Raw genomic sequence first — 115,343 nt, forward strand, 5'->3', positions numbered from 1 at the left:
CTTGAATCGTTTGGTGGCGATGGCGGAGGGGTTCCACGCGTACCCATCCCGAACACGACCGTTAAGCCCTCCAGCGCCGATGGTACTTGGACCGAAGGGTCCTGGGAGAGTAGGACGCCGCCAAGCGGTATATTCCCTGATAGCTCAGTCGGTAGAGCACTCGACTGTTAATCGAGTTGTCACAGGTTCGAGTCCTGTTCGGGGAGCCATTTGCTCTCATAGCTCAGTAGGTAGAGTGCATCCATGGTAAGGATGAGGTCACCGGTTCGATCCCGGTTGAGAGCTCCATATTCTTTTTTAAGTGGCCCGTTGGTCAAGGGGTTAAGACACCTCCCTTTCACGGAGGTAACAGGGGTTCGAATCCCCTACGGGTCACCACTTTATTTTGTGCATTACATAGTCCCATGGAGGCTTAGCTCAGCTGGGAGAGCATCTGCCTTACAAGCAGAGGGTCGGGGGTTCGATCCCCTCAGCCTCCACCATTGATACTCATAAATATTTGTAAGCTGGACAAGCTATACATATTATTCAATGGGGATTAGCCAAGCGGTAAGGCAACGGACTTTGACTCCGTCATGCATAGGTTCGAATCCTATATCCCCAGCCATTTTCCTCGAGAGCCATTAGCTCAGTTGGTAGAGCACCTGACTTTTAATCAGGGTGTCGAAGGTTCGAGTCCTTCATGGCTCACTCTTTATATAGTACTTCTTGAAGCTATCTATACGAATGGATGGTTTTTTTATTTTTTGTCCCCGTTTTGTTCATGTCATGCATGAGCAAAACGGGGCTTTTTGTTTAATAGTTCGTGCAGTTAATAGTTCGTGCAGCTGTTGCTTTGTACTCGAATGAAAGAGGTGGAGACTTATGGGATTCAAACCAAGTTCAGTCTGAGTAAGCTCCTGTTGCTCATAAAAAAAGCCCCTTAGCCATGTTCGCCATCCCGATACAAGCTAACGCCATGAGAATAAACTTCAGCAAGCTAACGTCGAATGTCCCTTGGTCAACGAATTTATAAGCCTACATATTCGTAGACGGGCGATCCACGGCCTTTCTTTTGCGTATAATCGCTTTTTTTGAAACAAGGAGACTTCCAATACTTCTTGAATCAAATCGGCCGTATAAACGGCTGTAGCGGCTTCCGCGGACCTGGTGTCCCAGTAAATGATGCGGAGGAAGCATCACCGTTAAGTTAGCCCCGTAGCGGCTTTAATCGCCCAATGGGAGGGCCAAGCTTACCGAACGACGTTTTACTCCTGTATGGCGTATTTGGGTTAAAATTGGCCATTTTAACGTTTAGGATATAGGTAGCCACTTCGATACTTCTGCCGATCAATTCCAATGGATCCCAATGGACTGACATCCATCCCATCGTATTAAGCGGAGAAAATTAGGTTAAAGTCAAAGTCCTTGATCGGAGTAAGAAATAGCAGGGGGTGGGAAGCCCAATTTTCCGTCCGTGAGTTTTTATAAAATAGAGTTCATTTGGACCATGGACGTCCATGTTCAATGCCAAACTTTTTCGGATACATTGCGGACACTGCCTTTTCCGTCCAGTAAGAAAACAAAAAATGGTCGTTCGTTGGCCGAATGCTGCCGGCGCTTAGGATAACCTCCTAAGATGAACCAATTATAAACGGTCAGTTGTCGGCAGAAATTCAAGAACATGATCCGAAGAGGTATGTTTGGCTGTAAATTAAGCAGGAAGTCGAATCTGAACAGTAGTAGGGGAGAATGAGGGGGGAAACGATTAACGCTTATCATTTGAAAGCATTGCCTTCACGAGGGGCATCTGCAAGTTATTGTGTTGTTAAAATGGGCAATAAATAAGATGAATAATTTTTTTTTACTAAAAAGCTTGACTCTTGGTGTTTATCTATGGTAAGATCATTCTTGTCGCTAACGAGATGAGTTTTCTAAGAAATAAACGAATCATGTTAGAATGGACTGAACTGTCAGGCGATAAACCTGCGGTGACATGCGCGTGTGGCGGAATTGGCAGACGCACTAGACTTAGGATCTAGCGTCTTTGACGTGGGGGTTCAAGTCCCTCCACGCGCACCAAGAATATGCGGACGTGGCTCAGCGGTAGAGCATCGCCTTGCCAAGGCGAGGGTCGCGGGTTCGATTCCCGTCGTCCGCTCCAAAATATGCGCCCTTAGCTCAGCTGGATAGAGCGTTTGACTACGAATCAAAAGGTCAGGAGTTCGAATCTCTTAGGGCGCGCCACTTTATCTGAATATCGGGATGTAGCTCAGCTTGGTAGAGCACCTGGTTTGGGACCAGGGGGTCGCATGTTCGAATCGTGTCATCCCGATATTTTATTTCATTCCGTACATGCGGGTGTAGTTCAATGGTAGAACTCCAGCCTTCCAAGCTGGTAGCGTGGGTTCGATTCCCATCACCCGCTCCATATAAATTTCAAAATAAACAACGCCGAGGGCGTTTTTTTTGTTATATGGAAGCCAACGGGGAAGGTAACTCAGGCGCGTGGGGACGACCGTCCGTGCATGCTCCTTTAGGTGAACCCGAACAGGACGCGCGTCAACATCTACCTCTATAGCGAGCCGAAGGCTCGCATTTTCAATCGGGATGTTGAGTATTCCCATCACCCGCTCCATCCTACCTCTATGGCGCTCGGATGTTTCTTACGTCGCCGTCCATTCCCGCTCTTTTCTTCGAATAAACGCTGCTTTTGGGTTATTGTTTCAAATTCGATGAATTTGGGTACATCATTACATGCTTATAGAGTTAGCAGTTGTTGCTGCCCTATCAGGAATATTTTGGATGTCATAAAAGCTAACTGAATAAAAAATCAAAAAGCGGAATGGTTACTTACAATGCTCCAAACGGGACCTCATATTATTCAATCATAAAAGCTCGGAATCTACAATCAGTCACTGTATATAAATGCAGGAAGGCTTTAAAGAATTTACATAATAAATTTTTGCTTTATCGCAGAAAAGTGCAGATTTTCGATGTATTTTGTTGTATGATGTTTAGAAAGCATAGCAAAGAGATAGCAATACAAACGGGATGGAATGGGAGGAGTAGCATGACTGAACTTACGGTAACCGCAAACAAAAGCAATTCGAACAACCTACTGCGGCGTGATGTACGTTTCTTGGGAAACATACTCGGCGAAGTGCTTGTCCATCAGGGCGGCAACGAGCTTCTGGATATTGTTGAGAAGATTCGCGAGACCAGCAAGTCATTACGCTCTGTGTTTTTGCCTGAATTGTACGAAGATTTCAAACAAATCATCAAAACGCTCGAACCGGACATCCGTCATCAGGTTATTCGAGCCTTTGCGATCTATTTCCAATTGGTTAACATTGCGGAGCAAAATCATCGAATCCGGCGCAAGCGCGATTATGAACGTTCGGCAGGGGAGACAGTGCAGCCCGGTTCCATTGAAAGCGCGGTTCAGGATCTGAAAGACCGGCAGTTCACGTACGAGGAAGTACAGGAGATCATTGAAAGCCTTTCGCTTGAACTGGTGATGACCGCCCATCCTACGGAAGCGATGCGCAGAGCCATTCTCGATATTCATAAACGGATTTCGGAGGATGTCATGCTGCTGGATAATCCGACTCTTACCTTCCGTGAACGGGAACAGCTCCGTGAAAAGCTGCTGAACGAAGTCATCACGCTTTGGCAAACGGATGAGCTTAGAGCCGGCAAACCGACGGTTTTGGACGAAGTCAGAAACGGGATGTATTATTTCCACGAAACGTTGTTCCATGTGCTGCCTGAAGTGTATCAGGAGCTGGAACGCTGCCTGAACAAATACTACCCGGGCCATAACTGGCATGTACCTACGTACCTGCGTTTCGGCTCCTGGATCGGCGGCGACCGCGACGGAAATCCTTCCGTAACGGCCGAGATTACGTGGGAGACCTTGCGCTTGCAGCGTAAGCTGGCCATTCGCGAGTATCAGCGGATTTTGAGCGAGTACATGCAGTATTTGAGCTTCAGCACTTCGATCGTCGATGTGTCGGGCGAGCTCCTGAAGTCGATTGCCGATGACCGCGAGCAAGTCGAAATCACGAGACGAACCGTTTGGCACAACGAAAAAGAGCCTTATCGGATCAAGCTCGTTTATATGATGGAGAAAATCAGCAACGTGCTGGATGACAGCAAAAAGGAAACTCCGCAGGCATACGGTACCCCGCTTGATTTTATCGAGGATTTGAAAATCATCGACCGCAGCTTGCGTTTCCACTACGCAGACTACGTTGCAGATACGTATATTCAAAAACTGATACGTCAGGTTGAGCTGTTTGGTTTCCACACGGCCGCGCTGGACATCCGCCAGCACAGCCAAGAGCATGAAAATGCGATGAAGGAAATTTTGGCTCAAATTAATGTAACGCCCGACTATTCCAAACTTTCCGAAGAGGAAAAAATAAAGCTTTTGGCCCAGCTGCTCAGCGAGCCGAGACCGATTACCTCGAACTATCATCAATACAGCGCAAGCACGAAGGAATGCCTCGACGTATTCCGCACGGTTTACAAAGCCCAGCAAGAATACGGCAAGCAGTGCATTACAAGCTACCTGATCAGCATGGCCGAGGGAGCCAGCGATATTATGGAAGTGATGGTGTTTGCGAAAGAGGTCGGATTGTTCCGCGTAAACGGCGACGGCACCGTGCACTGCACGCTGCAGGCCGTACCGCTGTTTGAAACGATCGAGGATCTGCATGCGGCGCCGGAAATTATGAAGCGGTTGTTTAATTTGCCGATCTACCGTCAAAGCATCGCGGCAAGAAACGATTTGCAGGAGATCATGCTTGGTTATTCCGACAGCAATAAGGACGGAGGAGCCGTCACTGCGAACTATGAGCTGCGCGTAGCTTTGAAGGAACTTACGGCGGTTGCCAATGAGGCGGGAATCAAGCTGAAGTTCTTCCATGGGCGCGGAGGTGCGCTGGGTCGCGGCGGTATGCCGCTGAACCGGTCCATTTTGGCGCAACCGGCATCCACGATCGGCGGCGGCATCAAAATTACGGAGCAGGGCGAGGTCATTTCATCCCGCTACTCCCTGAAAGGCATTGCCTACCGCAGTTTGGAGCAGGCGACTTCGGCTTTGATCACCGCGGCGATCAACAACCGTTCTCCCCAGGAAGACGACGAGCGCGAAGCCTTCTGGGACAACATCGTCAGGGAGATGTCGGAAGTCTCCCGCAAAAAGTACCAGGATCTCATTTTCCGCGATCCGGACTTCCTGAAGTTCTTTAAGGAATCCACGCCGCTTCCGGAAGTGGGCGAGCTCAATATCGGATCACGTCCTTCCAAGCGGAAAAACAGCGACCGATTCGAGGATTTGCGCGCGATCCCTTGGGTATTCTCCTGGACGCAAAGCCGCTTCCTCCTGCCGGCGTGGTATGCCGCGGGTACGGGGCTGCAAAGCTTTTATCAAAACAAGGAAGAGAATCTGAAAATCATGCAGGAAATGTACGGGAAATTCTCGTTCTTTACTTCCCTGATCGATTCTCTTCAAATGGCCATCGCGAAAGCGGACATGATCATCGCCCATGAGTACGCGAACATGTCCAAAAACGAAGAGGCCCGCCAACGGATCTTCAAGTTGATTGAAGAAGAATTCAAGCTGACTTCGGACCTGATTCTGAAAATCACCGGACAAAAGGAAATTTTGGATAACGTTCCAGTCATCCAGGAATCCATCCGCCTGCGCAATCCGTACGTCGACCCGCTCAGTTATCTTCAAGTGCAGCTGCTGAGCGAGCTTCGCGGTCTCCGCGAAAAGGACGAGGATGATGCCGAGCTGCTCCGCGAGGTGCTTCTCACGATCAACGGCATTGCGGCCGGTCTCCGAAATACGGGCTGATTGAACGCCGAATGAGGCCTCCAGGCTCATTTGTCGCCACTGATTCATGGAAAGCCGGGATTCAATTCGTTGAACCTCGGCTTTCCTTTTTTTGTTGGGCAAAAACCTCTTTGTACATCTTTACAAAGTTGTCTTGCATTTTGCATGGAGTTGAATTACGATTTGATTGATGTGAAAAAAAGCTCGTTACCCATCAGCAAGTCTGGGGGAATTCATTGGTGGATAATATAGAAAATAGGTTAACCAAGCTGGCCCTAAAAGGGGATCAGCGCGCTTTTGCCGAAATTGTGGAGCTTTACAAGGATAAAATATACCATTTGGCCTATAGGATGCTGAACAACCGCCATGAGGCGGAGGACATTGTTCAGGAGACCTTCTTGCGCGTATACAGAAACCTGGACCGATATGACCAGAACCAGAAATTTTCGACCTGGATTTACCGGATCGCAACCAATTTGTGCATTGACCGTTTGCGGAAGAAAAAACCGACGTACTCCCTTGATGCAGAAATGAACGATCAGGAGGGCATGGACGGTTATTCGATGATCCCAAGCGATAACCGCACGCCGGAAAGCGAAGCCCTTTTGTCCGAAACGCAGCAGATCATTTATCAGGCGATCGACTCGCTGCCGGCCAAATATAAGTCGGTCATGATCCTTCGATATTTGCAGGATTTGTCCTTGCAGGAGATCAGCGACGTGCTCGGGATGCCCGTAACGACCATTAAAACGAGGGTGCATCGGGGCCGGGAATTCCTCCGCAAAAAACTGGAGCCCAAAATGTGATTTTTATTTTTTTGTTGAAACATTATAAACGGCACTGCGTATTACAAGTTAAACATGTCTTATGCCTTCCAGCAGAGGAAGGGTTTGAATACATCTACTTGAACGAAAGGATTGGCTCATATGGAATGCAACTTGGCCGTCTCTTTAATGCATGACTATCTAGATGACGACTTGCCCAAGGAACAGCAGATGGAGCTGAAGGCCCATTTGCTGTCCTGCCCTGCCTGTCGGATGCAGTTTAAAGAGCTGGAGCAGACGGATATGCTGATGTTTTCCTTGTCCCATCACGCCCCGTCTGCGCCTCTTGAGCTGACCCAGCGGATTATGAGCGCTTTGCCTCAGGAAAAGAAGCAGCAGCCTTGGCTGGGATGGATTCGAAGACATCCTGCCATTACGGCGGCGGCGGTCTTTCTGATCGTGATGTTCATTAGTTCCGTCAGCTTTTGGGACCAGGACACCCAGCTGGTGGTCAAGGGCAATGATCTGGATCAGGTTGTGATTGAAGGGGATACGGTAACCGTCCCTGAAGGAAAAAGCATTGCAGGTAATTTGACGGTGGAAAACGGAAAAACGAAAATCTACGGTGAAGTAAAAGGAAATTTGACGGTCATTGACGGATCTTTATACCAAGCTTCTACGGCGCATATTTCCGGAAAGGTCAAAAATATTGACCAGGCTTTGGATTGGCTGTGGTATAAAATTACAAATGCGTTTTCCGATGTCGCCTACCGTTAAAAACCTTGCTGGAACTGAACATTTGACGGCGCCTCTTTCTAGAAAGAAGGCGCCTTTTTGTTGGAATCCGCGGCAAGTTTATCCAATATGTCGCCTGCGCCGCTTGCAACATGCAGATGATCGTTATAACCTAGAAGATATAGGGGAAATTATATTACATAGAGACCCAATTTTACATTCAAGGGGTAGTACGGGGGCCTAAGTATGAATTATTTTTCGGATCTGACGTGGAAAGAATCCATTAAAGATGTTATAGATATCGCAATCGTAACCTACATCATTTACCAGGTCATTCTACTCGTTAGAGGTACCAGGGCCGTTCAGTTGTTGAAGGGGATCCTGGTACTCGTGATTATATGGGCTTTAAGCACATGGTTCGATCTGTATACGTTGCGATGGCTGATGAATCAAATATTTAATTTCGGCATCTTCGCGATCTTTATCATTTTCCAACCGGAGCTGCGCAGAGCGCTCGAACAGCTCGGCCGGGGCAAGATATTCGGCCGTTCTTCGGCGGAAGACGAGGAGCTTAACAAGCTGATCGGTGAAGTCATTAAAGCCGTAAATTATTTAGCCCGTAGAAAAATAGGCGCGTTAATCGTTTTTGAGCGGCAGACGGGACTTAACGAATATACCGAATCGGGTATTCCGATGCAGTCCATGGTCAGCTCGCAGCTGCTCATCAACATATTTATCCCGAATACGCCCCTTCATGACGGAGCCGTCATTGTGCAAAACAATCAGATTGCAGCAGCCGCGTGTTACCTTCCGCTATCGGAGAATCCTTTTATCAGCAAGGAGCTGGGTACCCGGCACCGGGCGGCGATCGGAATCAGCGAGGTCGGGGACGCAGTTTCGATCGTCGTTTCCGAGGAAACGGGCCAAATTTCGCTTGCGATCAATGGACAAGTCGTACGCGACATTAAAGAGGAGTCCCTGATTTCGAAGCTGTACGAGGAGCTCCGTCCGAATTCAACCCCTAAAGATAAACGTCCGCTGTTCTGGCGCCGGAAGGGGACTGATAAACATGAATAAATGGATCAACAACAACAATTTTGCCAAAGTGTTGGCTCTTGCGGTCAGTGTGCTGCTGTGGAGCATGGTTCATTGGAACAACGACACCCCGACGCCCACTGCGAAAATCGATACAAGAATCATTGAAAACGTCAAAGTTCAGCCTTTTGGACTGGACGAGAAAAAATACATTTTGAGCGCGATGGATACGGATCGGGTTCGAATCGAAATCAAAGGAAAAAAGATGGATTTATTATCCGCCTTTTCGGATGAGTACAAGATCAAACTGGACTTGACGCATGCAAAAGTCGGGACCAGCACGCTGCCTCTAAGCGTAGATCTTCCGAAAGGACTGGAGCTTGTTAACATTCAGCCGGCCTCGGTGACCGTCAATATCGAGGAAAGAAACACGGCGACGTTCCCGGTTACGATCGTGACCAAAGGCACGCCTGCGGAAGGGTATATCCTCGGCAAAATTACGCCGCAGCCGGCAACGGTCAAAGTAACCCTGCCGGAAAGCGAGCTGCGTGAAGTTGCGAAGGTGCAGGGCACCATCTCGATCGATGGCGAGGACAGCACGATGAAAGAGAAGCGGGTGAAGCTCGCCGCATACGACAAGCAGGGAAAGGAAATTGAAGGTGCCGTGCTTGAACCGTCGTCGGTTACTGCGGAGATCGTGATCTCGCCACCGTATAAAGAGGTACCGATCGAATTGCAGTACACCGGCAAGCTCCCGGATGGACTGGTGATCTCCAAAGCCCAGCCTAGCGTAACCAAGGTAAAGCTGTACGGTCCGCAGGATGAACTGTCAGGAGTAAAGTCCTACAGCAATATCAGTGTGGATTTAAGCCAAATTACGGGAGCCGGAACTATAGTACTTCCTGTGGACTTGACGCCGCCTCCCGGTTTTGAGAAAATCGAGCCTAGCTCCCTGCAGGTGGAAATTACGACGGTTTCCCATTCGCAGCGAGTGATAGACGCTATCCCGATCACCATCAAAAAAGATAATCAAAGCGGACTTACAGCGGATATTATAAACCCGTCCAGCAAAACGATGTCGCTGGCGCTGACCGGCGCTCCGGGCCTGCTGAACAGTTTGACCAAAGACGACATCCAGCTCATCGCGAGCATCGACGGTCTAAGCCCCGGCGTTCACGACGTAACGCTGCAGGTCATTCTCCCGCGGTATATTTCCCGTGCGGATCCGGGAACTCCCCTGACCGCAACGGTTGAGATTAAAGACGAATCGACGCCTACCATTACTCATCCGAATTCCGGAGGAGACGACAAAGGCCAGGAGAACAATACCGGAAAGCCGACAAACACCGAAACCGGGGGAACCGGAACGCAAGATTCCTCCACGGAACAGCAGAACGGCAGCACCAATGAAACGGGAGAAACCGATAACAATCCATGATAAGCGAAATGAACTAAAGAATAGATTTGGATCAGAAACCGCGTGATGGATCGGGATGGGAGAGAAACAGGTTTTTGTACAGCCAATGAAATGCGACTTTCTAGAATGATTGAATTGGATTTATAATTTTGCACAAGAAGCGTAAATTCGAAAAGGAGAAGGAATATGGGGAAATATTTTGGAACTGACGGCGTACGCGGTGTCGCAAACAAAGAACTTACAGCTGAAATGGCATACAGTATCGGCCGCTGCGGCGGATATGTGCTGACGGGAGACGTAGAAAAACCGACGGTTGTCATCGGCATGGATACACGCGTATCCGGCGTTATGCTCGAATCTGCCCTTGTGGCGGGATTGCTTTCGATCGGTGCGCATGTCGTGCGCCTGGGCGTCGTGACCACGCCAGCAGTCGCCTATATTACGAGACTGCTCAAAGCCGATGCGGGCGTTATGATTTCCGCTTCGCATAACCCGGTGCAGGACAACGGCATTAAATTTTTTGGCGGCGACGGCTTTAAGCTTTCCGATGAAACGGAGCTGAAAATCGAAGCGTTGATGGATGCCGAAACCGACGAGCTGCCGCGTCCGATCGGAAAAGACCTCGGCAATGTCATTGTCGACAATGAATCGAAATATCAATATTTGGAATATTTGAAATCCACGATCAGCCATAGCTTCAACGGCATGAAAATCGTCCTGGACTGCGCGAACGGAGCGGCTTATGAACTGGCGCCGAAGCTGTTTGAAGATTTGGGGGCCGAAGTCATTAAACTCGGCGCGGAGCCAAACGGATTGAACATTAATGATCATTGCGGCTCGACGCATCCGGAACAGCTTAGGGAGAAGGTCCTTGAGACCAAAGCCGATCTCGGGCTCGCCTTTGACGGGGATGCGGACCGTCTTATCGCCATCGATAACGACGGCGAGGAAGTCGACGGCGACTTTATTTTGTGCATTTGCGGCGATGCTTTGAACAAACAAGGCAAGCTGAACAAGGGCACGATCGTGTCGACGGTTATGAGCAACATCGGATTCTACAAAGCAACCGAGAAGCTGGGGCTGAATACGGCGAAGACAGCCGTCGGCGACCGTTACGTCATGGAAGAGATGCGCAAAGGCGGATATAACCTGGGCGGCGAGCAGTCCGGCCACGTTATTTTCCTCGACTATAATACGACTGGAGATGGCATCCTAACGGCAATACAGCTTGTGGACATCGTTGCTAGTTCGGGCAAAAAGCTGAGCGAGCTTAGAACGATGATGCGCAAATATCCGCAGGTTCTCGTCAACGTTCGCGTGGAGGACAAGAGCAAATATGAAGGCAACGCCGCGATTGAAGCCGCCATTAAGGATGTAGAGGGCATCCTCGGCGATAACGGCCGCGTGCTGGTGCGTCCTTCGGGCACGGAATCCTTGATCCGGGTCATGGCGGAAGGTCCGGATAAGGACCAACTGGATCAATACGTGAACCAAATCGTCGATGTCGTGAAGCGGGAGCTCGTGTAAGACCTCGGGTTTATTTTTGCAGTAAAATGCAGGAACTTTCATCATAGGCCGGTGAAACTAAAGTTCAGGTTTCATCGGCTTTCGTGTAAGGCAGTCAGGGGAGAGGGTTCTCGGTATGGGTTCATTGCGGGTTTGCAAAAATGTACCGGCATGAATATAATAAAACTACGTTTGTCGAATGTTTCAAATGACAGGCGGTTTTTAAAAAATTTGTCATTCCGAAATAGAAAGCGAGGATCGTGAGGTTTTTTCATAAAGCGCCAGAACTTGGGCTTTGTACGGAGAAAGAATTCAGCCATTGCATTGGCGGATTCGCGAAGCGCCAAGTTGACGAGGTGAAGGTGTTCGAATGATTCGGCGGGGACCTTCCGGTGATTCACCAAAGCCGTTAAACCGAAAACGGAAAATGAATGGGCGACCGTTCACACAACGCTTCCGGTGGGTGAAAGAAAACTAATCATATTTTTTCATGAGTGTGCGGGCATTGATCCAATAAGCGGCAGCAGCCAGAGTGTACATTCGTGAAAACTGTACTTTGTAAACTTCATACGAACATTGTTTTCCGTACATTTTGGCATTGCCGCACGGTTTGTTCCCGTATGCTCTCTAAACCCAATTTGGAGAAGTGAACGGAGGAAAATATATTATGTGTGGTATTGTCGGATATATTGGTCAAAAAGATACGCAGGAAGTATTGCTCGAGGGATTGAAAAAGCTGGAGTACCGCGGTTACGATTCCGCAGGCATTGCCGTATTTACGGATAAGGGATTGCAAATTGCCAAAGCGAAGGGCCGGATTGCGAACCTGGAGTCGAAGCTGGAGGAAACGCCGCTGGTGGGAAGCGCAGGGATCGGACATACGCGCTGGGCAACCCATGGCAAACCGTCGGACGTGAACTCCCATCCTCATACGGACAACAGCCATAAGTTTTCGGTCGTTCATAACGGGATTGTCGAAAACTATTTGGAGCTGAAGGATGAGCTGATCGCGGAAGGGCATCATTTCGTGTCCGAAACCGATACGGAAGTCATCTCGCATCTGATTGCCCGTGAGTACGAAGGGGATATCGTCAAAGCGGTGCAAAAAGCAATTTCCCATATGCGCGGAGCGTTTGCGCTGGGCGTGCTGACCGAATACGAGCCGGATAAACTCGTTGCCGTACGTCAGGCAAGCCCGCTTATCATCGGGATCGGGAAAGGCGAAAACTTTATCGGTTCGGATATTCCGGCGATTCTTCAATATACGCGCGACGTGTATATTTTGAACGACGGGGAGATGGCCGTTCTGACGAAAGACTCTGTCGAATTGATGACGATCGAAGGGAATTTTATTTCTCGGGAAATGATTCATGTCGACTGGGATGCGGTCACTGCAGAAAAAGGCGGCTTTGATCACTTTATGCTTAAAGAGATTCATGAGCAGCCGCAAGCCTATCGCGACACGATGCGCGGACGGATCGACGAATCCGGCAAAAAGGTCGTTTTGCCTGAGCTGAAGCTGACGCCGGAGCAAATCAAGGGCATCAGCAAAATCCAAATCGTGGCCTGCGGCACGGCATACCATGCGGGCCTTGTTGGACGCCATGCGATTGAATCGCTGGTACGGATTCCGGTTGAAACCGATGTGGCTTCCGAATACCGTTATCGTTCCCCGATCGTCACCAAGGATACGCTGGTCATTGTGGTCAGCCAATCGGGTGAAACGGCGGATACGCTGGCGGCTCTGCGCGAAGCACAGTCCCACGGAGCACATGTGCTTGCCATTACGAACGTGGTCGGCAGCTCCATCGCCCGCGATGCGGACGACGTTATCGTGACGTTGGCCGGTCCGGAAATTGCGGTTGCTTCGACAAAAGCTTATACTTCCCAATTGATCGCTTTCTACTTGTTCGCATTGTACCTGGCAGAGGTGCGCGGCACGAAAACGCCGGAAGAGGTTGCACACATTATCGCCGCTATGCAGGCGCTGCCTGAGCAGCTGGAAAGCATGCTGGAAAAACCGGATGCGATCAAAGCCTATGCAGAACAGATCTCCAAGCATGAGCACTTATTCTTTATTGGACGGGGTCTGGATTATGCGGTTGTGCAGGAAGGCTCTTTGAAGCTGAAAGAGATCTCCTACATCCATTCCGAAGCGTATGCAGCCGGCGAATTGAAACACGGCACGCTGGCTTTGATCGAAGAAGGCATTCCGGTCATTGCTTTGGCAACCCAGGAAGACGTCCTTGAAAAAACGGTCAGCAACATCAAAGAAGTGAGCGCACGCGGCGCCGACATCATGGCGATTACGCATGAAGAGCATGTCGCAAGCCTGCTTAAGTCCGTAAACCAAGCTTTTGCCATCCCTAAAACATTGCCGCTGCTGACGCCAGCCCTGTCGGTCGTTCCGCTGCAGCTGCTGTCCTACTACGCATCCCTCGCGAGAGGAAACGACGTAGATAAGCCGCGGAATTTGGCGAAAAGCGTGACGGTGGAATAAGGATTCAAGACCAAACGACATTGATGAATGCGTTAAATTTAGTATGTAACTGAAAAATTAACATTGTAACTGATAAAAGAAGTATGCAACTGAATAATATTGATTGTAACTTCTTAGCCAACATACAAATGAGCTCAGATTAGTCTGAGCTCATTTGTTGTTTATTCAAGGAAATCCCGTACATTTTTTTTTGATGGACGTTTTTATACTTTTGTGCAAACAACGGGCCAATTGGACGAAAGTGATTTTTTTCGTACGGCAGGTAACATTCCTCCTAATATGATTTTCGATACGGATCCGATCATGGAGCCTTTTCGTCATAGCGCTCTCTTCTATGAAACGAGAAAAGACGGTTCCGCTACCACTACGGCAGTCTATAAAGGCGACCAATAGGGCGGTGGCTCAATTAACGCTGAAATTAAGGTGTACTCGGACATCATTCAAGCACTTCCCAATGACCAATAGAAGTTTTTAATCGTAAACCAGGCAGAGTCCAAAAGGGCTCTGCCTATTTCATTTTCCACGGATTCATCACCGCAGTTAACATCATAAAAGCGAGTATGAAGTATGGGATAAAATTATTTTGATAAAAAACAAAGCCAAAATTTCATTCCCACACTCTATATAAGTAAGAGGGAAGGGAGATAACGATGCCACATGGATATACATAAGCTCGTCAAAAAAGCGCAAAAGGGCAATGAGAAGGCATTTCTTGAGCTGTTCCAGCAGCATGAGGAAGCGATATACCGGATCGCCTACACATATCTGAAAAACAAAGAAGATGCGCTTGATGTGGTTCAAGAGACGGCATACCGCTCTTTTAAATCCATCGCGGGCTTGCGCGAAGCAAACTACTTCAAGACATGGCTCATCAGAATAGCGATCAACCAATCCATTTCAATCCTGAAGCAAAGGAAAAAGGTCATCCCGCTGCCGCCGGAATATACCGAGCAGCAGGCTGATAGTTCTTGTGAGGAGGATATTCCCCTCTCGGTCACGCTGCAGGAGCTGCTGGACGAATTGGATACTCAGGAGAAAAGCGTCATCTTGCTCAAATATTATCAGGGGTACACATTTCAAGTGATTTCGGACATGCTTGAGATCCCTCTTGGCTCAACGAAATCGATTCTATATCGGGGGTTAAACAAACTGCGGAAAAGTCTGAAAAGGGGTGAAATCTCGTGAGCCAAGACAATCGGATTAAACAAGAGATCGAGAAGATTGAAATTCCAAAGGAACTGCATGAGCGCAGCCTATTGGGGGTTCGGGAGGCCAAACGGGAGCTTTCGGTGAAAAGCAGGGTCGTGAAAGCTATCAAAGTCGCAGGCATCACTGCCGCGGGCCTTGTGCTGGCCATTGCTTTGGGAACGGCTGCATCTCCAACGTTCGCAGATTACGTGAAATCGTGGTTTTCGCTCCATCATACGGACGAAGGGCTTAAACAAGCGGCGGATGAGGGATTTGCGGAGCAAATCAACAAGGAGGTAACGGATCATGGAATCACATTCAAGGTAAAAGAGGCGATTCATGATGCGTTCCGCATTTCGATTTTGTACGGCATTGAGCGGAATGGCAAGCCCATGGACCCGGCCCGGCTGTTCGATTCGTTCATTCCAAACGGACCTGACGATAACCCATACGTCAATCGGTATGAAGTCGTCGACGAGCAGGGGAATGTGCTTCCTCTGAGCCTTCAGCAAATGCGGGTGGAACAGAACCAAATATTGTTCATGTCCCTTGACGATCTTCTGAAAGGCCGGGAGCTGCAGTCGATGTCCGATCTGCCGGACCGGATCACCGTGCGCTTCGACATCAATCAGATCGGCAGTACCTATGGGAAATGGCATCTGGAGGTACCCGTCGATTTGACGAAGGCAAAGGCCTCGACGACTTTGATTCCCATTAACAAGCGGTATATATCGCCGATGGGCTTCAGCGTGGACTTTAAGCAGCTCCGTCATGGGCCAAGCAAGTCGGAAGTCGTGCTGCAAGTCAATGAAACGCAAGACTGGAGGAAAGGGAAGAAAAGCGATCCGATGCTCCGGTATGAGGTGAAGAACCGCCAAGGCAGCATTATCGCTGCATTTGACGGCATGAAACGTCCGGACCTGGGCCTCGGAGACTTTAATTTGATAAAGAAGTACTGGAGCGGCCAAGGGGAGCGGGGGCATATGACATACGCACATCCATTCTTGCCTTTCAAAGACAAGCAGGATTTGACGTTAAATCTGACTTCCGTTTACTGGTTGGAACGGCTGCCTGAGGATGTGTTCGTGAAGCTTCAGCCGGAGGCGCTGGCAGAACATCCGCTGGTGAAGGAGGTGAATGGGAAGAGCATTACGTTCAAAGCGCGGGCGAAGACGGATAAAGCGCCTGAGCCGCTCCAGGATGGCCGCAACGTTTTTGAAGGAGAAGGTTGGATACTGGAAGCGGATCAACAGCTTGGTTCCGATGTCATCGATATTGAGTGGCATATTAAGGATGCGCAGGGTCAAGAGATCCAGGTGCCATCAGAAGTGCTTTTGGAACAAGACGCAGAAGGAAATTACCAAAATCGCAAATTGTTCTTTTTTGCGGAATCTGTGCGGATGCCTGAAAATCTGACGTTTTTCACGGATACTTGGACGAAAAAGGCCCCGATCGATTGGAGCATTCCGCTGGTGCCGTCATCAGAGCCGCTCCTGCCGGTTCATCAAGAACCGGTATATGAGATGACCGTAGAAGATTTGAAACCCGGCATTGTGGCCAAGGCGGAGCAAGCATTGCACGAGCTGGTTCCGGATAAACGATCTCAGCTTTTTGGCGTCACCGATTATTCCGACCGTTGGTTCCTGTACGCCAAGGACAACAGCGGCAGCATCGTTATCGTGGACAAAAAAACGGCTGAACCGATCATTGTCCAGCGCGTGGTTCCATTCAGCGAGTTGGATCAGAATCTCCGTCAGACCGTAGAGGATACGCTGAGTCAGATGAAACCCGAGCAACCGATCGTGTTCAAGGAAGCCATACGGGACCGGTCGCAGAAGCGGAATCGCTGGTTGTTCAGCTCTGAGCAGGCGGGGATTACGATGGATGCCGAGACAGGCAAGGTGGAGGAAGCATTCATACGTTATGCGCCGGGGCATTTTGAGGAGCAAGCTAAGGCAGCCGCGGAGCAGGCTTACCAAGTATTTTCGCAGGGCAAGCCACTACAGTTCACCGGAATGACGCAGAAAATGACACCTAAGGAACATGTCTGGGAGCTGGAACGGGAGATGAATCCTTACGTAAAGATTGGCGTACGAACAAACCGGGTATGGTCGGTGGAACAGAGCTATAAAAATGATGATCCCGGAGATGAGGCTGCTGCCCGGAAGAAGTATGCCGTACCGCTCTACACGAAGGAACAGGCTATAACGAAGGTAGGAGCAATGGTCCAAGCGATATTCGGACTCCGCCTGGAAGGATACGAGATGAGCGTGAAGCTGAACGAGTACACCTTTACGAAAAAGGACTCCATGACGATGAAAGGCACCGTCAACGCCAAGGGCGATTTCTGGAAGCTGGAGCTGATCCCAAGCGAAGGAATTCAAGATTAATCATATGAGCATATCAAACATGCGTAAACCATTTTAATTAGGAGGCAATTATAATATGAACATCAAAAAAATCCTCACGTTTACACTGGCATGCAGCATCCTCGCTGCAACCCCGATCATGGCCGCACCTTTGGACGGAAACCCGGGAGGGGCGGAAACCATTCAATATGCCGATTTGGACCCCAAATTGACGGAAGCGGCAGAAAAGGCAATTAAACAATATGCTAACGGAAAAGCCTTCAAGCTGGAGGAAGCTTTTAAAGACGATTATTATGAGGGCAAAACCCAAAAAGAGAGCTGGATCGTTCAATCTAAAGACCGGAACGTTGTCGTCTCGCTGGATGCTGTTTCAGGCAAGGTGCTGACCGTATCGCTTACGTACACCATTCCGGAAGTCACCGGCGATTACGCCAATTACATGAAGGCGGCGCAGGCGGCTGCCAAGCAGCTGTATCCGAAAACGGAGCTTGCCTTTACCAAGGCTCATTATTTTAAGAGCAATAAAGCAGAGCTGCAGGAAACCATGATGACCTTCGTAGCGGAAGATGGTCAGTTTATCGCTATAGATACCAATACGTTGAAACCGGCGAGGTATACTTTGAAATTTAAAGCGGCCGACGTGGACCGCAAAATCGTTGCAGAGGCTGAAAAAGCCGTGAAGAGCATGGGCGTTCAGGTCCAGCCATTTACGGTAATTGAACGCAAAAAACCGTACGAAACTGGGGCGGATGAGTGGGTGTTGACTCGGAAAGTGGAGGTCAAAGGCGATTTCCCGAAAAAAAGAGCCGTGATACAAGAGGATAATCGGGCTTTTGTTGTTGACGCCATTGCCATAGTCGAAGGGAGAACAGGCAAGCTTATTTCCGTCACGATCGAACGGGCGAGTGATAACCAGAAACTGAAGAAGCTTACGGAGAAGGAAGGCATAATACTTGCCAAACCTGTCGCGAAGCAGCTGTTCGGCGTGGATCTCTCTTCCTATACTTTAAAGGTCGACAAAGATTGGGGAGACTACGTGTTCACCAGCAAAGGCAAAGAATCCATCATTGTCAAATTCGACAGCTACGGCAATCTTGTACGTATGGAACGCAAAAAATAATATAGAGATCATAGGAATATGAATTAGGTTAGAGTCTAGATAAGTTGAACTAAAGAAAGAGATAAGGAACAGGCAAGACGGTCCAAATTCTCTAAAGAAGATCCATTTTAGAAAATTGAACCTGGGAGAAATGAATATCTTATGAAGCTGAAAGTTTATTGAAAAAAAAGCTGCCCCGGAAGCATGTATTACGTTCGCCCAGGTATCTCTAACGAAACTGCAGAGCGCTATTGCCTCAAAAACAAGAGCAAATGAAATCCAACGAAACTATAGATCGTTATTTGGGATAAAATCAGGCTTGCTGGTACTTATTTAGCTTAATAGCGATACCCTGTTTCGTTAACATTTCAAAACGCCCTTTTTGTTGCAAATAGCGATGTCACGTTTCGTTAGATATGAACCAGCAGGCTGCCATCATTTGCATTGGCAGCCTGCTTATGTTTACCTCAATATGGAACCCCCATCCACAACAATCGTTTGGCCGGTGGAGTAATGCTCCCGCATCAAATACAGAAACGCTTTAATATCAAAAGAAATTATCAAAGAGTTAGAATTGATAATGGGGCTCCCTCCATTGGGAACATCAACAGTGAATTTTTTTAGTTTTATTGAAGATTATAGAAATACTCTAGATGAATATAAGGATGTGAGAACAACAGTTTATTGTAATGCGTTAAATTCGTATTTAACTGAAAAATTAAAGCGTAACTGATAAACGCAGTATTAACTGGAAAATATTGATTGTAACTTCTTAATCAACATAAATGAGCTCTGATTAGTCTGAGCTCATTTGTTGTTTAATCATGAAAATCAGGGTTTGGATCGAAAGGTCCTGGGAGAGTAGGACGCTGCCAAGCGAAGACCACTGTTGATGAACATCGACAGTAGTTTTTTTTATTAGCAACATACCGGAACGCCGGATCCGGTTGCTACGATTTTAATGAACCGGTCAGTTAAAGAAACCAAGAGCAGGAATCTGCCCTTGGTTTCTTTTATCCAGCGACGGAGCTTCTTCATATTTAACTGTTCACTACCGGCGAGCGTTTGCGAAGGCCGAGAGCGGTGATGCCAACCCCGAGAAGGGAAGCGGCAATCGGAACGATCATCGCTGTGCGGTAACCGTCGAGCATCGCTAGCGGGGAATTGTCCAAACCTGTAGCGCCAATCTGTACAGCGGTCACGACCGCCAAACCGAGTGCGGCGCCAAACTGGAAGGAGGTATTCAATAAACCGCTGGCAAGTCCCTGTTCTTCTTCCGCTATTCCGTCCGTGGCGGCGATGGTTAAAGGCCCGTAAGTCAGCGAAAAGGCGAGGCCCGTCAGGATCATCGTCGGGAACATCGCTGCATAGGTCCAGTCCAAACCGACGGGAAGAAAAAGGGCGTAGGCTAACGCAGCGAGGCAGAATCCGCCGAAAATCACCGGAATATTGCCGAAACGGTTTACCAGCTTGGGGGTCAGGGTAGGTGCGAGTATGGAATCGACACCGACGGCGAGCAGGGCAAGACCCGTTTCAAGGGATGACCAGCCGCGCAGTTCTTGGAGGTAAAGTACTGTCACGAATTGGAACCCGAAAAAAGAGCCGGCAAACAACATGGCACCCAGGTTTGCCCGTACGAGTGAGCTGGCTGAAAAAATGCCAAGGCGTACCAAGGGGGATGCCGAGCGTCGCTCAATCGTTGCGAAGAGACCAAAAAGCAGTGCACTGCAGGCTAATATTCCGGCGGTCCAGCTCCAGCCCAGGTTGGAAGATTCCACGACACCGTAAACCAGAAGCAGCATGGCTGCCGTGACGCTGATTGCTCCGGCCAGATCGAAGCCTTTGGAGGAGGCCTCCGGCCGACCGGAGGCCGGTATGAGGCGAATCGCGGCTAGAAGAATCACGAATGCCAATAGAACCGGTCCAAAGAAAACCCACCGCCAGCTGATCTCACTTAAGATGCCTCCAACCACAAGACCCAGTGAGAACCCGGCGGCTGCTGTCCCGGCATAAACGAGCAATGCCTTGTTACGTGCAGTTCCCTCCGCAAAGCTTGTCGTGATGATGGATAAGCCGGCTGGAGTCATAAACGCTGCGCTAATGCCTGTAACAAACCGGGCGGTGATCAGCATCCAGCCTTCGGTTGATAGTCCGCCTAGCCCGGAGAAAGCAAAGAAAACCGTGAGCCATACCAGAAACATTTTTTTTCGCCCGAACAGGTCGGCTGCCCGGCCTCCGAGCAGCATGAAGCCGCCATACCCCAATACATAGGCGCTGACTACCCATTGCAGCGAACCGGTCGACATGCCCAGTTCAGCACGGATCGCGGGCAGAGCCACGCCCATCATCGACACGTCGATCCCTTCCAGAAAAATTGCGCCGCACAAAACGAACAATAAGCCCCAGGAAAGCTTGCCGGAACTTTGAAACGTTTGACCGTTTGCCTTCATTCGATATGTCCTCCTCATTATGAATAATCATCCATTCCGGAACCGGCTGGATTGAGTCTGCCGATTTCCTTATTGGCACAAGGAGATTATGTATCATATAATCGAGGAACAGAAGTACGCACTTTTTTGTGTCATTTTCACCAAAAGGTAATATAGGAACCAAAAAGTACCTATTTTGATCGGGGGAAAACATGCCATGAAAACGAGTATGCAGCAAGCTTTTAATATACCTATAGAAGCGACCCTGGAAGTCATCGGGGGAAAATGGAAAACGCTTATTTTATGCCATTTAACTTATGGAGCGAAACGAACGAGCGAGCTAAAAAAGTTGATCACGGGCATCACGCAGAAAATGCTGACTCAGCAGCTTAGAGAGCTAGAGGAGGATGGGGTCATCATCAGGACGGTATACAACCAGGTCCCGCCGAAAGTTGTTTATGAGTTGAGCGAGCTTGGCCAATCACTTCGGCCGGTCATTGATGTGATGTGCGAATGGGGGGAGCGGTACATCCAAGGATCGACCGAGAAACAGGCAAGCTCAAACATGTGACGTAAGCCGCTGATTTACGAATTTTAAGAATCCGTCCAACAGGCACACTTAGACCGGAAGGAATATATAAGGAATGATCATTGACGCCCATCCATGTGCAATGGTCTTTTCATAAAAAGGAGAGTTGAAGAGCGGTCGCAGCTGTCCTTTTTACCTTAAATTGTGCATTATGCTCTTTTTGAGCGCGCCTCGAACAAGGAATCACCGAAAAAAGGTTGTTTTAGTTCGTTCAAATGATTAAACTACCCTGAAAATAACTCGTAATGCGTATTCCTAAAAAAGACAACAAGAAACTAGGCGCAGCTTGAATGGTTTTTAAAAAGCTGCGTCTTGTGTATTTAGGAAGGATCAGGAAGCTTCAGATGTGGCCAGTGTTACGGTAAAGCCAAGGTTTTCGAGCTTTCGGATGGTCTGTCTGACGATGGCGTCTTGGTGCCGTTTCTCAAAGTAATCTGAACCTAAGTCCCTGTAATCTTCCTGCCGGGTTAGCAAGCAGTAAGTAATCGTCATGATCGAATGCGCTACGGCAACAGCTGCTCGGCGCTTTCCTTTGCGGGCGGCGGTACCGTACGAGTTCCCGCAACTCACGTTGGTTTCGATCAGGAATGTAGCTTGCTTTGAGCAATCCATGACGGAGTAGATCGCAGATCCATTTGGAATCCTTCACATCAGTCTTCCGACCAGGGACTGCTTTCATGTGTTGAGCGTTTACGACGAGGAATTGAATATCTTCGGCTTCGAGCAGATTCACGATAGGTTTCCAAAAAACGCCGGTGCTCTCCATCGCCACGTGGGTGCAGTGGTGTTCCTTGATCCAGTCGATCAGCTCGAGAAGATAGACGGTGTGGCTTCGAAACGTCTTGATCTCCTTTCCTTCGGGCGTAACGATGCAGGCTGTGATGCTCTTCTTGTGAACATCCAAACCGCATGCTCGTTCAATAAGAACATCCATGATGGGTGAAGTATTTCAGAGGAGTTATTAAAAGAAGGTGTTATTGAAATATGATCTTCAAAAGTAGTTTACTAAGATTGTTTTTATCACTAATTGTAATAGGATTCGTTGTATTGGTTTTGTTATCAGCATATTTTTTAATTCAAAGGAATAAAACGGTGGTATTGCCTAAACCGACAGGTCCATTTGAAGTAGGTAGAATTGGGTATGATTGGACTGATGATTCTCGAAACGAGGCTTATTCCGAAACAAAAGGCACTACAAGAAAATTGTCAATATGGATTTGGTATCCTGCAGATTTAAATAAAAATGCTAAGAAGTCAGATTATTTTCCAGACAAGTGGGAAACCATCCAAGAAAAAGATTCGGGTTTACCGTATTTACAGCAGAATTTTAGAAAAATCAATACTAATTCTTTTCAGAATGTGCGCTTATCAACCAGAGAAACTGCTTACCCCTTAATCGTTTTTGAACCTGGAATGGGCAACATCGTGTTTAACTATACAACATTAGCCGAAAATCTTGCTAGTAAGGGATATATTGTAGTTGGGATAAATCCAACATACAGTTCTCGATTTGTTGTGTTTTCTGATGGAAGCGTTGCATATAGGACACCTAAAGGAACGATACCAGAAAATAATCTGACAGATGAGCAGATGAATGAGGTTGGTTCCAAACTAATTAAAACCTGGACTGAAGATATGAGATTTGTAGTTAATAAATTTATTGAAATGAATACTGCGCAGGGGAGTATGTGGACGGGACATATTGATACGGAGAATATAGGTGCTTTTGGACATTCATTTGGAGGAGCAGCTGCCACTGAAGTATGTTTGCTTGATAAACGTTTTAAGGCGGGGATTGATATCGATGGTTATTTGTACGGTGTCGAGAAAAATCCTGGAAAACCATTTATGTTTATCCTGAGTCAACATCAGCAAAACGAGAGTTATTTCCAGGAAGTCAACAAAATACAGAGTGTTTATAACGGTTTAAAGCAGGATGGATACCTATTGGAGATATCCAAAGCAGCCCACGCCAGTTTTGAAGATAATGCTGTCTTTTTTTCTCCTATATTAAAAGCCATTGGCGTATTCGGAACTATGAATGGGAAACGTGGTTTGCAAATTACAAACTTTTACGTAACTACATTTTTTGATAAATATCTTAAAAACATAAATAGCGATTTTCTTAAACAAAAGCCATCCGAATATCCCGAAGTAAAAATACAATTAAAATAGAAAAGTGTACTTGGCACAAAACAAGCCGGATTTCCTTAGCGTACGGAATTTCCGGCTTGTTTGAATATATTTTCGCTTAGCGTACGTTCTTCGCGTATTGTTAGCGGGCAAATGCAACTGAAAGCATGGCCATCACGCTGAAGTTAATGGGGTTCTTTGAGCGGGACAACGCGGAATTTTAAGGAAGAACAACAAAAAGCGCCGCTGCCTAAACAAAGCGGCTTTTTTTATTTGGATTTACATAAGGACTGGGATTTTATGGAGATCAGAGTTGTAGCAATCGAACAAATCAACTCAGCAGAATACAACCCGTGGATCGATTTGCAGCCGGGTGGATTATGAATATGAGGAGCTACGTCGGAGCATTGAACCTTCGGTCTATCGTCTGGAATGAACGAACCGGCAACATGGTTAACGGGCATCAGCGATATAAGCTCATGGTTCACGAGCAGGGCTGCACGGAGCTGGCCGTCAGATTTAGCGATATATGTTCTTGTCAAAACCCGTATCGTTTGCCGAAAAAGACAAGAACATGTATAGTTAGCCGTGGTTGATAAGGATTATCAATTACAGATGTGCTTGCCTGGATAATGGAACGTTGTTCGGTAACCAGAAATATATGACAATGGTAGATTTCGCGAAGGTGATGGAGGATTGTTTTAAAAATCTTAAAGGACGTGGTTCAACTTGTGTGGTCTATTATCAAGTAAATTATTCGGGCCAGTATCTATTTTTAACATTTCAAGTTAGCCTTCGTTAATTGAGTAAACAAAAAAAGAACAAGTGCCTGTAATAGAGATGGTGTCTCAACCTCTTAAGATTACAGCTGAACAAGAAATGATTAATGGCTTTGTCCCTCATGGGGGAGAAGCCATTTGTCGTTTCAGAGGGCGGAACATAAGGTCCTTACGTTGTCAGAGCACACAAGGAAGAGCGGCCTCTACGGGTGTAACCTTTGTATTGTATTTAACCAAGGTATGACTGGATATGCTATTGAATGTATTAAATGCGACTTGTAACCTCCAGGGCATTGGAAACGTAAAAAGAAACAAAACATTAGGGAGTGATATAAATGAGTGAAAAGGGATGCATCAAATGCGGAAGCAAAGACGCAAGGACGAAAGAAGTAGCAATGACCGGCACAGGACTTTCCAAAATGTTCGATATTCAGCACAATCAATTCGTAGTCGTTTACTGCGCAAATTGCGGGTATTCCGAATTTTATAATAAAAAATCCTCGGCTGGTTCGAATGTTCTTGATTTCTTTTTCGGTTGATGAGGTAAGGCTCCATAGCGAACTCACATTGAAAACCTTTCTGGAGGTTTCAATGGAAGAAAAGTTATAAATATAGGATTGATTTTTGCCGTCATTTTACCGACGAGTCGGAGAAGTTGAAGAGTAGGGGGCCAGGAGTATATGGGGGGAAAAACGCCGGAAACCTTGAGCAGGAGACCGGCGTTTCCATATTAGCGTTTCGGCATTTTGCTCTCATCCATGTACAGCAGGTTCCAGCGGTGACCGTCCAGGTCGGCAAATCCAGCCCCGTACATCCAGCCGTCAATTTCACTCGGCTTGCCAAAGATGCTCCCTCCGGCCAACTCTACTTTTTGAATAAAGGAATCGACTTCTTCTCTGCTTTCAGCCCCAATGGAGAAGATGACCTCCGCACTATGGGAAGTATCTGTGGTTTTTGCACCTGTAAATTTCTCAAACGCCGCATCCGGGAACAGCAGAATCGTTGTTTGGCCTATGGCAAGCTTGGCTCTTTCGTTACCAACACTCGTCGCATCGAAACCAATCTCATTGAAAAAGGCAGTTGACCTCTCAACATCTTTAACCGGCAGGTTAATCCAAATCTCCTGTGGCATGGCTGTAGCCTCCTGGAATATATTTTCAACTACTCCTAACTATACTCTACTTTTGGCAGCAGAAGCGAATTTTATAATGTACGTTCCTTGGAAGTGTTACAGCAACAAGGAATCACCCAAAAAGGTTGTTTTAGCTCATTCAAATGATTAAACTAACGGATAAGCAGTACGTTCAAGGAATCGATGAGACGAAGAGGGGGAAACCGAAATGAGGACGATCAAGTGCATGATGGACCACCTGTACTGGGCGGACGGACGCATCTTGGACGCGCTTGAGGAAAGTGGGACGAAGAACAAGGAACTTCTGAAGCTGGTTCGTCACGTCGCGGTCGCGGAACGAGTCTGGTTGTCCCGATTGCAGGGCAAGGGCAGCGCGCAATATTCGTTGTGGGAGGAAGCGGAAGACCTGGCGGCGATTCGGACGATGTTCGAAGAAAACGCCGAGCAATATCGCGTCTATATCGAAGAGCTCGAGGAATCCGAGTTGGACGAGATGATCGACTATGCAAACCAGAGCGGGGTTCCGTTCCGAACGTCCGTCCGGGACATCCTGTTGCAGGTTCTCTTGCATGGGCAATATCACCGGGGACAGATTAACCGGGCACTTCGGATGGAATCGGCGGAGCCTGTCCAAGTCGATTACATCACGTTCGCGAGGCTCTAACCGGGCCTAAAAATCACTATTGCTCGGAATGGGATTGGCATTGAACTAATTAAGCAAAAAATACATCGGCATAATAAACCTTTAATCTCTTGCTGAGAGGGAAAGTGCTGCAGGTCTGATGGAAGCTCGTCATAGAGGGGGGGAGGCAGGGGATTCACCAGCCGTTAGCCGGTTCCACAATCATATGCCTTCATAAGTTCTGCAGCCATTTCCTCCCCTTGATGAACGGCCAAGGCGTAACCCAGCTCTTCTAATGAAAATATATAGGTATGCTCGCTAGTAAGCAAAATCCTCCAGTACCGATCTATTTCGTTTCCTTCCCGTTGCGGCTGATCAGCCCCCGCAAGCGCTTCATGACAAACTGGATTTCGGTATCGGTCAACAAATAATACGTATTCACGGTCCAGATCTCTCTGTTTTTCAAATGAAAAATCAGCGCAGGAAATTTCGGAAGCAGCCATTTCCGAATGGAAGGGCCGCTGTAGCTGATGCTAGCTATCTCCACCCAGGCTACGGTACGCGTACCATCTGAAACGGAATTTTGATCGTAGGTCAGCAGCTGCGTATCTGATTTCAGCGCCTTTGGCAAGCCGACAACCAAATATCCTCCAAAAAACGGAATCCCTATAATGGCTGATGTGATACAAAAGAACTTACGAACAAAGGAGGTATCCATAAAAAAAGCCGCATACAGCAGAAACAGACAGGCCAGCACAAACAGTAAACTGCCAAGCGCTTTGCCCCATGCCACGGATTTTCGATAAGATATCGCGTTCATGATCCAGCGCCTTCCTGAAATTATTTGAACATTCCGCTAATCCAGCGGATTCCCTTTTTCGACGACTTTAGCTGAGCCCATCACCGACAAAGGCTCCAACCGTATCGCCTACATAGGAACGCTAGCCGCACCAACCGAACCGCATTCCTTTCATTATGAAGCCCCGGTACGATCTGGCGATTTATACCCTTGCCAAGCTCTTCAAGAACGTATTGTTACCTTTGCCTTTAACCCATGGCCATGGCGCATTATGTTTTTAACCTGGGACGGATTTCTGGGAGCTACTTTGAATTGTACCGTCTTAGATCATATTACGAAAGCCCAAAGCTGTAAAGGAGTGTTCCCCACAAATACCTTTGCGTACGACATTTTTTTTATCTGAAGAATAAAAAAGGAGCGGGTAGGTTTCAGCCAGCCGCTCAAATAAACGATATACAAACGTATTACCGCTTTGTACTCCTTGAATTAATGGTGATGGTGGGCATGTGCATCCGGTGCACCGGCTTTTACATTACATAAAACGGAATCATCGTGTCTATGTTGTTCGGATTCGATTTGTAAAGTGGAGTGAGGAATATTTTTGTGCTCCAGCATATGTTCGATTTTTTGCAAAAGGGCGTCGACTTCATAAACCGTTCTGTTCCCGTCGACCACAATATGGGCCGTAAGTACGTTTAAGTTGCTCGTAATTGCCCATATATGCACATCATGCACAGCCTTCACACCTTCGAACTGAGAAATGGCTCGCACAACTTCCTCTACATCAATATTACGCGGTGTTCCTTCCATAAGTACATGCAGGGAAGACTTGCTAACAAAGTAACCGCTCCGAAGAACGAGTACTGCGACGATGACACTGGCAAGCGGGTCTGCCCATCCCCAGCCGAAGAACATCATCAGCAGAGCGGCAATGATGGCTCCGATAGACCCCAGCATATCACTAATAACGTGCAGGTATGCGCCTCTCATGTTCAGGTTATGCTCCGTATCGCTTCCGCGCATCATAATCCAGGCTACGAGTATATTAATGAGCAGGCCAATACAACTGATGACCAGCATTCCTAACGTAGCCACTTCTGGCGGGTTTACAAATCGATCAATCGCCTCATAAAAAATGTACAAGGCAATCGCAATCAGGGTAACGCCATTTAGCATTGCAGCCAGTATTTCAAATCTTCTGTAACCAAAGGTTTTTCCCTTATTGACAGCTTTCTCTCCAAATTTAAAAGCAAGTAAAGCGATCGCTAACGCAATGGAGTCCGATAACATATGACCGGCATCGGATAGCAAAGCTAAACTATTGGTAATAAATCCGCCAAATGCCTCGACCAACATGTATGCGGTAATGATAATGAAAGAGAACAGCAACACTTTTTTGTTGTTTTGTCCATGTCCGTGACTATGATCATGGGCATGATTGTGATCATGTCCTGCCATACAAATACCTACCTTCTATATTGTTATTACATATGAATAATTGCTCATATGTTTCATTGATTTAATTATATGAGGAGTATATAGCCACGTCAAGTACAGACTGGGTAACAAAAATAGTATTTAGATACCCTAGAGGTTCTATACACCATGATAGCCACTTCCATTTCATGAAAGTGCCTTGTTAGGTTATCGAACGTTATTGCAACGATGAGCGGGGGACGAATTCCAGCAGTTATTGACATCATAAGGAAGACGTCGAAATGGATGGGTCTTGGCTGAATCAAATCAATGCCTAAAGGAATGATGCCGAGATGAACCCGGTGCTGCATCAAAACAACAAAGACAATCAGAATCTCCCTAGGATAATCCGCCCTTTCCAGAGACACACTATGTTGGAAAATGATCAGAGGAAGGGGCGGGCGAATATGCTCGATGCCAAGACGACGGAAATTGTAAAATCTACGGCACCTGTTCTCAAGCAGCACAGCAGCCAAATCGGGAAACGATTTTATGAGCTGCTTTTTCGCAAGGCTCCTGAGTTGTTAAATGTCTTTAATCAGAGCAATCAGAAAAGAGGCATTCAACAGGAAGCGCTAGCTTATGTCGTTTACGCCGCAGGTGAACATATTACGGACCTGGAGTCACTTACTCCAGTTATCAGAAGAATAAACGAAAAGCATCGGGCCCTCGGCATTAAAGCGGAGCAGTATCCCATTGTCGGGGAAACATTGCTTCAAGCCGTGAAGGACGTGCTGGGAGATGCCGCTACCGATGAAATTATTAATGCGTGGGGGCAAGCCTATGGGTACATTTCCGATGTTTTCATCCGGATGGAAGAGGAACTGTACAAGAAGATAGAGGCTGAGCCCGGCGGATGGTCCGGTTATCGTCGGTTTATCGTGGACAAGAAAGAGATGGAGTCATCAGAGGTGACTTCGTTCTATCTAAAGCCGGAAGATGGAGAGGCTATAGCCTCGTATAAGGCTGGTCAATACTTGACGATCAAAGCGGAGATATCTGAGGAACCTTATACGCATATGCGCCATTACAGCCTATCCGAGGCACCGGGCAGAGACTACTATCGTATATCCGTCAAGCGGGAAGACGCCGTACATAACGATCCGGAAGGGATTGTCTCCCATTATTTGCATGATCGGGTACAGAGGGGAGACTCACTCCTATTCTCCGCTCCAGCAGGAGACTTCATCCTAAGTCCGGATGACCTTCCGGTTGTCCTTATTAGCGGCGGGATAGGGATTACGCCGTTGCTGAGTATGTTGAATGAGATCGTGAACAAGTGGCCACAGCGGGAGGTTACTTTTGTCCATGCGACATCAAATAGCCAGACGCACGCCTTTCAATCCCATGTTGCCGAGCTTGCACAATCAAGAGATCAGGTGAAGTCCTACGTTTGTTACAGTTCGCCAACGGAGGAAGATAGGTCGAATCACCGGTTCGATAAGGAAGGACGTATTGACAAGGAGGTTCTAACATCTATAAAGCCTTCCGGGCCTGCGAATTATTACTTATGCGGTTCGGTTCCGTTTATGGAGAGTGTGGTCAAGTTACTTCGTGATTTGAACGTACCTAAAGAGGATATCCATTACGAGTCCTTTAGCCCGCTTGCCATGCTAGATGAAGAATAGTTCTCCGGTATAGCTTTGGCGTTTAAAAAATCTCAATAGGGATGGTGCGGAAGTTTGTCCGCTGCCGGATCGAATGTTTTGAAATGGATCCGCTGCACGGGTATTTTACATTTCGTCATCCTGCGCTTAGGCATATTTGAAATGGATCAATAAAACCGGCCAATTGGCCGGTTTTATTGATTCGAGGTGGCCGTTCGCTAAAGGACGCAACAACCTGTTCGGCAACGAATTACTGACCTCGATCGCGAAAAACACAACAAGTCCGTCGCCCAGGCCGCTCTGCGTTGGCTTGTTCAGCGTGGCAATATCCCCTGTACAAAGGGGGCTGGGATATAATCCGATTTTAATGTAAAACAAATGGCTTCGCCCCATGTTATTAGGGCGAAGCCATTTGTTTTTTAAATCTTGACGGGAGTGCAAAAGTTCGATCATTACATGTCGGTGATCCGAAGTGTTGTAGTTAAAAACTAACGCGAATAAAGCGTTTGGGTTTCAAGCCAATTTCTTAATTAATTTGTAAGCAAAAAACCGAACGAATATAAAAACGATAATGAACCCGACAAAACTCCATGTATAACTCCAAGGACTATGGTTCCGATAAATGCCAATATGTTTAAAAAAGGGTTCAATAATATACGAGAAAAAGGCTGCAGCAACAACAGAGATCATGACAAACGATCTCCAGTTTTTGGAAAACTGATTCATAAATATATATGTCACAGGAAATATGGAACAATCTCCTGGGACGAATTCGACGGTTAAGGGCATCAATTTGATCGAATACCCCCAAAGGCTATAAAAGGTGCCTAGATTATCAAGAACTAACGAAATGATTGTGAATGCCATTCCCAAAATCAGGAGCTCTTTCCCTCTGTTTTTGTCCACGAATTTCCATGCAATGATCCAAGGAACAATCGTTGCTAAAAGCAACATCCACCATTGCCATGTTCCCCAAGAGTGCAGCAGCCAATCGGCGTTGCTAAGTTGTGCAAGCGATTCTCTGACGTTTCTAACGTCTTCATAAGAAATCATGGATATCCCCTCATCAAAATAAAATTTAGCGGTTTTCCGACACCCAGGGTATCGTTGTGCCGGCAGATCGCTTCTATATCCCGCTCCTTTGATTCATCGTAAACGCCCCGTAGCCCAAAATACACCGCTTATAATGACCCGTTCCGCTCCTTTAAACTCCCCGATCATGCTATAAAAATTAGCTCATTAATGTGAACTGTGTGGACACCATAAACTCGAAAATGATCACTATGTATGCAACAACGTTTACGCCAAGGGGCAGATTTTTCTTCCTCAGTTTTCACCCATTGTTTTTGGGTATATTTTGGGTTCAACAGGGCGAAATTATTCAATCCATTGTTGAATCAGATATAATAAAACACTTGCAATTAAGGCAGGAGGAATACGGAGAACTTCGAAAGGACCTTGTTCGGAAGCTAAAAAAATGAGTAACCAAGCAGCGGGCAATTTCGAATGTATATGGAGGGGAGGGAGCGGGATGATATTGGCTTGCAGATAAAAGAAAAAACCAAAGCCCGATTTCCATCAAGGAAAAGAGCCTTGACAAAACCGTGCTTTGGTTATGAACGGTTATTAAGAATAAATATCGGCGTTGTCTGACAACACCAACGGTTCCCGGTTCTTTTATTCTGCCTTAGGGGAAGGGTGTGTTTTCAAAAAATCCAGCGCATTGTAAAGCATGACGGCCGCTTCCGCCCGGGTCACTTGATCCTGGGGACGGAAGTTTCCGCTGCTGTCCAGATCGGCAATCCCCCAAGCCAGCGCCCGCTGAATGGCCCCTTGATATTCAGGGGTCATTTGGCTTTCGTCAGCAATATTTTTCGGCACCAGATTGATCATCGGCAGGTTGCCCTTTTGTTCCACCGTCTTGATCAAATATTGCGTGAATGCTTCCCGAGTCATGGCTTGGCCGGGTTCAATATCGGCAGGCAGAACGATGCCATGGTCGGTAACCGTTTGAAAAGCCGGGGCAAACCAAGCACCGTCTTTAACATGGGTCTGTGCTGGATTTTTGCTGCCATCGGCAGCCTTTGAAACCGGCACATCTACCAGCACGTTCGCCAGCAGCTGAACGCCTTCCGCATTCGTCAGCCGTGCTTGCGGCCGAAAGACCGATTCGCTGTCACCTTTCAGCAGCTTCTGCTGCTGGAGCGAAGTTATTTTATCGGCTCCTGCGATTCCGTCCAAATCCATAAAGCCCACTCCTGCTGCGAACACGGATCCCCCAATTGCCAGGGATAACGCCAAAGCTGCCACAGTCCCGGATACATAACGTTTCTTCTTCATCTAACCACACCTTCTTCGGGAAATTTTGACCTTGTCTTCCCTATAGACGTAATCAAAATATGGAAGGTTGCAACATTGGAGAAACCCGAGGAATGAGTTCAACTTCAAACCGTTTATCTGGCAGTTCCGAGAGAACCAACATAATGATTAAATGGTCTGTAAAATTTGAACGAAACATATGCTGGAAAACAAACCCGTGATCTTTGGCCCATCCATACGGAGGGGATGTTCAAATCGAACAGATTCCAACAGCCGCCAGCATGAATGCGAAAATGTCTCGACCTGTGAATCTGAGCCTCCATCATGGAAGTACAGTGCACAAGCCGAGACTTTTGGTTATTGTTCTTTATAGTTTATTTTGCTTCAGATGAAACGGTCGATGCCATTGCGTTGTTTTTCCTTAAGGAGAAGATTGCCGATAGGATGGCCAAAATAATAATCAGTCCGCCGACCCAAGTATTTGTCGTGACGGAATAATGGTTTACAATCAGTCCCCCAACGATAGAACCAGCTGCAACTCCTATGTGTAAAGACGATGTATTAAAGCTTAACTGGATATCCGAAGTTTCCGGAGCCGCCTGTATCAGGTAGCTTTGAATGGCGGGGCTTGGGGCCATATTAAATGCACACCAGACGACGACCACGATAAGTAATTGAAACATAGAACCCGTAGCATAAGGCAATAAAAACACAGCCGACGCATGCAGCAGAAGAGTGACGATAATCGTCTTGCTGTTTCCAAGCTTATCTGAGGACCATCCTCCGATCCATCCTCCCGCTATACCAGCTAATCCATATACAAACAGAACAATACTGATTATGCTCGTTGACAGACCCATCGTCTCATGCAAAAAAGGTGTAGTGTAGGCATAGATTGTGAATTGGCCCGTCATCTGCAAGATCGAGATGAAATGAGCGGATAAGATTCTAGAATCCTTCAGCGTTCGAAGCTGTTCCGACAACGGGACTCCTTGACGGGGAGCAACCTGTGGAAGATATCGTTTGACGGCCCAAGCTACGATTAAAGTAAGCCCCCCGACCAATGCAAATGTTGAGCGCCATCCCCACATTTCGCCGATGATGGTACCCAGAGGGACACCAAGGACAAGAGACGCACTGATCCCCATAAATATAATACCGATTGCACGGCCTCTTAATTCGGGAGCAACGATACTCGAAGCCATCACAATAGATAGAACAACAATAATCGAGCAGCTTGCCGCTAGGATGATCCGCGAAATAAGAAGAATCGTAAAGTTGGGACTAACGATAGATATCATATTTCCCGCGAAAAAGACAAGCATTGCAGCAGTTAACAATTTTCTGCGCTCTATTTTAGAAGTCAGGGTGATGAGTATTGGAGAACCAAAAGCAAAAACGAGTGAATAGACAGTAATCAGTTGGCCCGCGGTACCTACAGAAACGTTGAGATCTTGAGCAATCATATCAATGATCCCGGCAATGACGAGCTCAACCGTGCCTACGACAAATGAGGCAATAGCTAAAATCCATATTTTTTTATCCACTTCAAACTCCTATCAATCCGAATTTCCGTATTAAGCTAACTGGGCTGTCGGTCTTACAATGAGTTCGTTCACATCGACGTCCGCCGGTTGCTCAATGGCATAAGCTTGTTCTTCTCTCCTTTTTTATAAACTTCTCGATAGAGCACCATCCCTGCATGGTAGAGCACTCCGTCCCGAAAGTCGCCATCGGCTGTAAACCCGGTGTCATCCACGTATTCGATATGATTGCCTTCGATGGTATAGTTGCCTTGATAGGCACTTTGGCGATTGCCGCGGGCTTCATCGTAACGTCCGTTCGGCAATAGTTCATGCCGGATATATCCGTCGCTGGTTACCCACATGCCAACATAGGGGTGAGGATGTTTGTTGTTGGTTTGCATTCTCCATCTCTCCTTTTGAATTGAATGTATTCATAATGCCCTTACTTGCAGATAGGGCGGTAGCCGGATTATGTTCTGCGATTGCCTAATACTCCAAAAAGTCATAAAATAATAAAAAATCGGGGTAAAAGGTTGTGAAGAGATGGAAGGGAAGTTCACGGAGCAAAGGGGAGAATTAGCGCAGGTTATGGAGCGGTTCGTGATGAAAGACGGCATACACGAGACGTTGATTCCCGGTTTATTCTTTATTCGATTGTCCCAGATATCCGAACCGGTGCATTCGGTTTATCAACCATCCTTGTGCGTGATCGCGCAGGGTTCGAAGGTTGTCATGCTGGGGCAGGAGAGCTATCAGTACGATTCTGACCATTATTTGACCGCTTCCGTCAATCTGCCGATATCCGGGCAGGTCGTTGAGGCGTCTTCAGATGCACCGTATTTTTGCCTTCGACTGCAATTTGACATGAATCAAATCCTTGATGTGATTCAAGCCTCCGATCTAGCCGAGAGCCCTAACCGTAAATATGGACGCGGTCTGGCCGTAAACCGGATGAATGATTCGCTGCACGATGCGGTCATGCGTCTGGTGCGTCTGTTGGACTCGCCCCGTGATATTCCGGTACTGGCTCCGTATGCGATTCGCGAGATCATTTACCGAATCATTCAGGACGATCGGAACGATACGCTCAAGCAATTTGCTGTCATCGGCAGCCATGCACAGCGCATCGCGATGGTGATTGAGAGGTTGAACCGTGATTTTGCATTGCCTCTGCGCGTTGATGAATTAGCCGAGGAGGCGGGGATGAGCGAATCGTCCTTGTATTATTATTTTAAAGAAGTAACGGCCATGAGCCCGATCCAATATCAAAAGCGGCTCAGACTTCAAGAAGCGCGTCGCCTTCTCCTATCCGAAACGATGGAAGCGGCTGAAGCCGCTTTTCAGGTTGGCTATGAGAGCCCCTCGTACTTCAACCGGGAATACGCGCGAATGTTCGGTAATCCCCCAATCAGGGATATCCAGCGCTTTCGCGACGCATTACAAACGGGGAAGGTGCTTTATTAGGGGACGGGTTGTTGTTTCAAAATCAGCGCGAAATAAGAATAAATTTAAAGCAATTTAGCGAATGAAGGACAATTTCCGATGGCTGCCTGCTGCCGGAGATGGTCCTTTTTATGTCATTCATCGCGCCACATCCCGCCGCTACCGGAAAGCTCTATTTCCCCCAAACTTTATCACTTGCTTGAAGGTTATATAATAAAAACGAATCATTTTTCGAAACCAATCGAAAGGGCGGCGGTATAATGAAAATCAATCATTTAAACCTTACGGTGACCGATGTCGCGGCTTCGCAGGCATTTCTGGAAACCTACTTCGGGCTCAAATGCCAGGCAAGCCGGGGCGACAACTTTGCGGTCCTCTTTGATGATGACGGATTTGTCTTGACGCTGATGAAAGGCCGCGAGGTAGAGTATCCCAAAACCTTTCACATCGGCTTCCCACAGTCTAATGAAGAGCAGGTAAACCGAATGTATCAGCGTCTATTCGAGGATGGATACGACGTCAAACCTCCGCAGCACTCGCACGCCTATACTTTTTACGTGAAAGCCCCGGGCGGGTTTATGGTTGAGATTCTCTGCTAAAAGTCCCTAAAAAACTCGATTTCCTTTACGCTTAGGAAGTCGAGTTTTTATATTGTGGGGCTTTTTAATGTGCGTGTTTATAAATTTCACCTTTTCCGCTTGAGCCTTACGTGGCGTCATGGTATATAGTTAAATCACCGGTAATCAGGATCGCGCGAAATGAGGGGATGATCATTACAGGCCCAAAATATTGGAAAGTCGGCGAACTGGCCCAATTAACAGGGTTAACCGTTCGAACCTTGCGATATTACGATCAGATCGGCTTGTATTCACCGTCCGGATATTCCGATTCGGGGTACAGGCTGTACAGCGAATCCGATCTGTCACGCTTGCAGCAAATTTTGGCATTAAAAGAGCTGGGTTTAGCGCTCGATGAGATCAAATCGATTTTGTCCGATAACGGTTACAATCCGTTCGAAGTTGTCCAGCTTCAAATCAATCGGCTGAAAGAGAATATACGAATCCAGCAAAAGCTTTTGAAAGAGCTGCAAAATGCATCGAGCCTGATGGCCAGAGATGAGCCGTTGACGGTTGAAGATTTTACAACATTGTTAGGCATGATGAAAAAAAGCCATGAGAAGTTTTTTGCCGAACGCCGCACAATCATGGAAAACCACTTTGACAGGCTTGGCGGCTTCCTTGGAATGGATTCGATTGTACGAGCCAAAAGGGAGGAATAAATGGTGAGCAAACATTTTGCGACGCATGATACTTTTATCATTGAAAGAAACTATGAGGCTGCGCCTGCACGAGCGTTCGCGGCTTGGTCGGACCCTGCAATCAAAAGCCAATGGTTCCAAAAGTCCGAAACATTTGAATTTCGCGTCGGCGGGCGGGAGTTCAACCGCGGGGGCCCGCCAGGAGGACCGGTGTTTACCTTTGACGCCTGCTTTCAGGAGATCGTACCTGATGAGCGTATCATCTATTCCTATACGTTGGACCAAGAGGAAACGCGGATATCGGTATCCGTGGTCACGGTGGAGTTCAAGCAGGCGGAACACGGAACCCAGCTCATCTACACGGAGCAGTGCGTTTTCCTTGACGGCTATGATACGGTGGCGCAGCGCGAGCATGGAACGAAAATTATGCTGGACAAACTGGGAGAAGTGCTGCTCCATACATACGATTTGGGAGCAAGCAATGAAGAGGGCCGATAAGGCCGGCACGCGGGAATGGGTCGGGCTTGGCGTATTGGTTCTAACAAGCCTGCTCATTTCCATCGATATCTTCGTGCTGGCTCTGGCGCTGCCGTATTTAAGCGCGGATCTGGGGGCCAGCAGCACCCAGCAATTGTGGATCATGGATATTTACGGGTTAATGCTTACGGGATTTTTGATTACGATGGGTACCTTGGGCGACCGCGTCGGTCGCCGCAAGGTGCTTCTGGTGGGATCGGCCGTATTTGGCATCGCCTCCATCTGCGCCGCGTTCGCGGCGAGTGCCGAAATGCTGATCGCATCCCGGGCCATACTCGGCATTGCCGGAGCGACGTTAGTGCCTTCAACCTTGGCGCTGATCAGCACGATGTTCCACGATCCCAAGCAAAGAGGCCTTGCCATCAGCATATGGATGGTGGGCTGCATGGGCGGGGCGGCGATCGGCCCCGTGGTTGGGGGCGTGATGCTTGCGCATTTTTGGTGGGGGTCCGTGTTTCTGATCGGGGTTCCTGTTATGGTGCTGCTGCTCGTGCTTGGCCCTTTATTGCTGCCCGAATATCGGGACGCAAATGCAAGCCGTCTTGATCTTATTAGCGTAAGCTTGTCGCTCGCCGCGATGTTGCCGATTGTTTATGGCATGAAGGGATTAGCCCAAAATGGGCCGCAGCCGTTAAATATTGCGGCGATTGCGGGCGGGGGCGTGTTCGGCTTCGTATTTGTACAGCGTCAACGAAGGCTGACGAATCCACTGCTGGATCTGCGCTTGTTTGCGAACCGTGCGCTTAGCACGGCGATGAGCGGGCAGTTTTTCGGTCCCTTCCTCATGGGTGTGATCATGCTGCTCGTTACGCAATATCTTCAGCTCGTTGGCGGGTTAACCCCGTTAAAAGCGGCGATGTGGCTGCTGCCTGCGGTAGCGGCGCAAATGGCGAGCTTTCTGTTATCCCCGCTCATGGCACGGCGAATCCATCCTGCCTATCTGATTGGAATCGGGTTGGTTTTTTCGGTGACCGGCCTCTGGCTCATTACCCGGGTCGAGGCATCTTCCGGCCTTGTCGGTTTGATGCTCGGTTACGCGCTTACGAACTTCGGGTCAGGCCCGCTCATGACGTTAACGCCCGATATGATCATCGGATCCGCTCCGCCCGAGAAAGCCGGCGCTGCAGGGGCTTTATCGCAAACGAGCGCTGAAGTCGGTTTTGCATTAGGGATCGCGGTTCTAGGGAGCGTCGGCACCGTTGTTTACCGCAATCAGATGGTGGACGCGATACCGGCTGCGCTTCCTCCCGAGGCGGCCGCGGCTGCGCGCGACTCGCTGATCGGTGCGACGGAAGCGGCCCAAAAGCTCGCAGATCCGCTTCATGCTACCCTGCTTGCATCGGCTCGAAATGCTTTTAACAACGGACTAAATACCGTTGCGATGATCAGCGCCGTCTTATTGGTCATGGTAGCCATCTTCGTCGTGGCCCGGCTTAAGCATATACGCCCCGGTGGAGAAGAACCCCTGCAAAAACAGGATGATCGAATTCAGATTGCTTTGCCTCGTACTGAGCATGAGCCAAGCTGACTGCACGAGTTCCTAACTTTTCAAACACTGATCCAGCCTATTCGAGATACATTTTTTTTAGCTTGGCCTGCTCGGCTGCGCTCAGACCGATTCCCTTTTCCAAGAAAGCTTGGATGGAGCCGTATTTTTTGACCATTTCTTTGAAAGCGGCGTTCAGGTATTCCGGGCGAACATCCATCAGCGCTTGGATAATCTCGATGGCGTTTTTGTCCGTCAGTTGGAATTGTTTCACCATGGCATCCACGGCTGCTTTGTTGTATCCTTCGCGGTATTGATTGCTGAGCAGAAAATCCTGCACGACCGTTTCCTTCGGAACGCCAAGCGCGAGGAGCATGAGCGCCGAACCGAGTCCGGTACGGTCTTTGCCGGCGGTGCAATGCTGAACGAAAGCGGTTGTGGCAGGGGCCAGCATCATGTCAAAAAGTTTCTTGTAAGCCTCAGGATGATCCACCATGTCCCGGTTTGCCGCGATCAGCACGTCGCCGGGTTTGCCCATTTTGTCAAATTCGCCTGCGGCCATATAAGCGAAAATATCGGTTCCGCTGCCGGATTGCCCAAAAACCGGATTCCGGACATATGTAACGCCTTGGATGGCGGGGTCGGGCTTTTGTTTCACTTCATCGTCGGTACGGTAATCGATGATCGTTTTCAGCCCGCTTTTCTGAAGAAAAGAAATGTCGGCCTTGGTCAAGCCGGCCAACTCGTCCGAACGGAACAGCTTGCCCCATTTGACGGTTTTGCCGTCCGTCGTTCGGTAGCCGCCAAGGTCGCGGAAATTGGTCGCGCCTTGAAGGGGGAGCAGACGTTCAGCGGTTTTGATCTCGGAGCCGTTGCCGCCTTTGATTTTAAAATACACCCGGCTTCCCGGATTCGGGTCGGCCGTATGCAAACCGCCATAAGATGAATAGGTGCGCGCCAATTGCTTCCAGTCCCCGTCGGATTCGGTGCTCCAATATACTTTGACCGGGCCAAGGTCGGCCGACGTCTTCCAATGAATCGTAAGGGCTCCGTTTTTTGCCCTCTCCACGGTCGCGCCCGTAAAAGCACCCTGCTTCGCATGATGTTGGACAGAAACGGTATTTGTATGGGGAACCGCATTGGCTTCGGCCATGGCAGCGCCCAGCGGCGATACGGTCAAAAAGAATGCAGCGCCCAGAAGCGCGGTTTTTTTCATCATTGCAGTCATGTCTCCCTCTATTTAAATGAACTTCAAGATGTCCTTTTTATCATGAGGGATGCATGTTTATTCTTCGTCAAGCCCGCGTAAACCGAACGTAAAAGTTTTTCGTCGTTCACTTATTCCATGCCGCTTTAAGGGCCGGTCCATACACCTTTGTTCTGAATGGGGATGAACCGGGTTTGTGAAATGGTCTGAATCGATGATTGAACGACAGCGACACATGCCGTGCAAGCGAAAAACCCTCCAGACGAAAAGCCTGGAGGGTTTTTCGTGCGTAAAGCATTCAGGATTTGCAGCAAAGTTCGGGATTACATAATGATCAAAGTAACCTTGCCGTTCAGGAAGGAAACGAAATCGTAGCTCGCATAACCCCAGGTTTCAATGGTGCTGCCTTGCACCTTTTGGATATCTTTGGCGATCGGATTTCCCCAGGAAAGCAGAACCTGCTGTTTGGTCATGCCCAGCGTCACGTTTCTCGCTTTGATCTGTTTCCAAACGGAGGAGGACCAATTGTATTTTTTGTAAGGATCATAATTCAAAAAGTTGTTGGAATCGGTCAATACCTGAATGACTTCCGAAGAACTCATGGAATAGCTCTTGAGCGTTTTGCCCGCCGGCGTTTTGAAGACGATGTCGAAACTTCCGGTATCCGTTGGAAGCACGTCGGTCACGGTAACCTTCGAGAATCTCTCCCAGTCCGCAAAATCGTTCACCCAGTAGGATTTTCCGATGAATTTGGCCAAGCTGCCCTGCATCGCTTTTTTGATCAGGCCGGCAGTTTCCGATGAAACGACCGTCATCTTGGCGCTGCCGAAGCCGATGTCCGCCTGTTTCCACTTGGCGTCCCAGCTTACCTTCGCTCCCAGCGTATCGGCCAACAAGGAAGCGGGGATGTACGTTTCTCCTTTTTCGGTAAAAGGAGCGGCTTTGAGCTGCACGTCCTTGCCGGCGAATTGAGCCGATAAACTGCCGGCTTTGAACGATAGGGAAGCATCCCCGAACGCCACGTTCCATCCGTCGCCCGAAGGGGCTCCGGTTCCGCCCAGCGCCTTGGATACGGCCTTCACCGGAAGAAAGACGGTGCCGTTTACCTGTTTGGCAAATTTCAGCGGATCGCGGAGACTTGCGGATACGGTCACGCTTGCGGACACGCCGCCGGATGTAACCGTAAGTTTCGTTTGTCCCACGCCCACGGTTTTGAGCTTGCCGTCTGCTTGGAGCTTAAGCAGGTACGGTTTGTCCATGTCGAGTTTGGCTTCGCGCACCGGAACTTTAATTTTGGCGCCGTTCGAATAGGTTTCCTGGATGTAAACCTCGACTGAATCCCCGACGAAAGGCTCCTTATCAGAAAGCGTAACTGAAATTGCCGTAACAGCAGGAACGCCGATCGGCTTGATTTCTCCGTCTTTGCTGAACACCCATGTTCCGTCGCTGCGCTGCGCGTAAATCCCTTCGGAAAGCTTGTCCGCATAGGCGTCTACCGAGGTTCTAACTACGTCGCTTAATCCTTGTACCTGGTTCGTAAGCTTCCAGCGTTTGGAATATTCCCCCGTTAACCAGACGGTGCCGTCTTTCCGGGTCACGATGAGCACGTCGGTGGGATCGGCCGAAACATACGTGATATGGACCGCGTCCTGCGCTACGGTGACCGGAATGATTTTTCCGTTGTCGTCAAAATTCGAGCCTTCGTAAAGCACGACTTCGCCGCTGTTGAACAGCAGGGCGACGCGGTCGTCATGCACCGCCATGGACTTGACCGAGGAAGGATCGGCGACGGTGCCGAATTTTTTGTAAGTATCCTGCTTGTGCGGGTCTTCGAATAACAGGTCCCCGTTTTGGGACAGCGCCGCAAAATCTTTTTCCCCGTAAGCGATTTGCACGATGCCGCTTAGATTTTTCAACTTCCTTTGGCCGCTCCAGACCGTTCCGTCCGACTTCAGCCAATAGTTGCCGGATACCTGCTTGACTCCTGCCGTGCCTTCCACCGGGTGGGGAGCTAACCCCATGTCCCATTCCACCAGGCGCCTGTCTTTTGTAATCCCCAGACCGTCGTACAGATTCCCGGAAATGGTCTCGATGTTTCCCTTCGTATGAATGGTGCGGGTTCCCTCAAGCAGTGTAACGGTCGTCCACATGGATCCGTCGCTCATCAAATACGTGTTTTTTCCGACGATGTCTTTGATTTGCAGCTGGTCTTCACCTGCGGCGGAGGCCTCATGGGCGCCAAAAGCCGGGCTTAAGCCAAACGTGAATGCACCTAATGCCATGACAAGCAATGATTTTTTTAAGTTCAAGTTGATAACCCCTCTTTTGCGGTCGATTTTATTTTACAAATCCTTGTACCATTCGACATCATGGGAAATTTATCCTCCCATCGGAGAATAAAAAAACACGCCGTTTATGGCGTGCCATTTCATAACCCTGAGTCTGCGTCTGATCAAGACCGGGTGCAGCACCGTAATGCCTCTTTTTGCCCTCGTCCGGAAACGACCGGCTTCGGCAGTACGGCGCGATAGTCGATGATATTGCCGTATCGGTCGGTTTGGATTTCGCAGCAGCTGTTCATCAAATCACGGACCATCTCCCTGCCGCGTTGGACCCTGGATTTAGCGCCTGAATAGGAAAGGCCCAGACGCTCGCTAAGCTCTTTTTGAGACATTCCCTTCAATTCGGATAATTCCAGGGCTTCCCGGTATTTATCGGGCAAATAAGGAAATACGCCCTTCATGCCGGCAATGGCTTCTTCCGAATAACCGTCGGGCGCTGACAACTCCGGATCGGGCATGTGGTCAGGCAGTTCGTCGGTCGGCTTTTCCTTGCGGAAATGGTCCGCGATCGCGTTTCGCGCAATTTGAAACAGCCAGGCCCGGAGCTTGGTTTTGTCCTGAAGCTGCGGCAGATGGCGATAAGCCTTTATAAACACCGTTTGCACAATATCTTCGGCGTCCGGATGGCGATTCGTTTTTTGTTTGACGTAGCCCAAAATCGGGCCGTGATATTGTTCCCACAGCATTTCCGGCGTGATTGATTCTGCCGTGCGGGCTGGGGGTTTGGTTTCGATGCGATCGGACATATTGCTCACCCCTGTATCCATCGGAAATTTTTTTGTTCGAACCGCTTATTTTTTGCGTCTTTTTATTCGTGCCTCCGTCACCATCAATATAAAACAAAACCAGGAGGAAATAAAAGATGAAATATAATTTACTCGGCAATACCGGCGTGCTTGTGTCGGAAATCGGGCTCGGTACCATGACCTTCGGAGGCGGAGAACAGTGGGGCGTTTTCGGCTCGCTCGACGAAAAGGAGGCTTCCGTGCTCGTCGGGCAGGCGCTTGAGGCGGGCGTCAATTTTTTTGATACGTCGAATATTTATGCCGGCGGACGATCCGAAGAAATCCTCGGCAAAGCGCTCGGCAAAAAACGGCAGGACGTGATTATCGCCACAAAGGTGAGGGGACGTACGGGAAGCGGCCCGAACGATATCGGCTTATCCCGGCTCCATATCATCCGTCAGGTGGAGGAAAGTCTGAAACGACTGGGGACCGATTATATCGATCTGTATCAAATCCACAATCCGGATCAGCTGACCGATTGGGAAGATACGCTGCGGGCGTTGGACGATTTGGTCCGGAGCGGCAAAGTGCGGTACATCGGCGCTTCCAATATGACGGGTTGGGAAACGATGAAGACGCGCTGCATCTCCCGGCAGCTTGGCCTTCATGAATTCAAGAGCAGCCAATTGTATTACTCCCTGGCCGGCCGGGAAATCGAAAGGGAAACTATCCCCGTCCTGAAGGATCAGAACATGGGGCTATTGGTCTGGAGTCCGCTCGCGGGCGGATTCCTGTCGGGCAAATACTCCCGCAGCCGCCAGGGCAGCGGGGACGATCGGCATACGAAATTTTCATTTCCGCCGGTTGACCTGGACAAATCCTATGGCATCATCGACGTGCTGGAGGAAATTGCGAGAGAGCGGGAATCCACCGTTGCCCGGATCGCTTTGGCTTGGGTGCTCAATCAGCCTGCGGTGACCAGCGTCATCGTCGGCGCGAAGCGGCCGGATCAGCTTCAAGACAATCTTGCGGCTAGCGACATTGAGTTGACGAAGGACGAATTGGCCCGCCTGGACGAGGTCAGCAAGCTACCGGCGGAATATTTGACTTGGCCGTTTATGGAAGAGGATGAATCGATTATTCGGAAGCATCCTTGATGCGGGGAGTGAAGTGAAGCGTTGAATAGGGATTAACCAAAGCTTCAACGAGCTGCTGAAAGCCGACGAAGAAAACAATGGGTTGATGGAACGCGATAGACTATAAAAACCGAAGTGAAACGTGGAGGTTTTCTTCGCGGTTTCCTCGGTTTTTTCGTTGGCATGAAAATAAACCATTGACAGAAAGATGAAAATGACTCATTCTATTGATGAGTAAGTTACTCACTCATTGAAAAACGAAAGCGGGGCATGTCAAATATGAAACAAAATCATATGCTAAACCAAATGTTTTTTCGTAAAAGAAACCGGAGCAACCATGCAAAAGCGCTGCAAATCAACACGCCGAACAAAATCGTTGAAAGCCGGTACGTCCCCATCGGCGGCATCGATCAATGGATCACGATCCGCGGAGAAGACCGGAGCAACCCGATTTTGCTTTTCATCCACGGTGGCCCGGCTTCCCCGTATTCCATTTTCAGTCCGTTGCTCCGCGCATGGGAGAAGCATTTTACTGTCGTTCAATGGGATCAGCGGGGAGCGGGGAAAACCTTCGGCCTAAACGGCAAGGAAGGCAGCGGAACGATTACGTTCGATCGGCTGGCGGCGGATGGGATTGAAGTGACGGAGTACCTGCTGGGGAAGCTCGGCCATTCCAAACTCATTCTCATCGGAAGCTCTGTCGGCAGCCTGATTGGCGTCAGAATGGCACAACATCGCCCGGACCTTTTTTACGCCTATGTCGGCACGGATCAAAATGTCCCCGGGCATCCCGCCCGGATGTATGAAATATCCCTTCAAGCGGTCCGTGCAGCCGGAAATGCCAAGGGCGTGAAGCTGCTTGAAAAAATGGGTCCGGATCCCTCCAGCTGGAGCCGCCATGATTACGACAAAAGAAATCGCGTACTCGTCAAATCGATTCAAAATGTACCGAACATGATTACCGACCTCATTATGCCTTCCATGCTATCTTCCCCGGAGCATCAAATACGCGACATGATGGATATTTTTAAAGGGATGAGTTTTACGCTGGGCCATCTGTTCCATGAAATGATGCGCATGGACTTTACAAAAGAAGGGATGCGGTTCGAGCTGCCGGTCTTCATTTTTCAAGGAGATTCGGACATCATCACGCCGACGGAACTGGCAAAGACTTTTTACGACGAGCTTCAGGCTCCCCGGAAAGAATTCGCCCTCATCCGAAACGCGGGCCATCTCGCATGTTTTGCCCGGGCCGACCAGTTTCTGGAGGAGCTGATCACGAGAGTGCGGCCGATTGCGGTTCCGACAGCTTGGGCTCAGAAAGACATCTCTATACCCGTTTAATGGTATAATGGACATAATTTTTGTAATATCCGGAGGTTGAAACCATTGTCTCCATTAAACAGACAGCAGCTCGATCAAATCCGCGACGAACGCAGGGAACAAATCAAGCAAGCGGCGCTTAAAGAATTTGCCCGACGTGGATACAAAGGAACAAAAACAAGCAGCATCGCCAAAGAAGCGGGGATCAGCGAAGGGCTTATCTACCGGTATTTTCAGTCCAAAGACGAACTGTTTATCACGCTTATCCAGGAGTTGATGGAAGAAGCGAAGCGGGAGCTTGATGAAGCACAACATGTGCCCGGCACCCCTTATGAGCAAATCCGAAGCTTAACCGAAAACATGCTGAATCCGCAGGATAAATATTCGTTCATGTTCATCGAACGGGCCCGCAAGGCGGACGATATTCCGGAGGAGGCCAGACAGATCTTTGCGCAGCTTCCTCCCGGCATGATGACGGATCTGCTGGTTCCCGTTTTTATGAAGGGGCAGGAATTGGGCGAGTTTTCCCCCGGAGATCCACGGAAAATACTGTCCTGGTATTTAACCATCTTGAACAGCCTCATCGTGCAAGACGAGGTGGATGAAAAATACGGACTTCCGGATGCCGATACGTTAATGCGTTTTTTAACAAAATAACGGCCTGAAGAGGAGCTGCTTTTAACATCGTTCGAACCGGACGGTGTTTTTTGTTTTAGTTACATATCCTTTGATTCGCCGGGTTACTGAATTTCGATTTTCGTTTTTATACTTTTTTTAGATTTGATTTAGAGGCGTTTTAGACCTGGCGGATATGATGAATGACAGAAGGCTTCGGCAAATCGTGGATCATGGAGGTGAGGTAATAACATTCGCAGCCGGCCGGTAGCTTTCGAATACAACGTAAACGGAGAATAGGCGATGAGAAAAAAATGGTTACCTGTTGCAGCCGGTTTCGGTTTGGGCGCCGTCATGCTGCTTTCCAGCGGTTATTCGGCGATGGCGGGCACTTCGGGTTATGACGCATACAAAACGGCGGTAAAAAACACGAAAACGGTGCAAAGCATGACTTCTCATGTGGACATGACCGTGACCGATAACGGAACGAAAGTGCTGTCGGGCACGGCGGTCATCAAAATGAATCATAAGCTGCAAACGATGAGCATGTCCGGTTCAATGAATGACGGCAAACAGACTCACGAGATGCAGGCGTTCAGGCAGGACGGCAAGATGATTTTCAAAAGCGGGGATCAAGAGGAATATCGGGTCGTGACGCAAAATGCTGCCAAATGGCAGCATCAAGCCGGCACGGATGCAGCGCCAGGCATGCCGAAAGCGGCCGAGCAAGTGGTCGACGCCCTCATGGGGAACATCCGGAATCTCGCCACGGTTGAAAACGAATCGGACGGAAGCAAGCAGGCCGAGCTGCATCTTTCCGGAAGCCAAATTCCCGCCGTCGTCAACGCGCTCGGATCTTTGGTCGCATCCAAGGCCGGCAGCGGGGATTGGGAACATAAAAGCTGGAAACAGGATGCTGGGGCTTCACATCCGTCTTCCGAATGGCATCCCAGCCTTCCGAAGCTGACCGACCATATCCAGGTTGAACAAATCAATTTCGACGCGAAAATCAATCCGGATCAAATTCTTGAACGGCAGACGGCGGAAATCAGCATTACCGGCACGGATGACACCGGCAAAAAACATGATCTTTCCGTCCAAATTCATATCGGCCTTTCAGATTACAACCAAACGACTCCGGACCGCGTGGATTTGACGGGAAAACCGATTAAGGAAATGCAAAGCGACGGGCCAAAGCGGGGATGGCATCACTAAGGGGCAAGGCAACCGAGGGCGGCGGCAAACCGCCCGGTTGCCTTTCGCATTGAAGCGTTTCATCTAAAGGAGTGATCGAATATGGATACATTGCTGGAAGTGCAAGATGTGACCAAACGTTATTCGAACGGGCGCGGCGTCCGCAATGTCAGCTTTGACGTGATGAAGGGGGACATTTTCGGTTTTATCGGTCCGAACGGCGCAGGCAAAACGACGGTGCTCAAAATCATCCTGGGTTTGATTCGTCCGGATGAAGGAAACGTCCGCATCTTCGGGCATCCGGTGGCGGAGGCTTTCGAACAGGCGATGAACCGCGTCGGCTGCCTGATTGAAACGGCGGATGCTTATGAATATATGAGCGCGTACGATAACTTGAAGCTTTCCGCCCGGTTTTACAGGGAGCTGCCGAAAACGAGAATGGATCAGGTGCTTGAGCAGGTCGGCCTGGCCCCATACAAACATGAACGGGTAAGCGGATATTCGCTGGGCATGAAACAGCGGTTGGGGCTGGCATCGGCGCTGCTGTCGAACCCCGAGCTGGTCCTGTTGGACGAACCGGCCAATGGCCTCGATATCGAAGGGATGGCCGATGTGCGGAATACGATTTTGCGGCTGTCCGAGGAACAGGGAATTACGTTTTTGATTGCGAGCCATCTGATGCACGACCTCGGCATGATCGCAAATAAGATCGGGATTATGAATAACGGGAACCTGATCCGCACCGGGAACGTGGATGAATTGCTGCAGGGCGGAACTACGCTTGAGAAATTCGTTCTGGCCCAAATCCAAGAGGAAAAGGACGCGAAACAACATGCATAGTTTAAAGGCAAATACGATCAATGAAATCGAGAAAATATGGCACAGGCGCAAGACCAAAATCTTTTTGCTTCTTACCTTCCTTATCCCGGTCATTTCGACCCTGCTGCTTTCCTTGCTCAAAAACAAAACGAGTATCGTCTGGGGACTTGGAGGGGATTTGCCGATGCTGATGCTGAATCTGTTCACGTTTTTCCTGCTCCCGATGATGTTGTCCGTCACGGCCGTCGATTCTTTTTCCGGTGAAGCGGCTGCCCGCACGATGAAGCTTGTTCTCGTTCGGCCTATCACGCGAGCCAAAGCGTTTGCGGCCAAGGTGCTTGCCCTCATGGTTTACGCAGCGATTTATTTGGCGGCGCTTTGGATCGTTTCGAGCGTTTCGGGATGGGCGATCGCGGGAGACGGAATGACCGGCGGTTTTGCGGACAGCGTAAAAGCGTACCCGGCTGCGTTTCTGCCGATGGCGGCGATCGGTTTGCTGTCGGTGTTTATCGCGCAATGTTTCCGGAACGGCAGCGGCGCGTTGACCACGATCGTTTTCGTCTATGCGGCCGCCAAGCTGCTGCCTTTCATTTGGCCGCAGGTTTCGGCCTGGTCCGTCTTTTCCTATTCGGATTGGCATGTGCTGTGGACCGGAAGCGGGGCTTCCGCGGGCAAACTGTTCAGCTCATTTTTCTTTCTTCTGGCTTATATTATAATGGCTTATACGGCGGGATTGCTGCTGTTCGAACGAAAACAATGGTAAGGAGAATGCCCGGTGTCCATCAAGACCAGACTGTTGCTTTCCTATATCGCCATGACGGTTATTCCGGTCATCCTGTTCTTTTTGGTTGCCTTGGGGCTTTATTTTGCAATCATTAAAAATGCGGACGGGATGGGGACGGAAACCTTTTGGAAAACATCCAACGAACGCGCCGAGCTGGTTGCGGGCATTAAATTCATGACTCGAACGGAGCCTGACCGGTTTGCGGACTTGAAGTTTTTGAAGTCGACGGACGAACAATTAAAAAGGCTGCAAGTCGGACTTGTCGTGACGAAAAATCAACAAATGACGTACGCATCCTCTTTTGTGGACGGGAAGGATTTATACCGCAAGCTTCAGGAAACACAGGCGGACCGATCGGGACATCATTGGGGAGGCGGCAAATGGAATAACCGCTTTTCGGTGCAGAAATTCGATATCGGGTTTACCGATCACAGCAGCGGGGAAGCCTATTTGCTTACGGATATGAGCCCGCTTTTGGCCGGGGCTAGAACATTTTTTCCGCTCCTTTTTCTTTCGCTGCTTGTCGTCATCGGGTTAACGAACGGCATTTTAACCTTTCTTATGTCCCGGAACCTGATCAGACCTTTGTATGCCTTAAAACATGCCGCGGTACAAATCAAAGAAGGCGATCTCAGCCATGAGGTGAACCTGCAGCGGAAAGACGAAATCGGGGAGCTGGGGGCGGCTTTTGAAGAAATGCGTTTCCGGTTAAACGAGTCGATCCATCTGCAGCTGCAATACGAAGAAAACCGCAAAGAGCTGATCTCCAGCATTTCCCACGACCTGAAAACGCCGATCACCGGCATCAAAGCATGCGTGGAAGGGATTCAGGACGGCATTGCGGAAGGAGAGAAGCGGGAAAAATATATCGAAATGATCGCGAAAAAAACGGATGATATGGATCGGCTCATCGACGAGCTGCTTTTGTTTTCGAAATTGGATTTGAAACGGCTGCCGTTCCATTTGGAACAAGTCGATCTTGCCGCGTATATGCGCGACTGTGCCGAAGAGCTCCGGCTGGATCCGCGCCTGGAAGGCGTTGCGGTCGGATTTTCTTCGAATGGCGACGGGCCCGTCCAGGTGGTTGCCGACCGCGAGAAGCTGCGCAGGGTTATCATGAACATTATCGACAACAGCTTGAAGTATTTGGACAAAGCGGACAAAAAAATGAGGCTGGAACTGTTCGACGGCGCAAGCGAGGCGACGGTCAAGATCACGGATAACGGCGCGGGCATTGAAAAGGAATCGCTGCCGTATGTTTTCGACCGTTTTTACCGCGCGGAACCTTCAAGGAACACGGACACCGGAGGCAGCGGCATCGGACTTGCGATCGTCAAGCAAATGGTCGAGGGCCAAGGCGGGAAGGTATGGGCGGAAAGCCAAGCCGGAGAAGGAACAAGCATCTATTTTACGTTGCCAAAGACAAGTCATGGTGGTGAGCGCTCATGAAGCGGATTTTGATCATTGAAGACGAAGACATCATTGCCGAAGTGCAGAAGGACTACCTGGAAGCAGGCGGCTTTGGGGTGGAAATTGCGGCAAGCGGGGATACCGGCCTGAAAAAAGCCCTCGAAGAGGAATATGATTTGATCATCCTCGATTTGATGCTGCCGAAAACGGACGGATTCGAAATATGCAAGCGCGTCCGCCAGGCGAAAAACATTCCGATTTTGATGGTGACCGCCAAAAAAGAAGACATCGATAAAATACGCGGTTTGGGGCTGGGGGCGGACGATTATATCACGAAACCTTTTAGCGTAGGGGAGCTGGTCGCCAGAGTGAAAGCGCATTTGTCGCGTTACGAGCGTTTAACGTCGGATTACAGGGCGAGATACCAGGATGAAATCCGCGTCAGGGGCATTCGGATCGATAAAATGTCGCGAAAGGTATTCGTCAACGAATCGGAAGTCCCCTTAACGTCCAAAGAATACGACCTGCTGCTGTTTCTTGCCCTTCACCCGAACCGGGTGTTCAGCAAAGACGAACTGTTCGAGAAAATTTGGGGTCTGGACGCTTTGAGCGATAATGCCACGGTGACTGTTTATATAAGCAAATTAAGGGAAAAAATCGAAACCGACCCGTCCAAGCCGCAGTACATCGAGACGATTTGGGGAGTCGGATACCGGTTTAATTTATGATGGGGAAGCGCGAATATATTAGGGGTTAGGCGACCTGGACACTACCGTTGAAGGGTCGTTTTTTTGTGCTTATCGCTTTTTATACTTTCCGAAATGATATCTTGCCAGCTTTATAAATTCTTTAGAAGTTCCCGTTACGATGATGGTGAAATTCGAATTGATTTCTAAGGAGGAAAAGAATCGATGAGAGCATGGAAACAATTGACGGGCGTGATCGCGGCGGGGCTGGCCATGGCTGTGGCGCTTTCGCCGGTCGGTTCGCCAGCGGCTGCGGCTGCGGGGAACAATGCGGGGCTAAAGGCAAATATCCGGGAGATCAAATCCCTGACTTCGGAGGACTATAAAGATTTGGCTTTTCTAAAGCCCCTGTTAAAAGATAAAACCGTGGTCAGCCTTGGCGAGAACTTTCACCGGGTCGCGGAATACAGCAGCATGAAAACGAGGCTGATCAAATATTTGCACGAGGAGCTCGGATTTGACGTCATCGCCTTTGAGTCGGGGCTTGGCGATTCTTTTATGACCTATGAAAATGCCGGGACTCTGACGTCCAAAGAAATGATGGAACGCTCGATTTTTCCGGTTTGGCATTCCAAAGAAACGCTTGCTTTATTCGATTACATCAAAGAACAGCGCAGCACGGGAAAACCGCTGTACCTTGCCGGTTACGACATGCAGTTTACGTCCGCCTATTTGACCCAATGGATCGCTGAATGGATTGCCAAGGTAGACAAGGAACGGGGGCAGGATTATTTCCAGTTCGAGCTGCAGGCCATGACCGATTTGTATAAGGTCCTCAATGAATACGGCATGGACAACAATCAAAACCCGGCAGCCATACAGGAAATCAAGAAGGTGAAGGATCAATACGAGCCTAAATACAGGGCTTTGATCCAGTTTATAAAAGAGAATCAAAAACAGCTTGCCGCGGCGTATCCGCAAAATCCGCATATCGTCGACGTTGCCGTCAAAACGCTGGAAGACCGGATCAAGTTTATCGAAATGGGCATGTACGATACCAAGGAGAGTTATGAGTTCCGGGACCGGATCATGGCCGACAACGTCGAGTGGTTAACGAAAGTCATGTATCCGGGGAAAAAAGTGATTTTGTGGGCGCATAACGACCACCTTGCCAAAAAAACGTCGAAAATGAGCGTCAAAGAGCAGGGGAAATGGGTCAACAGTTTTACCAGCATGGGGGAGCTGCTTCATAAAAAGCTGAAGGACAAGGAATACGTCATCGGCTTATACATGAACAGCGGCAGGGCAAGCACGATTACGACCCAGAAGATTTTCCCGATCAAACCGATGCCAAAAGGAAGCTTGGAGCAGCTGATGATGGGAAGCGGGTATAAGATTGCCTTTGCCGATTTGTCCAAGCACAAGACGCCGAACCAAAACAATTCCTGGATGTTCAAGCCGATTTACGCCGCGGAGGACGGCATGACGTCCGAGATCATCGAACCGATGGCGATGAAGTTTGTTCCCAAAGAGCAGTACGACGGCATCATCGTTTTCGATAAAGTCAAGGAGCCGACGACGAAATATTAATAGGCCGGGCAAGGACGCTTCACTAGGAAAAAACGCAAACAAACCAGTCCCGACGCCAATGGATGGGGGGACTGGTTTTCGTGTTTCGATGGCTTGGCGCTTTTATTCGGTCGGCGCTGTGCCTTGCCTGCCCGCGTAATACGGCTCGCCCGGATCCAGGTCGATCACGACCCTGCGCGGGGCGGCCAGCGCGTATTGATGCTCGCAGCGCCAGCGCATGTCTTCGGTGAAACCGATCGTTTCCCCGTCGCTGATGATGTCTCCCTGGTCAAACAGGTAGTATCCGATATCGGTTAAAATTCCGGCCACTTCATCGGGGTTTAGATCGTAAAAATGGCACTGTACGTCCGGGATGCCGAGGCCGGCCAGCCCAACCGTATCCATCAGGCTTTCCCTACGCTCGCTGCCCGTGCCTTCCACGTTGTAAAAGCGGACGTTCATGGCGCCATATAACCGGGCACCCTCTTCGATGGCGGCCAGATACGCTTCGGGTTCCACCAGCTTATCGCTTGCCCGGAAGTAGATCGCATCGCACGGAGCCGTTTCGAGCACCGCCCGCAGCGCACCGGTAAACAGCTCCAGCCGGGTTTTCGGCTCCAGCCCGGATGCCATCATATCGACGAGCAGCAGCGAATGCGCGCATTCCGCCAGCATCTGTTCCGCTTCATGCCAATGCCAAGCCTGCTGAATTGCGGTGCCGTAATCGGCAGCCGGGCGGTTTTCGATGTCCACCAAGCTTGTTTGTGCCGGCATTTCTCCTTCCGCATATTGCACCATGTAGTTCAAATGGAAAAAGTGAAGCAGATCCTTGTCCGCTTCTTCATTAGCTTCCCATACGGCCAGGCCCGCCGTCTTCTTTTGCCGTTCCGGCTGGTCCAATTTTCCGGTATACCGCTCCATGTTGGCATAAAGCAGATCCCGATCCAGCTTGGGCTGCTCCCTGTATTTCAGTTCGACCGAATACACCCGCGCAAACCCGAAGTCTTGTTCTTCTTGAAGCAGTTCTTTCGTGTCCAGTGTCTTCCCCTCCATTCATGTGCTAAGCGTCAACTCGAATATAACGAACAATAGGTGCGGTCAAAGCGGCCCGCCAGCAAATCCTCTTTGCGAATGAAAAATTGAAGCGCGCCGGCGTCCCACCAGCAAAAGCCGATGTCGTTGTCCGAGTCGATTTCGAGAAGCAGCAGCGTATCCCGGATTTCCTGCAACGCTTTTTCTTTGTTCCCGCCAAAATGCGCAGCGATCCGCTCAAGGGCATGACCGGTATGGTAATCGTATTTTTCGCCCGTCAGAATCGTTAAAGCCGCTTCGTATTCGGCGTCGTCATGCTGCCCGTCCGGGTAGCCGAATAGCAGAGCCACGTCCCCGTTCCGGCTGTCCGTGATGGACCAGATGAGTTCTTCGTAATCCGTGTAATCCGCCGCGTCGTTTTCGACTTGGTCGGTATCGACATAAGCATAATTGGGAGGTTCAAGCGTGGCTCTCGGCTCAAGCCGGTATGCGCGAAAAGCGCCTTCGAGCGCGGTCGTCTCGGGAGAAGGGCGGCGCGAAGCGGAGGCAAGCTCCTCCTCCGGTACATGGATGACGCGGTGTTCGATGTTGTAAGCCGGCTCGTCCACTCCGACGAAAAAATAAAGCATGCCGCTGGCCGGAAGCAGCGAAGACTCATTCGCGCCCGTAAATTCCTGCAAATTCAGCTGAGTTAAAAAAGTCATCGGCACGCCTTTCGACGTGACGGGCCATTCGATACGGGAAGGCAGGTCGGGGTCGCCGCCGATGCGGGAGGTGCCCAGCTTATCGCCGTCCGCCTCACCGGCTTTGGCGCACCGGATGCCTTGGCGCGTATGCGCCAATAAATAAGGCAAAGCATGTTCGAATTCATTTTCCCGGATCAATCTTTCAAGTTTAAGCCGGTTTCGCTCATTCAAATTCATCATATCCCCCCTTAATAAAGAAACGTTTCAAAAACACGCTTCCCGTATTTTGAATGCGTTGTTAGATGATACGAGGCCATGGGCAATATGATCATCATACTATGTATCTTCAGGGCGCTTCCATAGTCCCATATACCCATTACATGGCATCAAGGTAAGATTGAAGGTTGCTCTACTTTTGCCGCTAATGGCGAGCGAATGGAAGAAGTCGAACGAAAAAAGGGGACCGAGGCCCCCTTTTTCGTTTTTTCATGCTTATTTGCTGCTTCGGTTCATCAGCCATCTGACAATGAAATTGAAATTTTTGATGCGGCAGTTATGGAACGCGGTAATTTTCCACTCCCCGTCCTGTAGAATCACCACGTTTGTGTTGATCGACTCCCTGTTTTTGGAATAGTTTTTTTGCTGGCGTTTTTTGGTGTTGCCGATGCAGTGGACGATGGCTGTCTGGTCGTTCAAAAACCGGATGGCACTGATATTGCCTTGCATTTGCGTCCCCTTCAGCACGCCGTCAAACAATTGCCGGTGGGAGCTTTCGACTTCCTCGCGTCCTTTGAGATGCTGCCCGAAAAAGGTGACGTAGTCGGCGTTTTCGGTGAAACAACCGGCAAATGCCTTCGCGTCCCCGGCGCTCCAGGCGGCGAACAGCCGGTCGAATAAGGCGCTGATTTGCGTTTCCGCTTGTTTTTGGGTCATCACATATCCCTCTCTTTTCTCAAAAGTTAAGATTAATTTGATTTGAAATCGGCACTGATTTTCTCTTTTAACCGGAATACCCACTGCCGTTCAAGCTCCAACTGATCGATCTGCAGATCCATCAGCTCGCGGATGGTCCGGTAGAAATGGGTGTCGTGCATCGGCTCGATTTGGTCGGGGTTTTCGTCAAACTCGGATTGCTGCTGCCGGATATGGTCGATCGCCTTTTCGCAATATTTCATGTAATGGCTGACCAGATACAGTTGATCTTCAAAGCTTAAAAAATCCAAATAAATCGCTTTGATATGGAAAATCTTCGGGTAATTGCCGGCGTTTTTTTCCGTATCCATCATGAGCTCGAAAAACCGTGTTTTTCCGCGTTCCGTAATTTCGTATGTTCGCGAAGAACGCTCCGTGGGAAAAGGGATAGCCTCAGCCGCCGCGTCTTGAATAAGCCCGTCTTTGTACAGTTTGTTCAGCAGCGTGGACAGCGTGCCGCGGCTGATTTTCTCCCATGGGCCCAGCGTGTCGTTTGCGATTTTGGAAATAAGGTATGCATGCAGCGGAAATTTCATTAGCAGGGAGAGCACAAGCAGTTCGTACAAGGTTCCATCACCCTTTGGTATTAGTTTTAATAAAACTATACTCACAAAACTATTTGCTGTCAATGGGCTAAACAAAAATATGATTTCTATGATCATGAAAAAACCGCCTCCCAAGCGAACCGCGCCCCAATCGTTAGACGGAATCTAACATGGGAAGCGCAGTTCACCGTGAAGGCGGTTTTTTAGAATTCGGTTATCCCAGCATGCCTACCAGCAAAATGCCGCAAAAGACGACGATCGACGTGGCGATCCGCTTTAAGCCCTGCTGCTCCTTCAAAATGAGGATGCCGAGGAAGGTCGCGAAGACCGTTCCGATCTCCCGCAGCGGGCTGATATGCGCCATCGGCGCCTGCTGCATCGCAAACAGGAAAAGCAGGTACGAGCCGGGGTTCAGAATAGCGCCGAGCAAAATCGTGGAACGGTTCTTGCGCCATTCCTGCCGGAGCTGGCGGGAGGCCAGAACAAGCGGCGTCAGCCCGAGCACGAAACCGATATTGGTCGCTTCGGATAAAGCCAGGGGCGACAGGTTCTCCAGGTTCAACTTATCCACGAACACGTAGCTGGTCGTGCATAATCCGACGCAAAGCGCCAGCGCAAAAGGTTTTAAGCCATGCGGCTGGGCTTCGGTGCGTTTGCCGCCGAGTCCGCTGAGCAGGAAAAAGCCGCCGAGCATGCAGACGATCCCGATCCAACCGTACAAGGAAAGCGATTCTTTGAGGAAAAGGACGCCGATGATCGGGATCAGCAGCGTACTCGTGCCCCGCATGATCGGATAGATTTGCGACAGATCGCCAAGCTCATAGGTTTTGGACAGGAGCCAGGAATAGAGGGCTTGCAGCGCAACGGACAACAGGAGCAGGCCGTAACCGCCCCAAGTCAGCGGATTGCGCCACAGCTCGGCGACCAAAACCGGGAGCAAAACCACGGAAGGGATCATCATGATCGACCATAAAAACACGCCTTTGTTCAGGCTCCGTTTCGTAAACATGCTCCACACCGCATGGGCCACCCCGGAAGCGAGTACGAGCAAAATCGAGAATAACATGGATGATAAGACCCCTTATGCTTTAATTTTGTCCTGGTCCGGATGATGAACCGGCTGCTCGGAGACGACCGAACCGTCGTCAAGGCGAAGCCAGGTGGCAAAGTCGGACTCTCCCGCCGTCAGGCGGATGACGCGGGCGCCGCGTCGGAAACCTTCCCTGCCGTACGTGTTGTAACCGCTCGCCCGTCCGTAACAAAGGCGGATGCCGTGCAGCGTGCCGTAATAATCATTGACATGGTCATGGCCGCAAAACGTTCCGATGACATCGCCCATTTCAAGCAAGGCCGTGAACAATCCCGAGTTGACGGGAGCGCAGCAGACCGGTTCGTACTTATGTCCGTAACAGGTCTGGGTGTCCCATACTTCCTGATATTCGGGGACCGGGATATGGAAAAAGGCGAGCGCGGGCAGCTTGCCGGCGTTTTCGGCCGGATTCAGCCGCTTGGATTCCTGTACCAGCCAGTTGATCTGGTCGCGCCGCACCCAGTTGTAATAGGGGACGTGGGGCAGGGGAGAGACGGCGCCGGAATCGAGGAAATAGAGGTTAGCCGCCGGGTTTCCGTGCGCATCCAGCAGTTCGATCGTATAGTTGCCCTCGCCGGAAATTTCCTTCGGACCGGCTTCCGCGACGGAATGCTCGTGCTGCATGGCAAGCTGAATCAGCTCCTCCCGCGTAATGCGCTGTTCGGTGTCATGATTGCCGAAAACGACGGCCCAAGGAATGCCCCGCTCTTCCACGGCGCTGACCGCTTCCCGAAAAGCCTGCTCCGGGTTCCCGCATTCGGCGTAGCCCTCGGATACGGGGCCGGTATAAATGACATCGCCGGTGAAAACGACGAGATCCGGTTTCTCGGCATCCAGTGTAAGTTCCATCAAAGCGCGGGTGCGATGATCTTCGGGCTCCCCGTTTTTCCAGTGAAGATCCGTAAATTGTACGATCGTGAAGGTTCCGTCCTGCCGGAAGGATAATTGGCGGCTCATGAATTGTTTCCTCCTTGTAAAAAATAAACATTGAAATGTTGTTGTTTTATGTTTAAATGTGTTGTTTTCGTGTTGATTGTATGCCCTGCGTAAAATGTTGTCAATTCTTTTTTTTATTTTGATCACATACTTGAGACCATGGCCTTTTCATCGTTTGACAACGTTTGTCCGGAACGAATAAACTGAATAAAAACAACAAAAAAACACATAAAAGCAATTGGAATTGCACAGGCAAGGAGGAATGCAGATATGTCCCTAACCTATGAGGAGCGGCGCGAAACCATTCTTGCCGAGCTTGGCACGAAAGGAAAGGTTCAGGTGCATGCGCTGGCCGGCATGTTCAACGTTTCTACGGAAACGATCCGGCGTGATCTTGACCGGCTGGAAAAGGAAGGCAGGCTGCGGAAGGTTTACGGCGGCGCGGTTCAAACCCGTTCCGAGCGGATCGAGCCGACTTTTATGAAGAGATCCCAGATGCACAGCAGCGAAAAACGCGCGATCGGAAAGCTTGCGGCTTCCTTGGTGAGAGAAGGAGAAACCGTTCTGCTCGATAACGGCACGACCACGATCGAAATTATGCGGGAGCTGAAGGACCGGGGCGACGTTACCGTCATTACCAGCTCCGTGCCGATTTTGGCGTGCGCGCTGGACGGATTCCAGGGGAAGGTCATTTTTGCCGGCGGCGAGGTCCATATGGGCATTCAGGCGGCGACCGGGGCGATCGCCCATCAGCTGCTCGATCAATTTAAAGTGAACAAAGCTTTCATTTCGGCCGGCGGCATTTCGCTGGCGGACGGCATCACCGAATACAATCTGGAAGAAGCGCTGCTGTCGCGCAAAATGATGCAGCGCACCGAAGAAGCCATTTTGGTGGCCGATCATTCCAAATTCGGGGTCACGACGTTCGCGCAAATCGCGCCGATCGAGCACATATCGATGATCGTCACGGATCCCGGCTGCTCCCAGGAATGGATCGATGCGCTCAACAAGCTGGACGTCGAAGTGTTGATCAGCGGCCAGAACGGATCGTCCTAAAAGGAAATGATTTGAAATCCATCCGGTCTTGTGTTAGGATAAGGGCAATTGATATGAACGGAGGGATTACGTGTGTTGATTTTTTTTCCGGTTTCTCTTTAAGCGAATCGTTTTATGCTTGAAGTCTGTGCTTTTGGCGCAGTAATCGGAAAAAGGATCAATATGCGGCAGCCGCGGCTTGATGCCATCGGTTGTGTTAGACACGATATCTTGCTGGTTCAAGGCTAGGGAAAAGAAGCTGCGTGCTTCATGCTTTTTTACACACCTTGCCGTTGGATCGTTACGTCAGCGCATGCCGTTGATACGGGCGATCTTGCCCCAGCCGGCGATAGGTCGTCCGTTTCATTCCCTTTCCGATTACTGCGAACCGACACAGGCGAAAGCCTGTGTTTTTTGTTTTCATCAAATGACAAAGTAAGCGGAGGGATATGAAATGACGGAACGATTTATACAAACTCGAGGCGTCGACATTTGCACGGAAAGCTTTGGGGATCCGAAGGACCCGGCGGTGCTGCTGATTATGGGCGCCTCCGTATCGATGATTTGGTGGGAGGATGATTTTTGCCGGAAAATCGCCGACAGAGGAAGGTTCGTCATCCGTTACGACAACCGCGACGTCGGCCGATCGGTCACCTATGCGCCGGGGCAGCCCGAATATTCGTTTGAAGATCTGGCGGACGATGCGATGGGGGTTCTGGACGGATACGGCATCGAAAAGGCGCATATCGTTGGCATGTCCATGGGTGGGCTGTTGACGCAAATTTTGGCGCTGCGGCATCGGGAACGGGTGCTCAGCGTGACGTTGATTGCGACATCCAATTTTGCGCCGGGGCTGCCGCCAATGGAAGAGAGGGTGGAGCGTTTTTTTGCGGGGCAAGGAGAAGTGGATTGGTCCGACATGGAGGCGGTTGTCTCCTTTTCGCTCGAACGGTGGAGAGTTCTCCGGGGTTCCGGACGTACGTTCGATGAACAAAAAATCGCGCGGTTATCCGAAAAAGAAGCGAAACGCGCCGTCAGTCCGGCCAGCATGTCAAACCATGCCTTTGTTACAGGCGGCGAGACGTATCTTATGCGAACCGGCGAAATCGATGTGCCGACGCTCATTATTCATGGCACCGAGGACCCGATCATTCCGTATCCGCATGCGGTTCATTTGGCCGAAGCGATCCCGGGTGCCAAGCTGATTACGCTGAGCGGGGCCGGGCATGAGCTCCATGAGGAAGATTGGGATTTGATCATTGGGGCGATCATTGACCATACAGCCCGATAAAACTTCATCCGCGTTACACAAAAGGTCTGCTCTCGGTACGCCGAGGCAGGCCTTTTGTACGGGGTGAAATCGCGAAAAGCGTTTGCAGGGGAAAACTGGTAAAATGGGGAGAGGAAAATTTATCTCATTTAATACACAAGGAAGGGGGCACGTTTTGAAAAATGCTTTAGAACGCTTGAATCAGGCGATTGCAGAAGTTCCGGCAAAATTTCCGGAATGCCTGAACAGGAAGTATCCTTGCGTCCGCAGCCCGGAGAATGGTCCCGCAAAGAAATACTCGGCCATTTGTGCGACTCTGCGCTGAACAACCTGCAAAGATTTGTCCGGTCCCAGTATGAGCCGCAGCCGAACAAGATCATCCCGTACGTCCAGGACGAATGGGTGCGGCTGATGGGGTATCAGGAGCTTCCGTTCGATCATGTGTTGATGTTGTGGTCAAGCTTGAACAAGAGGTGGCTGCCGTGTGGGAACGAATTCCCGAAGACAGTTTGATCAACGTTTTTCTATTAGGCGACGGACAAACGGTAACCCTCCAATGGGTGATTGACGATTATGTCGATCATATGGAACATCATTTGGAGCAAATCTTCGGGTAGCGAAAGGGGCATCATTATGGCATACGCAATTGAACAGCTAAGCCTTCAAAGATACGCGGAAAAAGACAAGGAAGCGCTCGCGGCATTCCGGCTCCCAGCGGAACAAGCGCAGTATACAGCCTTGCCGCTTGAAGTGCTGGAGCCGGATGAAGGGAAACACCCGATCGTGATCGTCAGCGGAAAGGGTCCCGTTGGATTTTTTGTGCTGCATACCAGCGAAAGGGTTAGGGATTATACCGAGAACCTGAATGCTTTATTGTTAACGGCATTATCCATTAATCATGTTGAACAAGGCAAAGGATATGCGAAAAAGGCGATGCTTTTGTTAAAGGATTTCGTCCGAAGCCAATTCCCGGCATATGATGAGGTCGTATTGGCGGTAAACCACAAAAACATCCCTGCGCAGAGACTGTACGAAAAAGCGGGATTTCGGGATACCGGGAGAAGAAGGGAAGGAAATCTCGGAGAGCAGTACATCTACGCAATGAAAGTAAACGAATGCTCTCCGAACAAGTTTTAGAACCACTCTCCATCAAGCGGGATACGCACCTGACCGACAAGGCCTTCGGCATTCAGCCGATCCTTTAGGTTCGCTCTTGTCGTGAAACAGTGATTTATCGCTTCCATATGGACGGCGGCCACTTGAGTATAAGAGGCGTAGCGGCATAGGCTCACCACGTCGTTCTCGTCCATGATGATCGGCCCGCCTTCCAGGAATTGGGCTCCGCCTGCATTGACGACCGTCACATCCGGACGGTAGCGATCCAAAACCTCTTTCACGTCATCGCACCAAATGGTATCCCCCGCGATGTATAGAGTAGGTTCGCCTTCGGCTTGGAAGACATATCCGGATACTTGGCCCATCCGCTTGCCGATTTCGCCTGTGCCATGCTGCCCGGCTGTCCGAAAAATCGTCGTTCCTTCATAGGAGATGCTTTCGCCAATCTCCGTGACGTTCGTAAAACCGTCTGCCCGGACGGCATCCCCTTCGTTTGGCTGGCACCAGACCGGCATCGTTTTCGCCAAAACCTCGCTGGATGCGGCATCCCAATGGTCGGGGTGCAGATGGGTCAACAAAACGGCATCCGGCTGGAGCCATGTCCCCATAGGCGCGGGCAGCGGAACGAGCGGATTCCTTTTGTCGTTAGCGGTATTAAAAACCGGCGGATTCGCTCCTTGTTCACTGAATATCGGGTCTATAAGAAAGGCATGGCCTGCATATTCGAGCCATAATGAAGCGTTGCGGATCAGCTGTATTTTCATTTCAGACACCTCTTCGCCAGGAATTTGTCGATCTGTTATTATTATAGGTGCGGTCGGCATGCAGGCCCATAACATGGTGAAATGAAAAAGCGGCCGACACTTTCACGGTGAAAGGAATTTGCGAAAAGTGAACCGTTTTACGATGGATGAAGTGGATATGAGGATTTTAGAGCATTTGATTGAAGATTCGACCCGCTCATTTAAGGACATCGGCGAGCTTGTTCACTTGACGGGGCAGGCGGTAGGCGCACGCGTGCGCAAGCTGGAGGATGCGGGCGTAATCGAAGGTTATACGCTGCGCTGGAATCCGGAAAAGGTCGGGTTGCCCGTGCATGCCTTCGTAACGGTTTTTCTCCATTCTTCCATCGCCCATCAGCGGTTCCAATCCTTCGCGCAGCGGCATGGGCAGGTGGCGGAAATGCATCGCGTCAGCGGCGAAGGCTGCTATTGGATGCGGGTGCGGGTCGGTTCGCCGGAAGAGCTGAACCAGCTTCTGGATGAAATTTTGGATTACGGAAATTATAAAGTGAGCCTGTCGATCGGGCAGATCAAATAGCGGTGCTGAAGCACGTCCAAATACGTCTGCACCGGTACAACCACACACCAACAGGAGGAATGAAACCATGAAAGTTGTTGCGCTCGTAGGCAGTATCCGCAAAGATTCTTATAACCGCAAGCTTGCGGAGTATGTCAAAAACAAATACAAGGAACAAATGGACGTTGAGATTTTGAACCTCCGCGACATTCCTTTTTATGACCAGGATATCGAAAACGATCCTCCTGCGCCCGTCAAGGAGCTGAGACAAAAGGTAGCCGCAGCCGATGCGGTTCTGTGGGTGACTCCGGAATACAACTACTCCATTCCCGGCGTCCTCAAAAACGTCATCGATTGGCTCTCCCGCGGCGACCGCGTGATAAACGGCAAACCGTCTTTTATCATGGGCGCTTCGATGGGCCTGCTCGGCACGGTGCGCGCGCAGCAGCATTTGCGGGACATTCTCTTTTCCCCGGGCGTCAACTCGCCGCTGCTTCCGGGCAACGAAGTATACGTAGGCGTCGTGCATGAGAAGATGGATGAAAACGGCAATATCAAGGACGAGTCAACCGTGATTTTCCTTGAATCCGTCATCGCCAATTTCGTGAAATGGTTCAATCAGCAGGCTGCGGCCATGGCGGTAAAATAATCATTAGTTACGATTCGCAGCATATGTGTAAGGAGCCCCCAGCGGCATGGCCGCCGGGGGTTTTCATTTTCCGTCAAACTTGAAGGCATAAAAACGGAGCTTGCAAATATCGTAATAAAGGTTGCATGTAATAAGACATCGGTCCCAGGATGTATTTTTGTGTCGAAATTGAGGATTTTTTTGAAGGATTTTCAAAATCTTTATCGAATTAGGAGAAGTGCATTTTTAACTTTTATATTTATTTAGGGGGTATTTTGTACATGACAGCGGTTTTGATCGTGATTTACCTTGCAGTTTATTTTGCCGTTTGCGGGGCATATTTTCAGCTCGCGAAAAAGGCGGGAAGGGACGATATCGCTTGGTTTGCGTTCATTCCGATTTTGAACAGCATCTTGCAGCTGAAGCTGATTAAGCAAAGCGCTTGGTGGATTTTGATGTCGCTGGTGCCGATTGCGAACATCGTGTTTGCGATCATTTGGCAGGTGAAGCTGCTGAACGCATTCGGCAAAAGCGGGGCATACGTTCTGTTTATTTTGATTTCACCGGTGTACGTCATTTTGTGGATGGTTTGGGGCTATTCCAGCAGCACGGTTTATTATCTGAACAACACGCCTCAGAATCCGACCGGACCTACCGCTTCTTTCTAAGGGGCTATAGCAATACGATTTTTAAGAGCAGGGCTGCGGGAGACCGGATTGGATGCTGCTTCACCGGAATGAAGTAGGGATGCATGCGGCTTTCGCTTCGGCAATGCCTTGTTTCTCAGCGGATTTCTCCCGCATGGATACATAGTTAAGAATGCACTTGTGGGCCTCCAGCGATGGAGGTCTTTTTTTCTTTTAACATGGCGCCATAGCGCTTCCGCTGGATATATGCCCCGGTTCTGTTGTACATTTAAAATCAAGCAAGGAAAGCGGAGGGAAATAGCATGAAATTTGCGAACAGTTTCAGGAAACGCTCCATGCAAAGCCCGTATGGCAGATACGGCGGCGGTTGTTTGTTATGGAGCAGGATCGGCCAAGGACCGCCAATTCTTTGATGTAACCCCGGAAACCGTATGTCATGGGCTTTGCTGCCTTATATCGAAATTTGATATCAAAGGAGCAGAAGCAGCATGAAATATATCAACGCCGAATCCGCCTTTCCCCAAAGGCTGGTAGACGAGATGCAGCAATATGTTGAGGGCGGCTGGGTATACGTACCGGCCCGAAGGCATTCGCGAAAAGCTTGGGGAGAACGCAGCGGAAGCAAGGAAGCCTTGAAACGCAGAAACGCCGAAATACGTCGCCGGTTTTGCGAAGGGCATTCCATAGAACGGCTGTCCTCCGACTATGGGCTGGCCTACGACACGGTGAAAAAAATCGTATATTCCAAAAAATGAACGCGAAACCCGCAGATTCCATCTGCGGGTTTTTTATGATATTAGAATTTATAAGTTTTTTTGGGGTCCCCGCAAAGTATTTGGAATAAACATCAAAAGCATAGACTCCACTTTGTGGGGTTATTTTGTGCAGACAACGTTTTGGCAGCAAACGCGCCATATTTTTTTCCGGCTCCGCCACCTATAATCAACTTCAAAGGAGGGACGAAGATGAACATTACTGTGGAGTTATGCGCTCCGGAGGATAAAAGGATCATTTTTAACATGTATCCGCTTTATCTGCATGATTTGGCCGAAATCCGGAATGTGCTGCCGAATGCGCACGGCGTTTTTGAAGATACCGACGATTATGACACGCTGCAGGCGCAGCAAGCGCTGTTTGAGATCTGGTGGCAAAAGGAAAACGTGTTGTATCCGTTTCTGATCCGCGCGGACGGTCTGCCGGCCGGGTTCGGACTGGTCGCTACTCCGCCTTATTTGGTGGACGACAGCGAATATATGCTGAACGAGTTTTTTATTTTGAGGCCATTTCGCCATAAACAGGCGGGTGAAAGGGCGGCAATGGATATTTTCAATCGATTTCCCGGCAAATGGATGCTGTTTACGACGGAAGGGGAAAGGAATCAGAGCACCCAACAATTTTGGAGAAAAACGCTGAGCAAATATACGGCCGACGGTTATGAAGAAACGGATGAGCTGCTACCGCATTTCGACAGGGGGAAAGTGTTTCGGTTTAACAGTCCGGGACCTCATCCTTCCGCTACTTTATAGCCTCTGGCTGAAGCGTAAAAAATTTTTTTCGAAAAAACAGCGCCGTTCGCCCTTTTTGGGAAAAATTGCCCTTCATATCTCCCCACCAAAATGACGATATAACATTCATCACAGTGCTGGTTGCTCAGACGACGCGATTTTGTAATAGACACAAAAGAACAGAATGCGCGCCCTGATATAACGGCAATGAACTTCAAAGAACTAGGTGGGGTTGTGTATATGAAAAGAAGAAGCAGTCTCGTGTTGAAATCGATCATTGTCTTGTCGGTGCTATTTTTTCTCATGGAAAGCGTTCTGTCCACGTTAAACAATCTTCTGATCAAGAACGAACAGATGGAAGGGCTCAACAATATGGTGTGGACGCTGCAAAACGTCATATCCTCTGAAATTCCGTACATCGAAAAAGCCAAAACGCTTCTTGGTACCGATGAGCTGATGAAGGACGAACAAATCCTGCTCGTTCAGAAGCAGCTGGACAGCATGAAAGGCAACGAAAAAGTGTCGAACAGCTACATTTACATGCCGGATGTGCAAGATAACGGAGACAGCAGCAAACTGACGCTTATTCTGGCAAACACCGAATTGTACCAAAAAGGGCTTCGGCCGGGAACCGTCTATGAAGCCAAAGGGGCGTTCAAGAACGCCATTGAGGAAATGAATAAACAAGGCTACGCGGTTTCGAAGGTTTACAGCGACGATTTCGGAAAATGGATCAGCATCATCGGCGAGGTCAAAGACATCAGCGGGAAAAGAGTGGCCATTTTCGGCGTCGATTTCAACTATACTGTCATTGCCAAAATGGAACGCGACCGGACCATCGAAACGACGTTGATCGGGACGGGGCTCGCGATTTTGTTTATCGTAATCGTCATCTTTATGGTAAGGGCGATCCTTCGTCCGATCAGTCAGCTGTCCAAGCTTAGCATTCAGGTGGCGGAAGGCGATTTGACCGTTTCGGCGAACGTCAAAAGCAAAGACGAGGTGGGGGTGCTGGCGGCCAGCTTCAATACGATGATAGGAAATATCCGTCACCTGATCGAAAACGTGCAGCAAACGTCCGAAAAGGTCTCCCAGTCTTCGAAAGCGCTGTCCGCAAGCGCGGATCAAACCTCGCAAGCGACGGAGGAAATTACCCGCGCGGTTCAAGAGGTCGCCCAGGGCTCGGAAACGCAAATGCAGTCTGCGCTGGAAAGCCAGATCGCGATGGAGGAGATGGCGGTCGGCATTCAGCGCATTGCGGAATATTCCTCGCGCCTGTCCGAGCATGCGCAGGAGGTTGCGAAAAATGCGGAGGCCGGAAACCGCGTCGTGCGCCAGTCGGTCGACGAAATGGCCGGCATCAAAACATCCGTGGCGGATACGATGAACATTTTGAAGGAATTGGAACAGCGCTCGCTCGAAATCGAAGAAATCGTGTCGATCATTTCGAATATCGCGGGCCAAACGAACCTGCTTGCGTTGAACGCTTCGATCGAGGCGGCCAGAGTCGGGGAGCATGGCAAAGGTTTTGCGGTTGTCGCCCAGGAAGTCCGGAAGCTGGCCGAACTGTCGGGTTCGTCTTCCGAGCAGATTTCCGGCATGCTGAATGAAATTACCTCGTATATCAGCCGCGCTTCCGCCGCCATGAATACGAGCATGGATCAAGTGGAGCAGGGATCGGAGTCGGTTCAAAAAGCGGGAGAGGCGTTCGAGGAAATCGTCGGTTCCCTGCAAAACGTCAACGAGCAGGTGCATGAGGTATCCGCCTCCGCCCAGCAAATGTCCGCAGGCAGCGAGCAGGTCGCCGCATCGCTTGAGGAGCTGGCCCGGATCGGCAAAAACGCTTCCGGACATACACAGAGCGTGGCCGCTTCGTCCGAAGAGCAAATGGCCTCGATGCAGGAAATCGCGGGTTCGGCGGCGTTGCTGCGAGGCATGGCGGATGATCTGGAGAAGGAAGTCCGCGTATTTAAGCTGAGATAAGAAGGTGGAATGGACCCTCGCAATCGAGGGTCTTTTTTAAGTTTGCGGGTTATGGGGAGACGATGCGGATGCATAAATTAGATGCTGCCGGAGCCTTTCTCTATGCCGTATTCGGCAAGAGGCGGATTTTCTAAGAAGGAGATCGGGGGTGATTGGCGTAATAGTGAAAGTAAAGATTGAGTTTTCCAAGACGGGAAGCCTGTCTGAATCATGGAACGAAGGTGGGGAACCCCAATGAGTCAACAAGCCTGTAAAATGGAAAAAGAAATCAAAAAGAACGTGTCTTTGAATTATTTGCTGCACTTACCGGAGGAGTACGACCCGAGCGCCGATAAAAAATGGCCGGTCATTCTGTTTCTACATGGGTCCGGAGAGCGCGGCAGCGACATTGAGCTGGTGAAAATCCACGGCATCCCTCTCATTGCGGACCGGGACCCGTCCTTCCCGTTTATCGCCATATCCCCTCAATGTCCGGAGGAGTCCGATTGGGCGAGAGAAAAGGATGCCGTCATCGCCGTATTGGATGAAGTGATGGCTGCCTATAACGCCGATGCTTTCCGCGTATATTTAACGGGATTAAGCATGGGCGGTTACGGCACCTGGCTATTGGCTGCGGATTTTCCGGAACGTTTTGCGGCGGCGGCACCGATCTGCGGCGGCGGAAGCTGGATGGATACGTTTCAGCTCACCGACACGCCGATTTGGGCGTTCCATGGGGCGAAAGACGATGTTGTGCCGTTGTCGGAATCGGAAAAGATGGTCAAGGCGGTTCAGGATGCCGGCGGCAGCGCGAAGCTGACCGTTTATCCGGAAGCGAACCATGATTCCTGGACGGAGGCTTACCAAAATCCGGAGCTTTATGCATGGTTTTTGCAGCATTCGCTGTAGGATGGCAGATGCGCCGCTGACTTGCTATAAAAAGCCGGGCCGACCTTTCCTTAAGAAAGGGTTTAGAGATTCGCGAACAGCCTGTGAGCGAATGCGGCTTTGCGGTGCACCGGACGGATGCTGTATTTTGAATTCTGTTAAAGAACCCCGCCTATCAAGGCACGAAGGGGTTCTTTTTTTTGCGCAAGGAGCATTGGCCGCAGTTTATGTTTCAAGCCAAAATCAGATATGATAGAGTAAATGCACATCTACTAAACTCCGCTAGGAGACGATTGTTCAAATGAAGACGAATCACACGATAACCGATATGGAATGGCAAAAGCTTATCGCAGATGTCGGCGAGCATTTTAGCGACGTCACGATAAAACGGGGCTTTCAATTTTATAAGCAGGGTTTCGTCCGAGAAGTCAAGGCAGACGGAGCAGGGGGATTGCAGGCCTTTGTCGGAGGGGCCGAACCCCAGGAGGTGTTCCTTGAAACGGGTGAAATCTCCGCAAGCCGCTGCGCTTGTCCGGAGGGAAGCGGGTGCAAGCATATCGTCGCGGTTCTGCTGGAATACGCGAGCATGCAGGGGCGTTCCGTTCATGCGATCGTCAATGCCCATGCCATGCTGAAATTCCGGACACCGCATCATGTTGCGCTTGAAGAGAACGAAGTCCCGGCGCAAACGGGAGAGTTTGATGCCGGATCCGCGCTTAGGGAAAAAGCGCTGCAAATTCCGAACGCGAGCATCGCCGAATGGCATGCGTTATTTAAAACCTGCGTCGCTCCGCTCGAATTCGGCAGTCCGAACGCCCAATACGCCCGCAAAGCGATCGCCGCCATCGAGGCGGTCAAACCCCGGCTTTCACCCGGAATGGAGCAGCTGTATGATCTTCACGCGCATTTGTTCATGCTTATCAAGCTGGTGAAGCCGGCGCATCCTCTGCTTCAAACGGGTACCTATTTAGGGTATCACGTCCAGGTCGCCGCGGATGACATGCTGAAAGCGATCAAGGAGATCCTCGACGAGGGCATCGGGCTGGCTGCCGAACCGGAGCTGTGGCCGCGGGTAACGAAAACGCTGACCTATTTGCGGAGACAGATGCTGACGGAATCCAAAAACTTCAATTATTTGTTCGAGGCATACGACCGGCTATGGCGCAGGTGGCTGCGCCCGAATCTCGAAGACGACCGGATGTTTAAGGAAGAGATCGAAAAGCTGAAAACGGCCGAAGAGGATTTGGGCGACGGTTTATCCCGTCTTTCCTGGATGCTGGCCCACAGCCGAATTTATTTTTTTATGGGCGAAGACCGGCAGGCATGGACGTGGCTGCGTGACGCAAGCAAGGGGGTTATTGTCCCGCCCGGCTTTTTGTTTTCGTTTGCGGAGGAGATCGCCGCAGCGGAAGAATGGCCGCGTTTGGTGGAATGGCTTGTTTTTATCGGGCCGCTCCTCAGCGGTCCTAGGAAAGACCAAGCGGACGTTTATATGGATCATTGGAGAATGGCCGTCCGGCATCACCCGGAATCGGAGGAGCGCATGTGGGAGGCGCTTTCCGGGATGCTCCCCTATTCTTTGGAGATGTACGAGGAAGCGTTGCTGGACTACGGAAAATGGCAGCAGTGGATGGATATGCAGCTGAGCGCCGGAACGGAGCCGCTTGCGCTCCGCGTCAGCGTTCTGCAGCCGCTTGAAAAGGAGGCGCCCGAACTGCTGCTTCCTTTTTACCATCAAGCGGTAGAGCGGCATCTTTTGCTTAAAAACAGGTCGGGCTACAAAGCGGCGGTGAAGCTGCTGAAGCGCTTGGCCAAATTGTACAAAAAAATGAAGCGGGAAGAGCGGTGGGAACAGTTTCTGGAAACCTTCGTCAGCCGCAACGGCCGGCTGCGGGCATTGCAGGAGGAGCTTCGGAAAGGAAAGCTGATATCATGAGCTCTTATACGACTTATACGGAAACCATGACCGTCCATCTGCGGTTGACCGCTCACGGGGATGCGCTGGTCTTTGGAACGAATCAAACGCACCGGTACGTGCCCGGGCTTCAATTGAAGCAGCGATTGTTTGCATGGCACGAACCCTCTTTTTACGGCACGGAGCTGGAAATCCGGAAGGTGCAGGAGGCGGAGCTTGTCGTTTTGCCTGCCGAGGAGGTCCTCCCTTTTTTCGGGGATCTAAAGCTGCTGAAGCACGTCGCATGGGAATGGGACGAGCAAGCGGAGGCGCTCATCCGGCTCGCTTCGCCGCTTTACAAAAGCGTGCGGGAACGGCGTTTTAATCCGAGTCTTGCCGCAGTTCAGGCAGGAAGGCTGCAGTGGGCCTGGGATGACGCCTATTTGGGAATGCAAACCCGCCAAGAACTTGCCCATGCCGAGGCGGAGTTTGCCGAGGGACTGAGGGCCGCATTTTCATCGGCCGTGTTCCAGCATCACTTTGGGACGGAAGAAGCTGCCGCCGATTTGCGGCGGGAATATCCGATGCTGTTCGCGAAAAACGGCGCGATGGCCGGGCTTGACGAGGAAACATGGCTTGTTTCGATCGGCTGGAAGGCGGACACGGCCCCGTTCCGTCCGCTGCTCCAGCTGCTGGAGCCGGATGAGGACCATCCGGTGTGGCGGCTTCGGCTCGTGCTGCAGGATAAGCGGGATCCGTCCGTGCTTGTTCCGGTCCGCTTGGGCGTGGATGGCGATATAGCCGGCGAATGGCCGCAAGCATGGTCGGGTCATGTTCGGGAGCGCGCCGCAGGCTGGGCGCAGCATTTGCGCGCCAGCCTCCCCGGCATGGCGCATGGCGGGCAGGGCGATTTGTTTGCGGGACCGTTATCCGATGCGGCGGCGTGGCGGTTTTTGACCGTCGACAGCCGCCGCCTGCTGGAAACCGGCTGGCAGGTGCTGCTGCCTGCCTGGTGGGAAGCCGCTCGACGCAAGAAACCGAAGCTGCGCGCCAAAGTCCGTTCCGGCGAAGGGGAAGAGGCTGCCCAAGGCGGCAGCTCCATGTTTGGCCTGGGTTCGATCATTCAATTCGACTGGCGGGTCGCGATCGGCGAAACCCAACTGACCGAAGGCGAGTTCCAAGAACTGGTCGCCCGTAACGAACGGCTCGTCCGGTTCAAGGGAGAATGGATCATGCTCGACCCCGCCCTGGTCAATCAGATCGGCCAAATGATGCAGGGAATCGACCGCAGGCAGGGCATGTCTTTGCAGGACGTGCTTCAGCTGCATCTTCAGAAGCGGGACGAAAAGCGTGGCGGACCGGAAGGGGAGTCGCCGGATTCGGAGGAGACGGAGGTTTCGTCCCGCGTCGAGCTTGAAGTCGAGCTGAACGACCATCTCGCGCAGCTGTTCGGTCAGCTCGGGCAGCAGTCCGGGTGGCCGAAGTTTCCGGTTCCCGCAGGGCTGAAGGCCGAGCTGCGTTCGTATCAATTCGAAGGGTTTTCGTGGCTTGCCTTTTTGCGGAGGTTCGGTTTGGGCGCTTGTCTTGCGGACGATATGGGACTCGGGAAAACGGTGCAGTTTATTACGTATTTGCTGCATTTGCAGGAAAACGCCGAGGATCCGCAGCACAAAATGCCGTCGCTGCTCATCTGCCCTACATCGGTTCTGGGCAATTGGCAAAAGGAAATCGGACGGTTCGCTCCTTCCTTGCGGGTCATGCTGCATTACGGGAGCCGGCGTTTGGACGAGCGCGGCTTTTTGGAGGCTGTGCGGCAGGCGGATGTCGTGTTGACTTCTTACGCTACGGCGACGCTGGATCAGAAGCTGCTGCAGGGAATGACGTGGGAGTCGCTCTGCCTCGACGAGGCCCAAAACATCAAAAACGCGCAAACCAAGCAGTCCACGGCCGTTCGCAGCTTTCCCGCGCGGCATCGGATCGCGCTCACGGGCACGCCGATCGAAAATCGCCTGTCCGAGTTATGGTCGCTGTACGATTTTATGAATCCGGGATATTTGGGCAGCCTGAAGGCTTTTAACACGCGATTCATCCAGCCGATCGAAAAGGAACGGGACGAGCAGCGGACCGGCCAACTGCAGAAGCTGGTCAAGCCGTTTATGCTGCGGCGCAAAAAGAAGGATCCGGCGATCCAGCTTGCGCTGCCGGACAAAAACGAGATGAAAACTTACATTCACCTGACCGGCGAGCAGGGGGCCCTGTATGACCAAACCGTCAACGACCTGATGAACCGGGTGCAGAAGCTGGAGGGCATGGCACGGAAAGGGGCGATTCTTTCCGCACTAACCCAGTTGAAGCGGGTTTGCGATCATCCGTTGCTGCTGACGGGAGAAGCCTGGGAGCCGGCCGAAGGAACCGGAGACTCCATCGATACGCAAATGCTGGTTCAGCGTTCGGCGAAACTCGAACGGCTGCTGGAAATGGTGAAGGAGCTCCGTGAGGAAGGGGAGCGCTGCCTGATTTTCACCCAATATATCGGGATGGGCGAGATGCTGCAGCGCGTTCTGGGCCAAGAGCTTCAGGAACCGGTGCTTTACCTGCACGGAGGCACGTCCAAGACGGCCCGCGACCGGATGATCGAGCAATTCCAATCCAGCACGCTATCTCCCGAGGAGCAGCCGAATGTGTTCGTTTTGTCCATCAAGGCAGGGGGCGTCGGGCTGAACTTGACCGCGGCGAATCACGTCTTTCACTTCGACCGTTGGTGGAATCCCGCCGTGGAGAATCAAGCCACCGACCGCGCGTACCGCATGGGGCAAACGAAAGACGTGCAGGTGCACAAGTTTATCTCCATCGGGACGCTCGAGGAACGTATCGATGAAATGCTTGAAAGCAAACAGCAGCTTAGCGACAACGTGATTTCCAGCACGGAAGGCTGGATTACTGAGCTGTCGACCGAAGCGCTCAAGGAGCTGTTCACGCTGCGCAGCGATTGGAGCGGCGATTGACAGAAAAAAAACACCCCCATAGTCAGGGCCAGGCAGTTTTGCGACTGCCTAGCCTTCGACATGGGGGTGTTGTTATGATGAGACGTATTATCTTAATCGATCAGGTTTGTCTTAATCAGCAGTTGATGCAGTGCGGCGGCAACGGTTTCGCGCGTCGTGGCAGCCGTCGGGTTGAAGTTGCCGGCTTCGCCGCTTACGATTCCCGCCGCGGTGAGCGACTTCACGGCATCCTTGGCGTAACGGGCGACTTTTGCATCGTCGCCGTACGCGTTAAAGGATGGATTCGATGCTTTCGCTTCCACGCCGGTCAGCTTCAAGGCTCTGTCCAAAATGACGGCCATTTCTTGGCGGGTAACGTTGGCACCTGGAGCGAATTTGTTATTGCCGATACCTTGGATCAATCCTGCTTGATAAGCTGCAGCAACATCGCTTGCATACCAGTCGGATGTTATTACGTCCGAGAAGCCGGAGGCGGCATTGGACCGAAGACCGAGCGAACGTACGAGCAGGGCCGTAAACTCGGCGCGGGTCAGATTGCCCTTCGGCGCGAAAACGCCCTCGGATTTTCCGTCGATGATCCACTTATTGGCGAGTGCCGTAATATCGGATGCTACTGGCGAAGCGGCGATATCGTTGAATTTCACCGTACGGTTTACCGCCGCGTAAGTCGAGAAGCCCGGACGGCTGACGGTGACGATCGTTGAACCGTCTTTTTGGGCTTTGAATACGGATGCCACCGGCGTAATCTTGCCGCCTTCTTCAAACAATACGCCGGCGGTATTCGGTTCGATATTGCCCGGAACGGTAAACGATCTTTTGATAAACGTTTTATCGGATACCTCAACCGCTGCGCGAACGGTTCCTGCTACCCAGAAAGCTTCGAATGAAACAGGAGAGCCGAGAACTTTGGCGCCCGGGAATACGGCTTCAAACTTGGATTTTTGATCATCCGCCGGCTTGATGGCGAGATCGAAACCGGACCCCGCAGGAGCTTTGCCCAATACGGATACAGGGATCGAAACGGCTGATCCGGATGCGCTCACGATAACGGTGCTGCCGGACGGAAGAGCGCCCAATTGCTTCACTTGGTCGGCAGTCAACGTAATCGTCGCGGCGTTGGTTCCGGATACGTTAATGATGATTGCGGAAGCGCCGTTTGCCGCCGAAGCGATGGCCGATTTCAGATCGCTGTCGGTTACCGTGGCCGTCGTTACGCCGTTTTCCGATTTGGTTTTAGGAGTGACGTTGACTTGCTTTTGACCTTGTTCAACGACGGCATTCACCGAACCGCTGACGGTCGGCTGGGATGTCGAAGGTGAAGAAGGTGCAGATGGCGAACTTGACGATCCGCCGCCGGATCCGCCGCCATTATTGTTCTCAACGGAGCTATCCACGCGGAAAGACGTGACGCCGGAATAAATGATGCTCGAACCGTTAGGTCTTTTGGCGACCTCGCCGGTAGCCGTCAATTTTGCTGCGACGACATTGATTTTATAGATTCCGTCTTTCAGGTACGACGTGACGGGTTCATTGTTTTTGTCGAGCACGGGAACGCCGTTAGCGTCGTACGGATGGTAGGCGTTCGTAATATTTTTCAATGCGTAGGTTTGCGGTTTGAAATACGCATTGGCGTCATCGGTGGATTGGATATCCAGGAACCCGATGGTTTCGTCATCCAGGTTGACGATGTCGATTTCATAATAGTTCGTGTCCGCAGCGGTCAAACGGAAAGACAAATCCGTTGAAGCTTGCGACGGACGGTTCGGATAAATGATCGAGTTCGTCACATTCAGCTCTTGAACGCCGAAAGTATTCGCAGGTTGCTCGGAGCCTACATAAACCACAAACGGCAAATGAAGCTCGGGTTGTTCTTGTTTCGAACTGGAAAGTACGATCCGTCCTTCATAAGAATGGTTTGGTGCCGCAGACGAACCGACGTTCAAGGTGAGCTGGAACGGTGTGGTGCTGTTGGCGGCAGCAGTTACCTCGTTGCGGTCAAGGGTAGCCGTGATGCCTGAATTCAGGTCATTCAACTCAACGGTGGCTGCATAAGTCAATGCCTGACCACCCGTATTTTTCAGCTGCAGGCTTTTCACCTGATCAGGCGAACCCGGAGCGACGACGCCAAAGCTTGCCGAAGAGTTGTAGTTGATGACGTTTTTCGGATTATAGTTTTTGTCGAGAATCGTGATCGGCTCTACCGCTTGAAGCAGGGCGTTCGTATGAATCGCGTTGATGACGTTCGCCCGTCCCGCGCCTTGCTGATAAACGTCATAATTAGGCAAAATATCGGCGGTGTTCGCCAATGCGGCGCGAATATCGAATGGATTCCAGGATGGATGAGCTTCCTTGATTAGCAGGGCCAAACCTGCTACATGCGGCGTCGCCATGCTTGTGCCGCTGATACGGTTATAGGCTTTGTCGTAGGAAACATCCGGTTTTCCTTTGCCGTAAGCCGGCCAGGTGGACAGGATATTCACCCCGGGTGCCATAATATCCGGTTTGATGCTCAGCTTGTTGTCCGCGTTCGGACCCCAAGAGGTGAAGTCAGCTAATTTGTCACCCGCTATGGTTTCGACAGGAAAGTTCGGACTGAATTCAAATTGAAGCTTGAAGCCCGGATTTTCCAGCAGAGCTCTCGCCAAGGCACGGCCTTCGGAGCCTTTCATATCAAACGCCGGGATAAAGTCAAAGCTGTCGCCGACGGATACGTCGGCAAAGCCGTCGCGTCCCGGTATGCTTTCACTTAAATCGGCGGCAGTTCCTTTGTTAATGCCGTTAAATATAACGATTGCTTTTGCGCCATGTTTTTTGGCGTTCGTGATTTTATCAACGAAGGCGAGATTCCCTCTTGAAGCGAGGACGACTTTGTTCGTGACATCGAGTCCGACATAATCGTTTTCATCGCCGAGGCCAACGTAGACGACGTCCTGGGCGCCTTGGCCAATAATATCGGCGAAGTTTTCGTGCGCGGTTTCCCAGCCCATCATCTGAAGATCGCCGTAGGTTGAATAGGTGACGCTGGTAACGCTTGTTGCGGAATCGGCAAGGCTTGGCGTCGCTTTTCCTTCATAATGCTTGCTTTCGCTAGTGACCGCACCAACGGCGATACCAAGCTGCGAAGTGGCGGGCGAGCCCATCGTAAAGTAGCCCGGGCCTGCGTTACCGTTGGCGATGACGGCAACGACGCCGGACAGAACGGCATTGTTGATGGCGATGGCATCCGGCGAGTTGACGTCTTTCTCGGAATCGGAGCCGAGCGACAGGTTGATGACGTCCATGCCGTCTTTTACGGCGCGTTCAATGCCGTCGATGACCTGAGCCGAACTGCCTGAAGATTTGCTTGGGTCGTCTATGTTTCGTCCGAGCACCTTATAGGCGTACAGCTCGGCGCCGTATGCGACCCCTTTTTGGGCGACGTCGCTTGTTTGGTTCGCGTATTGCCCGATAATGGTTCCGGCCACGTGCGTCCCGTGATAGGTTCCCGCATAGCCGGTATGGTACTGAACGTCCTCGTCGACGGTAAGCGGAACCTCTTCGTAAGGGTCGTCATCCTGATAGAAGGAGTCGTAGCCGCCTTTGTACACCGGCGCGATATCGGGGTGGGTATAGTCCACGCCGGTATCGATCACGCCGATCTTCAGCCCTTTGCCGGTATAACCTTCCGCCCACGCTTCCGTGGCGCCGATTTGTTTCAGCGGGTTGATGTCGTAGCGGACGTCGCTATTGGCCGACGATTCTTCAATCGGAATCGGATACCAGATGCTGTTTTCCTGAATGGATTTTACGCCGGGGATTTTCGCCAGTTCGGGAATTTCGTTGGCCGGCACGCTGACTTCAAATCCGTTCAGGACCGTGTCGTATTGGTAATTGATTTTCATGTCGATCCCTTGATCGGAGACCTCGTCCAGGAACTGGTCCTGCTGGCTTTGAACGGCCGCTTCCGAAGCCGATTTTGCGAGAGAACTGATGCCTTGTCTGGTCGCGTATTTGCCGACGGCGGCCGGTTGTCCGCTAAGCTGCACGATGACCCGGACTTTTTTGGAAGACTGGGTATTGATTTGCGGCGATATGTAGGCCGGTTGCGACGATTCAAGGACGGATTGCAGGTCTTGATTCGAAATCTTGAAGCTTGAAGAGGATGAGGCAAGAGAGACTCCGGGAACGGCGCCAACGGTCATTCCGAGAGCCAGGGTGATGATGGGAAGCTTTCGGGAAAATAAGCCTTTCTTCAAACAAATCCCTCCATGGATAGATAAAATCAAGCATGCTATTCTCTCGCTACTTAAGGGGGATGGCTGTCCAAATCTCTTAAATGATCCTCCTTTCCATGTTTTTTTAAATACCCCCCCAAAATAGTCGGAAAAATATTAAGAAGATTCTACCACCGGTTTAATAGAATATCTATACAAAATTTAGATATTTTTTCCTATGATTTTACATTGGTATGATCCTGCGTTGACAAAAGATTCATATACTGGCGTTAGCCGAAGGGATGCCGGGGGAATCGGAGGCATAATGGAATTTGTTTTTTGACGCCCTGAAACCCGCATTTCAGGTGCATTTCATTTTTGGAGTTCTGTTTGCCTTCTCCCACCCGTATATTTATCAGGGAATGGCCGGCCGGCTGTCTTCCGCATGATGATGCACAAAAGTTAAAGCGTTTTAATTTTAGTGATGGATATGGAAAGGGGATGTGCATGGGTACGTTATCTCGGAAAAGTTATCAAAAGTTTTGGTGCCTGCTTCTTGCGGCGGTTCTGCTGGTTTTGCCCGTTCAGGGAACATCGCATGCCGACAGCAAAGCGGGGGCGGTTCCGCTTGCGGAGTGGGTGTTTGCAAATTCCGGAACCGGAGGCGTGTTTCCGGCAACGGGCGGCGTGAATCAGTCGTCTTCAAGCTTCCGCAACGTCGGCGGTTATTTCGAGGATTACGACAGCGGTCAGCATTCGATCAGCTATCAGGGATGGGATAACGGCAGCGGAAAAAAATATTGGCTTGCCAGCCTCTCGACCAAAGGCTACGAACAAATCGCGCTGTCTTCGCAGCAAACGTCGACGGGTACGGGACCGCGCGACTTTAAGGTGCAGATCAGCAACGACAACCAGAACTGGACGGACGTTCCGGGCGTTTCGCTGAAGATGTCGCTGTCCAGCTTTAACTGCCCGAACGACGCCTGCAAGCTGTCGGAAGCCGCCTTGCCGGCAAACGCGGATAATCAGGATACGCTGTATATCCGCTGGATCGTCAGCTCGAACACGAACACAAAGGGCGGCCAGGGCATCGGCAGCACGGGCTCCAGCCTGATCAAGGACATCCGGGTAACGGGCCAGCCGATCGGAAACGAACCGGGAGAGACGCCGACGACGGTTCTGACCCAATCGCCGAAACCGGGCGAAAACGGCGTGCTTCCTTCGGCCCCGGTCACGGTAACGTTCAACAAACCCATCTCGCTGAATGCAAGCAGCGGTGCGGGCATCGTGGACAAAAACAATAATCCGCTCGGGTCCGTAACCGTCGAAGTCGTAAACGGCAGCACGCTGAATATCAAACATCCGGCCTTTGCCAACGGGCAAACCTACACGGTCAAAGTGCCGAAGGAACTGGTCAAGGGCAGGGATGACCAGATTCCGCTGTCCCAGGATATATCCTGGAGTTTTACGGTTCAAAGTACGCAAGGCACGCCTTCCGTGCCTAAGCTGATCAATATGACCTTAAACGGGGATACGAAAACAACCCGGTCCTTTGCTTGGTACACCGATTCGGCTTCCCCCTCCGTCGTTCAGGTGGTAGAAGCTTCGAAGGCCGCGGGAGGCGGTTTTCCGGAGCAGGAAGCCTTGACGTTCCAAGGGACAACCGAGGAGATCCAAACGTACGTCACCAAATCGGACCGTACATCGAACAAGAAAAAGAAATTTTACAGCCATAAAGCAACGGCAAGCGGATTATCGCCGGGGACGGCGTACAAATACCGCGTCGGCAGCGGGGCCGCGGACAGCTGGAGCGCGGTGGGCGGCTTCACGACGGACGCGGCGGGCGCTCAGCCGTTCCATTTCATCGCCGGTTCCGACTCGCAGGCTTCCAGTAAAACGGACTTTGAACTTTGGGCGGATACGTTCAAAAAAGCCGTTCAAACGATCGGAGATCCTAAATTCCTCATCAATGCGGGGGACCTGGTCGATAACGGCGACCTCGAAGAGCAGTGGCAGTGGATGCTGGGGGTTGCGCAGGACCAACTGCTGAACGTGCCGATCGTCCCGGTGCTTGGCGGCCATGAAGTGCAGGATTATGACGGCGACGAGACGACGCCGAATTCGAACTTTTACCATCATTTCAACCTGCCGAAGCAGGTCGTCGCCAATACGCATGACGGTTCGGTGTATTCCTTTGAGTACGGCGATGCGCTGTTCCTTGTCTTTAACTCGCAATATGCCGGGGAGCTTGCCAAGGGCGGCAAAGACATAAAGCAGCAGGACCCGCAGTTTGCCGACCAGGTCGAATGGATGAAATACATCGTCGCCAAAAGCAACGCCAAATGGAAGTTCGTCGCCTTCCACAAAGGTCCTTACTCAGCGGGCGACAACGCCGGGGAATGGGAGGACGACCGGGTCCAGTTTTATAAAAAGGTGCTTGTTCCCGCCTTTGACGAAATGGGCATCGACATGGTGTTTGAAGCGCATGACCATATGTACATGAGATCGTACCAAATGCTCGATGACAAGGTGGTCCCGACCAGCCAAATAACGTACGATGCGGAGGGCAATGCCGTCAACCCGAAAGGAACGGTGTACCTGATGTCCAATGCGCTGGGGGATAAGTTCTATACGAAATATCCGGGGTATAACGATTATTTTGCGGCGATCGACGCCCAGCCGAACAAGAAGATGTTCACCGACGTATCGGTTTCCGGCGACGTCTTGAAAATCAAAGCTTACACCGCGGCCAAAAAAGACGAAAAATCGGGCGACAACGGCGTTAAGCTGTACGATCAGTACGGCATCAAACGTACGGATACGAAGCCGGCTAAAGTCGAAAACGCGGCGGTGCAAAATAGCGGCGGCAAAGCCGTCATCTCGTGGAAAGCGCCGTCCTCAAGCGGCGAACCCGTTCGCGGTTTCCGCATTTACGAGAAAAACGGCAAAATCAAACCGTATTGGAATGCGTACGTGAAAGCCGAAGCGGGCAAAAACGAATACAGCTTTACGGCAGGAACCATCAAAGCATCGGAAAAATACCAGTTCGTGATCCGCGCGGTCGGCAGCCGCATCAATTCCGATCCGGTCGAGGTTCAGCTGAACTAGGGGAAGAGCAAGACATCAAGAAAAGCGATACGGATTAATAAAAAGATTAGTAAAAAGTCCAGGGCCTGCGCCCTGGGCTTTTTTGCAAGAGTATAATCCCTCTACTCATAACCATCCAAGCATCATTGCCTCGCATAAATTTTCGGCGAAACGCGCTCCGTCTTCCGTGAAAATACGCCGATGGCACGTCATCCTGCTGCTGTCGAAGGCTGCGCTGGCGGCAGTCTTCCTTTGTTTTTATGGCTGCGCGCCGACTGCCGGGGCTGCCGTGCTCCATGCCAACCCCTCTTTTAACCGGCCGTAAAGCTTGCCTGCAGCAAGACGCGGCGGGTACTCCGCCGCCTTGCATACAAGGCCGCAGGTCAGATCGACCTCATCCCCCTGCAGCGGCCGAACCACCGTTCCGTCAGGCTCCGGGCATAGCACGGATAAAGGAACAAGCGCGGCCCCGATGCCGCTTTGCACAAAATATTTCAAGGCGGACATGCTGCCGATCTCAACGGTATCCGGCGGATGCCCGCCGGACTCCTGCATAAGCATCTCCAGCTTGCGGCGGTACGGGCAATCAGCCGAGGTAATGAGCAGGCGGTGGTCGCGCAAATCCCGGATCGCGATCGCGTCTTTGCTTGTCAGCGGGTGGCTTTCGGGGAGCAGCACGACAAACCGCTCCGTCAGCACCGGTTCAAAGTGCAATTCCGCCCCGAACAGCGGCGGAGAGCATACGGCCAAATCCAGCTCGCCATGCTGCAGCTGACCGCATAACGTCGGGGAATTGGCAATCGTGACGGATACATGGATTTGAGGATAATCGCGGAAAAACCCGGCCAAAATGTCCGGCAGCCGGTAGCTGGCGATCGGCTCCACGGCGCCAAGCCGCACATGCCCGGTTTCTCCAAGGGCGAGCCCCGTCATCGTGTCCTGCAGCTGCTCGATATCCCGCACGATCGGCGCGCTTTGCTCCAGGAAGAGGCGGCCCGCTTCGGTCAGCTCGAAGGTTTTGCCGCGTTCGATCAGGCGCATGCCAAGCTCGGCCTCCAGCTTTTGGATCTGCATCGTCACGGTGGACTGGGCGTAATTCAGTTCCTCCGCCGCACGGTTGAAGCCTCCGAGGGCTACGATCCGGTGAAAGGTTTTGACCGATTTAAGATCCATGGCTCCTCCTTATTTGTTCAAAAAATTCGAACTATGAGTTCATTTAATTCAATTATACAGATGGATACGCATCGGATACAATGATTTTGCCGGCAAAACACATCAAAGGAGGCGGTAGTAGCATGCCGTTTGTACGCATAGATTTGCATCAGGGAAAGTCCAAGGAAGAACTGTCCGTCATCAGCCGCTCGATCCATCAAGCCATGATCGAAACGATCGACGTGCCGGAAGACGATTATTTTCAGGTGATCACGCCGCACCCGCCGGGGGAGCTTTTATACGATACGGGTTACATGAACATAGCCAGATCGGATCAGCAAATGTTCGTGCAAATTACGATGAAGGAAGGGCGTCCGCTGCGCAAAAAACAAGCGTTGTATGCACGGATGGCGGAGCTGCTGGAACAGAACGCCGGGGTTCGTCCGCAGGATGTCATGATTATTTTGACGGAAAACACGCAGGAAAACTGGTCGTTTGGCAACGGAGTGGCCCAGCTTGCTCCGAAAGCATGATGCATGTAGATCACCATTTTGGTGGTTCTCAGCCGTTTGGAATTTTCCAAGCCATGAGTACCGAAAATTTTGAAGTTAAAGGAGAGGATGCAAATGGACTTACAAGGTAAAACGGCATTGGTTACGGGTGGCGGTACGGGGATCGGGAGAGCGGTATCCCTTTTGTTGGCCGAGCGCGGCGCGGCCGTGGCCGTCAATTATTCGCGTTCGGAACAGGAAGCGGAGGAGACGGTGCGGATCATTCAGAGCCGGGGCGGGCAGGCTTTTGCCGTTCGGGCGGATGTCTCCCGGGAGCGGGAGGTGAAGGAAATGGCGGAAGCCGCCGTGCAGCGGTGGGGGACGATAGACCTGCTTGTCAATAATGCCAGCGTAACCCGCCATATCGCGATGGACGACCTCGACGGCGTCAGCGAGGAGGCGTGGGACGAACTGTTCGGAATTAACGTGAAAGGCATGTTTTACTGCGCGCGTGCGGTTGCGCCCCATATGAAAAAGCAAGGGGAAGGAGCCATCGTCAACGTCGGCAGCATCGCCGGCATCACGGGAACGGGCTCGTCGCTTCCTTATGCGGTTTCCAAGGCGGCGGTGCATGGCTTGACCCGATCCCTCGCCAAGGCGCTTGCCCCGCACATCCGAGTAAACGCCGTCGCGCCCGGTGCCGTGCTGACCCGATGGTGGGAAGGGCGCGAGCGTCAAATGGAACAATTGGCGGGCAACCTTTTGCTGGGGGAAACCGCATCTCCCGAAGATATCGCCCATATGATCTGCGCCGTCCTGGGGCAGGAGGCGATGACGGGGCAAATCATCACGGTGGATGCGGGGCAGTCGATGTAACGCCCTACAACATAAAAACTATTGACGGTAGATCTGAAATAGGTATATTATTCCTCTTATTTGGTACAAATTTACTAGATGGGAGAAATATGAATGAAAAAGGCAGCCATTACTGCCGCTATTGCTATATTGTTGTCGACAACGGCTGCAGCAGCTCATGCCGACGCCGTGAAAAAAATAATTGTCGACGGTCGTCCCGTAATTCTGGACCAGTCTCCGGTCGTCAAGCAGGGAACGACGCTTGTTCCCATATCCTCTATTTTAAAGAGTTTGGGCATTCAATATTCCTGGGATCCGGCCGGCAAAAAAATCACCGCTTCGAAAAACGGTAATCAAATCATTCTCACCGTGGGAAACAAAAATGCTTACGTGAACGGAAATCCCGTCAAAATGATCGTCCCTCCTGAAATGATCGGCGGGAGAGTTTTTGTTCCGCTCCGGTTTATTGGCGAATCAACCGGCGCGACGGTCAGCCTGCCGGATTCGAACACGATTGTCATCACCAGCGGAAGCAAGGGTGCATCCACGCCGCCTGTTTCGGCGAACACGGGAAAAACGGCCGCGAACGAGGAGGCCATCGAAGACTACTTGTACGAAAAACATCCTGTTCTCAGCAGCTCCGGCATTACCTTTGACGCGGATTATTGGGTGTCCTATATGGAAGGCCAGGAAATCGAAGTCGCCGTGACCGTAACCGACTATGATCAACTGACAAACCTGGCGGATGCCGTAGACAAGGATCCCAATATTCTTTATAAGTTAACAAAAGATCTTTCCAACGATATTAAAAATCGCTTTGGCTTCAAAGATCAAAGTTTGATCATCTATTTTCAAACGATTTCTTCCGGTTATCCCGAAGACGTGCCTGACAGATACGTCAGTCCGCTCGAAAATGACGAGTACGTCATCGCAATTCCTATGGTATTGGCAGAATACGATTATTCCACAGGCTCGGCGAATTTTTATTGGATTACTAACGACGGCAGCGACGGCGAAGAAGACTATGCCAATTTTTTGTTCAAAACAAAGCTCTAATCCCATTTCGGGCTATCCGGTGAACGGGTAGCCCGTTTTGCTTCAGGGATGGCGGCTCCCCTCACCGAACCTTCGCCACGACGCCGTTATGCACCTTGATATACCCGTGCCGGCAAATGTCAAAGCCGTTTTCATAAATGTACAGCCCCATCTGCCGCACGGTCATCAATTCGCGGTACGTATGGTTCATCACGTCGGCCATGATCCGGTAAAACAGGCGGGAGCGCAGCTGGTTTCTCGGCGTCGTCAATATGGCATAACCTCCGGGCTTCAAAAAACGGCGATGCCAATCGACAACCTCCGGTTTCATCTCATCCGGAAAATGCTCCAGCAGCCCGACCGACAACACGAGATCAAACTCTTTCCCGAAAGGCAGCCGCCGGATGTCGCTCACCACGTATTCTATGTTGAAGTCAGGCTTGTAATATACTTGCGGGCCGCCGGTCCGGGGATTTTCGCCTAGGAAAGGATAACTTTCCGGAAACTCGGCGAAACGTGTGCTGCGGCAGTATTCGTCATAGTCGACCAGCACGACCTCCGCTCCGGGATACATCGCCGCGAGCTGCATCGCTTCGTAACCTTCGGCTGCGCCAAGAAACAAAATTTTCGGTTTTGCCGCGTCCAATCCCTCGAATAACGCCCGTTTGCCCCGCGGATCCCAGATGCCGTCCTGAATGCGGTGCACGTAGTTCCATAAATGGATGCGGACGACCTCCCCAAGACCCTCGCGAATTTCTTCCATGCGGAAAGCCTTTAAGCCCTGGAAAAAATTCTGCTTGCTCCGGTCGATTTCGGCGGGCACATCTTTGACGAACCATTGATGGAAGGAGCGGTTGAAGTAGGTCCAGGCGGTATGGGCATCCATCGCAGATCCGTGTTCCTGTTCCCATGCCTTGCGGTCCTGCGCGACGGTTTTAACCTCGTAAGGTTTGCCGACCTCCTTCCAAGTCAACAAGGACCAGTCATTTACGGGATTCAGGCAAACGAACTTTTGATACTCGCGTGAAGCGTGCGAACGGAGATCCGCCCGGTATTGCGGCATAAGCTCCGTCTGATCCAGACCGACGGCGGAGCCGCCGCCGGCGCCTGCATGGGCGGCCGTCCCGGCATTGACATTCATGCGTCATCCCTCCTTATAAAATTACGATAAAGCTAATTGTATGCGTTTACAATAAGGATATTGCAAAATCCGGTTGATGATATATATGAACGCCTAAATGATTTCATCAAGGGGTGAGTGGCCGGACTCTAGCCCTTGAAATGCAGCCTTCGAATGGGGGGCTTCCGGCAAAAATCATCCTTTTTCCGGTTCAATCGGCGGCAGAGCGGTTACAAGTAAGTATCCCATCAAACTTAGAAAAGAAAGGGTGATTCACATGTTAGGATGGTCCATACTATTTTTGATCATAGCTATTGTCGCGGGGATTTTCGGTTTCTTCGGCATCGTGTCGGCGGCGGTTGGCATCGCGAAGGTATTGTTCTTCATTTTCCTCGTTTTGTTTATCGTGTCTCTGTTTTTCGGGCGCGTCAGAAGTTGACGGAGGGCGAAGAAGAAGCCTTTAAGGCATCATCCAAAAGAAAAAATAATGAAAACGGACAGCCTCTTGATCCAAGAAGCTGTCCGTTTTGCTTGCCTTCATCCCGTGGTAATATGGAGTTAATCTAACCTTTTTTCTATAAAAAGTGGAGGTGCGGGCGATGCAGGAATTCATCGGCTTCTGCCGCAGCTGCGGCAAAGCGATTTATTGCGAGAACGGTTTTTTGAACGGCACCGTGCAGGAGGATCAGACGCTGGAGTGTTTTGAATGCGAAGAGCAGCGCGAGAACCCTGAAAAATAATCCAGCCTCTTCATTCGTGTGCGTCCTTTGACACAATATATCCTGCCATCAAACCTTCCCCAAGCCGCTAGGCTTCGGCGGCCGCCGTTTTCGTTCTGATCTTTTTTCGTTTTGCCTTTCCGTCCCATGAAAAATACGTCCACATTCTCAGCACACGCTCCACCGGACCGGATTTGAACCGATTCATGTACCAGCCGCTGGCGAACAGCTGCACGCCGTAAATGACCAGACTCAGCGCGCAGCCGAATATCACGCCGAGTTTGCCGAACCAGCCGAACCCGTACCCGTAAAATAGCGTCGTGCAGATGACCGTTTGCATCAAATAGTTGGTCATGGAGAGCCTGCCGACGGCTTCGAACCGCTCCATCAAGGAGGACGGCGCAAACTTCGTATACAGCAGCGAAAAGCCCATAATATACCCGATCGACAGGGCAAATCCCCCAAGCATTTCCCCGCTGCCTGAACCGATCATTTCCGGGAATAACAGGTGAAAGGTTTTCAGGGCGATCCCGAGCGGAATGAAAATCAGCGCTCCTTTCCGGTACATGCCTTTGTTTTCGTCAGGGTCGGCAAACCACCCCTTCTTCGCCGCATACATGCCGGTCAGGAACATCGGCGCGGTCATGAGCGGGGAAATCAAAGCCAGAACCAGGATGAACGCGTTGTCGCCGAGCGGATTGGCTGTATTCCGGTCATGTTTGATTTCCGCATAGGAACCCTCGGCGTACAGCGTAACCGTCGACTGCACGTAGGTTTCGATCCGGTGATTCATCGCCTGCATTTCTTTGCCGGCTTTATCTTCGGGCGCCAGTCCGATCAGCCCCGCCACCGTCAGGAAAATGATGCTCCACACCATCAGCGTCTTCGGCTTGCGGTTCATGAAAATCAGCAGCAGAAATCCGATCGCGCCGTAAAACAGCAAAATATCCCCGTCCCACAAAAACGTGCTATGCAAGAGGCCCAGCCCAATCAGCATCGCAAAGCGGCGCACCAACGGCCAGCCGGCCTTTCGGTTTTTGGCGTTTAAACTCTCCTTCATCTTGATCATGCCGAACCCGAATACAAAGGCGAAAATCGGCATAAAGCTGCCTTCGACCAGTACCTGGAGAATGTTATGTGCGGCCTTGTCGGCTGCAGGTACGTGGAATAGATGCATGACGTCTTTTCCAAACATTCCGTACTGAAAAATAAGCATGTTGGCCAGCAGGATGCCCAGCAGGCTGAAACCCCGCAAGCCGTCGACCAAACGAATCCTTTTGCGTGTCGTCAATGTTTTATCACCTCACGGACTACTGTACCAGCCCCGATTGAAGCGAACCTAAAGGGAAGCTTAACAACCGCTAAAGTCATCGCCTTTTTTGTTTAGCTCGAATTAAGAAGCGTCTGTTACAATGCATTTGAGGTGGTTTATCCGATGTACAATGCCAAAATTTTGCTCGTTGACGACGAGAAATCAATCGTTCAGCTGATCGAGATGGTGCTGCGGAAGGAAGGCTTTCGCCAAATCTATGCCGCTTATAACGGAAAGGAAGCGCTGGAATTGGCTGCCCGCCATTCCTTCGACATTATTTTGCTTGACGTGATGCTCCCGGATCAGACCGGATTTGACCTTTGCCCGCAAATTCGGCGGCTGTCCGACGCGCATATCATTTATTTGACGGCCCGGACGTCGGATCTCGACGTGCTGACCGGTTTCGCCACGGGCGGAGACGACTACGTGACCAAACCTTTTAATCCGCTGGAGATCGCCGCCCGCGTCAAGGCGAGGTTGCGCAGAGGCGCTGTCGCCCCCGCGAAAGCCGTTCCGGAGGAAACCCGCGGGAGATACGATTTCGGGCGTTTCGTTTTGGATGAGTATGCGGGGACGCTGACTGTCGGCGGCAAGGAAATTCCGTGCCCGGCCCAGGCCTTTCAGCTGCTGCTGTTTTTATGCAAGCATCCGGGCATCGTGTTTTCCAAATCGCAGCTGTACGAAGAAGTATGGGGCATTGACGGGCTTGGGGATGACAACACCGTCATGGTGCATATCCGCAAAATCCGCGAACGGATCGAGGAAGACCCCGGCGATCCCCGATATTTGGTCACGGTGCGCGGCCTTGGCTACAAGCTGATGAAGGTGAACGCATGAGGCGGATCCGCACCCGTTTGACGCTGCATTTTACATATCAGGTTCTTCTGCTTTGGGTCATGATTGTCCTGACGTTAACGGTCATGCTGCTCGTACTGATCAGCTACCTGGTAAACCAGGATTTGAAACGGACGTTTTCCACCAGCGCGCTCGACGGCATGACGACGGAAACGATCATTGACAACGGCCATGTCAAAATGAACAAACGATGGGAAGGTTTGCTGAAGGAACGCGGCTACTGGCTGCAAATCATTAATGAGTCGGGGAAGGCGATTTACGCCGTCAATACGCCGAACGACTTGAAAACCTCCTATGGGGCGGCGGAACTGCTGCGTATCCAGGAAACGCGGCGTCTTGGTCCGTACCGGGTGACCTCATTGTTTGAAAGCGAGACGGACGGTTTGCGCTCGGTTTTGTACCTCATGGGCACGAAGGATGTCGGCGCGCAGCGGCTGGAGCAATGGTTCAGGCAATTCGGCAGCGGCGGCCGCATCCGCGAAGACGCGGTGGACGGGCTGAACCGGGAGCTGACGGGGAAGAATGATTATTTGCAGGTCATCAATGCGGCCGGTCAAGTGCTGCAAACCGTCGGCCATGCCGGAGCCGGAGAGGAGAAGCAGGCTTACAGCCCGCTGGAGCTGGTGTCGATGAAAGCCGAGCCGGGCAAATACCCGGTGGATCTGTCGGTTTATTACGACGACGCCTCCGGTTACACGTGGCTCTTGCATCAAGGGAAACCGGAAGGCAAATTCGTGAAGCAGACGCTGTTCCACGACCTGATCCTCGTGCTTATTGTCATCGGGGCGGTGGTGGTCGTGCTGACGCTTGGCATCTCCTTCTGGCACGGATACCGTTACGGACAGCCGCTGATGCTGTTCGCGAGCTGGTTCGAGCGCATGAGCCAAGGCCGTTACAGCGAGGCGCTGACCGAGAAGGAACGCAAAAAAGTATTCCGCAAAAACGGCAAAATCCGTTTGCGGTACCGGCTGTACAAGGAGGTCATCGCGGGGTTTTACGAGATGGCCACCAAGCTCGACGCCTCCCAGCGCGAACGCAAAATGCTGGAGCAGACGAGGGAGGAATGGATGACCGGCATCTCCCACGACCTGCGGACGCCGCTGTCGACCATCCAAGGGTACGGCCATTTGCTGGAAAGCGGACAGTTCACCTGGAACGAAGCCGAGCTGAAGGAAATGGGCCGGATGATCCGGGAAAAGGGCGATTTCATGCTGGAGCTGCTGCAGGACTTCTCCTTAACGTTTCAGCTGAAAAACAAATCGGTCCAGATTCCGCTGAAGCCGATCGAGCTCAACGAGTTCGTCCGCCGTTCGGTGCTCCGCTACGTCAACGACGCGACGATCGACACCGCTTCGTTTTCGTTCGAGGAGTGGGACGAGGAATTGGCTATCCTGGCCAATCCGAAATGGTTCCGGCGGATGCTGGACAACATCATCACCAACGCGGTCAAGCATAACCCCGATGGAACGGAAATTTCAGTCCGAACCGGAAAAGACGGCGAGCAAGCATGGATTGCGGTGAAGGACAACGGAAAAGGCATGGACGAAGAAACAAAGCGCAACTTGTTCGAACGGTACTACCGGGGGACCAGCACGGATGAAACGACCGACGGCGCAGGACTCGGCATGAGCATTGCCCATGCGATCGTCATCGCGCACAAAGGGCGGATTCATGTGGAATCCCGGCCGGGGCTCGGAACTTTGGTGCGGATGGAATTTCCGTTAATTGATGGCAAATGCTAGAATGTAGTCACTTCAATATGACAAGGAGGAAAAACCATGCATGAGAAACGATTTGACCCGACGCTGATTTCCCGGTTGGACAACCCCGAACGACGCAAAAAGCTGTCCCCTGAACAGCTTCTTGCCCTGCTTGGGCTGAAAGGCAGCGAGGATATTTTGGACGTCGGCGCCGGCGCCGGTTACTTCACGTTTCCTGCGGCGGAAAAAACGAGCGGCACGGTCTATGCGCTGGACGCGCAGTCCGAAATGCTGGACTATTTGCTGAGCCGCCTGGAAGAAAGCGAATTTGACGGCAACATTGAAATCGTTCAGGGCGAAGCCGAGCAAATCCCGCTGGATGACCAGAAGGTCGATGCCGTCATCTGTTCGATGGTGCTGCATGAAGTGGAGCCGCTTGACCAAGGGCTTCGGGAAATCAGACGGGTGCTTAAGCCGGGCGGACGGGCGCTGTGCATCGAATGGGAGGCTGTCGATACCGGAAGCGGGCCGCCGCAAGCCCATCGGGTTTCATCGACCGACATGGCGCGCGTATTGGAGGAAACCGGTTTTAAAGTACTGGACACGCGTCCGTGGACCGAGGCGTTTTACAGCATCGTTTTCCAAAAATGAGCTTGAAGCACCGGTAAAATGAACATGCTGCGAGCCGGGCTCCGATGCCCGGCCGCAGCAATCCATGGGCAAAGAAAGGAGCATGTCGAATGGCTGCATCGGAGGGACAAGCGGAATGGCCGCTGCTGCTGTGCGCAAACCAGCAGGAATGGGAAGCATGGCTTGATGAAAATCATCTCCGGTCCCGGGGAGTCAGGCTGCAGATCGCCAAAAAAAATGCGGGACTTGCTACCGTCAGCTACGCCGAAGCGCTCGACAGCGCGCTCTGCTACGGATGGATCGACAGCCGGAAGGAGGCGCTGGATGCGCAAAGCTGGGTTCAGCGCTTTGGGCCGAGAGGGAAAGACAGCATCTGGTCGCAGGTGAACCGGGAGAAGGCGGAGAGGCTGATGCAGGAAGGCCGGATGAAGCCGGCCGGGCTTCAGGCGATCGAAACGGCCAAGGCGAACGGGCGTTGGGATACGGCTTACAAGCCGCAAAGCCGCAGCGAGGTGCCGGAGGAGCTGGAAGCCGCTTTTGCCGAACACCCGCAGGCCAAGGCGTTTTACGACACGTTAAACAGGCAAAACAAGTACGCGATTGCGTTCCGCATCCAAAACGCGAAGAAACCCGAAACCCGCCAAAGGAAGGTAGAGGAATTTATTCGCATGCTGGAAAACGGGGAGAAGCTTTACCCGTAACCGGCGTGCATCGAGGAGCTGCGGATGTTCCGAGCTTCTCTCTTTTTTGCTTAAAATGGAGAGGTTGTTCCCGACATTCGGCGAAATTGCGGCATTCAAGAAAAATCTCAGCCTTAAATGCCTAAGTTTTTTCGCTTGCGGTGGACAGTGTTTTTTTGAAGGCGATCGATTTCGTTTTTCTGCAGACGGAACGATTGACGTGGATCCCTTTTTTGAATAAAATTTACCTAACGGTAGTTAAAAAAAGGGGCTGCATTATCATGAAAAAAAGGGAACTGACCTCGAAGCAGCTGATTGAGGCGGCCGTCGGGTTGTTCGCGCATCACGGCATCGAAAAAACAAGCCTGGCCATGATTGCGGCTGAAGTCGGCATCACAAAGCCGTCGATCTATTATCATTTTGCATCGAAAGACGAGCTGGTTGAAAAGGTTTTTGACTATTTGTTCAGCGATTATCGGTTTGACTTTTATTTTTCCGTCTCTGATTTTAACGAACAAAACTTCGCGGAAAAGCTTTTCCAAGGCGGGCTTCGCATGTTTCCGGAGGATGAAGGCAGCTTTTACCCGGTCTTGCGGCTGCTCCACGAATTCATGCTTACTGCCGGGCACGGAGCTCATTACGGCGAACGCGTCATCGGGATGCAGCGCGATTTTTTGGAAGGATTCCGGAAGCTGCTGCTGCACGGGGCGAAGCTCGGTTTAATCGAACAGGAACATGTTGAGTCCCGCGCCTATTTGCTCGCACTCGCGATCGATAATATGACGAGCTATATGATGATGGGAATTAAACTGGACTATGAAAACATATGGAAAGAAGCGGTAAACGGTACGTTCCGCAAAGGGGGAAATGTCATTTGAATAACCGTATGGAATGGACGGAGCTTGGGGTAACCAAGACGGATAAATGGATCATCTGGACTCTATTTCCGGTTGCCGGGGCAGCCGTCGGGTGGTTTATTCCGCCGCTTGCCGAATGGGCGTTAAAGTTGCCGTGGATCCCTTTTGAGGGCCCGCTTAAATTGATCTCTTCCCTTCACGGAGGCTGGGTGACGTTTGCGACAGCCTCGCTTGGCGCTCTTGCCGGAGGATGGCTTTCGATGGCGGCCATGAGGGAAACGCTGCAGATTCGCCTCTCCGATCAAGAAGTCAGCCTGCGTATCCGCGATCATGAGCGAACCTTGAAGCGCGACGAAGTGACCGCCGTTTTTTTGGACAACAAACAGTTGGTCCTGTTGGGGGCGGACGGCCAGGCGCTGTACCGGGAAAAGCCGGATACGAAGCGGCAGAAGCTGGCCGAGGCGTTTATCCGGCATGGATACGATTGGCGGGAGCAAGACCCGTTCAATCACGAATACACGAGGTGGGTGCCCGGATGCCCGGACCTCTCGTCAAGCATAAACGAGCTTTTTGAGGCACGGGAAAAAGCGATCGGCAAAGAAGAAAAAGAGGAAGCGGAGGAGTTGCGCCTGGAGCTTTCCAAATTGGGCGTGACGGTTCGCGAGGAAGGAAAACGCCAGTATTGGCGAATGCATGGGCGGCGGCCTTGAGCCGCGGCCTTTTTTTGCCTTCCGCCGTTGCCGGGATCGGGAAATAAGCAAGTACGGTTCATGGTTCGTCGCCCGAATTTCCTTTTTGCGCTTCGACGGGTTATCAGCATAAAGATAACGGCCGCGGAATAAGCTTCTTAAAAGCGGAACGAGCGGGGAGTACAGCTGCGGCTGCCTTGTACAAACGGGCTATTTGGAGGCCTCCGCTGTGCATCAGGGCGAAAGGAGCCATGCGTATGCTTTTAAATATGAGCATGCTGATCGTCTTCATTTATACGGTGTTATGCATCATGTACGTTCAAGCGAACCGCCACCTGTTGGCGAATATGACGGGCACCGTCGTGGCGATGACGACCGGACTGATGTCGAATTTGACGATCGGGGTCATTCTCGGCATGTTGTTTGCGCAAAATTTGGTGATGTCGACGGGGATATCGATCCTCTTTTGTTTTCTGATCGGGTATATGGTCGGCAGGCCGCTCGGGCTGCTTGCGATTATAGAGGGAATCGGCGGAGGCATCATGGGCGGGGTTCACGGGGCGATGCTGGGGGAAATGATCCCCATCAAACAGTGGGATGCCATGCTGTTTATCATGGATGCGATGTACATTGCCGTTACGGCGCTGGTCGTTTATCTCATCCATGACCGAAAGCATCGCGAGGAACAGCCTGCCGCCGCCGTCAAGGCGGTAAAAGCGGCCAAAGATTCATTTTCGGCCGCGCCGGTGCGGACTTCGTTCTGGATGATCTATATCGTTCTCCCGGTCGTCGTATTGTGCGTGGCAGCCTGGCTTGGGCACAGCCCTTCCGGTTGGGAGAGGCCGTCCCCCGGTCACGACATGCATTCGATGTAGCCCTTTTGCAAACCCGGACATAAAAGGCTAAAATAAGAGAACGGTTCGGACTGTGACGAAACTCATTGACAGTCCCGGACGGGAGCTTCTCGGATGAAGCCTTAAAGACGCTGGGTAAAGGGGAATACAGAAGATGGAACGAATTCAAACGCAGCAGCAGTACGAAGAATTGATCAGCCGTGACAAGCTGACGGTCATTAAATATGATGCGAATTGGTGCCCGGATTGCAAGACGCTTGACAAATTTCTGCCTGGCATCATGGCGAAACACACGGACAAAGAGTTTTACGCCATGGACGTGGAGCAGTTCGAAGAGATTACAAGCCAAAACGAAGTGCGAGGCATTCCGAGCCTTCTCGTATACAAAAACGGCGAAAAGCTGGCTCACCTGCACAGCAAATACGCCAAAACGCCGGCCGAGATTTCCGAGTACCTGGAAACGCTCGAATCCAAAAAATAATATTCCGTTGCCTAACGGAATATCCGTCATTTGAAAGCACCGATCCTTTACCTGCGGCAAGCAGGGAAGGGCGGTGTTTTTTTTCTGTCTACAATCGATTATTTTCCGGGATCCCCGCAAAGCACCTGAATCGGCTTCCAAGCCATGGGTCCAACAAGGTCATGTTAGTTTTGCGGATCATGTACGTGCCGAAATTCACGAATCATGAAATGAGCTTTCCGCCAATAAGATAGGAACGTAAGCAAGGCGAAAAGATTATCAGATGATGGGATGTGCAGCTATGGCAACCACGCAGCAGGTACTGCAAATGATGGACAGATACAGCGCAAGCAACTATCTTCCGCTGCCGGTCGTGATCGAAAAGGCGGAGGGGCTCTGGGTCTGGGATGCGGCGGGCCGCCGTTATCTGGATATGCTGAGCGCGTATTCCGCGCTGAACCATGGCCACCGCCACCCCAAAATCATACAGGCGCTCAAAGAACAGGCGGATAAAGTAACGTTGACCTCAAGGGCGTTTCACAGCGATGCGCTGGCGAGGTTTGCGCGAAGGCTGGCGAAATTGACCGGAAAAGGCAAAATCCTCGCGATGAACACCGGGGCGGAGGCGGTGGAAACGGCGTTGAAGCTGGCGCGGCGCTGGGCGTACCGGGTGAAGGGAGTGCAGGAAAACCGCGCCGAAATCATCGTCTGCGACGGCAACTTCCACGGCCGGACGATCACCGTGACGTCCTTTTCGACGGAAGCGGCGTATAAGGAGGATTTCGGCCCGTTTACGCCGGGGTTCAAAAGCATTCCCTACGGCGACCTGGAGGCGCTCCGGACTGCGATAACGCCGGATACCGCCGCGTTTCTTGTCGAACCGGTGCAGGGCGAAGCGGGAATCATCATACCGCCGGAGCGTTTTTTGGCCGAGGCGCATGAGCTTTGCCGCCGGGAAAACGTCCTTTTCATCGCAGACGAGATTCAGACAGGGTTCGGGCGAACGGGCAAAACCTTCGCCTGCGACTGGGAGAACGTGGTGCCCGACGTTTACGTTTTAGGCAAAGCGCTCGGAGGCGGCGTGATGCCGATTTCCGCGGTAGCCGCCGACGAGAACATCATGGATGTGTTCGAGCCGGGCTCGCATGGTTCGACCTTTGGAGGAAATCCGCTGGCCTGTGCGGTGGCGCTTGCGGCGCTGGACGTGCTGGAGGAGGAGAGATTGGCGGAGCGCTCGGAGGCGCTGGGGCGCCTGTTTATGAAAAAGCTTACATCGATCCCGCATCCCGATATCGTTTCGGTCCGCGGCCGCGGCCTGCTGATCGGGATACAGCTGTCGGTGCCGGCAAGGCCGTATTGCGAAGCACTGGCGCGGATCGGGGTGCTGTGCAAGGAAACGCATGAGACGACCATCCGGCTGGCGCCGCCGCTGGTTATTACGGAAGAAGAGCTGGACTTCGCGCTAAGCCGGATCGGGGAGGTATTTGCCAATCAAGGGAGGGCTTGAACCAACATGTCTCAACCATCCATTTCGATCATCCGGGTTCCGTTCGGACTCGGCGCAGGCCGGCCCGGCAGCGAAAACGGCCCGGACAGCATCATGAAATTCGGCCTGGCCAAAAAATTGGCCGGCCTTGGGTACGATGTACAGGCGGATTCATCCATCCGCTTGCCGGACGGCATCCGGTCCCCCGCAGGAGCCAAAATGAAGCATGTCCAGGAGGTTTTGGCCGTTAGCGGCCTGCTTGGCGAAGCCGTCTCCAAAGCGGTGGCCGGCGGCCGCGTCCCGCTCATTTTGGGCGGCGACCACAGCATTGCCATCGGCTCCCTGGCAGGATTAACGCGCCATTACGGCAAGATGGGCGTCATTTGGGTCGATGCGCATTCCGATTTGAACACGGAGTCGACCAGCCCGTCGGGGAACATGCACGGCATTTCGCTAGCGGTAGGGCTGGGTCTGTCCCATATCAAGCTGAAGGACATCGTCGAAGGCGCCGCCTCGATCCAAGCGGAAAACTGCGTCATCATCGGTGCCCGCGATTTGGACCGGGACGAGAAGGAGCTTATCCGTTCCTGCGGCCTGACCTGTTTTACGATGCACGAAATCGATCGGGTCGGCATCGAGAAAGTCGTTCACGAAGCGCTGCAAATCGCCGGAGCGGGGACCGACGGCGTGCATCTCAGCTTCGATGTCGACAGCGTCGACCCGATCGAGGCGCCGGGAACGGGAACGCCGGTCCGCGGCGGGCTCAGCTACCGCGAAGCCCATCTGCTGCTCGAGCTGCTCAGCGAATCGGGGCGGATCACTTCGGCCGACTTCGTGGAGGTCAATCCGCTGCTGGACCGCAACAACCAGACCTCGAAGCTGGCCGTCGAGCTGATCGGTTCCCTGTTCGGCAGCCGGATCCTGTAAAACCCAAAAACACCATTGGCCGGGCATGTCCGCCCGCAACCAATGGTGTTCCTTTTTTGTTTGCATTCTGGTTTGCAGCAGGCGGCTATGCTTCAGGAAGTTCCGGCCCGGTTGTTTCTTGCGAATGAAAGGAATTTGCCGGAGCTACTTGCGGCGTCCCCGCTGGTATTCGATCAGTTCGCCCAATTGGCGGATCGTATCCAGCAGATCGCTTGTTTCTTCGTTCGTGAAGTTTTCCACCGTTTCAACGATCCGCTCGGCGCTCAGGTCCGACAGCAGCCTCAGCACCCGGGTTCCCTTGTCCGTTATCGTAATGTTCACGTATCGCCGATCGGTTTCGGAGCGATTGCGATCGATCAGCTCCTCATGAACCAGCTTGTCGCAAATTTGCGTAATCGCGCTGGTCGTAAGGCCCGTCACTTTTACGATATCCGTGCCGCGCTGACTGCCGTTATTTTGCAGATATTGAAGAATAAATGCTTCGGTGGTGCTTAGCTTCATCTGCCGGACAATTCCCGTATAGTCGATGAGGCGAGGTAGTCTGTCCATAAGTTCACAATAGCGGTCTGCCAATTCTTTGGATGAAGAATGCAAGCTCATCACCCTCCTGCATATAACGGAATTATAGTTTCATACGTTTTCGGCCCGGCTTGATCCAGTTGTCGTCGTAGTCGTCTCAACGCCGGACGTCAATATATCTGTATACGGGAACGGGGCGGATTCGTTGCGTTTGCAGGGAGATATTTCTAGGCGGCGATTCTTTGGCGGAGGGGTGCACTTGACAAGGGCAAGGGAGAAGCGCTATTATTTTTTTGCACTATTGAAAGGTAAGCTTATTTAAAATAAGCCTTTACTAATCAAACGATAGAGTTATGCAAAATATTTCATATTTGCGTAATTCCATATCGGCAACTCTCTCAATATTCTCAGGGTTCTTTTTTTATGGCGGCCGCATTTTGCGGCTGTTTTTTTTTTGAAATTGTTTGGTAATTTCAGGATAAAAAAGTTGTTGACAATTAAATAACCGATGGTTATATTTAGGATACAGAAATAAATAACCGTTGGTTACTTTATTTTTCAAACATTGGACGGAAGGAACGATAACTCTAGATGCCCAGAAAAAAACAGGTTCGTTCAGAGGACACCAAGCGCGACATTCTGGCCGCTGCAGGCCGGTTGTTCGCCGAGAGAGGTTATGACGCCGTAACCATGCGTGAAATTGCCAAGGAGGCAGGCTGTTCCCATACGGCGATTTATATTTATTTTGAAGACAAGGAGGCGCTGCTGCATCAACTGTCCATGCCGCCCTTGCTCGAATTGCGGCAACAAATCGGTAAGGTGCTGGAGAAGGAAAAACCGGAGCAGGCGCTGACGCGGCTGAGCCGGCTGGTCATCCGTTTTTGCCTTGAAAACCGGAACATGTACAGGGTCTTTTTTGAAGTGAAATCGATCCGGGTGGACGAAACCTCGCCGGATATGGAAATCAACCGCATCCGAAACGGGTTGTTCGCCCAGCTCATGCAGGCTGTTCGGAACCATACCGGTTATGGGGAAGGAACCGAACGGCTGCTGGCGTGTTCCCGCATTTATTTTTACATGCTTCGCGGCATCGTCGGAACGTACCAATATTCGGAAGAGACGGCGGATGAGCTGATGGAGCGGCTTGAGGATACTTTTGACGAAGCGTTTGAAGCGCTGCTGAGGGGTCTTTTGCAAAAAAAATGAACCGGATCGCTGATTCGGATGGGAGGATGTTCAGATGAGTTTTCTCGTCATGGTCATTTTGTTTACGGTCGTTTGCGGTTGGCTCGATTCCCGGATTCCCGGAGCTTTGCGGAAGGAGGCTGAATAAGATGTTTGCAGGACATTTCGGACTCGCTGCCGCCGTTAAAGCCAAACACCCCGAGACGCCGCTGTGGGCGTTGATGGCGGGCACGCAGCTGCTGGATATTCTTTTTGTGCCGCTGCTGCTTTCAGGCGTCGAAACCATGGTGCCGGTCGGAGAGGGAGGGTACGGCGGCTCGGTGATCCACGCGGATTACACGCATTCTCTGGTCGGTGCCTTGATCATTGCTTTGCTTGCGGGGTTAGCGGCCTGGAAATGGTGGGGGAAGCGGAGCGCGGTTGTCATGGGCTCTCTCGTATTCAGCCACTGGCTGCTTGATTTGCTGGTACACCGCGCCGATCTCCCCGTTTTGCCGGGGAATCTCGGAAATCTGCCGCTGATGGGATTCGGGGTATGGCGCTCGCCGGGGATCAGCATGGCGCTGGAAATCGCGCTGATCGTCGTCGGATCGGTGATGTATTATTTGTCGCTGCGTTCACGCATCAGGAAAGCCACAAAGAGCGGGAATTCAAGGCCCTCCCTTTTGGGCCGCGCGATGTGGACGGGGGCTGTCATGGCCGGACTGCTGGCGTTGTCGCTGGTTTCCGATCTGCTCGGCATCGGTTAATTGAATAATTCTCATTAATTTAATAGGAATTATCATTTTTTACCTTTTCAAACGTGGGGGAGTATGAGAAAATATAACAAAAAATTGACACTTTGCGATTGAGCCACGCGAGAAAAGGGAGGATTTTACCATGTCCAACGAACGTCCATTATCTTTCGAAACCTTGGCAGTGCATGCGGGTCAGCAAATTGATCCGACGACGCTATCCCGTGCCGTGCCGCTGTATCAAACGACATCCTACGGCTTTCGCGACAGCGAGCATGCGGCCAATTTGTTCGCTTTGAAGGAATTCGGCAATATTTACACCCGTCTGATGAACCCGACGACCGACGTGTTCGAGCAGCGCGTGGCCGCGCTGGAAGGCGGCGTGGGCGCCCTTGCGACCTCTTCGGGACAGGCGGCCATCACCTTTTCCGTATTGAATATCGCCGGGGCGGGAGACGAGATTGTATCTTCCTCCACGCTGTACGGCGGCACGTATAACCTGTTTTCGACCACGCTTGCGAAGCTCGGCATCAAGGTGCATTTCGTCGATGCGAGCAACCCGGAAAACTTCCGCGCGGCGATCACGGACAAAACCAAAGCGCTGTATGCGGAATCGATCGGCAATCCGAAAGGCGACGTGCTGGACATGGAGGCGGTAGCGAACATCGCCCACGAAAACGGCATCCCGCTTATTATCGACAACACCTTCCCAAGCCCGTACTTGCTTCGTCCGATCGAGCACGGCGCGGATGTGGTCGTGCACTCGGCGACGAAATTCATCGGCGGCCACGGCACGTCCATCGGCGGCATCATCGTGGACGGCGGCAAATTCGACTGGGCAGGCAGCGGCAAATTCCCGGGCCTGACCGAGCCGGACCCAAGCTACCATGGCGTCGTATATACGGAAGCCGTCGGACCGCTGGCGTTTATCATCAAAGCGCGCGTACAGCTTCTCCGCGACATGGGTGCGACGATTTCGCCGTTTAACTCGTGGATGCTGCTGCAGGGGCTTGAGACGCTTCATCTGCGCATGGAGCGCCACAGCCAAAATGCTCTTAAAGTGGCGCAGTTCCTGGAAAGCAACGATGCGGTGGAATGGGTGAGCTATGCCGGCCTTCCGAGCCATCCTTCGTACGAACTGGCGAAAAAATACCTGCCGAAAGGGCAGGGCGCGATTTTGACGTTTGGCATCAAAGGCGGCAAAGAAGCCGGACGCAAGGTCATCGAAAACGTCAAGCTGTTCTCCCACCTGGCCAATGTGGGCGATTCCAAGTCGCTGATCATTCATCCGGCAAGCACGACGCACCAGCAGCTGTCCGAAGAGGAGCAAATCGCGGCCGGCGTCAATCCGGAAATGCTCCGCTTGTCCATCGGCACCGAAGCAATCGACGACATTTTATATGATCTGGAGCAGGCCATCGCCGCCAGTCAGCAATCATAAGATATAGAGGTTCATATGGAGAAAACCGCTCGATTTCGAGCGGTTTTCTTGTTGGGCCATTTTGGGCCGGTTGGTCTCGAACCCTGTCATCCGTTGCGGTTGGTATGGTACACGCTGGAAAAAATATAAACGGCATTATGCAGGACAAAGACGCCGGTCATCAAAAAAAAGGGTGTTGAAATGCCGTCAAAAACGATAATCAGCGCCCAGGCGACGATCAATAAGAAGGTGGTGACGTTCCAGCCCGCCGCTTTGGCTTGATTCGTAATCAATTGTTGACGTTCGTCAAACATCCGCTTTTTCATTCCATGCCGCCGATATATCAGCTGCAGAATCAGAGATGCTGCCACTCCCGCCAAAAGTCCGGCGCATCCGATCATCGCGTTTTGAAGCTGATCAGTCAATATTTTCATCTCCTTCGAAAATGAATAGATCCTCCATCCTGCACCCGAAAATTTGAGCCAGCTTATGGGCCAGCACCAGAGAAGGCTTATACTTGTTGTTCTCTAACGAAATGACCGTTTGCCTGGATACGTTCAGGCGGGCGGCGAGTTCCTCCTGTGTCATGTTCCGTGCTGTCCTTTTTTCCCGAATTCGCGTTTTCAATCGATTCCCGCCCATCTGAATGTAAAGTTCACTTTACGTAAAGCATACTTAACATCGGCCCTGATGTCAAGTGAAAAAACGACAGAACGCCTGCCCAAATGCCGTATATTTCGCGCCCCCCGGTAATATGGTGTAAGGTAGGGTCCGCTGCATACGGGCTCTCATTTATCCGGGAAAAGAGGGTGGACAGCCAAAAATGAAGAGTGATCGGTGTCAGAATAACTGCTGCCAAAGCGGCTCCTGCTCGATGTCTTCTTTTGTGGAAGCGATTTATCCCGTCGATCGTAAGCGTTCCGGCATATCCTTGAAGGAAGAAGGGCAGGCGAGAGCGAGCTCTTTGCCGGAAATCGCGTCGCTTGTGGAACTGGTCAAAATCGAGTCCATGACGAAAGAGGAGGCGATCTACGCGGCCGATCCGTATTCGATCGGAAGCATTTTGCGTGAAGCCGAACCTTTTTCGGGTGATCACAATGATCTTGGCGCACCGGAGCTTTTGCTTGGATGGTGCGACGATGCGCGCAGCATGCGCATTTTTGCCGAAGATTTGACGTATCCGCTGGAACGGGCCGAAGCGCTTCCCGGCATTGCGGGGATGACCCTGCTGCGGGAGGACGAATGGCTGGCGAGCGGGCATTTGAAGGAAATTTACGAAGAATGGATCATGCAATACGCGGGCCTGAGCGGCCAGCGGCAGCCGAGCATCGCTTGGAGGGAGCGTTTGCTGTACCGGTGGAAAGGGTACATGGAAACGGTTCTGCATCATTTGGACGGAAAAACGTTAAGCGTCGCGTTGATTTCCGAAATCGACATTATGAAAGGACATCCGAGAGAAGCGGAAGCGCTGTCCGATTTGCGGGACATTCAGCTGGAAGCTTTATTCAGGGCCGCGCTTGCCTGCCACCGGCAGGGAATCGAGCATCGGATAGAAATTCTCGTTCCCCATTCGGCTGACCCCGAAGGATGGAATCAAGGTCATGACTTAATCGAACGCGTGGCCGAAGAGACGTTATGCCACCAGCGCCGGGCGGTAACTTTCAGCATTGGGGCGCTGGTGAAGGCGGATATCGACAACGACGCTGCGGCCGGTCTGGCCAGAAGCGCGGACCTGATTGTGCTCGACTGCGGCGGATTCAGCCGCCTTGAGACGGCTTGGCCGGAAACCGTCGCGGAGCAGCTATGTTCCCTGTCGGAATCGATACGGAAAATAAGACCCCGGTTCCCGCTGCGCGCGGCGGGCTTGCGGAATACGGCCGACTTGCCGGCGTTATGCCGGGCGGGGTTTGCGGAAATCAGCGTTGCGGCGGAATATATTCCCGCTTTCCGCTTGGCAGCGGCGCAGCGCGAACTTTTGGAAAGAGCGGAAAAGGGTCAAAGCTCGATCCGGCTTAAAGGGTAATTGGATAAAAACCTGCATGTAGGCGATGCTTTAACGCATTCTCTACATGCAGGTTTTTTTGCGTTTATTCGAGGAGACCAAATAAGCATAAAATGTTGTTTACTTTTCCGCCGGCCCGGCATATAATGCAAGTATGAAGTTGCATTTAGGAAAAACAATTGCAGTAGTGCAAAAATGATTATCATTCTCAATGGGACGATTCCCGTCCTTCATGAAAACATGCTGCTCCGGCTGGTCTGGAGCAGCATGTGCCGTTTTAAGGGCAGTAATAATGCTTTTCATTCTCAATGGGAAGGTGAGTACGATGGAAAATGTGCAAAAAATCGCCGCAAAAGCCATGAAAGAGCTTCCTGCATCCGGCAGCGCCAAAGCGCCGAATCCGCATCGCAGAGGACGCATCGATATCCGGGGCATGCTGGGAAACAAAGAAATGCAAGCCGCCATACTCAGCGGCGTGCTTATGATCGGCGGGTGGGCGTTAGGCCACGTGTCGGCTGGCATTTCGGTTCTTTTGTATATATTGTCTTACGCGGCCGGGGGCTGGCTGAAAGCGAAAGAAGGCGTGGAGACGCTGATCAAGGAGCGCGAGCTTGACGTCAACCTGCTTATGGTGGCGGCGGCGTTGGGAGCGGCCAGCATCGGTTACTGGAACGAAGGCGCGATGCTGATCTTTATTTTCGCCTTAAGCGGAGCGCTGGAAAGCTACACGATGGAACGCAGCCGGAAGGATATTTCCTCCTTGATGGCGCTCAAACCGGAGATGGCGCTTCGGGTCGAAAACGGAGGCATGGCGCTGGTTTCGATCGACGAGCTGAAGGTGAAGGACCTGATTCTCGTCAAACCCGGAGAGCTCATTCCCTCGGACGGCGTCATTCAAAACGGCCGTTCAGCCGTGAACCAATCCTCTATTACGGGGGAGTCGGTCCCCGTAGACAAGGCGGAAGGGGACGAAGTGTTCGCCGGCACGTTGAACGGGGAAGGCGTGCTGTATATCGAAGTGACGCAAACATCGGATGCGACCGTTTTTGCGAAAATCATCCGCCTGGTGGAAGAAGCGGAAAACGAGATTCCGCAGTCGGAGCGGTTCATGCAGCGTTTTGAGGGCATTTACGCCCGCATCGTCGTGGCCGTCACCCTTGTCATCATTTTTGCGGCGCCATTCGTCTTGGGCTGGAGTTTCGGCATGTCATTCTATAAAGCCATGGTTTTCCTCGTCGTCGCTTCGCCTTGCGCGCTTGTTGCTTCGATCATGCCGGCTTTGCTGTCGGCGATCTCCAACCGGGCACGCCGCGGCATCCTGTTTAAAGGCGGCGCCCACATGGAAAACATGGCGCTTACCTCCGTCGTCGCGTTTGATAAGACCGGCACGCTGACGGCCGGCGAACCGCAGGTGACGGATTTGATCGCGGCGGAAGGTTACGACCGCTTGGATCTGCTTGCCGTCATCGCATCGGTTGAACAGCTGTCGGAGCATCCGCTCGCCAAAGCGATCGTGCGCAAAGCCGAAATCGAAGGCGTAAAGCTGCTCCCGGCGGAGTCGGTCACGTCGGTCACGGGCTGGGGGATGGAAGGCGTCGTTGCGGGCAAAACCTGGCGAATCGGCAAAACCGACGTGCTGGACCGTTTGAACGACCGCGCCGAAGCCGACCGCTGGAAAGGGCAGCGGAGCATGCTGGGCGGCGAAGGCAAAACCGTGTCGGTTATTATGGACGGAGACCGGGTGGCCGGACTTGTCGCTTTGCAGGACGTGGTGCGTCCCCAAGCGGCGGCCGCGGTGCGCAAGCTTCAGTCGATCGGCGTGAAGGTCGCGATGCTGACCGGCGACCGCAGCGAAACGGCACAAGTGATCGGACGTCAGATCGGAGTCGATCTGATTTATTCCGACCTGCTCCCGGAAGAAAAAGTGAAGTATGTGAAGCAGCTGCGCGAGGAATACGGCCATGTCGTCATGGTCGGCGACGGCGTAAACGATGCACCGGCGCTGGCCACCGCTACGGTCGGCATGGGCATGGGCATGAGCGGCAGCGGTACGGCGCTGGAGGTTGCCGACGTCGTGCTGATGAACGACAACATCGAGGAGATTGCCGGAACGATCAAGCTGGCCCGCCGCGCGCGCCGCATCGTCAAGCAAAACATGGTATTCGCGATTTCCGTCATCGTCCTGCTGATGGCCGGCAACTTCGTGACGGGCATTGCGCTCCCGCTCGGCGTAGTAGGGCATGAAGGAAGCACGATCCTGGTCATTTTGAACGCGCTGCGCTTGTTGAGATAAACGCCGAAATAACTCGAAAGATGAGCTCCCGGGCCGCCAGCCCGGGAGTTTTTCCTTTAAATAAAGGTTAACAATCGTTCGGAAGCCATGTATACTAGTTCTATTGACATTCGTGTCCTTTTATATGATAATAATTATCAAATAATAATTATTTTAATTAATTCAATACAAGTGATCCTGGTAACGTTCCGCTTCCAAGCGGACTACTTTCCGGGCACTGCAAGCTTGGAGGGAAACTTTATGTATAAATCCGTAATTATCGGTACAGGACCTGCGGGCTTGACCGCAGCCATCTATTTGGCGCGCGCCAACCTCAACCCGCTTATTATCGAAGGACCGCAACCTGGCGGCCAGCTGACGACGACGACCGAAGTCGAGAACTTCCCGGGTTTTCCCGAAGGCATCATGGGACCCGAACTGATGGATAACATGCGCAAGCAGGCTGAACGTTTCGGCGCGGAATTCCGCACCGGCTGGGTCAACAGCGTGGAGCTGGGCGGCCGTCCGTTCAAGCTTGACGTGGAAGGCATCGGCAAGATCGAGACCGAAACGCTGATCATTTCCACCGGCGCCACGGCCAAGTATTTGGGCATTCCCGGCGAACAGGAAAACGTTGGACGCGGCGTCAGCACATGCGCAACCTGCGACGGATTCTTTTTCCGCGGCAAGGAGATCGTCGTTGTCGGCGGCGGCGACTCGGCGCTGGAGGAAGCAGGTTTCCTGACCCGTTTCGCATCGAAAGTGACGCTGGTGCACCGCCGCAACGAGCTGCGCGGCTCAAAAATCATGCAGGACCGCGTGCGCAGCAACGAGAAAGTGGAATGGGCGCTGAACCGTACGCCGCTTGAAGTCGTAGCCGATGAACGCGGCGTCAAAGGCTTGAAAGTGCGCAACAACGAAACCGGAGAAGAGGAATTGATCGAAGCAAGCGGCGTATTCGTCGCGATCGGCCACCATCCGAACACGGGCTTCCTTGGCGGACAAATCACGACCGATGCCAACGGATATATCGTGGTCCAGCCGGGAACTTCCGAAACGAACATTCCGGGCGTATTCGCCTGCGGCGACGTTCAGGACACCCGCTACAGACAAGCGATCACGGCAGCCGGCAGCGGATGCATGGCGGCGATGGATTGCGAGAAATACATCGAAAGCCTGGAGCATCACACCGCCGTTCTTTAATGGCTTGAAATATTCAGCACGTGATCGATTTTATATCCAGTTTTAACAACGAGGTGACAGTTCCATGGAAAAAGCAATCGTATATACCAGCCCCAATTGCCCGCACTGCCGTCAGGTGAAAAGCTATTTGGCGGAAAAAGGCGTGGAATACGAAGAACGCAACATCGAGCAAAGCGATGAATTCGCCCAGCAGGTATGGGATATGGGCATGCGCGCCGTCCCTGTGACCGTGATCGGCGAGCACCGCATTCTCGGCATGAACAAGCTGCAGTTCGAAAAAGCATTGAACGGGCAGGCATAACATTCAACGAGGCAAAGCATCAGACCCTTCTTCCGCAGAAGTTCCTGTGGGGGGAGGGTCTTTTTGCTGCAGTCGAAGCCGGGGGTGCTGCCTGAATGAAAAAAAGAGGACCCCTGGTCGTTCAACCCGGGAGATCCCCTTTTTTCGGATTACGGAAATTATGCGCTTTCAGGCAGACCCTGTAAATATCCATAATCTTAAGTAAATTATGCGCTAATCGAAAAACAGTTTCATGACGACCTGGAACACCAGGTAAGCCGCCACGCCGGCAACGATCAGCAGCAATCCGGCTTTTTTCTTGCCTTGAAAAAACCGGAGAATCGCCAAGCTGAAGAGAGGCGCGATAACGATCAGAAACAGCAGCACGGTCACGAACACTTCGGCCGATATATTGGAAGTATCCACGTAAGTCACGGACATTCGCTCCATTCATCAATATGGATCAAACTTGATAGACGACATAACCGGAGGCTTCACAAAACCCCAATGTTTCTATTATACCGAAACTTGCCGAATATTTCCGTATAAAAACGGCGAAAAATGTTGCGATTTTACGTCCGGCGGCATCTTTTGAAATTTCGTCTTCCGCGGAAGGGAAACGGCTCCCGGCATGCGAATTATGTTTACTAGAGAAGAGGATAGGGGGCTTTGTAAATATGAAACTGATTAATGAACTTTTAACGTCGCGTCTGGTGGCTATCGTGAGAGGGATTACGCGCGGCGAAGCCCGCATAGCGGGAGCGGGGCTTACAGCCGGAGGCGTGAAGCTGATGGAAGTGACGATGAATACGGAAGAGGCGCTGGACATCATTCAGGATTGGCGCTCGTTATATAACGGCAGGGCTTACGTCGGGGCAGGGACCGTGTTGAACGTAAAGATGGCCAAGGAAGCGGTGGCGGCCGGAGCCGAGTTTCTGATCTCCCCGAACGTGGACCTGAACGTGATTGCGTATGCGCTCGAGCAGGGGGTCGACGTATGGCCGGGGGCAATGACTCCGACCGAAATCGTATCCGCCTTTCAGGCCGGAGCCGAGGCCGTCAAGCTGTTCCCGATGGCCAGCCTGGGGCCGGGGTATTTGCGCGAAATCCGGGCTCCGCTGGACCAAATCCCGTTGATTGCCACGGGCGGGGTGTCGCTTGGGAATATCGCCGAATATTATGAGGCAGGGGCCAACGCGGTAGGGATCGGAAGCTCGCTGCTGCCGAAAGATGCGCTTGCCGCGGGGAATGCGGAACGGATCGCCGAATGCGCAAGGCCTTTTGTGGAAGCGTCGGTTATCCGGAAAGGATAAATATCGAATGTCTTCATAACGCAAGGACCGCCAAATCCTCAGTCATATATGTTTGGATGCAGGAATAGAGTCATTTCGGAGGGCTAAAAACAGCCCTTTGTTGCCCGAACAAACATGCCTATTGTAGAGAAGGGAGGGGACTGTATGAGATGGAAGCGCGGATCGGCGGCTAAAATATTGCTGACCGGCACGCTCGTCGCAGCGGTGATACCCCCTTGTATCGATTGGGAAATGGTGTATGCTTCCTCGACATCCGGCGCAAGCGTGGTCAAAACCGACCAGGAGCTTCAAAATACGCTGCTTCGCGCCATGAATCAACGGCTCGGCCAAGTCCAATTTGTTTATCAAGGGAAGACGAACCAACTGAAGGAGCAGCTGAAAAATGCGCTTGAGCGGGCGCTTGAAAGCGACCCGTACATGAACTACACCATCGAAAGCTACGGCTATTCGTACAGCGGAACTTCGAAGTCGGCGAACGTGAGCGTCCAGCTGAGTTACCGGGAGACCGCAGCGCAGACGGCTTACGTCTCCCGGCAGGTCCGGAGCATCTTGAACCAGATCATCAAGCCGGGCATGAACGACCATGAAAAAGTCAAAGCCATCCACGATTGGATCGTGCTTCACTTGAAATATGACGAAACGCTGCAGAAATACACGGCTTATGACGGCCTAAGCTCAGGCAGCACCGTGTGCCAGGGTTACTCTCTCCTAACCTATAAAATGCTGAAGGAGGCCGGCTTGACGAACCGGATCGTGGAGGGAACGGCTACGCCGCGGAATACGGGGGTAAGTCAGCTGCATGCATGGAATCTCGTCCTGCTGGACGGCAAATGGTACCATCTCGATACGACTTGGGACGATCCGGCGCCGGACAAGGAGGGAGAGATCGGAATCGGCTATTACCTCCGCACCGATGCGCAGATGAAAAAGGACCACAGCTGGACGAAAAGCTACCCGGCCGCGAATACGCCGTACCGGGATACGCTTGCGAAGCTGATCGGCCAAAACGACGGCCGCAGCAGCTTTTATAAGAAGCTGGAACGGGAGTTGGAATATCAGCTTTACGACACTTCGCAAATCGTCAGCGCAAGCGCCCAGTTGAGATCCAAAGTGCAGTCGGCCATCAAGCAGGGCGGACATTCGCTGCTGTTTCGTTACCACGGCAGCCACGAGAATTTGATGGATGATCTTCAGGATTTGTACCGGCTTGGCGTCAATTCCATCTCATACGTGGAAAGCGAGCTGGATGAAACCGAGGATTTGCGGGTGTACGTCACTTGGAAATAACGAACGCAAAAAATCTCCCTTTCGGACTGCCTCGGCAGAACGCGGAAGGGAGATTTTGATGTTAGCGCGTCGGACGCTCATGCGTCGTCAGGTCGCATTCTTTCAGCGGGATCAGCTTGCTGCCTTTGGTCCATTTGTATCCGAGCCAAATGGCGATGAACAGCGGTACGCTGACGTAGGAAACAAGCAGTCCGTACCAGTCGATTTTCGCTCCGGTGAAGGCCCCGGTGTTCTGGCCGACGATCGCGACGATGCACAAAATAAAAGCGAAGATCGGGCCGAACGGGAACCATTTGGCGCGGTAAGGCAGCTCGTCGAGCGAATGGCCCTGCGCGATAAAGGCGCGGCGGAACCGATAATGGCATACGGCGATGCCGAGCCAGTTAATGAAACCGCACATGCCCGAGGCGTTCAGGAGCCAGTTGTAGACGACGCCGTCGCCGAACAGCGATGCCAGGAAAGCCAGCATGCCGACCAGGGCGGTCATGATCAGCGCGTTGACAGGAACGCCGCGGCTGCTCAGCTTGCCGAACATTTTCGGCGCGAGTCCGTCCTTGGCCATGGCGTACAGCACACGGGTCGAAGAATACATGCCGGAGTTGCCTGCCGAAAGCACGGAGCTTAAGATGACCGCGTTCATGACCGAGGCGGCGAACGCAAGCCCGGCCTTTTCGAACACCAGCGTAAACGGACTGACGCCGATGTTGTTCAGCTCGGTCTTGAGCAGGTTCGGGTTCGTATAGGGAATCAAAAATCCGATGACCACGATCGCCAAAATATAAAACAGCAGAATCCGCCAAAACACCTGTCGGATGGCGCGCGGCACGTTTTGGCGCGGATTTTCGCTTTCTCCCGCCGCAACCCCGATGAGCTCGGTACCCTGGAACGAAAAGCCCGCGGCCATAAACACGCCGATGAAGGCGAAAAATCCGCCATGGAACGGGCTGCCGCCCAGATTGAAGTTGGAGAAGCCGACCGGCTTGCCGCCGAAAATGCCGAAAATCATCGTGACGCCGAGAACGAGGAACAGGATGACCGTGGCGACTTTGATGATCGCAAACCAATATTCCGATTCGCCGTAGCCCTTCGCCGAAAGCGCGTTAAGGGCGAACATGAGGGCCAGGAACAAAAAGCTCCATAGCAGCGACGGGGAATTCGGGAACCAATATTTAATGATGACGGTGGCGGCGGAAAGCTCGGCCGCGATCGTCACCGCCCAGTTGTACCAGAAATTCCAGCCGACCGCAAAACCGAAAGCCGGGCTGACGAACCGGCTGCCGTACGTACTGAACGAACCGGAGTCGGGCATGTAGGTCGCCAGTTCTCCGAGGCTGGTCATCAAGAAATAAACCATAAGTCCGATGGCGGCATACGCCAAGATGGCCCCGCCGGGACCGGCTGAAGAAATCGCGCTCCCGCTGGCGAGAAAAAGCCCGGTGCCGATCGAACCCCCGAGGGCGATCATCGTCATATGGCGGGCTTTCAGGCTCTGCCTCAGGGAGTTCGCAGGTTGTTTGCTGCTCATGAATGTAAAACATCCCTTCTGTATGATGGTCTTATAGATCATGGAAGGGGATTGACAAGCTCAAAAAGCCCGCAGGTATGGAACGACCTGCGGGCTTTATTTGTGTCCTCTGGCTTCCGCATCCGTGCATCCATGAAAGATAGCTCAACACGGCCGGCATTTTGTCATGCCGCTGGCCGCGACAGTTCCGCCCCTTTCGGGTACGGCCCCAGCATGCGGATCGATCGGAACGGATCCCCACACTTCGGCGAAAGCGCCCTTCACGGCAGTTCTGCGGCGGTTCCTTGCGCCTCCCTGCAGTTACTCATCGCTTTCGCAACCTCTACCTCACCTTTGCAGAATGAGGTTATCTTCTTGGCTCAATACTAAAATTAGTTTTTAACATTGGCAAGGTGGCCGCTGCGGTAACGGATCGTTCTTCCGATCGCTGTTGCCTCCAAATTTCTTCTGTTTATTTACAAGTGGTGGAAATTCGGAGACAAAGGCGACCGCTACCGCTTCTTCAGAACGATTCCGTCCCTCTGCTGCTTTTGCTTTTGTTTCAGCCTAATTACGCTCTTGAGCCATTATTTATTTGTTTTTCTATAGTAAAGCAATGCGAAGCGTATGACAATAGATATATATGGCAATGCAATAACCTGCTGCTATAAAAAAGCTTAGGAGCGATCGCGTTTAGCCATCTGCTGCCATACGGTGCCGGCCGCCTGTTCGCCGGATTCGATCCGCTCAAGCGCCATCCGCGCCTGCAGGCTGACTTCGAATTCCGGATCGTCGACCGCTTCCTTCAGCGCGTCCCGGGCATCCTCGGTGCCGACCTCATACAGGAAACGCGCCGCGCGCCAGCGGACGATTTTGCTGCTGTCCTTGAGGAGCGCCTGCATGGCCGGAGTCGCCGCCGGATCGCCGATGTCGGAGAGGGTATCCCCCGCGGTGCGGCGTACGGTCGGCGAGCTGTCCTTCAGCGCTTCGTACAGCAGCTCCATCGCTTCGGGCGTGCGGATGTCGCCAAGATATACGACGGCAAGGCGGCGCGTTTGCATTTTTTCGTCATGAAGCGCTTTGCGGATCAGCGGAAGATGCTCTTCCGTTGGCGACATGCCGTCCAGCGCGGCGTACCGGACACGCCAGTCGGCGCTGTTCATCGCTTCCCGGAGCTCTTCTTCGCTGAGCTCGCGGCGCTGTTCCTCGAACTCCTCGCTGCTGGCCCCATGGGCGATCGCTTGGGCGACAACCTGCTTGAGGCGCTCTTCGGGGAACGCCGCTTCAAGCTCCTGCTCGACCTCTTTGGCGATCTCCTGCAGCTCGCCGTATCGGACGCCGTAATCCTTCAGCTTGCGCTCTTTGATCATGGTCGTTGCGGCAACTTCCATCACGGCATCGGTGAATCGTTGGGACAGCGCCAAACGCTCTTCCTGCATGCCGGATTTCACGCGAATCTGCATCGGAATCCCGCGGAAAAATTGAACCAGCACTTCGGCCTCGCCGAAATGTTCTCCGGCTCCCGCTTCGTCTTCGAGCACGGCGTTTTGCACGCCTTCTTGTCCGAAGCGTTCCTGAACCTCCCCGAGAATGGCCGACCAATCGGCGTTGCCCTTGCGCTCCAGCGCCACGAAATCCAGCGTATGGAACACGCTTTTTACCCCTTCGATGTGCAGCATTTCTCGGATCCAGGCAGGGGCGGACCTTTCGTTTTCGAGTGTATATGTTTTGCGGATTCCCGGCTCCAGGCTTTCATCCAGATGAAGCTTCATGGAGTTCGGACTCGGCGTAGGTTCGATGAACTTGATTTTCATGGGAAACAGGCCTCCTTTATTATAACGGCTTATCATCGTTTTGCCTCATGAATAAGTGTACCTCACTTCGGGCGTAAACAAAAACCTTTTGATCGTCGGAATGGCCGCAAAATCCACGCGCGCGAAAACGAAATCCGAAGCGGCGGGGCACAGGTGGCGGATCGCTTGATGTTCAGGGTAAAATGATAGAAACGGCCTGGAAGAGAAGGAGGGGAATCATTTTGCCCAAAATTCGCTACAACAATATGAACGATGCCAGCACGGACCATTCCGTGCAGGAATTCAGGCAGTGGCGCAAGGAACGCAAGGGAAAGAAAAAGGACCTTTCCTTCCGGGTGCCGAACGTGCCTCCCGACATCGAATATCTTCATGCAAACCGCAGGGATGCGACGATCACCTGGATCGGACATTCGACGTTTTTGATACAATACGAAGGCTTAAACCTGGTGACCGACCCGGTCTGGGCCAAACGGATGGGGCTGGACCCCCGGCTCGGAGAGCCGGGAATCGCGATCGGCGACATGCCCCCGGTCGACGTTGTGCTGATCTCGCATTCCCATTATGACCATCTCCACCTAGCCTCCATACGAAAGCTGTACAGGGAGGAAACGACCGTTATCGTGCCCGCCGGACTGCGTGCAAAAATGGTCGGCAAAGGCTTTTCCAACAGCATTGAGCTGAACTGGTGGGAGGAGGCGGTCATCGGCGGCGCGAAAATCACGTTTGTGCCCGCTCAGCACTGGACGCGGCGGACCCCGTTCGATACGAATACCTCCCATTGGGGAGGGTATGTGCTGGAACCGGCCGGGCATGCGCAGTTTCGGGATGGCGAGGAGCCGGTGAAGGGGGAGGAGCCGGCCCTTTATTTTGCCGGGGACAGCGGATATTTTCCCGGTTTTAAGGAGATCGGAAGCCGCTTCGACATCGACGTGGCGATGATCCCGATCGGGGCGTACGAGCCGGAATGGTTCATGGCGACGCAGCATGTCAATCCGGAGCAGGCGCTGCAGGCGTTTTTGGACGTGCGGGCGGACAAGATGATCCCGATGCATTACGGGACGTTCCGGCTTGCCGACGATACGCCCCGGGAGGCGCTGGACCGGATGGAGGCGGAACGGGTACGGCTGGGCATTAAGGCGGAGCGCATTCAGGTACTGAAACATGGGGAGACTTTACGAGTTAATAAGTCTTCATTTACATAAACGAAAGTTATTACTTAAAACAGCTGGTCCCAGTGTACCTGTTTTGGAGTCGGAAAGACGAACTTCTATTTTGCTATCCTCCAATTGCGCGGTTATATCATCAATCCTGCCTGCCCACGTTGGACTATCCGCTTCAGGCGTCGGATAAAGTTTGAATCTCCAGCTAATCTTATTGGCAATAAAGGCAAAACCTTCATAAGTATCGTAGTTTCCATAATGTCCAGGCTTCAGCAAGTGGATGGCGTGAATGCTTATGCTGGTCCGAGGAAAACTTGGCGTCAATTTCACTTTGTATACCAGAGCAGCTCCCTTTTCATTTATGCTACCGCTAACCGGCTCCAAAACGAGACTGCATGGCATAACAGGTGCCGCAGCAGCTTGTGGATTCGTAGAATCAACCAAGATAAAATACAGGCTGATTAGAAACGAAATGATAAGCTTCATATAATCCTCCACAATTGTATTTCGCTTATCTTTCCCTTTTCTTACTAAGGTTATTAATGGAATAGTTAAAGGGGTCTGTATGCGGCATAACTTCTGCGCGGATACGTCGATAAGACCCTTTTTTTATGCTATAATGTGCTGAAGCCAATTATTGAAAGGGATGGTAATGCTTAATGATCAGTACAAGCGGCGTGACACTCCGTTACGGAAAGCGCGCACTTTTTGAAGATGTAAATATAAAGTTTACCGCGGGCAACTGCTATGGTCTGATCGGTGCCAACGGCGCCGGTAAATCGACCTTCCTCAAAATTCTGTCCGGCGAAATCGAACCCAACACAGGCGAAGTTCATATGACGCCGGGCGAACGGATGGCCGTCCTGAAGCAGAACCACTTTGAATATGACGAATATCCGGTTCTCGAAACCGTTATTATGGGACACAGCCGTCTATATGACATTATGAAAGAAAAGGATGCTTTGTACGCCAAAGCGGATTTCTCTGAAGAAGACGGTCTCCGCGCAGGGGAGCTTGAAGGCGAATTTGCCGAACTGAACGGCTGGGACGCCGAACCTGACGCGGCTGCACTCCTGATCGGCCTAGGCATTCCGCGCGAGCTGCATGACAAGAAGATGGAAGAGCTGAGCGGCAACGAGAAGGTCCGCGTGCTCCTCGCCCAGGCGCTGTTCGGCCGTCCGAACAACCTGCTGCTGGACGAACCTACGAACCACTTGGACTTGGAATCGATTCAGTGGCTTGAGAACTTCCTGATGGATTACGAAGGCACCGTTATCGTCGTATCCCACGACCGTCACTTCCTGAACAAGGTATGTACGCACATCGCGGATATCGACTTCGGCAAAATCCAGCTGTATGTCGGCAACTACGACTTCTGGTATGAGTCGAGTCAGCTGGCGCTGCAATTGCAGCGCGAATCGAACAAAAAGAAGGAAGAGAAGATCAAGGAGCTGCAGGCGTTTATTCAGCGGTTCTCCGCGAATGCTTCCAAGTCCAAGCAGGCGACTTCCCGGAAGAAGCAGCTGGATAAAATCACGCTGGACGACATCCGTCCGTCTAACCGCAAATACCCGTTCATCAACTTCAAACCGGAACGCGAAGCCGGCAAGCAGCTGCTGACGATCGACCGCCTGAACAAAACGGTGGAAGGCGAGAAGGTGCTGGACGATCTGAGCTTTGTCGTGAACAAAGGCGACAAGATCGCGTTCGTCGGTCCGAACGGGCTGCCGAAATCGATGCTGTTTGAAGTGTTGATGGGACGCACGGAGCCGGATTCCGGCGAATTTTCTTGGGGCGTGACGACTTCCCAGGCGTATTTCCCGAAAGACAACTCCGAATATTTCGACGGGGTCGATCTGAACCTGGTCGAATGGCTGCGCCAATATTCCAAAGATCAGGACGAGACCTTCCTGCGCGGATTCCTGGGCCGGATGCTGTTCTCCGGGGAAGAAGCGCTGAAGAAGGCGAGCGTGCTTTCCGGGGGCGAAAAAGTGCGCTGTATGCTGGCCAAAATGATGCTCAACGGCGCCAACGTCCTGCTGCTTGACGAGCCGACGAACCACTTGGATCTCGAGTCGATCACGGCGCTCAACAACGGGCTCATCGATTTCGACGGAACGATCCTGTTCACGTCGCATGACCATCAGTTCATTCAGACGATCGCCAACCGGATTATCGAAATTACGCCGACAGGCATCATCGATAAGGTCATGACTTACGACGAGTATCTCGAAAGCGAAGAAATCAAAGCGCTGCGCGAAAAAATGTACCCGGACGGCCTGTAAGCCGCCCGGCCTCGATATAAAACCAAAAAAGCTGCTTTCCCATCGGAAGGTCCCTGTCATTGAAACAAGGGGCGTTTCCCGATGAAGGGAAGCAGCTTTTTTTTGGGTGAATCGGGTCCCCGCAAAACATTCGAAAAAGCAACGGAGATCAGGCTCCGCATGGCGGGGACGATGGCGCCGGTTGCCCGCTCTTGCTGCACTTAGGAGCCTCCGGTGCGGCGGCGCTGGTTGTTCGGCTTTTTGTTGTTTTGGCTTTTCATCGCCTGCGGGGAATTTCCCTGAAATCCGCCGGGCTTAAAGGATTGATTCTGCTGTTTTTTCTGCTCCAGCTTTGCGCGTATCGCGTCAGCCAGATTGACCTTCTTCTG

Annotated in this window: 100 protein-coding genes, 11 tRNA genes, 1 rRNA gene, 2 pseudogenes and 1 riboswitch (1 of these 115 running past the window's edge); of the genes and pseudogenes, 82 read left to right on the plus strand and 32 right to left on the minus strand. The window is 51.6% G+C overall.

The genetic code is table 11. The features are described from left to right. The first annotated feature begins 9 nt into the window (after positions 1–9). The 22 genes from rrf to RJP21_RS25630 all read left to right on the plus strand — a co-directional run bounded on the left by rrf (position 10) and on the right by RJP21_RS25630 (position 18,461). Positions 10–126, plus strand: a 5S ribosomal RNA gene (rrf, locus tag RJP21_RS25525). 7 nt (positions 127–133) lie between these two features. Further along, positions 134–209, plus strand: a tRNA-Asn gene (locus tag RJP21_RS25530). A gap of 3 nt (positions 210–212) precedes the next feature. After that, positions 213–288 (plus strand) — tRNA-Thr (locus RJP21_RS25535). A gap of 15 nt (positions 289–303) precedes the next feature. Then, a tRNA-Glu gene (locus tag RJP21_RS25540) sits at positions 304–378 on the plus strand. A gap of 28 nt (positions 379–406) precedes the next feature. After that, positions 407–482, plus strand: a tRNA-Val gene (locus RJP21_RS25545). Between the two features lie 50 nt (positions 483–532). Beyond that, positions 533–607, plus strand: a tRNA-Gln gene (locus RJP21_RS25550). 10 nt (positions 608–617) lie between these two features. After that, positions 618–690 (plus strand) — tRNA-Lys (locus RJP21_RS25555). 1,287 nt (positions 691–1,977) lie between these two features. Next, a tRNA-Leu gene (locus RJP21_RS25560) sits at positions 1,978–2,061 on the plus strand. Between the two features lie 7 nt (positions 2,062–2,068). After that, positions 2,069–2,143 (plus strand) — tRNA-Gly (locus RJP21_RS25565). 6 nt (positions 2,144–2,149) lie between these two features. Continuing rightward, positions 2,150–2,226 (plus strand) — tRNA-Arg (locus RJP21_RS25570). Between the two features lie 14 nt (positions 2,227–2,240). Next, positions 2,241–2,314: transfer RNA gene (locus tag RJP21_RS25575), tRNA-Pro, on the plus strand. Between the two features lie 22 nt (positions 2,315–2,336). Then, positions 2,337–2,410, plus strand: a tRNA-Gly gene (locus RJP21_RS25580). A gap of 642 nt (positions 2,411–3,052) precedes the next feature. Continuing rightward, entirely contained in the window at positions 3,053–5,848 is a 2,796-nt protein-coding gene (gene ppc, locus RJP21_RS25585) for a phosphoenolpyruvate carboxylase (RefSeq protein WP_310861800.1), read from the plus strand. Between the two features lie 218 nt (positions 5,849–6,066). Beyond that, positions 6,067–6,633: an RNA polymerase sigma factor SigW gene (gene sigW / locus RJP21_RS25590; RefSeq protein ID WP_160044600.1), complete on the plus strand. Its 567-nt coding sequence runs from the start codon at positions 6,067–6,069 to the stop codon at positions 6,631–6,633. A gap of 120 nt (positions 6,634–6,753) precedes the next feature. Then, positions 6,754–7,368 carry a zf-HC2 domain-containing protein gene (locus RJP21_RS25595; RefSeq protein ID WP_310861801.1) on the plus strand — a complete coding sequence of 205 codons (615 nt, stop codon included), beginning with the start codon at positions 6,754–6,756 and terminating at the stop codon, positions 7,366–7,368. Between the two features lie 204 nt (positions 7,369–7,572). After that, complete coding sequence (gene cdaA / locus RJP21_RS25600; RefSeq protein ID WP_310861802.1) at positions 7,573–8,403, plus strand: diadenylate cyclase CdaA; 831 nt, start codon at positions 7,573–7,575, stop codon at positions 8,401–8,403. Further along, positions 8,396–9,799 (plus strand): CdaR family protein, encoded by a 1,404-nt coding sequence (locus tag RJP21_RS25605; protein ID WP_310861803.1) that lies wholly within the window; start codon positions 8,396–8,398, stop codon positions 9,797–9,799. Before cdaA ends, RJP21_RS25605 begins: the two co-directional genes overlap by 8 nt. Positions 9,800–9,964: 165 nt before the next feature. After that, the gene (glmM, locus tag RJP21_RS25610) at positions 9,965–11,305 is read left to right on the plus strand and encodes a phosphoglucosamine mutase (protein WP_310861804.1); all 1,341 of its coding nucleotides are present in this window, start codon (positions 9,965–9,967) and stop codon (positions 11,303–11,305) included. 646 nt (positions 11,306–11,951) lie between these two features. Next, complete coding sequence (gene glmS / locus RJP21_RS25615; RefSeq protein ID WP_310861805.1) at positions 11,952–13,784, plus strand: glutamine--fructose-6-phosphate transaminase (isomerizing); 1,833 nt, start codon at positions 11,952–11,954, stop codon at positions 13,782–13,784. Positions 13,785–14,441: 657 nt separating this feature from the next. After that, positions 14,442–14,969 carry a sigma-70 family RNA polymerase sigma factor gene (locus RJP21_RS25620; protein WP_310861806.1) on the plus strand — a complete coding sequence of 176 codons (528 nt, stop codon included), beginning with the start codon at positions 14,442–14,444 and terminating at the stop codon, positions 14,967–14,969. Next, positions 14,966–17,362, plus strand: coding sequence for a DUF4179 domain-containing protein (locus RJP21_RS25625; RefSeq protein WP_310861807.1), 2,397 nt, complete (start codon positions 14,966–14,968; stop codon positions 17,360–17,362). Before RJP21_RS25620 ends, RJP21_RS25625 begins: the two co-directional genes overlap by 4 nt. Positions 17,363–17,417: 55 nt before the next feature. Then, positions 17,418–18,461: a hypothetical protein gene (locus RJP21_RS25630; protein WP_310861808.1), complete on the plus strand. Its 1,044-nt coding sequence runs from the start codon at positions 17,418–17,420 to the stop codon at positions 18,459–18,461. Positions 18,462–19,480: 1,019 nt separating this feature from the next. On the opposite strand, the gene RJP21_RS25635 is transcribed toward RJP21_RS25630, so the two are convergent. Continuing rightward, positions 19,481–20,890 carry an MFS transporter gene (locus RJP21_RS25635; protein WP_310861809.1) on the minus strand — a complete coding sequence of 470 codons (1,410 nt, stop codon included), beginning with the start codon at positions 20,888–20,890 and terminating at the stop codon, positions 19,481–19,483. Between the two features lie 196 nt (positions 20,891–21,086). Here RJP21_RS25635 and RJP21_RS25640 point away from each other — a divergent pair, with 196 nt between their 5' ends. Beyond that, positions 21,087–21,440 (plus strand): winged helix-turn-helix transcriptional regulator, encoded by a 354-nt coding sequence (locus RJP21_RS25640; RefSeq protein ID WP_310861810.1) that lies wholly within the window; start codon positions 21,087–21,089, stop codon positions 21,438–21,440. 556 nt (positions 21,441–21,996) lie between these two features. On the opposite strand, the pseudogene RJP21_RS25645 reads toward RJP21_RS25640, so the two are convergent. Beyond that, positions 21,997–22,392: pseudogene (locus tag RJP21_RS25645) on the minus strand (IS110 family transposase); the annotation flags it as partial. Positions 22,393–22,442: 50 nt separating this feature from the next. On the opposite strand from RJP21_RS25645, the gene RJP21_RS25650 reads away from it, so the two are divergent. Both RJP21_RS25650 and RJP21_RS25655 read left to right on the plus strand, forming a co-directional pair. After that, positions 22,443–23,633: an alpha/beta hydrolase family protein gene (locus tag RJP21_RS25650; RefSeq protein ID WP_310861811.1), complete on the plus strand. Its 1,191-nt coding sequence runs from the start codon at positions 22,443–22,445 to the stop codon at positions 23,631–23,633. Positions 23,634–24,705: 1,072 nt separating this feature from the next. Then, entirely contained in the window at positions 24,706–24,909 is a 204-nt protein-coding gene (locus RJP21_RS25655; RefSeq protein ID WP_310861812.1) for a zinc ribbon domain-containing protein, read from the plus strand. 191 nt (positions 24,910–25,100) lie between these two features. Here RJP21_RS25655 and RJP21_RS25660 read toward each other — a convergent pair whose 3' ends face one another. Beyond that, on the minus strand, positions 25,101–25,502 hold the full coding sequence (locus RJP21_RS25660; protein WP_310861813.1) for a VOC family protein: 402 nt from the start codon (positions 25,500–25,502) through the stop codon (positions 25,101–25,103). Positions 25,503–25,710: 208 nt separating this feature from the next. Between RJP21_RS25660 and RJP21_RS25665 the strand changes: the two genes are divergently transcribed. Then, a complete protein-coding gene (locus tag RJP21_RS25665) occupies positions 25,711–26,166 on the plus strand; it encodes a DinB family protein (RefSeq protein WP_310861814.1) in 456 nt (151 codons plus the stop codon). 304 nt (positions 26,167–26,470) lie between these two features. On the opposite strand, the gene RJP21_RS25670 is transcribed toward RJP21_RS25665, so the two are convergent. Together RJP21_RS25670 and RJP21_RS25675 are read right to left on the minus strand one after the other, a co-directional pair. Next, positions 26,471–26,944: a DUF5381 family protein gene (locus RJP21_RS25670; protein WP_310861815.1), complete on the minus strand. Its 474-nt coding sequence runs from the start codon at positions 26,942–26,944 to the stop codon at positions 26,471–26,473. 465 nt (positions 26,945–27,409) lie between these two features. After that, positions 27,410–28,381, minus strand: coding sequence for a cation diffusion facilitator family transporter (locus RJP21_RS25675; RefSeq protein ID WP_310861816.1), 972 nt, complete (start codon positions 28,379–28,381; stop codon positions 27,410–27,412). A gap of 425 nt (positions 28,382–28,806) precedes the next feature. Between RJP21_RS25675 and hmpA the strand changes: the two genes are divergently transcribed. Both hmpA and RJP21_RS25685 read left to right on the plus strand, forming a co-directional pair. After that, positions 28,807–30,027: an NO-inducible flavohemoprotein gene (gene hmpA, locus RJP21_RS25680; RefSeq protein WP_310861909.1), complete on the plus strand. Its 1,221-nt coding sequence runs from the start codon at positions 28,807–28,809 to the stop codon at positions 30,025–30,027. Between the two features lie 190 nt (positions 30,028–30,217). Continuing rightward, positions 30,218–30,327, plus strand: a pseudogene (locus tag RJP21_RS25685) (aldo/keto reductase); the annotation flags it as partial. A 192-nt stretch (positions 30,328–30,519) separates the two neighbouring features. Here RJP21_RS25685 and RJP21_RS25690 read toward each other — a convergent pair. The 4 genes from RJP21_RS25690 to RJP21_RS25705 form a co-directional block, all read right to left on the minus strand. After that, complete coding sequence (locus RJP21_RS25690; RefSeq protein ID WP_310861817.1) at positions 30,520–31,059, minus strand: CBO0543 family protein; 540 nt, start codon at positions 31,057–31,059, stop codon at positions 30,520–30,522. A gap of 624 nt (positions 31,060–31,683) precedes the next feature. Then, positions 31,684–32,346, minus strand: coding sequence for an S-layer homology domain-containing protein (locus RJP21_RS25695; protein WP_310861818.1), 663 nt, complete (start codon positions 32,344–32,346; stop codon positions 31,684–31,686). Positions 32,347–32,699: 353 nt separating this feature from the next. Beyond that, complete coding sequence (locus RJP21_RS25700) at positions 32,700–33,872, minus strand: MFS transporter (RefSeq protein ID WP_310861819.1); 1,173 nt, start codon at positions 33,870–33,872, stop codon at positions 32,700–32,702. A 68-nt stretch (positions 33,873–33,940) separates the two neighbouring features. Then, a complete protein-coding gene (locus RJP21_RS25705) occupies positions 33,941–34,252 on the minus strand; it encodes an Atu4866 domain-containing protein (RefSeq protein ID WP_310861820.1) in 312 nt (103 codons plus the stop codon). A gap of 142 nt (positions 34,253–34,394) precedes the next feature. Here RJP21_RS25705 and RJP21_RS25710 point away from each other — a divergent pair, with 142 nt between their 5' ends. From RJP21_RS25710 to RJP21_RS25730, 5 genes are all read left to right on the plus strand, one after another. Beyond that, positions 34,395–35,315, plus strand: a complete 921-nt coding sequence (locus RJP21_RS25710) for an AraC family transcriptional regulator (RefSeq protein WP_310861821.1) — start codon at positions 34,395–34,397, stop codon at positions 35,313–35,315. 239 nt (positions 35,316–35,554) lie between these two features. Next, positions 35,555–35,893: a VOC family protein gene (locus tag RJP21_RS25715; RefSeq protein ID WP_160044583.1), complete on the plus strand. Its 339-nt coding sequence runs from the start codon at positions 35,555–35,557 to the stop codon at positions 35,891–35,893. A 167-nt stretch (positions 35,894–36,060) separates the two neighbouring features. Further along, complete coding sequence (locus RJP21_RS25720; protein ID WP_310861822.1) at positions 36,061–36,573, plus strand: MerR family transcriptional regulator; 513 nt, start codon at positions 36,061–36,063, stop codon at positions 36,571–36,573. Then, positions 36,574–37,050 (plus strand): SRPBCC family protein, encoded by a 477-nt coding sequence (locus RJP21_RS25725; protein WP_397386285.1) that lies wholly within the window; start codon positions 36,574–36,576, stop codon positions 37,048–37,050. After that, entirely contained in the window at positions 37,034–38,617 is a 1,584-nt protein-coding gene (locus RJP21_RS25730; protein WP_310861823.1) for an MFS transporter, read from the plus strand. The genes RJP21_RS25725 and RJP21_RS25730 overlap by 17 nt, the downstream gene beginning before the upstream one ends. Positions 38,618–38,654: 37 nt before the next feature. Here RJP21_RS25730 and RJP21_RS25735 read toward each other — a convergent pair whose 3' ends face one another. The 3 genes from RJP21_RS25735 to sigZ all read right to left on the minus strand — a co-directional run bounded on the left by RJP21_RS25735 (position 38,655) and on the right by sigZ (position 42,870). Next, positions 38,655–39,794 (minus strand): tyrosine-protein phosphatase, encoded by a 1,140-nt coding sequence (locus tag RJP21_RS25735; protein ID WP_310861824.1) that lies wholly within the window; start codon positions 39,792–39,794, stop codon positions 38,655–38,657. 311 nt (positions 39,795–40,105) lie between these two features. Further along, entirely contained in the window at positions 40,106–42,091 is a 1,986-nt protein-coding gene (locus RJP21_RS25740; protein ID WP_310861825.1) for a copper amine oxidase N-terminal domain-containing protein, read from the minus strand. A gap of 143 nt (positions 42,092–42,234) precedes the next feature. Next, the gene (gene sigZ / locus RJP21_RS25745) at positions 42,235–42,870 is read right to left on the minus strand and encodes an RNA polymerase sigma factor SigZ (protein WP_310861826.1); all 636 of its coding nucleotides are present in this window, start codon (positions 42,868–42,870) and stop codon (positions 42,235–42,237) included. A gap of 116 nt (positions 42,871–42,986) precedes the next feature. Here sigZ and RJP21_RS25750 point away from each other — a divergent pair, with 116 nt between their 5' ends. From RJP21_RS25750 to RJP21_RS25790, 9 genes are all read left to right on the plus strand, one after another. Beyond that, positions 42,987–44,006: an aldo/keto reductase gene (locus RJP21_RS25750; RefSeq protein WP_310861827.1), complete on the plus strand. Its 1,020-nt coding sequence runs from the start codon at positions 42,987–42,989 to the stop codon at positions 44,004–44,006. Between the two features lie 258 nt (positions 44,007–44,264). Next, a complete protein-coding gene (locus RJP21_RS25755; protein WP_310861828.1) occupies positions 44,265–45,329 on the plus strand; it encodes an alpha/beta fold hydrolase in 1,065 nt (354 codons plus the stop codon). Between the two features lie 45 nt (positions 45,330–45,374). Further along, complete coding sequence (locus tag RJP21_RS25760) at positions 45,375–45,965, plus strand: TetR/AcrR family transcriptional regulator (protein ID WP_310861829.1); 591 nt, start codon at positions 45,375–45,377, stop codon at positions 45,963–45,965. Between the two features lie 261 nt (positions 45,966–46,226). Further along, on the plus strand, positions 46,227–47,138 hold the full coding sequence (locus RJP21_RS25765; protein WP_310861830.1) for a hypothetical protein: 912 nt from the start codon (positions 46,227–46,229) through the stop codon (positions 47,136–47,138). 81 nt (positions 47,139–47,219) lie between these two features. Next, on the plus strand, positions 47,220–47,957 hold the full coding sequence (locus RJP21_RS25770; protein WP_310861831.1) for an ABC transporter ATP-binding protein: 738 nt from the start codon (positions 47,220–47,222) through the stop codon (positions 47,955–47,957). Next, entirely contained in the window at positions 47,950–48,699 is a 750-nt protein-coding gene (locus RJP21_RS25775; RefSeq protein WP_310861832.1) for an ABC transporter permease, read from the plus strand. Before RJP21_RS25770 ends, RJP21_RS25775 begins: the two co-directional genes overlap by 8 nt. Before the next feature lie 12 nt (positions 48,700–48,711). Beyond that, positions 48,712–50,169 (plus strand): sensor histidine kinase, encoded by a 1,458-nt coding sequence (locus RJP21_RS25780; protein ID WP_310861833.1) that lies wholly within the window; start codon positions 48,712–48,714, stop codon positions 50,167–50,169. Beyond that, positions 50,166–50,858 (plus strand): response regulator transcription factor, encoded by a 693-nt coding sequence (locus RJP21_RS25785; RefSeq protein ID WP_160044570.1) that lies wholly within the window; start codon positions 50,166–50,168, stop codon positions 50,856–50,858. The genes RJP21_RS25780 and RJP21_RS25785 overlap by 4 nt, the downstream gene beginning before the upstream one ends. A gap of 183 nt (positions 50,859–51,041) precedes the next feature. After that, positions 51,042–52,406 carry an erythromycin esterase family protein gene (locus tag RJP21_RS25790; RefSeq protein ID WP_310861834.1) on the plus strand — a complete coding sequence of 455 codons (1,365 nt, stop codon included), beginning with the start codon at positions 51,042–51,044 and terminating at the stop codon, positions 52,404–52,406. A gap of 102 nt (positions 52,407–52,508) precedes the next feature. On the opposite strand, the gene RJP21_RS25795 is transcribed toward RJP21_RS25790, so the two are convergent. The 6 genes from RJP21_RS25795 to RJP21_RS25820 all read right to left on the minus strand — a co-directional run bounded on the left by RJP21_RS25795 (position 52,509) and on the right by RJP21_RS25820 (position 57,667). Continuing rightward, entirely contained in the window at positions 52,509–53,438 is a 930-nt protein-coding gene (locus RJP21_RS25795; RefSeq protein WP_310861835.1) for a DUF4261 domain-containing protein, read from the minus strand. A 14-nt stretch (positions 53,439–53,452) separates the two neighbouring features. Beyond that, positions 53,453–54,340: a YwqG family protein gene (locus RJP21_RS25800; protein ID WP_310861836.1), complete on the minus strand. Its 888-nt coding sequence runs from the start codon at positions 54,338–54,340 to the stop codon at positions 53,453–53,455. Between the two features lie 255 nt (positions 54,341–54,595). After that, positions 54,596–55,036, minus strand: coding sequence for an SgcJ/EcaC family oxidoreductase (locus tag RJP21_RS25805; RefSeq protein ID WP_310861837.1), 441 nt, complete (start codon positions 55,034–55,036; stop codon positions 54,596–54,598). 32 nt (positions 55,037–55,068) lie between these two features. Next, positions 55,069–55,641, minus strand: a complete 573-nt coding sequence (locus RJP21_RS25810; protein WP_310861838.1) for a PadR family transcriptional regulator — start codon at positions 55,639–55,641, stop codon at positions 55,069–55,071. 193 nt (positions 55,642–55,834) lie between these two features. Further along, positions 55,835–56,686, minus strand: a complete 852-nt coding sequence (locus RJP21_RS25815; protein WP_310861839.1) for a GRP family sugar transporter — start codon at positions 56,684–56,686, stop codon at positions 55,835–55,837. A 15-nt stretch (positions 56,687–56,701) separates the two neighbouring features. Beyond that, a complete protein-coding gene (locus tag RJP21_RS25820; RefSeq protein WP_310861840.1) occupies positions 56,702–57,667 on the minus strand; it encodes a metallophosphoesterase family protein in 966 nt (321 codons plus the stop codon). A gap of 249 nt (positions 57,668–57,916) precedes the next feature. Here RJP21_RS25820 and RJP21_RS25825 point away from each other — a divergent pair, with 249 nt between their 5' ends. From RJP21_RS25825 to RJP21_RS25840, 4 genes are all read left to right on the plus strand, one after another. Further along, on the plus strand, positions 57,917–58,702 hold the full coding sequence (locus RJP21_RS25825) for a DeoR/GlpR family DNA-binding transcription regulator (protein WP_310861841.1): 786 nt from the start codon (positions 57,917–57,919) through the stop codon (positions 58,700–58,702). 433 nt (positions 58,703–59,135) lie between these two features. Beyond that, positions 59,136–59,972 carry an alpha/beta fold macrolide esterase gene (mle, locus tag RJP21_RS25830; RefSeq protein WP_310861842.1) on the plus strand — a complete coding sequence of 279 codons (837 nt, stop codon included), beginning with the start codon at positions 59,136–59,138 and terminating at the stop codon, positions 59,970–59,972. A 216-nt stretch (positions 59,973–60,188) separates the two neighbouring features. Next, positions 60,189–60,464 carry a DinB family protein gene (locus RJP21_RS25835; RefSeq protein ID WP_310861843.1) on the plus strand — a complete coding sequence of 92 codons (276 nt, stop codon included), beginning with the start codon at positions 60,189–60,191 and terminating at the stop codon, positions 60,462–60,464. A gap of 120 nt (positions 60,465–60,584) precedes the next feature. Further along, positions 60,585–61,088 carry a GNAT family N-acetyltransferase gene (locus RJP21_RS25840; protein WP_310861844.1) on the plus strand — a complete coding sequence of 168 codons (504 nt, stop codon included), beginning with the start codon at positions 60,585–60,587 and terminating at the stop codon, positions 61,086–61,088. On the opposite strand, the gene RJP21_RS25845 is transcribed toward RJP21_RS25840, so the two are convergent. After that, positions 61,085–61,831, minus strand: a complete 747-nt coding sequence (locus tag RJP21_RS25845) for an MBL fold metallo-hydrolase (protein ID WP_310861845.1) — start codon at positions 61,829–61,831, stop codon at positions 61,085–61,087. The genes RJP21_RS25840 and RJP21_RS25845 overlap by 4 nt on opposite strands. Before the next feature lie 127 nt (positions 61,832–61,958). On the opposite strand from RJP21_RS25845, the gene RJP21_RS25850 reads away from it, so the two are divergent. From RJP21_RS25850 to RJP21_RS25890, 9 genes are all read left to right on the plus strand, one after another. Next, positions 61,959–62,387 (plus strand): Lrp/AsnC family transcriptional regulator, encoded by a 429-nt coding sequence (locus tag RJP21_RS25850; protein WP_397386286.1) that lies wholly within the window; start codon positions 61,959–61,961, stop codon positions 62,385–62,387. Positions 62,388–62,454: 67 nt separating this feature from the next. Next, a complete protein-coding gene (locus tag RJP21_RS25855; RefSeq protein WP_310861846.1) occupies positions 62,455–63,015 on the plus strand; it encodes an NADPH-dependent FMN reductase in 561 nt (186 codons plus the stop codon). Positions 63,016–63,275: 260 nt separating this feature from the next. After that, on the plus strand, positions 63,276–63,662 hold the full coding sequence (locus tag RJP21_RS25860) for a DUF5684 domain-containing protein (RefSeq protein ID WP_310861847.1): 387 nt from the start codon (positions 63,276–63,278) through the stop codon (positions 63,660–63,662). A gap of 467 nt (positions 63,663–64,129) precedes the next feature. Further along, on the plus strand, positions 64,130–64,396 hold the full coding sequence (locus RJP21_RS25865) for a CD3324 family protein (protein WP_160044556.1): 267 nt from the start codon (positions 64,130–64,132) through the stop codon (positions 64,394–64,396). Positions 64,397–64,606: 210 nt separating this feature from the next. Further along, on the plus strand, positions 64,607–65,167 hold the full coding sequence (locus RJP21_RS25870; RefSeq protein WP_310861848.1) for a GNAT family N-acetyltransferase: 561 nt from the start codon (positions 64,607–64,609) through the stop codon (positions 65,165–65,167). Positions 65,168–65,386: 219 nt separating this feature from the next. Then, positions 65,387–67,129 carry a methyl-accepting chemotaxis protein gene (locus RJP21_RS25875; protein WP_310861849.1) on the plus strand — a complete coding sequence of 581 codons (1,743 nt, stop codon included), beginning with the start codon at positions 65,387–65,389 and terminating at the stop codon, positions 67,127–67,129. A gap of 234 nt (positions 67,130–67,363) precedes the next feature. Continuing rightward, positions 67,364–68,017, plus strand: a complete 654-nt coding sequence (locus RJP21_RS25880) for a carboxylesterase family protein (RefSeq protein WP_310861850.1) — start codon at positions 67,364–67,366, stop codon at positions 68,015–68,017. A gap of 280 nt (positions 68,018–68,297) precedes the next feature. After that, entirely contained in the window at positions 68,298–69,932 is a 1,635-nt protein-coding gene (locus RJP21_RS25885) for an SWIM zinc finger family protein (protein WP_310861851.1), read from the plus strand. Next, positions 69,929–72,895 carry a DEAD/DEAH box helicase gene (locus RJP21_RS25890; protein ID WP_310861852.1) on the plus strand — a complete coding sequence of 989 codons (2,967 nt, stop codon included), beginning with the start codon at positions 69,929–69,931 and terminating at the stop codon, positions 72,893–72,895. The genes RJP21_RS25885 and RJP21_RS25890 overlap by 4 nt, the downstream gene beginning before the upstream one ends. Before the next feature lie 92 nt (positions 72,896–72,987). Here RJP21_RS25890 and RJP21_RS25895 read toward each other — a convergent pair whose 3' ends face one another. Next, positions 72,988–77,130 carry a S8 family serine peptidase gene (locus tag RJP21_RS25895; protein ID WP_310861853.1) on the minus strand — a complete coding sequence of 1,381 codons (4,143 nt, stop codon included), beginning with the start codon at positions 77,128–77,130 and terminating at the stop codon, positions 72,988–72,990. 465 nt (positions 77,131–77,595) lie between these two features. Between RJP21_RS25895 and RJP21_RS25900 the strand changes: the two genes are divergently transcribed. Continuing rightward, the gene (locus tag RJP21_RS25900; RefSeq protein ID WP_310861854.1) at positions 77,596–80,196 is read left to right on the plus strand and encodes a fibronectin type III domain-containing protein; all 2,601 of its coding nucleotides are present in this window, start codon (positions 77,596–77,598) and stop codon (positions 80,194–80,196) included. Positions 80,197–80,433: 237 nt separating this feature from the next. On the opposite strand, the gene RJP21_RS25905 is transcribed toward RJP21_RS25900, so the two are convergent. Continuing rightward, complete coding sequence (locus RJP21_RS25905) at positions 80,434–81,348, minus strand: LysR family transcriptional regulator (protein ID WP_310861855.1); 915 nt, start codon at positions 81,346–81,348, stop codon at positions 80,434–80,436. 122 nt (positions 81,349–81,470) lie between these two features. Between RJP21_RS25905 and RJP21_RS25910 the strand changes: the two genes are divergently transcribed. From RJP21_RS25910 to RJP21_RS25920, 3 genes are all read left to right on the plus strand, one after another. Then, positions 81,471–81,860: a tautomerase family protein gene (locus tag RJP21_RS25910; protein WP_310861856.1), complete on the plus strand. Its 390-nt coding sequence runs from the start codon at positions 81,471–81,473 to the stop codon at positions 81,858–81,860. A gap of 93 nt (positions 81,861–81,953) precedes the next feature. Continuing rightward, the gene (locus RJP21_RS25915) at positions 81,954–82,694 is read left to right on the plus strand and encodes an SDR family NAD(P)-dependent oxidoreductase (RefSeq protein WP_236575838.1); all 741 of its coding nucleotides are present in this window, start codon (positions 81,954–81,956) and stop codon (positions 82,692–82,694) included. 93 nt (positions 82,695–82,787) lie between these two features. After that, positions 82,788–83,729, plus strand: coding sequence for a copper amine oxidase N-terminal domain-containing protein (locus RJP21_RS25920; protein ID WP_310861857.1), 942 nt, complete (start codon positions 82,788–82,790; stop codon positions 83,727–83,729). Between the two features lie 61 nt (positions 83,730–83,790). Here RJP21_RS25920 and RJP21_RS25925 read toward each other — a convergent pair whose 3' ends face one another. Then, positions 83,791–84,849 (minus strand): class I SAM-dependent methyltransferase, encoded by a 1,059-nt coding sequence (locus RJP21_RS25925; RefSeq protein ID WP_310861858.1) that lies wholly within the window; start codon positions 84,847–84,849, stop codon positions 83,791–83,793. 256 nt (positions 84,850–85,105) lie between these two features. On the opposite strand from RJP21_RS25925, the gene RJP21_RS25930 reads away from it, so the two are divergent. Beyond that, on the plus strand, positions 85,106–85,267 hold the full coding sequence (locus tag RJP21_RS25930) for a DUF1328 domain-containing protein (protein ID WP_160044545.1): 162 nt from the start codon (positions 85,106–85,108) through the stop codon (positions 85,265–85,267). A gap of 160 nt (positions 85,268–85,427) precedes the next feature. Further along, positions 85,428–85,568, plus strand: coding sequence for a hypothetical protein (locus RJP21_RS25935; protein WP_310861859.1), 141 nt, complete (start codon positions 85,428–85,430; stop codon positions 85,566–85,568). Between the two features lie 67 nt (positions 85,569–85,635). Here RJP21_RS25935 and RJP21_RS25940 read toward each other — a convergent pair whose 3' ends face one another. Further along, entirely contained in the window at positions 85,636–86,838 is a 1,203-nt protein-coding gene (locus RJP21_RS25940) for a DUF418 domain-containing protein (protein WP_310861860.1), read from the minus strand. Between the two features lie 144 nt (positions 86,839–86,982). On the opposite strand from RJP21_RS25940, the gene RJP21_RS25945 reads away from it, so the two are divergent. The 10 genes from RJP21_RS25945 to rocF all read left to right on the plus strand — a co-directional run bounded on the left by RJP21_RS25945 (position 86,983) and on the right by rocF (position 95,997). Further along, the gene (locus RJP21_RS25945) at positions 86,983–87,696 is read left to right on the plus strand and encodes a response regulator transcription factor (RefSeq protein ID WP_310861861.1); all 714 of its coding nucleotides are present in this window, start codon (positions 86,983–86,985) and stop codon (positions 87,694–87,696) included. Further along, on the plus strand, positions 87,693–89,456 hold the full coding sequence (locus RJP21_RS25950; RefSeq protein WP_310861862.1) for a sensor histidine kinase: 1,764 nt from the start codon (positions 87,693–87,695) through the stop codon (positions 89,454–89,456). Before RJP21_RS25945 ends, RJP21_RS25950 begins: the two co-directional genes overlap by 4 nt. A 36-nt stretch (positions 89,457–89,492) precedes the next feature. Continuing rightward, positions 89,493–90,065: a class I SAM-dependent methyltransferase gene (locus RJP21_RS25955; RefSeq protein WP_310861863.1), complete on the plus strand. Its 573-nt coding sequence runs from the start codon at positions 89,493–89,495 to the stop codon at positions 90,063–90,065. 89 nt (positions 90,066–90,154) lie between these two features. Beyond that, the gene (locus RJP21_RS25960) at positions 90,155–90,745 is read left to right on the plus strand and encodes a YdeI/OmpD-associated family protein (protein ID WP_310861864.1); all 591 of its coding nucleotides are present in this window, start codon (positions 90,155–90,157) and stop codon (positions 90,743–90,745) included. A 260-nt stretch (positions 90,746–91,005) separates the two neighbouring features. After that, complete coding sequence (locus tag RJP21_RS25965; protein WP_160044540.1) at positions 91,006–91,602, plus strand: TetR/AcrR family transcriptional regulator; 597 nt, start codon at positions 91,006–91,008, stop codon at positions 91,600–91,602. Next, positions 91,599–92,291: a YqeB family protein gene (locus RJP21_RS25970; protein WP_310861865.1), complete on the plus strand. Its 693-nt coding sequence runs from the start codon at positions 91,599–91,601 to the stop codon at positions 92,289–92,291. The genes RJP21_RS25965 and RJP21_RS25970 overlap by 4 nt, the downstream gene beginning before the upstream one ends. Positions 92,292–92,527: 236 nt before the next feature. Continuing rightward, entirely contained in the window at positions 92,528–93,145 is a 618-nt protein-coding gene (locus RJP21_RS25975; RefSeq protein WP_160044538.1) for a hypothetical protein, read from the plus strand. A gap of 133 nt (positions 93,146–93,278) precedes the next feature. After that, positions 93,279–93,605, plus strand: coding sequence for a thioredoxin family protein (locus RJP21_RS25980; RefSeq protein ID WP_310861866.1), 327 nt, complete (start codon positions 93,279–93,281; stop codon positions 93,603–93,605). Positions 93,606–93,885: 280 nt separating this feature from the next. Then, complete coding sequence (locus RJP21_RS25985; RefSeq protein ID WP_310861867.1) at positions 93,886–95,091, plus strand: ornithine--oxo-acid transaminase; 1,206 nt, start codon at positions 93,886–93,888, stop codon at positions 95,089–95,091. A 6-nt stretch (positions 95,092–95,097) separates the two neighbouring features. After that, the gene (rocF, locus tag RJP21_RS25990; RefSeq protein WP_160044535.1) at positions 95,098–95,997 is read left to right on the plus strand and encodes an arginase; all 900 of its coding nucleotides are present in this window, start codon (positions 95,098–95,100) and stop codon (positions 95,995–95,997) included. 144 nt (positions 95,998–96,141) lie between these two features. Here the strand turns inward: rocF and RJP21_RS25995 are convergent, their stop codons facing one another. After that, on the minus strand, positions 96,142–96,591 hold the full coding sequence (locus RJP21_RS25995; protein ID WP_310861868.1) for a MarR family winged helix-turn-helix transcriptional regulator: 450 nt from the start codon (positions 96,589–96,591) through the stop codon (positions 96,142–96,144). A 516-nt stretch (positions 96,592–97,107) separates the two neighbouring features. Here RJP21_RS25995 and RJP21_RS26000 point away from each other — a divergent pair. The 3 genes from RJP21_RS26000 (at position 97,108) to RJP21_RS26010 (ending at position 99,876) form a co-directional block, all read left to right on the plus strand. Then, a complete protein-coding gene (locus RJP21_RS26000) occupies positions 97,108–97,722 on the plus strand; it encodes a TetR/AcrR family transcriptional regulator (RefSeq protein ID WP_310861869.1) in 615 nt (204 codons plus the stop codon). Between the two features lie 128 nt (positions 97,723–97,850). Further along, on the plus strand, positions 97,851–98,450 hold the full coding sequence (locus RJP21_RS26005; protein WP_310861870.1) for a permease: 600 nt from the start codon (positions 97,851–97,853) through the stop codon (positions 98,448–98,450). A gap of 130 nt (positions 98,451–98,580) precedes the next feature. Beyond that, entirely contained in the window at positions 98,581–99,876 is a 1,296-nt protein-coding gene (locus RJP21_RS26010; RefSeq protein WP_310861871.1) for a homocysteine synthase, read from the plus strand. 86 nt (positions 99,877–99,962) lie between these two features. Here RJP21_RS26010 and RJP21_RS26015 read toward each other — a convergent pair whose 3' ends face one another. Together RJP21_RS26015 and RJP21_RS26020 are read right to left on the minus strand one after the other, a co-directional pair. Continuing rightward, a complete protein-coding gene (locus RJP21_RS26015; protein ID WP_310861872.1) occupies positions 99,963–100,280 on the minus strand; it encodes a DUF2178 domain-containing protein in 318 nt (105 codons plus the stop codon). Next, on the minus strand, positions 100,273–100,482 hold the full coding sequence (locus tag RJP21_RS26020; protein WP_160044529.1) for a helix-turn-helix transcriptional regulator: 210 nt from the start codon (positions 100,480–100,482) through the stop codon (positions 100,273–100,275). The genes RJP21_RS26015 and RJP21_RS26020 overlap by 8 nt, the downstream gene beginning before the upstream one ends. A 196-nt stretch (positions 100,483–100,678) precedes the next feature. Between RJP21_RS26020 and RJP21_RS26025 the strand changes: the two genes are divergently transcribed. Continuing rightward, positions 100,679–101,878 (plus strand): hypothetical protein, encoded by a 1,200-nt coding sequence (locus RJP21_RS26025; protein ID WP_310861873.1) that lies wholly within the window; start codon positions 100,679–100,681, stop codon positions 101,876–101,878. 99 nt (positions 101,879–101,977) lie between these two features. Here the strand turns inward: RJP21_RS26025 and RJP21_RS26030 are convergent, their stop codons facing one another. Beyond that, a complete protein-coding gene (locus tag RJP21_RS26030; RefSeq protein WP_212958862.1) occupies positions 101,978–102,217 on the minus strand; it encodes a hypothetical protein in 240 nt (79 codons plus the stop codon). Between RJP21_RS26030 and RJP21_RS26035 the strand changes: the two genes are divergently transcribed. From RJP21_RS26035 to RJP21_RS26045, 3 genes are all read left to right on the plus strand, one after another. After that, on the plus strand, positions 102,183–104,150 hold the full coding sequence (locus RJP21_RS26035) for a heavy metal translocating P-type ATPase (RefSeq protein ID WP_310861874.1): 1,968 nt from the start codon (positions 102,183–102,185) through the stop codon (positions 104,148–104,150). The genes RJP21_RS26030 and RJP21_RS26035 overlap by 35 nt on opposite strands. A gap of 240 nt (positions 104,151–104,390) precedes the next feature. After that, positions 104,391–105,332, plus strand: coding sequence for a thioredoxin-disulfide reductase (gene trxB / locus RJP21_RS26040; protein WP_160044526.1), 942 nt, complete (start codon positions 104,391–104,393; stop codon positions 105,330–105,332). A 64-nt stretch (positions 105,333–105,396) separates the two neighbouring features. Further along, a complete protein-coding gene (locus RJP21_RS26045) occupies positions 105,397–105,633 on the plus strand; it encodes a glutaredoxin family protein (protein ID WP_310861875.1) in 237 nt (78 codons plus the stop codon). 213 nt (positions 105,634–105,846) lie between these two features. Here RJP21_RS26045 and RJP21_RS26050 read toward each other — a convergent pair whose 3' ends face one another. Then, complete coding sequence (locus RJP21_RS26050) at positions 105,847–106,053, minus strand: hypothetical protein (protein ID WP_397386287.1); 207 nt, start codon at positions 106,051–106,053, stop codon at positions 105,847–105,849. A 236-nt stretch (positions 106,054–106,289) separates the two neighbouring features. Here RJP21_RS26050 and RJP21_RS26055 point away from each other — a divergent pair, with 236 nt between their 5' ends. Next, positions 106,290–106,925, plus strand: coding sequence for a bifunctional 4-hydroxy-2-oxoglutarate aldolase/2-dehydro-3-deoxy-phosphogluconate aldolase (locus tag RJP21_RS26055; protein ID WP_310861876.1), 636 nt, complete (start codon positions 106,290–106,292; stop codon positions 106,923–106,925). Between the two features lie 144 nt (positions 106,926–107,069). After that, positions 107,070–108,212, plus strand: a complete 1,143-nt coding sequence (locus tag RJP21_RS26060) for a transglutaminase domain-containing protein (RefSeq protein WP_310861877.1) — start codon at positions 107,070–107,072, stop codon at positions 108,210–108,212. A gap of 61 nt (positions 108,213–108,273) precedes the next feature. On the opposite strand, the gene RJP21_RS26065 is transcribed toward RJP21_RS26060, so the two are convergent. Then, positions 108,274–109,737, minus strand: coding sequence for an amino acid permease (locus RJP21_RS26065; protein WP_310861878.1), 1,464 nt, complete (start codon positions 109,735–109,737; stop codon positions 108,274–108,276). A 132-nt stretch (positions 109,738–109,869) separates the two neighbouring features. Beyond that, positions 109,870–110,070: riboswitch (Lysine riboswitch) on the minus strand. 323 nt (positions 110,071–110,393) lie between these two features. Then, positions 110,394–111,530 carry a virulence factor gene (locus RJP21_RS26070; protein ID WP_160044521.1) on the minus strand — a complete coding sequence of 379 codons (1,137 nt, stop codon included), beginning with the start codon at positions 111,528–111,530 and terminating at the stop codon, positions 110,394–110,396. A 221-nt stretch (positions 111,531–111,751) separates the two neighbouring features. On the opposite strand from RJP21_RS26070, the gene RJP21_RS26075 reads away from it, so the two are divergent. Further along, positions 111,752–112,732, plus strand: a complete 981-nt coding sequence (locus RJP21_RS26075; RefSeq protein ID WP_310861879.1) for an MBL fold metallo-hydrolase — start codon at positions 111,752–111,754, stop codon at positions 112,730–112,732. Here RJP21_RS26075 and RJP21_RS26080 read toward each other — a convergent pair. Further along, complete coding sequence (locus tag RJP21_RS26080; protein ID WP_310861880.1) at positions 112,721–113,176, minus strand: YoqH family protein; 456 nt, start codon at positions 113,174–113,176, stop codon at positions 112,721–112,723. The two genes, RJP21_RS26075 and RJP21_RS26080, sit on opposite strands and share 12 nt — an antisense overlap. Positions 113,177–113,349: 173 nt before the next feature. Between RJP21_RS26080 and RJP21_RS26085 the strand changes: the two genes are divergently transcribed. Beyond that, complete coding sequence (locus RJP21_RS26085) at positions 113,350–114,975, plus strand: ABC-F family ATP-binding cassette domain-containing protein (protein WP_160044518.1); 1,626 nt, start codon at positions 113,350–113,352, stop codon at positions 114,973–114,975. 200 nt (positions 114,976–115,175) lie between these two features. On the opposite strand, the gene RJP21_RS26090 is transcribed toward RJP21_RS26085, so the two are convergent. Next, positions 115,176–115,343, minus strand: the 3' portion of a protein-coding gene (locus RJP21_RS26090) for a hypothetical protein (protein ID WP_160044517.1). It continues 18 nt past the right edge of the window; the window shows 168 of its 186 coding nt (coding positions 19–186); the start codon falls outside the window, past its right edge; it ends in the stop codon at positions 115,176–115,178.

It is taken from the genome of Paenibacillus sp. VCA1 (assembly GCF_031583795.1).
Taxonomy (GTDB): Bacteria; Bacillota; Bacilli; order Paenibacillales; family Paenibacillaceae; genus Paenibacillus_AQ; species Paenibacillus_AQ albilobatus.

Coding starts and splice junctions, on each gene's coding strand:
- RJP21_RS25635 (WP_310861809.1), bottom strand. CDS start 20,890: ATGAAGGCAAACGGTCAAACGTTTCAAAGTTCCGGCAAGCTTTCCTGG.
- RJP21_RS25875 (WP_310861849.1), top strand. CDS start 65,387: ATGAAAAGAAGAAGCAGTCTCGTGTTGAAATCGATCATTGTCTTGTCG.
- trxB (WP_160044526.1), top strand. CDS start 104,391: ATGTATAAATCCGTAATTATCGGTACAGGACCTGCGGGCTTGACCGCA.
- RJP21_RS25985 (WP_310861867.1), top strand. CDS start 93,886: ATGGCAACCACGCAGCAGGTACTGCAAATGATGGACAGATACAGCGCA.
- RJP21_RS26070 (WP_160044521.1), bottom strand. CDS start 111,530: ATGAAAATCAAGTTCATCGAACCTACGCCGAGTCCGAACTCCATGAAG.
- RJP21_RS25785 (WP_160044570.1), top strand. CDS start 50,166: ATGAAGCGGATTTTGATCATTGAAGACGAAGACATCATTGCCGAAGTG.
- RJP21_RS25885 (WP_310861851.1), top strand. CDS start 68,298: ATGAAGACGAATCACACGATAACCGATATGGAATGGCAAAAGCTTATC.
- RJP21_RS25845 (WP_310861845.1), bottom strand. CDS start 61,831: ATGAAAATACAGCTGATCCGCAACGCTTCATTATGGCTCGAATATGCA.
- RJP21_RS25595 (WP_310861801.1), top strand. CDS start 6,754: ATGGAATGCAACTTGGCCGTCTCTTTAATGCATGACTATCTAGATGAC.
- rocF (WP_160044535.1), top strand. CDS start 95,098: ATGTCTCAACCATCCATTTCGATCATCCGGGTTCCGTTCGGACTCGGC.
- RJP21_RS26065 (WP_310861878.1), bottom strand. CDS start 109,737: ATGAGCAGCAAACAACCTGCGAACTCCCTGAGGCAGAGCCTGAAAGCC.
- glmS (WP_310861805.1), top strand. CDS start 11,952: ATGTGTGGTATTGTCGGATATATTGGTCAAAAAGATACGCAGGAAGTA.
- RJP21_RS25720 (WP_310861822.1), top strand. CDS start 36,061: ATGATCATTACAGGCCCAAAATATTGGAAAGTCGGCGAACTGGCCCAA.
- RJP21_RS25965 (WP_160044540.1), top strand. CDS start 91,006: ATGAAAAAAAGGGAACTGACCTCGAAGCAGCTGATTGAGGCGGCCGTC.
- RJP21_RS25605 (WP_310861803.1), top strand. CDS start 8,396: ATGAATAAATGGATCAACAACAACAATTTTGCCAAAGTGTTGGCTCTT.
- RJP21_RS25905 (WP_310861855.1), bottom strand. CDS start 81,348: ATGGATCTTAAATCGGTCAAAACCTTTCACCGGATCGTAGCCCTCGGA.
- RJP21_RS26010 (WP_310861871.1), top strand. CDS start 98,581: ATGTCCAACGAACGTCCATTATCTTTCGAAACCTTGGCAGTGCATGCG.
- RJP21_RS26055 (WP_310861876.1), top strand. CDS start 106,290: ATGAAACTGATTAATGAACTTTTAACGTCGCGTCTGGTGGCTATCGTG.
- RJP21_RS25960 (WP_310861864.1), top strand. CDS start 90,155: ATGGCTGCATCGGAGGGACAAGCGGAATGGCCGCTGCTGCTGTGCGCA.
- RJP21_RS25710 (WP_310861821.1), top strand. CDS start 34,395: ATGGAAGGGAAGTTCACGGAGCAAAGGGGAGAATTAGCGCAGGTTATG.
- RJP21_RS25715 (WP_160044583.1), top strand. CDS start 35,555: ATGAAAATCAATCATTTAAACCTTACGGTGACCGATGTCGCGGCTTCG.
- RJP21_RS25930 (WP_160044545.1), top strand. CDS start 85,106: ATGTTAGGATGGTCCATACTATTTTTGATCATAGCTATTGTCGCGGGG.
- RJP21_RS25805 (WP_310861837.1), bottom strand. CDS start 55,036: ATGACCCAAAAACAAGCGGAAACGCAAATCAGCGCCTTATTCGACCGG.
- RJP21_RS26025 (WP_310861873.1), top strand. CDS start 100,679: ATGAAGAGTGATCGGTGTCAGAATAACTGCTGCCAAAGCGGCTCCTGC.
- RJP21_RS26060 (WP_310861877.1), top strand. CDS start 107,070: ATGAGATGGAAGCGCGGATCGGCGGCTAAAATATTGCTGACCGGCACG.
- RJP21_RS25835 (WP_310861843.1), top strand. CDS start 60,189: ATGCCTGAACAGGAAGTATCCTTGCGTCCGCAGCCCGGAGAATGGTCC.
- RJP21_RS25690 (WP_310861817.1), bottom strand. CDS start 31,059: ATGATTTCTTATGAAGACGTTAGAAACGTCAGAGAATCGCTTGCACAA.
- mle (WP_310861842.1), top strand. CDS start 59,136: ATGACGGAACGATTTATACAAACTCGAGGCGTCGACATTTGCACGGAA.
- RJP21_RS25650 (WP_310861811.1), top strand. CDS start 22,443: ATGATCTTCAAAAGTAGTTTACTAAGATTGTTTTTATCACTAATTGTA.
- RJP21_RS25665 (WP_310861814.1), top strand. CDS start 25,711: ATGAGGACGATCAAGTGCATGATGGACCACCTGTACTGGGCGGACGGA.
- RJP21_RS25820 (WP_310861840.1), bottom strand. CDS start 57,667: ATGAGCCGCCAATTATCCTTCCGGCAGGACGGAACCTTCACGATCGTA.
- RJP21_RS25955 (WP_310861863.1), top strand. CDS start 89,493: ATGCATGAGAAACGATTTGACCCGACGCTGATTTCCCGGTTGGACAAC.
- RJP21_RS26035 (WP_310861874.1), top strand. CDS start 102,183: ATGGAAAATGTGCAAAAAATCGCCGCAAAAGCCATGAAAGAGCTTCCT.
- RJP21_RS25725 (WP_397386285.1), top strand. CDS start 36,574: ATGGTGAGCAAACATTTTGCGACGCATGATACTTTTATCATTGAAAGA.
- RJP21_RS25670 (WP_310861815.1), bottom strand. CDS start 26,944: ATGAACGCGATATCTTATCGAAAATCCGTGGCATGGGGCAAAGCGCTT.
- RJP21_RS25770 (WP_310861831.1), top strand. CDS start 47,220: ATGGATACATTGCTGGAAGTGCAAGATGTGACCAAACGTTATTCGAAC.
- RJP21_RS25815 (WP_310861839.1), bottom strand. CDS start 56,686: ATGTTATTCTCGATTTTGCTCGTACTCGCTTCCGGGGTGGCCCATGCG.
- RJP21_RS26050 (WP_397386287.1), bottom strand. CDS start 106,053: ATGTCCGTGACTTACGTGGATACTTCCAATATATCGGCCGAAGTGTTC.
- RJP21_RS25660 (WP_310861813.1), bottom strand. CDS start 25,502: ATGCCACAGGAGATTTGGATTAACCTGCCGGTTAAAGATGTTGAGAGG.
- RJP21_RS25945 (WP_310861861.1), top strand. CDS start 86,983: ATGTACAATGCCAAAATTTTGCTCGTTGACGACGAGAAATCAATCGTT.
- RJP21_RS25765 (WP_310861830.1), top strand. CDS start 46,227: ATGAGAAAAAAATGGTTACCTGTTGCAGCCGGTTTCGGTTTGGGCGCC.
- RJP21_RS25840 (WP_310861844.1), top strand. CDS start 60,585: ATGGCATACGCAATTGAACAGCTAAGCCTTCAAAGATACGCGGAAAAA.
- RJP21_RS25705 (WP_310861820.1), bottom strand. CDS start 34,252: ATGCAAACCAACAACAAACATCCTCACCCCTATGTTGGCATGTGGGTA.
- glmM (WP_310861804.1), top strand. CDS start 9,965: ATGGGGAAATATTTTGGAACTGACGGCGTACGCGGTGTCGCAAACAAA.
- RJP21_RS26085 (WP_160044518.1), top strand. CDS start 113,350: ATGATCAGTACAAGCGGCGTGACACTCCGTTACGGAAAGCGCGCACTT.
- RJP21_RS25775 (WP_310861832.1), top strand. CDS start 47,950: ATGCATAGTTTAAAGGCAAATACGATCAATGAAATCGAGAAAATATGG.
- RJP21_RS25750 (WP_310861827.1), top strand. CDS start 42,987: ATGAAATATAATTTACTCGGCAATACCGGCGTGCTTGTGTCGGAAATC.
- RJP21_RS25925 (WP_310861858.1), bottom strand. CDS start 84,849: ATGAATGTCAATGCCGGGACGGCCGCCCATGCAGGCGCCGGCGGCGGC.
- RJP21_RS25630 (WP_310861808.1), top strand. CDS start 17,418: ATGAACATCAAAAAAATCCTCACGTTTACACTGGCATGCAGCATCCTC.
- RJP21_RS25755 (WP_310861828.1), top strand. CDS start 44,265: ATGAAACAAAATCATATGCTAAACCAAATGTTTTTTCGTAAAAGAAAC.
- RJP21_RS26030 (WP_212958862.1), bottom strand. CDS start 102,217: ATGGCTTTTGCGGCGATTTTTTGCACATTTTCCATCGTACTCACCTTC.
- RJP21_RS25880 (WP_310861850.1), top strand. CDS start 67,364: ATGAGTCAACAAGCCTGTAAAATGGAAAAAGAAATCAAAAAGAACGTG.
- sigZ (WP_310861826.1), bottom strand. CDS start 42,870: ATGTCCGATCGCATCGAAACCAAACCCCCAGCCCGCACGGCAGAATCA.
- RJP21_RS25695 (WP_310861818.1), bottom strand. CDS start 32,346: ATGAAGAAGAAACGTTATGTATCCGGGACTGTGGCAGCTTTGGCGTTA.
- RJP21_RS25675 (WP_310861816.1), bottom strand. CDS start 28,381: ATGGCAGGACATGATCACAATCATGCCCATGATCATAGTCACGGACAT.
- RJP21_RS25795 (WP_310861835.1), bottom strand. CDS start 53,438: ATGGAGGGGAAGACACTGGACACGAAAGAACTGCTTCAAGAAGAACAA.
- RJP21_RS25915 (WP_236575838.1), top strand. CDS start 81,954: ATGGACTTACAAGGTAAAACGGCATTGGTTACGGGTGGCGGTACGGGG.
- hmpA (WP_310861909.1), top strand. CDS start 28,807: ATGCTCGATGCCAAGACGACGGAAATTGTAAAATCTACGGCACCTGTT.
- RJP21_RS25950 (WP_310861862.1), top strand. CDS start 87,693: ATGAGGCGGATCCGCACCCGTTTGACGCTGCATTTTACATATCAGGTT.
- RJP21_RS26045 (WP_310861875.1), top strand. CDS start 105,397: ATGGAAAAAGCAATCGTATATACCAGCCCCAATTGCCCGCACTGCCGT.
- RJP21_RS25825 (WP_310861841.1), top strand. CDS start 57,917: ATGTCCCTAACCTATGAGGAGCGGCGCGAAACCATTCTTGCCGAGCTT.
- RJP21_RS25865 (WP_160044556.1), top strand. CDS start 64,130: ATGAAATATATCAACGCCGAATCCGCCTTTCCCCAAAGGCTGGTAGAC.
- RJP21_RS26000 (WP_310861869.1), top strand. CDS start 97,108: ATGCCCAGAAAAAAACAGGTTCGTTCAGAGGACACCAAGCGCGACATT.
- RJP21_RS25890 (WP_310861852.1), top strand. CDS start 69,929: ATGAGCTCTTATACGACTTATACGGAAACCATGACCGTCCATCTGCGG.
- RJP21_RS25855 (WP_310861846.1), top strand. CDS start 62,455: ATGAAAGTTGTTGCGCTCGTAGGCAGTATCCGCAAAGATTCTTATAAC.
- RJP21_RS25860 (WP_310861847.1), top strand. CDS start 63,276: ATGACAGCGGTTTTGATCGTGATTTACCTTGCAGTTTATTTTGCCGTT.
- RJP21_RS25935 (WP_310861859.1), top strand. CDS start 85,428: ATGCAGGAATTCATCGGCTTCTGCCGCAGCTGCGGCAAAGCGATTTAT.
- RJP21_RS25900 (WP_310861854.1), top strand. CDS start 77,596: ATGGGTACGTTATCTCGGAAAAGTTATCAAAAGTTTTGGTGCCTGCTT.
- RJP21_RS26005 (WP_310861870.1), top strand. CDS start 97,851: ATGTTTGCAGGACATTTCGGACTCGCTGCCGCCGTTAAAGCCAAACAC.
- RJP21_RS25790 (WP_310861834.1), top strand. CDS start 51,042: ATGAGAGCATGGAAACAATTGACGGGCGTGATCGCGGCGGGGCTGGCC.
- RJP21_RS25920 (WP_310861857.1), top strand. CDS start 82,788: ATGAAAAAGGCAGCCATTACTGCCGCTATTGCTATATTGTTGTCGACA.
- RJP21_RS25980 (WP_310861866.1), top strand. CDS start 93,279: ATGGAACGAATTCAAACGCAGCAGCAGTACGAAGAATTGATCAGCCGT.
- RJP21_RS25640 (WP_310861810.1), top strand. CDS start 21,087: ATGAAAACGAGTATGCAGCAAGCTTTTAATATACCTATAGAAGCGACC.
- RJP21_RS25655 (WP_310861812.1), top strand. CDS start 24,706: ATGAGTGAAAAGGGATGCATCAAATGCGGAAGCAAAGACGCAAGGACG.
- RJP21_RS25730 (WP_310861823.1), top strand. CDS start 37,034: ATGAAGAGGGCCGATAAGGCCGGCACGCGGGAATGGGTCGGGCTTGGC.
- RJP21_RS25620 (WP_310861806.1), top strand. CDS start 14,442: ATGGATATACATAAGCTCGTCAAAAAAGCGCAAAAGGGCAATGAGAAG.
- RJP21_RS25800 (WP_310861836.1), bottom strand. CDS start 54,340: ATGAATTTGAATGAGCGAAACCGGCTTAAACTTGAAAGATTGATCCGG.
- RJP21_RS25870 (WP_310861848.1), top strand. CDS start 64,607: ATGAACATTACTGTGGAGTTATGCGCTCCGGAGGATAAAAGGATCATT.
- RJP21_RS25910 (WP_310861856.1), top strand. CDS start 81,471: ATGCCGTTTGTACGCATAGATTTGCATCAGGGAAAGTCCAAGGAAGAA.
- cdaA (WP_310861802.1), top strand. CDS start 7,573: ATGAATTATTTTTCGGATCTGACGTGGAAAGAATCCATTAAAGATGTT.
- RJP21_RS26080 (WP_310861880.1), bottom strand. CDS start 113,176: ATGAAGCTTATCATTTCGTTTCTAATCAGCCTGTATTTTATCTTGGTT.
- RJP21_RS25735 (WP_310861824.1), bottom strand. CDS start 39,794: ATGATGAAAAAAACCGCGCTTCTGGGCGCTGCATTCTTTTTGACCGTA.
- RJP21_RS25975 (WP_160044538.1), top strand. CDS start 92,528: ATGCTTTTAAATATGAGCATGCTGATCGTCTTCATTTATACGGTGTTA.
- ppc (WP_310861800.1), top strand. CDS start 3,053: ATGACTGAACTTACGGTAACCGCAAACAAAAGCAATTCGAACAACCTA.